The 115,343-nt window shown below is 72.9% G+C and carries 89 protein-coding genes (2 of these 89 only partly in view); 55 read left to right on the top strand and 34 right to left on the bottom strand.

The window, feature by feature from the left end; all coding sequences use genetic code 11:
• The 5 genes from IF19_RS0104730 to IF19_RS0104710 all read left to right on the top strand — a co-directional run.
• On the top strand, positions 1–160 hold the end of the coding sequence (locus IF19_RS0104730) for an RNA polymerase sigma factor SigF (RefSeq protein ID WP_030118205.1). It extends 737 nt beyond the left edge of the window; the window shows 160 of its 897 coding nt (coding positions 738–897); its start codon lies beyond the left edge, outside the window; it ends in the stop codon at positions 158–160.
• A gap of 205 nt (positions 161–365) precedes the next feature.
• Complete coding sequence (locus IF19_RS0104725) at positions 366–1,598, top strand: PP2C family protein-serine/threonine phosphatase (protein ID WP_030188212.1); 1,233 nt, start codon at positions 366–368, stop codon at positions 1,596–1,598.
• Positions 1,588–3,219 carry a sensor histidine kinase gene (locus IF19_RS0104720; RefSeq protein ID WP_030275993.1) on the top strand — a complete coding sequence of 544 codons (1,632 nt, stop codon included), beginning with the start codon at positions 1,588–1,590 and terminating at the stop codon, positions 3,217–3,219. Before IF19_RS0104725 ends, IF19_RS0104720 begins: the two co-directional genes overlap by 11 nt.
• A complete protein-coding gene (locus IF19_RS0104715) occupies positions 3,216–3,659 on the top strand; it encodes a response regulator (protein ID WP_030118201.1) in 444 nt (147 codons plus the stop codon). Before IF19_RS0104720 ends, IF19_RS0104715 begins: the two co-directional genes overlap by 4 nt.
• Positions 3,660–3,756: 97 nt before the next feature.
• Positions 3,757–4,212 carry an ATP-binding protein gene (locus tag IF19_RS0104710; RefSeq protein WP_030118200.1) on the top strand — a complete coding sequence of 152 codons (456 nt, stop codon included), beginning with the start codon at positions 3,757–3,759 and terminating at the stop codon, positions 4,210–4,212.
• Positions 4,213–4,245: 33 nt separating this feature from the next.
• Here the strand turns inward: IF19_RS0104710 and IF19_RS0104705 are convergent, their stop codons facing one another.
• Positions 4,246–5,409 (bottom strand): PP2C family protein-serine/threonine phosphatase, encoded by a 1,164-nt coding sequence (locus IF19_RS0104705; RefSeq protein WP_030118199.1) that lies wholly within the window; start codon positions 5,407–5,409, stop codon positions 4,246–4,248.
• Between the two features lie 86 nt (positions 5,410–5,495).
• Here IF19_RS0104705 and IF19_RS0104700 point away from each other — a divergent pair, with 86 nt between their 5' ends.
• Entirely contained in the window at positions 5,496–6,011 is a 516-nt protein-coding gene (locus IF19_RS0104700; protein WP_030118198.1) for a MarR family winged helix-turn-helix transcriptional regulator, read from the top strand.
• 224 nt (positions 6,012–6,235) lie between these two features.
• Entirely contained in the window at positions 6,236–6,598 is a 363-nt protein-coding gene (locus IF19_RS0104695) for an STAS domain-containing protein (RefSeq protein WP_078580458.1), read from the top strand.
• Positions 6,599–6,699: 101 nt separating this feature from the next.
• Here IF19_RS0104695 and IF19_RS0104690 read toward each other — a convergent pair whose 3' ends face one another.
• Positions 6,700–7,404 (bottom strand): (2Fe-2S)-binding protein, encoded by a 705-nt coding sequence (locus IF19_RS0104690; protein ID WP_030275990.1) that lies wholly within the window; start codon positions 7,402–7,404, stop codon positions 6,700–6,702.
• Positions 7,405–7,646: 242 nt separating this feature from the next.
• Between IF19_RS0104690 and IF19_RS0104685 the strand changes: the two genes are divergently transcribed.
• Positions 7,647–8,783: a DMT family transporter gene (locus tag IF19_RS0104685; RefSeq protein ID WP_030118194.1), complete on the top strand. Its 1,137-nt coding sequence runs from the start codon at positions 7,647–7,649 to the stop codon at positions 8,781–8,783.
• On the opposite strand, the gene IF19_RS0104680 is transcribed toward IF19_RS0104685, so the two are convergent.
• Both IF19_RS0104680 and IF19_RS0104675 read right to left on the bottom strand, forming a co-directional pair.
• Positions 8,753–10,129, bottom strand: a complete 1,377-nt coding sequence (locus IF19_RS0104680; RefSeq protein WP_030118193.1) for a transglycosylase family protein — start codon at positions 10,127–10,129, stop codon at positions 8,753–8,755. The genes IF19_RS0104685 and IF19_RS0104680 overlap by 31 nt on opposite strands.
• A gap of 188 nt (positions 10,130–10,317) precedes the next feature.
• Positions 10,318–10,926, bottom strand: a complete 609-nt coding sequence (locus tag IF19_RS0104675) for a TetR/AcrR family transcriptional regulator (RefSeq protein WP_030118192.1) — start codon at positions 10,924–10,926, stop codon at positions 10,318–10,320.
• Positions 10,927–11,007: 81 nt separating this feature from the next.
• On the opposite strand from IF19_RS0104675, the gene IF19_RS0104670 reads away from it, so the two are divergent.
• Both IF19_RS0104670 and IF19_RS1000000135345 read left to right on the top strand, forming a co-directional pair.
• Complete coding sequence (locus IF19_RS0104670) at positions 11,008–11,760, top strand: SDR family oxidoreductase (protein WP_030118191.1); 753 nt, start codon at positions 11,008–11,010, stop codon at positions 11,758–11,760.
• 197 nt (positions 11,761–11,957) lie between these two features.
• Entirely contained in the window at positions 11,958–14,948 is a 2,991-nt protein-coding gene (locus tag IF19_RS1000000135345) for a proline dehydrogenase family protein (RefSeq protein WP_030118190.1), read from the top strand.
• A 213-nt stretch (positions 14,949–15,161) separates the two neighbouring features.
• Here the strand turns inward: IF19_RS1000000135345 and IF19_RS0104655 are convergent, their stop codons facing one another.
• Both IF19_RS0104655 and IF19_RS0104650 read right to left on the bottom strand, forming a co-directional pair.
• On the bottom strand, positions 15,162–16,196 hold the full coding sequence (locus IF19_RS0104655; RefSeq protein ID WP_050493690.1) for an alpha/beta fold hydrolase: 1,035 nt from the start codon (positions 16,194–16,196) through the stop codon (positions 15,162–15,164).
• A complete protein-coding gene (locus IF19_RS0104650; protein ID WP_063755076.1) occupies positions 16,183–16,833 on the bottom strand; it encodes a TetR-like C-terminal domain-containing protein in 651 nt (216 codons plus the stop codon). Before IF19_RS0104650 ends, IF19_RS0104655 begins: the two co-directional genes overlap by 14 nt.
• Before the next feature lie 321 nt (positions 16,834–17,154).
• On the opposite strand from IF19_RS0104650, the gene IF19_RS0104645 reads away from it, so the two are divergent.
• Entirely contained in the window at positions 17,155–17,796 is a 642-nt protein-coding gene (locus tag IF19_RS0104645) for a nucleotidyltransferase domain-containing protein (RefSeq protein WP_030118187.1), read from the top strand.
• A gap of 134 nt (positions 17,797–17,930) precedes the next feature.
• On the opposite strand, the gene IF19_RS0104640 is transcribed toward IF19_RS0104645, so the two are convergent.
• Entirely contained in the window at positions 17,931–19,076 is a 1,146-nt protein-coding gene (locus IF19_RS0104640; protein WP_030118186.1) for a S1 family peptidase, read from the bottom strand.
• Positions 19,077–19,379: 303 nt separating this feature from the next.
• Between IF19_RS0104640 and IF19_RS0104635 the strand changes: the two genes are divergently transcribed.
• Together IF19_RS0104635 and IF19_RS0104625 are read left to right on the top strand one after the other, a co-directional pair.
• Positions 19,380–20,420, top strand: coding sequence for an SCO7460 family lipoprotein (locus tag IF19_RS0104635; RefSeq protein WP_030118185.1), 1,041 nt, complete (start codon positions 19,380–19,382; stop codon positions 20,418–20,420).
• 599 nt (positions 20,421–21,019) lie between these two features.
• Positions 21,020–21,595, top strand: a complete 576-nt coding sequence (locus IF19_RS0104625; protein ID WP_030118184.1) for a GNAT family N-acetyltransferase — start codon at positions 21,020–21,022, stop codon at positions 21,593–21,595.
• 16 nt (positions 21,596–21,611) lie between these two features.
• Here the strand turns inward: IF19_RS0104625 and sigJ are convergent, their stop codons facing one another.
• Positions 21,612–22,535 carry an RNA polymerase sigma factor SigJ gene (gene sigJ, locus IF19_RS0104620; RefSeq protein ID WP_050493689.1) on the bottom strand — a complete coding sequence of 308 codons (924 nt, stop codon included), beginning with the start codon at positions 22,533–22,535 and terminating at the stop codon, positions 21,612–21,614.
• 95 nt (positions 22,536–22,630) lie between these two features.
• Between sigJ and IF19_RS0104615 the strand changes: the two genes are divergently transcribed.
• Both IF19_RS0104615 and IF19_RS0104610 read left to right on the top strand, forming a co-directional pair.
• On the top strand, positions 22,631–23,005 hold the full coding sequence (locus IF19_RS0104615; protein ID WP_030118182.1) for a hypothetical protein: 375 nt from the start codon (positions 22,631–22,633) through the stop codon (positions 23,003–23,005).
• Between the two features lie 167 nt (positions 23,006–23,172).
• A complete protein-coding gene (locus tag IF19_RS0104610) occupies positions 23,173–23,991 on the top strand; it encodes an ABC transporter ATP-binding protein (protein ID WP_030118181.1) in 819 nt (272 codons plus the stop codon).
• 96 nt (positions 23,992–24,087) lie between these two features.
• Here the strand turns inward: IF19_RS0104610 and IF19_RS1000000138875 are convergent, their stop codons facing one another.
• Positions 24,088–25,059: a DUF8017 domain-containing protein gene (locus tag IF19_RS1000000138875; protein ID WP_030118180.1), complete on the bottom strand. Its 972-nt coding sequence runs from the start codon at positions 25,057–25,059 to the stop codon at positions 24,088–24,090.
• A 220-nt stretch (positions 25,060–25,279) separates the two neighbouring features.
• On the opposite strand from IF19_RS1000000138875, the gene IF19_RS0104600 reads away from it, so the two are divergent.
• The 4 genes from IF19_RS0104600 (at position 25,280) to IF19_RS0104585 (ending at position 30,038) form a co-directional block, all read left to right on the top strand.
• Positions 25,280–25,825 carry a DUF5709 domain-containing protein gene (locus IF19_RS0104600; protein WP_030118179.1) on the top strand — a complete coding sequence of 182 codons (546 nt, stop codon included), beginning with the start codon at positions 25,280–25,282 and terminating at the stop codon, positions 25,823–25,825.
• A 73-nt stretch (positions 25,826–25,898) separates the two neighbouring features.
• Positions 25,899–27,341: an NADP-dependent phosphogluconate dehydrogenase gene (gene gndA / locus IF19_RS0104595; protein ID WP_030118178.1), complete on the top strand. Its 1,443-nt coding sequence runs from the start codon at positions 25,899–25,901 to the stop codon at positions 27,339–27,341.
• Positions 27,342–27,577: 236 nt separating this feature from the next.
• Entirely contained in the window at positions 27,578–28,540 is a 963-nt protein-coding gene (locus IF19_RS0104590) for a Dyp-type peroxidase (protein WP_030118177.1), read from the top strand.
• A 79-nt stretch (positions 28,541–28,619) separates the two neighbouring features.
• Positions 28,620–30,038 carry a type III PLP-dependent enzyme domain-containing protein gene (locus IF19_RS0104585; protein ID WP_050493688.1) on the top strand — a complete coding sequence of 473 codons (1,419 nt, stop codon included), beginning with the start codon at positions 28,620–28,622 and terminating at the stop codon, positions 30,036–30,038.
• 477 nt (positions 30,039–30,515) lie between these two features.
• Here IF19_RS0104585 and IF19_RS0104580 read toward each other — a convergent pair whose 3' ends face one another.
• The 3 genes from IF19_RS0104580 to IF19_RS0104565 form a co-directional block, all read right to left on the bottom strand.
• The gene (locus IF19_RS0104580; protein ID WP_030118175.1) at positions 30,516–30,869 is read right to left on the bottom strand and encodes a GNAT family N-acetyltransferase; all 354 of its coding nucleotides are present in this window, start codon (positions 30,867–30,869) and stop codon (positions 30,516–30,518) included.
• Between the two features lie 45 nt (positions 30,870–30,914).
• Positions 30,915–31,340, bottom strand: a complete 426-nt coding sequence (panD, locus tag IF19_RS0104575; RefSeq protein ID WP_030118174.1) for an aspartate 1-decarboxylase — start codon at positions 31,338–31,340, stop codon at positions 30,915–30,917.
• A gap of 551 nt (positions 31,341–31,891) precedes the next feature.
• Complete coding sequence (locus IF19_RS0104565; protein WP_050493687.1) at positions 31,892–32,620, bottom strand: haloacid dehalogenase type II; 729 nt, start codon at positions 32,618–32,620, stop codon at positions 31,892–31,894.
• A gap of 222 nt (positions 32,621–32,842) precedes the next feature.
• Between IF19_RS0104565 and adhP the strand changes: the two genes are divergently transcribed.
• Positions 32,843–33,859 carry an alcohol dehydrogenase AdhP gene (adhP, locus tag IF19_RS0104560; RefSeq protein ID WP_030275988.1) on the top strand — a complete coding sequence of 339 codons (1,017 nt, stop codon included), beginning with the start codon at positions 32,843–32,845 and terminating at the stop codon, positions 33,857–33,859.
• 186 nt (positions 33,860–34,045) lie between these two features.
• Positions 34,046–34,723 (top strand): DUF4232 domain-containing protein, encoded by a 678-nt coding sequence (locus tag IF19_RS0104555; RefSeq protein WP_030118170.1) that lies wholly within the window; start codon positions 34,046–34,048, stop codon positions 34,721–34,723.
• 109 nt (positions 34,724–34,832) lie between these two features.
• Here the strand turns inward: IF19_RS0104555 and IF19_RS0104550 are convergent, their stop codons facing one another.
• The 3 genes from IF19_RS0104550 to IF19_RS0104540 all read right to left on the bottom strand — a co-directional run bounded on the left by IF19_RS0104550 (position 34,833) and on the right by IF19_RS0104540 (position 38,146).
• Positions 34,833–36,221 carry a mycothione reductase gene (locus IF19_RS0104550; RefSeq protein ID WP_030275987.1) on the bottom strand — a complete coding sequence of 463 codons (1,389 nt, stop codon included), beginning with the start codon at positions 36,219–36,221 and terminating at the stop codon, positions 34,833–34,835.
• Between the two features lie 105 nt (positions 36,222–36,326).
• Positions 36,327–37,109, bottom strand: a complete 783-nt coding sequence (locus tag IF19_RS01000000134520; RefSeq protein WP_030118167.1) for a DUF3159 domain-containing protein — start codon at positions 37,107–37,109, stop codon at positions 36,327–36,329.
• A 317-nt stretch (positions 37,110–37,426) separates the two neighbouring features.
• Positions 37,427–38,146, bottom strand: coding sequence for an aspartate/glutamate racemase family protein (locus tag IF19_RS0104540; protein WP_030118166.1), 720 nt, complete (start codon positions 38,144–38,146; stop codon positions 37,427–37,429).
• A gap of 172 nt (positions 38,147–38,318) precedes the next feature.
• Between IF19_RS0104540 and IF19_RS0104535 the strand changes: the two genes are divergently transcribed.
• Positions 38,319–41,450: a discoidin domain-containing protein gene (locus IF19_RS0104535; protein WP_030118165.1), complete on the top strand. Its 3,132-nt coding sequence runs from the start codon at positions 38,319–38,321 to the stop codon at positions 41,448–41,450.
• 72 nt (positions 41,451–41,522) lie between these two features.
• On the opposite strand, the gene IF19_RS0104530 is transcribed toward IF19_RS0104535, so the two are convergent.
• A complete protein-coding gene (locus IF19_RS0104530) occupies positions 41,523–42,539 on the bottom strand; it encodes a DUF6215 domain-containing protein (protein ID WP_030118164.1) in 1,017 nt (338 codons plus the stop codon).
• Positions 42,540–42,717: 178 nt separating this feature from the next.
• A complete protein-coding gene (locus IF19_RS0104525; protein WP_030118163.1) occupies positions 42,718–43,053 on the bottom strand; it encodes a YnfA family protein in 336 nt (111 codons plus the stop codon).
• Between the two features lie 153 nt (positions 43,054–43,206).
• Here IF19_RS0104525 and IF19_RS0104520 point away from each other — a divergent pair, with 153 nt between their 5' ends.
• Complete coding sequence (locus IF19_RS0104520) at positions 43,207–44,013, top strand: FadR/GntR family transcriptional regulator (protein ID WP_030121476.1); 807 nt, start codon at positions 43,207–43,209, stop codon at positions 44,011–44,013.
• Positions 44,014–44,094: 81 nt separating this feature from the next.
• On the opposite strand, the gene IF19_RS0104515 is transcribed toward IF19_RS0104520, so the two are convergent.
• Positions 44,095–44,772, bottom strand: coding sequence for a DUF2238 domain-containing protein (locus tag IF19_RS0104515; protein ID WP_030118161.1), 678 nt, complete (start codon positions 44,770–44,772; stop codon positions 44,095–44,097).
• Between the two features lie 417 nt (positions 44,773–45,189).
• On the opposite strand from IF19_RS0104515, the gene IF19_RS1000000137560 reads away from it, so the two are divergent.
• The 9 genes from IF19_RS1000000137560 to manD all read left to right on the top strand — a co-directional run bounded on the left by IF19_RS1000000137560 (position 45,190) and on the right by manD (position 54,663).
• Complete coding sequence (locus IF19_RS1000000137560) at positions 45,190–45,327, top strand: hypothetical protein (RefSeq protein WP_156095447.1); 138 nt, start codon at positions 45,190–45,192, stop codon at positions 45,325–45,327.
• Positions 45,328–45,489: 162 nt separating this feature from the next.
• Positions 45,490–46,662, top strand: a complete 1,173-nt coding sequence (locus IF19_RS0104505) for a radical SAM protein (RefSeq protein ID WP_078580456.1) — start codon at positions 45,490–45,492, stop codon at positions 46,660–46,662.
• Positions 46,659–47,777 (top strand): glycosyltransferase, encoded by a 1,119-nt coding sequence (locus tag IF19_RS1000000137555; protein ID WP_030275986.1) that lies wholly within the window; start codon positions 46,659–46,661, stop codon positions 47,775–47,777. The genes IF19_RS0104505 and IF19_RS1000000137555 overlap by 4 nt, the downstream gene beginning before the upstream one ends.
• A 53-nt stretch (positions 47,778–47,830) precedes the next feature.
• Complete coding sequence (locus IF19_RS1000000137550) at positions 47,831–48,628, top strand: class I SAM-dependent DNA methyltransferase (protein WP_050490709.1); 798 nt, start codon at positions 47,831–47,833, stop codon at positions 48,626–48,628.
• 61 nt (positions 48,629–48,689) lie between these two features.
• The gene (locus IF19_RS1000000135335) at positions 48,690–49,976 is read left to right on the top strand and encodes an MFS transporter (protein WP_050493685.1); all 1,287 of its coding nucleotides are present in this window, start codon (positions 48,690–48,692) and stop codon (positions 49,974–49,976) included.
• Positions 49,977–50,255: 279 nt separating this feature from the next.
• Complete coding sequence (locus IF19_RS0104485) at positions 50,256–51,572, top strand: ABC transporter substrate-binding protein (protein WP_030118156.1); 1,317 nt, start codon at positions 50,256–50,258, stop codon at positions 51,570–51,572.
• Positions 51,572–52,555 (top strand): carbohydrate ABC transporter permease, encoded by a 984-nt coding sequence (locus IF19_RS0104480; protein WP_030118155.1) that lies wholly within the window; start codon positions 51,572–51,574, stop codon positions 52,553–52,555. Before IF19_RS0104485 ends, IF19_RS0104480 begins: the two co-directional genes overlap by 1 nt.
• Entirely contained in the window at positions 52,552–53,397 is an 846-nt protein-coding gene (locus tag IF19_RS0104475; protein ID WP_030118154.1) for a carbohydrate ABC transporter permease, read from the top strand. The genes IF19_RS0104480 and IF19_RS0104475 overlap by 4 nt, the downstream gene beginning before the upstream one ends.
• 51 nt (positions 53,398–53,448) lie before the next feature.
• Positions 53,449–54,663: a D-mannonate dehydratase ManD gene (manD, locus tag IF19_RS0104470; protein ID WP_030118153.1), complete on the top strand. Its 1,215-nt coding sequence runs from the start codon at positions 53,449–53,451 to the stop codon at positions 54,661–54,663.
• Between the two features lie 55 nt (positions 54,664–54,718).
• Here the strand turns inward: manD and IF19_RS0104465 are convergent, their stop codons facing one another.
• Genes IF19_RS0104465 through IF19_RS0104440 form a run of 6 tightly spaced genes read right to left on the bottom strand, consistent with a single transcriptional unit; the run spans position 54,719 to position 70,870 of the window.
• Entirely contained in the window at positions 54,719–55,909 is a 1,191-nt protein-coding gene (locus IF19_RS0104465) for a cytochrome P450 (RefSeq protein WP_030121478.1), read from the bottom strand.
• Between the two features lie 48 nt (positions 55,910–55,957).
• The gene (locus IF19_RS0104460; RefSeq protein WP_030118151.1) at positions 55,958–57,013 is read right to left on the bottom strand and encodes an MDR family NADP-dependent oxidoreductase; all 1,056 of its coding nucleotides are present in this window, start codon (positions 57,011–57,013) and stop codon (positions 55,958–55,960) included.
• On the bottom strand, positions 57,010–58,731 hold the full coding sequence (locus tag IF19_RS0104455) for a phytoene desaturase family protein (protein ID WP_030118150.1): 1,722 nt from the start codon (positions 58,729–58,731) through the stop codon (positions 57,010–57,012). Before IF19_RS0104455 ends, IF19_RS0104460 begins: the two co-directional genes overlap by 4 nt.
• Complete coding sequence (locus tag IF19_RS0104450) at positions 58,728–60,410, bottom strand: phytoene desaturase family protein (protein ID WP_030121479.1); 1,683 nt, start codon at positions 60,408–60,410, stop codon at positions 58,728–58,730. Before IF19_RS0104450 ends, IF19_RS0104455 begins: the two co-directional genes overlap by 4 nt.
• Positions 60,400–69,885: a non-ribosomal peptide synthetase/type I polyketide synthase gene (locus tag IF19_RS0104445; protein WP_030275985.1), complete on the bottom strand. Its 9,486-nt coding sequence runs from the start codon at positions 69,883–69,885 to the stop codon at positions 60,400–60,402. The genes IF19_RS0104450 and IF19_RS0104445 overlap by 11 nt, the downstream gene beginning before the upstream one ends.
• A 40-nt stretch (positions 69,886–69,925) precedes the next feature.
• Complete coding sequence (locus IF19_RS0104440; RefSeq protein ID WP_030118143.1) at positions 69,926–70,870, bottom strand: sterol desaturase family protein; 945 nt, start codon at positions 70,868–70,870, stop codon at positions 69,926–69,928.
• A 722-nt stretch (positions 70,871–71,592) separates the two neighbouring features.
• On the opposite strand from IF19_RS0104440, the gene IF19_RS0104435 reads away from it, so the two are divergent.
• A complete protein-coding gene (locus IF19_RS0104435) occupies positions 71,593–72,801 on the top strand; it encodes a cysteine desulfurase-like protein (protein ID WP_030118142.1) in 1,209 nt (402 codons plus the stop codon).
• 131 nt (positions 72,802–72,932) lie between these two features.
• Here IF19_RS0104435 and IF19_RS0104430 read toward each other — a convergent pair whose 3' ends face one another.
• On the bottom strand, positions 72,933–73,898 hold the full coding sequence (locus tag IF19_RS0104430; protein ID WP_030275983.1) for a MerR family transcriptional regulator: 966 nt from the start codon (positions 73,896–73,898) through the stop codon (positions 72,933–72,935).
• A gap of 212 nt (positions 73,899–74,110) precedes the next feature.
• On the opposite strand from IF19_RS0104430, the gene IF19_RS0104425 reads away from it, so the two are divergent.
• Entirely contained in the window at positions 74,111–74,635 is a 525-nt protein-coding gene (locus tag IF19_RS0104425) for a DUF4383 domain-containing protein (protein ID WP_030118139.1), read from the top strand.
• Positions 74,636–74,842: 207 nt separating this feature from the next.
• On the opposite strand, the gene IF19_RS0104420 is transcribed toward IF19_RS0104425, so the two are convergent.
• Entirely contained in the window at positions 74,843–75,682 is an 840-nt protein-coding gene (locus IF19_RS0104420) for a DUF1206 domain-containing protein (protein ID WP_030118138.1), read from the bottom strand.
• 220 nt (positions 75,683–75,902) lie between these two features.
• On the opposite strand from IF19_RS0104420, the gene IF19_RS0104415 reads away from it, so the two are divergent.
• From IF19_RS0104415 to IF19_RS0104405, 3 genes are all read left to right on the top strand, one after another.
• The gene (locus tag IF19_RS0104415; protein ID WP_030118137.1) at positions 75,903–76,484 is read left to right on the top strand and encodes a fasciclin domain-containing protein; all 582 of its coding nucleotides are present in this window, start codon (positions 75,903–75,905) and stop codon (positions 76,482–76,484) included.
• 199 nt (positions 76,485–76,683) lie between these two features.
• Positions 76,684–77,184, top strand: coding sequence for a MarR family winged helix-turn-helix transcriptional regulator (locus tag IF19_RS0104410; protein ID WP_030118136.1), 501 nt, complete (start codon positions 76,684–76,686; stop codon positions 77,182–77,184).
• Between the two features lie 144 nt (positions 77,185–77,328).
• On the top strand, positions 77,329–79,458 hold the full coding sequence (locus tag IF19_RS0104405) for an MMPL family transporter (protein WP_030121487.1): 2,130 nt from the start codon (positions 77,329–77,331) through the stop codon (positions 79,456–79,458).
• Between the two features lie 90 nt (positions 79,459–79,548).
• Here IF19_RS0104405 and IF19_RS0104400 read toward each other — a convergent pair whose 3' ends face one another.
• Positions 79,549–80,076 (bottom strand): DoxX family protein, encoded by a 528-nt coding sequence (locus tag IF19_RS0104400; RefSeq protein ID WP_030118133.1) that lies wholly within the window; start codon positions 80,074–80,076, stop codon positions 79,549–79,551.
• A 219-nt stretch (positions 80,077–80,295) separates the two neighbouring features.
• Here IF19_RS0104400 and IF19_RS0104395 point away from each other — a divergent pair, with 219 nt between their 5' ends.
• Both IF19_RS0104395 and IF19_RS0104390 read left to right on the top strand, forming a co-directional pair.
• Complete coding sequence (locus IF19_RS0104395; RefSeq protein ID WP_030118132.1) at positions 80,296–82,311, top strand: NADPH-dependent 2,4-dienoyl-CoA reductase; 2,016 nt, start codon at positions 80,296–80,298, stop codon at positions 82,309–82,311.
• Positions 82,312–82,376: 65 nt separating this feature from the next.
• A complete protein-coding gene (locus IF19_RS0104390; RefSeq protein WP_030118131.1) occupies positions 82,377–82,907 on the top strand; it encodes a PadR family transcriptional regulator in 531 nt (176 codons plus the stop codon).
• A 58-nt stretch (positions 82,908–82,965) separates the two neighbouring features.
• Here the strand turns inward: IF19_RS0104390 and IF19_RS0104385 are convergent, their stop codons facing one another.
• Both IF19_RS0104385 and IF19_RS0104380 read right to left on the bottom strand, forming a co-directional pair.
• The gene (locus IF19_RS0104385; protein WP_030118130.1) at positions 82,966–83,946 is read right to left on the bottom strand and encodes a DMT family protein; all 981 of its coding nucleotides are present in this window, start codon (positions 83,944–83,946) and stop codon (positions 82,966–82,968) included.
• Positions 83,943–84,806, bottom strand: a complete 864-nt coding sequence (locus IF19_RS0104380) for a phosphatase PAP2 family protein (RefSeq protein WP_050493684.1) — start codon at positions 84,804–84,806, stop codon at positions 83,943–83,945. Before IF19_RS0104380 ends, IF19_RS0104385 begins: the two co-directional genes overlap by 4 nt.
• Positions 84,807–84,970: 164 nt before the next feature.
• On the opposite strand from IF19_RS0104380, the gene IF19_RS0104375 reads away from it, so the two are divergent.
• From IF19_RS0104375 to IF19_RS0104350, 6 genes are all read left to right on the top strand, one after another.
• Positions 84,971–85,600 carry a TetR/AcrR family transcriptional regulator gene (locus tag IF19_RS0104375; protein WP_030118128.1) on the top strand — a complete coding sequence of 210 codons (630 nt, stop codon included), beginning with the start codon at positions 84,971–84,973 and terminating at the stop codon, positions 85,598–85,600.
• 213 nt (positions 85,601–85,813) lie between these two features.
• Positions 85,814–86,593 (top strand): SDR family oxidoreductase, encoded by a 780-nt coding sequence (locus tag IF19_RS0104370; protein ID WP_030121492.1) that lies wholly within the window; start codon positions 85,814–85,816, stop codon positions 86,591–86,593.
• Between the two features lie 65 nt (positions 86,594–86,658).
• Complete coding sequence (locus IF19_RS0104365; RefSeq protein ID WP_030121493.1) at positions 86,659–87,672, top strand: SPFH domain-containing protein; 1,014 nt, start codon at positions 86,659–86,661, stop codon at positions 87,670–87,672.
• The gene (locus IF19_RS0104360; protein ID WP_030118123.1) at positions 87,669–88,568 is read left to right on the top strand and encodes a hypothetical protein; all 900 of its coding nucleotides are present in this window, start codon (positions 87,669–87,671) and stop codon (positions 88,566–88,568) included. The genes IF19_RS0104365 and IF19_RS0104360 overlap by 4 nt, the downstream gene beginning before the upstream one ends.
• Before the next feature lie 93 nt (positions 88,569–88,661).
• Positions 88,662–89,162, top strand: a complete 501-nt coding sequence (locus IF19_RS0104355) for a nucleotide triphosphate diphosphatase NUDT15 (RefSeq protein WP_030275980.1) — start codon at positions 88,662–88,664, stop codon at positions 89,160–89,162.
• 98 nt (positions 89,163–89,260) lie between these two features.
• Positions 89,261–89,662: an SHOCT domain-containing protein gene (locus IF19_RS0104350; RefSeq protein WP_030118121.1), complete on the top strand. Its 402-nt coding sequence runs from the start codon at positions 89,261–89,263 to the stop codon at positions 89,660–89,662.
• 42 nt (positions 89,663–89,704) lie between these two features.
• Here the strand turns inward: IF19_RS0104350 and IF19_RS0104345 are convergent, their stop codons facing one another.
• The 4 genes from IF19_RS0104345 to IF19_RS0104325 all read right to left on the bottom strand — a co-directional run bounded on the left by IF19_RS0104345 (position 89,705) and on the right by IF19_RS0104325 (position 94,397).
• Positions 89,705–90,043, bottom strand: coding sequence for a hypothetical protein (locus IF19_RS0104345; RefSeq protein ID WP_030118120.1), 339 nt, complete (start codon positions 90,041–90,043; stop codon positions 89,705–89,707).
• Positions 90,044–90,435: 392 nt separating this feature from the next.
• Positions 90,436–91,182 (bottom strand): LysE family translocator, encoded by a 747-nt coding sequence (locus IF19_RS0104335; RefSeq protein ID WP_030121495.1) that lies wholly within the window; start codon positions 91,180–91,182, stop codon positions 90,436–90,438.
• Between the two features lie 149 nt (positions 91,183–91,331).
• Positions 91,332–93,095: a SpoIIE family protein phosphatase gene (locus IF19_RS0104330; protein WP_030118118.1), complete on the bottom strand. Its 1,764-nt coding sequence runs from the start codon at positions 93,093–93,095 to the stop codon at positions 91,332–91,334.
• A 378-nt stretch (positions 93,096–93,473) separates the two neighbouring features.
• Entirely contained in the window at positions 93,474–94,397 is a 924-nt protein-coding gene (locus tag IF19_RS0104325; protein ID WP_030275978.1) for a helix-turn-helix transcriptional regulator, read from the bottom strand.
• A 206-nt stretch (positions 94,398–94,603) separates the two neighbouring features.
• On the opposite strand from IF19_RS0104325, the gene IF19_RS0104320 reads away from it, so the two are divergent.
• Positions 94,604–95,185 (top strand): non-oxidative hydroxyarylic acid decarboxylases subunit B, encoded by a 582-nt coding sequence (locus IF19_RS0104320; RefSeq protein ID WP_030118115.1) that lies wholly within the window; start codon positions 94,604–94,606, stop codon positions 95,183–95,185.
• A gap of 103 nt (positions 95,186–95,288) precedes the next feature.
• A complete protein-coding gene (locus IF19_RS0104315; RefSeq protein ID WP_030118114.1) occupies positions 95,289–96,764 on the top strand; it encodes a UbiD family decarboxylase in 1,476 nt (491 codons plus the stop codon).
• Positions 96,765–96,837: 73 nt separating this feature from the next.
• On the opposite strand, the gene IF19_RS0104310 is transcribed toward IF19_RS0104315, so the two are convergent.
• The gene (locus IF19_RS0104310; protein ID WP_030118113.1) at positions 96,838–97,566 is read right to left on the bottom strand and encodes an HAD family hydrolase; all 729 of its coding nucleotides are present in this window, start codon (positions 97,564–97,566) and stop codon (positions 96,838–96,840) included.
• Between the two features lie 1,058 nt (positions 97,567–98,624).
• Here IF19_RS0104310 and IF19_RS0104305 point away from each other — a divergent pair.
• The 8 genes from IF19_RS0104305 to IF19_RS1000000135330 form a co-directional block, all read left to right on the top strand.
• Positions 98,625–98,933 (top strand): PRC-barrel domain-containing protein, encoded by a 309-nt coding sequence (locus IF19_RS0104305; protein ID WP_078625089.1) that lies wholly within the window; start codon positions 98,625–98,627, stop codon positions 98,931–98,933.
• Positions 98,934–99,427: 494 nt separating this feature from the next.
• A complete protein-coding gene (locus IF19_RS0104300; RefSeq protein ID WP_030118111.1) occupies positions 99,428–105,709 on the top strand; it encodes a non-ribosomal peptide synthetase in 6,282 nt (2,093 codons plus the stop codon).
• Positions 105,710–105,864: 155 nt separating this feature from the next.
• Complete coding sequence (locus IF19_RS0104295; protein ID WP_050493683.1) at positions 105,865–106,944, top strand: cysteine synthase family protein; 1,080 nt, start codon at positions 105,865–105,867, stop codon at positions 106,942–106,944.
• Positions 106,941–108,017, top strand: coding sequence for an arginine beta-hydroxylase, Fe(II)/alpha-ketoglutarate-dependent (gene vioC / locus IF19_RS0104290; protein WP_050493682.1), 1,077 nt, complete (start codon positions 106,941–106,943; stop codon positions 108,015–108,017). Before IF19_RS0104295 ends, vioC begins: the two co-directional genes overlap by 4 nt.
• Complete coding sequence (gene vioD, locus IF19_RS0104285; RefSeq protein ID WP_050492705.1) at positions 108,014–109,183, top strand: capreomycidine synthase; 1,170 nt, start codon at positions 108,014–108,016, stop codon at positions 109,181–109,183. The genes vioC and vioD overlap by 4 nt, the downstream gene beginning before the upstream one ends.
• Positions 109,180–110,523 (top strand): MFS transporter, encoded by a 1,344-nt coding sequence (locus IF19_RS0104280; RefSeq protein ID WP_030118105.1) that lies wholly within the window; start codon positions 109,180–109,182, stop codon positions 110,521–110,523. Before vioD ends, IF19_RS0104280 begins: the two co-directional genes overlap by 4 nt.
• Complete coding sequence (locus tag IF19_RS0104275) at positions 110,520–113,741, top strand: non-ribosomal peptide synthetase family protein (protein ID WP_030118104.1); 3,222 nt, start codon at positions 110,520–110,522, stop codon at positions 113,739–113,741. The genes IF19_RS0104280 and IF19_RS0104275 overlap by 4 nt, the downstream gene beginning before the upstream one ends.
• Positions 113,742–113,830: 89 nt before the next feature.
• On the top strand, positions 113,831–115,343 hold the beginning of the coding sequence (locus IF19_RS1000000135330) for a non-ribosomal peptide synthetase (protein WP_030275967.1). It continues 1,754 nt past the right edge of the window; only the first 1,513 of its 3,267 coding nucleotides appear in the window; its start codon is at positions 113,831–113,833; its stop codon lies off the right edge, out of view.

The following is a 115,343-nucleotide window of genomic DNA, read 5'->3' as shown; positions in this document are numbered from 1 at the left end:
GCTCGACGACCGTGAGCGCCGGATCGTGCAGATGCGGTTCGGGGCGGAGATGACGCAGTCGCAGATCGGTGCGGAGCTGGGTGTCTCCCAGATGCACGTGTCGCGGCTGCTCAGCAGGATCGTCCAGCAGTTGCGCAAGGGAATGTGCGTCGAGGCGTGAGACCGTACGGACCTTCCGGGTTCGGCACGGATTCCAGCCGCCCGCCCTTCGGGGCGGGCGGTTTCGTGCCGTCCGCCCCACGCCCCGTCGCCGACGGGGCCTTTCGCTCGCATATGCTTCCTGACGATCAGGCCGGACGCACCGCGCCGTCGCACGAGAGGGTGGAGGGTTGACCGAGTCGCCCGTGGGCACATCACCGGTTCCTGTGGGCACCCCCGGCATCCCCGAGCAGGTCGGCATACCGCACCGGCCCGAGTCCCCGCTGTGGAACATCGACGCCTCGATCCTGCTGGTCGAGGACGACGCGGGTGACGCGCTGCTCGTCGAGGAGATGCTCACCGACAGCGAGCTGGACCCCTCCCTCACCTGGTGCAAGACGCTGGCCGAGGCCCGCGCTTTCCTGCACACCTCCACCACGCCGGTCTGCGTGCTCCTCGATCTGCACCTCCCCGACGTCCACGGGCTGGACGCGGTGCGCCAGATCCTGGAGTCGGACAGCGAGGCCGCGATCGTCGTCCTGACCGGCCTGGAGGACTCGGGGACCGGGCTCCGCGCGGTCGCCGGCGGCGCCCAGGACTACCTGGTCAAGGGGCGTCTCGGCCCCGAGATCCTCTCGCGCGCGATCCGCTACGCCCTCCAGCGCAAGGAAGTGGAACGGGCAGCGGCGGCCTTGCGCGCCAACCGGCTGATCGCCCAGGAGAACGCCCGCCTGGAGCGCGGTCTGCTGCCCGTCCCGCTGCTGCGGGACAACCGGTTCCACGCCCGTGCCCGGTACGAGCCGGGACGGGTCCACGGGCTCCTCAGCGGGGACTTCTACGACGTCGTGCAGACCTCGGACGGCACCGTGCACGCGGTGATCGGCGATGTCTCCGGGCACGGCGCGGCCGAGGCCGCGCTCGGCGTCTGCCTGCGGGTGGCCTGGCGTACCGCCGTCCTGTGCGGTACGTCCCAGACCGAGCAGATCGCGCTGCTGGAGGAGATCCTCGTCGCCGAGCGCTCGGACGCCCACGTGTTCGCCACCGTCACCTCCCTGGTCTTCTCGCCCGACCAGCGGCACGCCCAGATCCTGCGCGCGGGCCACCCCGGCCTGCTGCTGCGCCAGGGCGGCGACGTGACCTGGGTGGAGCCCGAGGGCGGCATGGCGCTCGGGCTGCTGCCCGGCATGGGCCGCTGGCCGACCGTGGACATCCCGCTGGCCCCGGGCGCGGGCGTGGTGCTCTTCACGGACGGCCTGTTCGAGGGGCGCGACGGGCCGGACAGCCGCCTCGGCGAGGAGGGGCTCCTCGCGATGGCACAGGACAACGGACATCTTCCGGCGCACGCGTTCGTCGACGCCCTGGTGGCGGGAGCCGCCGAGGGAGCCGCCCCCTACGGCGGCCTCGCGGACGACGTGGCCGTACTGCACTTGGGTTGGGGATCGGAACACGATGAGCACTGACAGCGCGCAGGGCATACCGGAGCAGGGCCTCGCCGCCCGGCTCTCGGTGCAGTCCTGGGTCCATCTGATCCTCGGCGGATTCGTCGTGGTCGTCTGCGCCTGTCTGGTGGTCGGCGGTCTGGTGCTCTCCCGGATGTCGCAACGCACCGACGAGCTGGTGGACCGTATCCAGCCGGCCCGCTCGGTCTCCTTCCAGCTGCAGAACGCCCTGCTCGACCAGGAGACCGGCGTCAGGGGTTTCGCCCTGACCGGCGACAGGTCCTTCCTGGAGCCCTACCGGAGCGGCAGGAGCGCGGAGGGCGAGCGGCTGGCGCAGGCGCGGAAGCTGGTCGGCGACGACGAGCGGCTGCGGGCCGACCTGGACGCGGTCGAGGCGGCCGCGGGCCGGTGGCGGCAGAACAAGGCGGAGCCGCTGATCGCGGCGGTCCGGGAGAGCGGCCCCAGCCGCTCGGGCACCACCGCGCAGCTCCAGAGCAGCAAGACGGAGTTCGACGGCCTGCGGCGCGCGTACACCGCACAGCAGAAGCACCTGGCGGAGGCCCGTGACCGGGCGCGGGCCGATCTGGACGCGGCGCGCACCACCCGCGACTGGGTGGTGGGCATCCTGCTCGCCGTTCTCGTGCTGACGATCGTGGCGCTCAGCGTGCTGCTCCACCGGGTGGTGGGCGTGCCGCTGAACCGGCTGCGGGCCGCCTCCGACGCGGTCAGCTCGGGCACCTTCGACCGCCGGATCGAGATCGAGGGCCCGTCCGACGTCCAGGCCGTGGCCGGGGCGGTGGAGAACATGCGCCGGCGGCTCTCGGACGAGCTGGCGGACGCCCAGAAGCGCGAGGAGCTGCTCGCGGGCCAGACGCAGGAGCTGCGCCGCTCCAACTCCGAGCTGGAGCAGTTCGCGTACGTCGCCTCCCACGACCTCCAGGAACCGCTGCGCAAGGTCGCCTCGTTCTGCCAGTTGCTGGAGAAGCGCTACGGCACCGAGGTGGACGACCGGGGGAAGCAGTACATCGCGTTCGCGGTGGACGGCGCGAAGCGCATGCAGGTGCTCATCAACGACCTGCTGACCTTCTCCCGGGTGGGCCGGGTCCACGACGGCTGGAAGCCGGTCGACCTGGGCCGGTCGCTCGACCGCGCCCTGGGCAATCTGGCGACGGCGGTCGAGGAGTCGGGCGCGGTCGTCGAACGGCCCGAGGAGCTGCCGGAGCTGGTCGGGGACTCCACGGCTCTCGCCATGGTCTGGCAGAACCTCATCGGCAACGCGGTGAAGTTCCGCCACCCCGACCGTGCGCCCCGGATCAGCGTGGAGTGCGTGCACGAGGACGACTTCTGGCACCTGACCGTGTCGGACAACGGGATCGGCATCGCGCCCGAGTTCGCGGACAAGGTGTTCGTGATCTTCCAGCGGCTGCACGGCCGTGACGAGTACGACGGGACGGGCATCGGCCTCGCGCTCTGCCGGAAGATCATCGAGTTCCACGGCGGCCGGATCTGGCTGGAGCAGGAACCGGCCGAGGGCACCCGTATCCACTTCACCCTGCCCGTGGCGTCCGCCGCGCCCACCCACACCACGGCGGAGCTGCTCGCTGCCGCCACGCCCACCAGCAAGTCGGGAGCCCCTTCGTGAACACGCCGGTACAGCCCATCGAGGTCCTGCTCGTGGAGGACGACCCGGGGGACGAGCTGATGACCCGCGAGGCGTTCGAGGACAACAAGATCCGCAACACCCTGCACGTCGTGCGCGACGGGCAGGAGGCGCTGGACTTCCTCTACCGGCGAGGCGAGTACGGCGACGCGCCCCGTCCCGACCTGGTGCTCCTGGACCTGAACCTGCCCAAGTACGACGGTCGGCAGGTGCTGGAGCAGATCAAGGGCGACCCCGAGCTCTCCCTCATCCCCGTCGTCGTGCTCACCACGTCCTCGGCGGAGGAGGACATCCTGCGCAGCTACAAGCTCCACGCCAACGCGTACGTGACGAAGCCGGTGGACCTCGACCAGTTCATCGCGGCGGTGCGCCAGATCGACGAGTTCTTCGTGACCGTGGTGCGGTTGCCGGGTCGTAAGTAGGATCAGCGACGATTCCCTCGGAGTGGGACTCGTCGCCCCGGGTAGACGAATGTCGGAAAAGGTTTCCGACCTCACTGCGGCGCCTTGGCTGGAGCACATGAACGAACAGGTCACCTCCCCACCGGAAGATCCGGATCAGGGGCTGGCTTCCGCCGAGGTACTGCTCAGCGCCGAGGTCTTCGACGGCGAGCCGGGCTGCATCGCGATGGCCCGCGCACTCGCCGACGCCTTCCTCACGCGCCTCGTGGAGGAGTGCGCGGCCCCGATCGGCGAGCGCACGCGCAGCGACCTGATGCTGGCCGTCAGCGAACTGGTCACCAACGCGGACCGCTACAGCCACGGCCCCTACCTGCTGGAGCTGGAGGGCAACGCGCGGCTGATCAGCGTCACGGTGTACGACAGCAGCACCGCGATGCCCGTCCTGTACGCCCCCGACCCCTCGCGCCTCGGCGGCCACGGCATGGAGATCGTGGTGGCCCTGTGCGACCGGCTCACGGCCGAGCGGGTGCCGGTGGGCAAGCGGATCCGGGCGGAGTTCCAGCTCAGCACCTGAGTCCCGCGGCCCCGGTCGTGCGGCCCCTTCCCCTCAGTCCCGCTGTCTGCCGAACCAGTCCAGGCAGAGCACGAGCGCGTCGTCGAGCGTCTCGGTGCCGCGGTACGCCGCCAGGTCGGCGAGCACGGCGCGCGGGGCGGTGGCGGCCGGGAGGAGCCGGGTCGACTGGATGGAGCGCGCCAGCATGCGCTCCCCGTACGCCTCGCCCTGCGGGGACACCGCGTCGTAGACGCCGTCACTGAACAGCATCAGGCGGTCGCCGGGCTCCACGTGGAACTCCTGGACCGCGTACTGCGACTCCTCGAACATGCCGAGCGGCAACTGGGCGTCCAGTTCGAGCCGCCGGACCAGGCGGCCGCGCTGCATCCACAGCTGCGGCGATCCGGCGTCGACGACACCGACCTTCCCGGTCGCCAGCTCGAAGCGGAGCAGGAGGGTGGAGACGTGGGAGGCGCCCCGGTGCTGGTCGTAGATGGCCTGGTCGGCGAGGGCGGCCTGGTCCGCGATGCCGATGCCGGCCCGGCGGGCGTTGCGCAGGGCGTTGACGGCGAGGTTGGTGAGGAGCGACGCCTGTATGCCCTCGCCCATGCCGTTGGTCACCGCGACGGTCAGCTCGTCGGCGTCGGCGGCCCAGTCGAAGTTGTCGCCGTGTATGGCGTACGCGGGCTCCAACTGGGCCCCGATCGCGAACTCGGCGGCGGTGCAGGCGCGGGCGGGCAGCAGCTGCCACTGCATCTCGGCGGCGAGGGTGAGGCGGCTGGTGCGCCGGGCGCGCTGGTACAGGTCGGTGTCCCGCTCGGCGACCAGGATCTCGTGGCCCAGCAGGTCGGCCGCGTGCGCCAGATCGAGGGCCACCCCCGGGGTGGAGAGGGGCTGGGGCAGTCGGACGGTGAGGATGCCCAGGCGTTCGCCCCGGACCGTCACGGGCAGGAGGTGGTCGACGGCGTCGTCGTGGCGGACCTGCTGTTCGCGGGCCTCCTGGCTGCCGAAGGCCCGGCCCTCGGGACTGTTGTCGAGCGAGAGGGGCTCGTCGTCGGGCCGGTCCAGGGACTTCAGGACCCGCAGACCGTAGTCGGCCAGGTAGAGGTCCACCGCGAGCGCCCCGTAGACGCTGATGAGCGCGGTGCGCAGGGCGGCCAGCAAGGCGTGCGGCGGGGCGGCCCTCACAGCGGCCTCGATGTCCGTTCTTCTGTTCACGGTCTCACGCACATTCTTCGTCCTGCGACGTGGTAGGGGCCGAAGCCGGGCTGACAAGCGGGCCCGGCGAATGACAGAGTGGGTGGATGCCCCACCGAGGATTCCGCCCGAGCAGCCGCAATCAGGCGTCCGCCGACGCCGTCGCCGCCTCGGAGCTTCTGGAGGTGCTCTGGGGCCGGGGCCAGGAATCCGCCGCTTCGGGAACCGTGTCGCCGTCGCAGCTCCGGGCCCTCCTCGTGATCGAGAAGCACGAGGGAACGAACCTGCGGGCGCTGGGCGAGGCCCTGGGCTCGCGGCCCCCGTCCGTCAGTCGGCTCTGCGACCGCATGGAGGCGATGGGGCTCGTCAAGCGGGCCCCCAGCCCGACCAGCCGACGCGAGGTGGAACTGCGGCTGAGCCTGCGCGGACGGGCCCTTCTCGAAGAGTACCGGGCTCTGCGCGCCCGTGAACTGAACACGGTGCTGGAGCGGATGGACCCCGCCGCGCTCGCCGCGCTCTCGGAGGGCCTCGCGGCCTTCCACGCGGCCGCTTCGGTGCGCCTCTCCCCCACCGGGGGCACGACCGCCCCTTCCCTCCGCGATGATGTCGCCGACAGCGCCTAGCCTCATCCAGCTCCTGCTTCCGCATCCCTCGGCACTCCGCCGGCGACGGCGGCATGAGCAACCGTCAGGGACCAGATTGTTACCCGATGGAGAATGTTGTCAAATGGCAACTGTTACTTCTATCGTTACACCCGTACCCCACCGCGACCAGGGACGGAACAGGGGCCGACCTGTCCGACAGCATGCCTCCCCGTCCCCCTCCCGACCCGCCCGAGGTGCCCTCCGTGCTTTCATCGCCCAACGAAGACAGAGCCGTCAGAATCGTCACCCGCAGGGAACGGGGCGCTCTGGTCCTCGCGGTGTCGGGTGACCTCGACATCGACAGCGTCGGCCCCCTGGGGCAGGCACTCGCCTCGGCGGTCGACGACTGCGCCGGTCCGGTGGTCGTGGAGCTCTCCGGCGTGGGTTTCGCCGACTCGACGATGGTGAACGTGCTCCTGCAGGGGCACACCGCGCTGGGCGGCCGGATGCGGCTGGCCGCCCCGTCACCCTTCATGCGACGCCTGATCGACATGATCGGCCTCGACAGCGCCCTGCCGGTGCTCCCGTCGGTCGACGACGCCATAGACGCCGTCCTGCCGTCCTGACGTTTCTTGACGCCTTTCTTACGGCCCTCCGGTGTTCCCGACGCCGGAGGGCCTCGGCGTTCCCTGCGTCGCCGTGGCCGTGCCGGCCGGCCGGCCGGCCGCTACCGGTCCTTCGCGGCCGATCCGGGCGCACTGTCGAACACGCAGTCCCCGCACAGTCCGCCGCCGGGACAGCGCCAGTACAGGCAGCAGCTGCGCCGCCGGAACGCCGGGCCGTGCGGCGCCCCGGTGGAGCGCAGCGCCTCGTCGTCGAACAGTTCGGCCGCCAGCGCCCGCGCCCGCGCGGCCACGTCCGGCCGGTCCTGGGCGCGCGCGAACGCGACGAGTTCGCGTACGGCCCCGGCGAGCGCGGACCCCGCGTTGCCCCACAGGAGCCGCGGGGAGATGTTCCCCTCCCGCCGGAACGCCTCGGCCAGCGGCACCAGGTGCCCGTACTGGACCTGCTCGCGGATGACGGCCGCCGTGCCGGGCAGCTCCGCCGCCCCCGCGAGCCACAGGTCGTCGGGCGAGGTGGCCGACGGGTCCCAGTGCAGGAGGCCGGGCCCCAGGTCGGGTACGCGCCCGAGGAGCGCGGCCGGGCCCAGCGCGAGGGACCAGAGCCGGGCGGCCAGTCCGAGGTGGGCGATGGAGGCGGCGACCCTGCGCTCGGGCGCCGCGAGGCGCGCCGCGACCTTGTCGACCCGGGCGGTCAGCGGGGCGTTCGCACCCGCGTACAGCCGCTCCAGCGGCTGGTGTCCCCCGCCCGGGACCGGGGTGGCCCGCAGCGCGAAGAACCCGCCGACCGACGCCAGGAGCGCCAGGTCCATGATGTGCTCCCCTCGGTCCACCGACAGCCTCGGGCCGCTCCCGCGACCGGGCGCGCGGGCACCCACCGTGCCGCCCGCGCGGCTCACCGTATCCGCCGAGCGCCACCATCTGACGACCGGGGGCGATGGAGCTACCGTCGGGAGAAGGACGTCGGCCCGCGAGGCGTACTCCTGGGGCAGTACGCCGAAGTGCAGACTCAAGGACGACGACGTGGGGCCCCGGACGGGACATCGTGGTGTACATGAGCTCCCTTGCGTTGTCCGTGCTGCTGTCACTGGTCTCCGCGGTCGCCTACGCGGCCGGGGCGATCATCCAGGAGCGCGTGGCGGCGACCGGCGACAACTCCTCGCGTGCTCTGGTGCGCAACGGCGTGTGGTGGGTCGCCGTGGCGCTCAACGGGGCCGGCGCGGTCCTGCACGTGGTCGCGCTGGCCTACGGACCGCTCAGCCTGGTCCAGCCGCTCGGCGCGCTGACGATCGTGTTCGCCCTTCCGCTGGCGGCTCTGTTCGTCGGGCGGCGGGCGGGAGCGACCGCCTGGCGCGGCGCGTTGATGGCGACGGCGGGGCTCGGCGGGCTGCTGGCACTCACGGGGGACGCCGAGCCGCACACGCTGGACGGTCCGGAGCAGGTGCTGCTGGCCTCGGTGACGTTCGGCGCCGTCGGTGTGCTGGTGGTGTTCGCCCGGACGCTGCGGCGGCCGGTCCTGCGCAGCGCCGTCCTGGCCACGGGCGCGGGCGGGGCGTTCGGCATGGCCTCGGTGTTCACCAAGACCGTGGCCGTGGAGTGGACCTCCGGTTCGTTCCGTACCGGAGTGCTGCCGCTGCTGGCCATCGCCGGTCTCGCGGCGGCGGGACTGTTCCTGTCGCAGGCGGCCTACCGGGGCGCCGGGCTCACGGCCCCGCTCGCGACGGTGACGGTGGTCAACCCGGTGGTGGCCGCCGCGATCGGGATCACGCTGTTCGGCGAGCACTTCCGGCTCGGGGCGCCGGGCACGGCCCTCGCGCTCTGCTGCGGCGCCCTGGCCGCCGCCGGGCTGGTCCTGCTGACCCGGGAGCGGCTGGAGCGGGAGCACGCCGAGGAGGCGGGCGCGGCGTACTCGGGAGCCCGGTCCGCAGGTCCGGCGGGGGCTCCGGACGCGGTGCGCGGGACGGAGGAGGCGGACGGTGGGCAGCCACCGGCGTCACCGTCCCGGGCCGGCGTGCCGGTGCCCGCGGCGGGGCCCCGTGCCGGGGCGGACAGGACGTCGCCGCTGCGGCCCGGGCAGGCGGTGCCGCAGGCGGGGTCCGGTGCGCCGGGGCGGCGGCGCACCGGGGCCACCCTGCGGCCTCCCGTGTCCGAGCGGCCGGTTCAGACCTTGACGCCGCCCGCCCGGAGGTAGGCCAGCGGGTCGACGTCCGAGCCGTATCCGGGCCCCGTACGGATCTCGAAGTGCAGGTGCGGGCCCGTGCTGTTGCCCGTGGAACCGGAGCGGGCGATGCGCTGCCCGGCGGAGACCGACTGGCCGGCGCGCACGTGGAGCGCGGAGAGGTGGGCGTACTGGCTGTACTTGCCGTCACCGTGCCGGATGACGACCTCGTATCCGTACGCGCCCGCCCAGCCGGCCGAGACGACGCGGCCCGGGGCCACGGACTTGACCGACGTCCCGGTGGGCACGGGGAAGTCGACGCCGGTGTGGTAGCCGCTGGACCAGCCGCCGGCCTGCCGGTAGGGGGTACCGGTGCCGGCCGCCACCGGGGCGCTGAAGCCGGAGTGCTTCACGGCGCGTTCCGGGGCGGTCCGCTCCTTCTTGGGCGCTTCCCGCTTGGGCGCTTCCTTCTTCGGGGCCTGCTTCTTCTGGACTTGCTGTTTCGGGGCCTGCTGTTTCGGGGCTTCCCGCTTCTGCGTCTGCTGCTTGGGGGCTTCCTGATCGGAAGCTTCCCGCTTCGGGGCCTGCTGCTTCGGGGCTTCCTTCTTCGCCTCGGGCGCGGCGGACGGCGGCTTGGCGGCGGGCTTCCGTGTGGGCGCCGGGGCCGTCCCGCGCTCCCCCGGCTTCGAGGCGCGGCCCCCGTCGAGGCTCAGCCGCTGTCCGGGGAAGATCAGATCCGGGTCGTCGCCGACGACGGTGCGGTTGGCGGCGTAGAGGCCCTGCCAGCCGCCGCGGACCCGCTGGGCGGAGGCGATGCCGGAGAGGGAGTCGCCGCTCGCGACGGTGTACGAGTCGCGCTTTCCCGGTACGTGGGTGGGCGTCGCGGCGGCGGGTCGGGCCTGCGGCCGGGCGGGCGCGCTCCGCGGCGCGGCCTGGACGGGGCGGCTCCCGGCGCTCTGCGCCTCGGCGCCCGAACCCGGTGAGATCTCGGGTGCGTCCCCGCCCCGGGTGAGCCCCGCCCGTACGGAACAGGTGGGCCAGGCGCCGGGCCCCTGGCCGTCGAGAACCCGTTCGGCGACGGCGATCTGCTGGTCCCGGGTCGCGAGGTCGGCGCGCGGCGCGTACTCCGTGCCACCGTAGGCGGCCCAGGTGGAGCCGCTGAACTGGAGCCCTCCGTAGTAGCCGTTGCCCGTGTTGACGGACCAGTTACCGCTGGACTCGCAGGCGGCGACCTTCTCCCAGACCTCGCTCGGAGCGGCCCCGGCCGAGGCCGCGGTGATGAGCGGGAGCGCGATGCCCGCGCCGCCCGCCGTGACCGTGAGCGAAGCACGGTTGATGCGGCTGGGCTGATATCTGCGGTGCCGTCCGGTCGCGGCCATGCGTGGCTCCCCCACTGGCTTCGGTACATCTCGCAAGGGGCAACGTAGGTCCGGACGGTGACTGATCACAAGCAAAACGTGATACTCGGCCGCCGCCCGGCCGGCGGGTGGCCGGAATCCGATCCTTGGCGGAGCGGAGCGGACTTCGCCCGACCCGGTCTCTCAACTCCCCTTCGAGGCGTGTTCGTTCATGCCGCGCCGAGGTCGTCCGGCCACGCACGCATGGCCACTTCGGCGAGAGACTCCAACTCCTCCCGGCCGGCGCCGTCCCGCGCCTGCTGCGACATCCCCTGGATGACGGCCGCCGTGTGGCGCGCGAGCGCCGCCGCGTCGGTGCCCGGCGGCAGCACGCCCGCCCCGACGTCCTTCTGGATGTGCCGCGTGAACTCCGCGACGTTCCGCAGCCTGTGGTCGCGGAGTACCGCCACGACCTCGCCGGAGGAGCAGTTCTCCGCCGCACACAGCACCATGCAGCCACGCGGCCGACCCGCCACCGTGTACTCCCGCGCCGCCTCGCGCAGCATCCGCGCGAAACCGCTCCGCGCGGTCGGCTCCTCGGCCAGGGCCCGGCCGCCGAATCCGCCGTAGAGGGTCGCGTACACCTCCACGACCTCCCCGAACAGGGTGCGCTTGTCACCGAAGGCCGCATACAGGCTGGGAGCGGCGATGCCCATCACACGGGTCAGATCCGCGATCGAGGTCGCCTCGTAGCCCTGCTCCCAGAACGCCAGGGTCGCCTTCCGGAGAGCGTCCTCACGGTCGAAGGACCGTGGCCTGCCGCGCTGTTTCGTCGCCATCCGGCAATTCTATAGCGACCGCTAGGGAACGTGTTACGGTCCTTTCTGTATCGATCGCTAATGAAAGAGGGGGGCGGAGCCATGGGCTCGCTCACGGGGAAGACGGCGCTGGTCACCGGTGGCAGCAGGGGCATCGGGCGCGGGATCGCCGAACGGCTGGGACGCGACGGCGCACGCGTCGGCGTGCACTACGGCAGCAATGAGGCGGCGGCCGCGGAGACCGTGGCCGCGATTGAGTCGGCGGGCGGCACGGCGTTCGCCCTCGGCACGGAGCTGGCGGCCCCAGGCGCCGCCCAGACGCTCTGGACCGCCTTCGACAAGCACGCGGACGGCCTGGACATCCTGGTGAACAACGCCGGCATAGGCGTGTCGCGCGGCTTCGCCACTATCGACGAGGAGGAGTACGACCGCCTGTTCACCGTCAACACCAAGGCGCCGTTCTTCCTCACCCGGCTGGGACTCGACCGTCTGCGCGACGGCGGGCGCGTCATCAACATCTCGACGGGCCTCAGCCACGCGGCGATGATGCCGGACCTGATCGGCTACGCCATGTCCAAAGGGGCGTTGGACGTGTTCACGCGGAATCTGTCCAAGGTACTGGGCGACCGGGGCATCACCGTCAACGCGGTGGCGCCGGGCATCATCGACACCGACTCCACCTCGGACCGGTTGCGCGCGAGCGAGGAGGCGTGGGCCGACGCGGCCGCTCTGTCCACCTTGGGGAGGGTGGGCACTCCCGCGGACATCGCCGACGTGGTGGCCTTCCTGGCCTCGGACGACGGCCGCTGGGTCACGGGCCAGTGGATCGACGCGACAGGTGGGTCGCTGCCCTAAGGGCTGTCCGGGGGGAAGGGCCGGCCCGGCGTCCTCGCCCTCGAATCGGGACCGGTGGCACGGGGCTCGGCGCGACCGCATCGCCCGGGTGAGTGCTAACGTGCCGACCGGCTTGACCAACCGGCCCCCGTGATAACGGAGTTGTGCGGAGCACTCCGCGCGGGACACCAACGGGGGCGCGGAGACGGGGTGAACCCATGGGGGCGGAGCACGACGACGCGGAGCACGCGGCGGGGAGCGGTCCGGAGGGCTCGCGGGAATCCGGGCACCCGGACCATCCGGAGCTGGGCGCGCACCGCCGTACCTACCGCCCGGTGCGCAGGAAGCCGTCCGCGTACGCGCTCCTGGTGCTGGTCCTCGCCCCCGGCGCCGGACTGCTCTACCTGCTGGTGCTCCTCGCCTGTGCGGTCGTCGGCCGGGGTGGCGGCCCCGCGCCGGGGGTGGCCGGCGCGCTGGGACTGCTGGTGCCGTTCGTCGTACGGGTCTGCTGGTATCGGCGCCATACCGGGGTCGAGTTCCGCCTCCACGAGAACGGGCTCGTCGCGGTCACCGCGCGCGGCCGGGAAGTGGTCTACCCGTGGCGGACGACGGCGGTGTTCACGGACGGCTGGGACCGGTTCAAACTGGCCACTCCGCAGGGGGCGGTCGTCACCCTGGGCCCGCCCGGCCGTCGGCCCGCGTTCGGCGGAGAGCGGATCAAGGGGCTACGGACCCGCACGGTGATCCGGGGCGCACAGGTCGCCGAGGACGAGGAGTGGGATCCGGCGATCCGGCAGGGCGTCCTGAGCGCGCAGACGGAACCGGCCGTCCGAACGGCGCTCAGCGGCGGAGAAGTGCCTGTCGGAGACCTCGTGTTGAGCCGATCCGGTGTGACGGTACGGCGGGGACGCGGGCGGGACGACTTCTCCGCCTGGCAGGACGTCCGCTCGCTGGAGCTCTCGCCCGAGGGGCTGCTCATGATCTCCTCCCGCGGGAGGGACTTTCCGACCCACTTCATGCGGTACCGGTACCGGGTGGCGAACCTGGATCTCTTCCTCGCCCTCTCCCGGCAGTTGCACGAGAACGCCGTGCGGTGCGCGCCCGGGCCGGCTGCCGGTACCTCCGAGCCGGCGCCGCCCACGCCCGTGCGTACGCCCGATGCCGTGCCCGATTCGGCCGGGCCTGACTCGGCCGGGCCTGATTCGCCTCCGCCCGGCTCGTCCGCGCCCGGCTCTTCCGCGCCGGATCCGTCCACCCCGGCTCCGGGCTCGACCGCACCTGTCCCGGTCCCGGCTGCTTCTCAGTCCGGGCCGACCCCGGCCGCCACGGCCCCCTCACGTCCCTCCCCGGCCCCTGCCCGTACCGCCGCCGCCGTCCCGCGGGACGAGGTACTCGACCTGCTGTCCCATTACCTCGTCCTCGGCATGGGCGCGTGGGCGGCGTGGGCGCTCGGCACCCGGGACGAGATCGACGGTGTGGGCGTCGCGCTCCTCGCCGTCGTCAAGGCGGTCATCGGCGTCATCGCCGGGATGCTGGCCGGCCTGCTCGTCACGACCGCCATCGCGGCCACGTGGAAGGCAGGCGGCGAGATCGTGCTCGAAGCCGCGATCCGCTGGTTCCGCCACCGCCGCTTCGTCGCCTCGGCCGCACTCACCCTGGGCGCCTTCGTCGGCCCCTTAGCGCTGCTCTTCCTCCTCTTCCGCGCCTTCCCGTCCCGCCTGGTCCCCCTGGCGATGCTGCTGTTCTTCGGTGGCTGGGCAGTTCTGCTCGCGGTGGCACGGTGTCTGCCGTCGGAGAACGCGGCGGTACGCCATCTTCCCGACGCACCGGCCGTGTTGCTGGTCGCGCTCGCGTGCGAGCAACTGGTCTCCGGTGACGTGCTGACCGTCGCGCCCGCCGCCGGACTGTTCTTCCCGATCGCGCTGTGGCTCTCCTGGCGCGGTCGGCGGTGGATGCGGACAGCTCCGCGTCGTACCGTCCAGGCGGCGGCCGATGTGGTGCTGTCCGTCGAACTCGGGCTGGTGCTCACCCTGTTCATGGTCTGGCTCGCCAACGTCCTCTCGTTCACGCCGCCTCAGGTCACCGTCGTGCTGGAGGTCGTGGAGAAGGTACAGGGGCTGACCGAGGTCCACTGGCTGTACTGGATGGCGGCGTACACGGCACTGGCTCTCGGCAGTTACGCCCTGCTGCGGTGGCCGACGCTCGTCGTCCGCGCCCAACGCAGGCTGCGTCCGGCGCGGTTCGGCTCGTCACGGCTTCCCGTGCGCCTCGCCACGAACGCCGTTCAACGGTCGTTCTCCGGAATCAACATCGCCGTCATGGTCGCGCTGATCTTCCTCGTCGCCGTTGCTCCGGTCTCCGAGGGCGCGTGGAAGCGCCCGGTCGAGCGGCGGTACGCCCTGGAGGTGGAGCGCCGGGAGTACGCCGAGGGCTCGGCCGCCGCGTACCGGGAGATCCTGCGACAGGTCTCCCTTCACCCCCGGAGCGTGGAAGGGATCCGGGAAGTGATCATCGCGGTGGACCGGATCGCTCCGTCGGCGGAGGGCGAGTCGGTGAACCGGACGGCGTTGGACATCGCACGGCAGGCCGGACGGTTCCAGGCCGGAACGCTGGGCATCGACGCCGTCCCCGACGAGCCCGTACCGGACCCCGATCCCGGCCCGGCTCCGGAAGGCGACGATCTCGACGCCTCGCTCGGCCGACTCGATGAGACCCAGCGGCAGCGCGCGGAGCGGGAGGAACGGACGGACCGGTTCGCCGAGTCGGCCTCGCTCGCGATCACCCGGGCCTTGGACACGCTCGATCTGGGGGACAACGAGGCCGTCCAACTCGTCAAGGAGTATCTCAGCGGGCTGGTGGAGGACGGCCCGGTGAAAACGGCCTTCCACCGCTGGGGCGAGGGCGTCGGGCGCCGCCCGCCCGAGGGCGGGCGGCTCGTCCGCATCGACGTCAGCCGTCTGACGGCGGTGGCCTACGAGCGCACCGCCGCGGCGGTCGACCGGGCCGACGCCGGCCTGCTCACGTTCTACGGGCGGTTCGGCGTCGGCGTCCCGGCCGAGGACGCCTCGGTCGCCCGCGCGGTCGACCTGGCGAACCAGCACCGGTACGTCCAGCAGGGCACCGGCCCCTGCACGGGCTGTGCCGCGCCTCCGGCGGACGGGATCGGCACGGGCGGCACCGGCACGACCGGAGGCGGCGGCCGTCGCTGAGGCCCGCCGCCCACCACCGCCGCTGAGGCCCGCCACTCAGCGCCACCGGGGCCCGCGCCGACGCGGAGAGAGCGGGACGCTCAGCCGACGCGACGGGGCGTCACCGCTCAGGTCGCCGGTGCGCGGTGAACTCGCTGACGGATACCTCGGCCTCGCTTCCCGGGACCTCGACGAAGCGGCCGTCGGACTTCACCCGGGCCGCGGCCTCGCCGTTCAGCCGAGCAGGACTTCCCGCAGCCTGGCGCCGAACGCCACCGGATCCTCCGTGAGGCCGACATGGCCCCCGGGGAACTCGGCCGTCGCGCTTCCGACCCGCTGGGCCAGCCGTTCGGCTGCGACGGCCGGCAGCAGGGCCCGCGAGTCCCGGCCCACGCCGACGACGAGCTTCGGCGCGGCGGTCCGGAGAGCGTCGAGATCCGGGGCGTGTCCGCTGAACGAACAGAGCACGTGCTCCAGGAAGACCGGCAGGTTGGCCATCATCCGCCGGACAGTGGCGGCCTCGGCCTCAGCCGCGGCGTCGACTTCGGCTCCGGCTCCGGCGCCGGCGCCGTTTTGAGCTTCGGCTTCGGCCTCGGCCTCGGATGCTCCGCCGCTCTCCTCCGGTGGGGCGGTGGCCCCGCCGTCCTCCACCGGCCCGGTGGCGGCTCGGCTCTCCTCGTCCGCCCCGGTGGCGACCTCGTACCGCCCGCCGCCCGCGCCGCCCTCCGGGGCGAGACCGGCAGCCATCGTCGCCATCGCGGCCTCCACCCCGTCCCGCAGGAACGACTCCCGTACCGCCGCGAAGACCGCCCGCCCGGCGGCCGGGTCCGGCAGCAGCTCCACCAGGGGCGGTTCGTGCGCCACGACCCGGCCGACCAGGCCGGGCCGCCGGGACAGCAGGTCCAGGGCGACGATCGCGCTGGAGCTGGAGCCGAACACGGCCGCCGGCGCGCCGTCCGGGGAGAGCAGCTCGATGAGGCGCGCGACGTCCTCGCTGTGTGTGCCGGGCAGTTGCTCGCCGGCAGGCCCGTGGAGGGTGCTGCGCGAGTAGCCGCGCGGATCGAACGCGACCACCGTCCACCGGTCCGCCAACCCCGCCGCGAGAGTGTCGTAGATCCCGGCGTCGGCGCTGCCGCCCGGCATCATCACCAGCAGCGGGCCCCGGCCGCGTACCTCGTAGTGGAGCGTCGCACCGGGCGCCTCCAGTCGTCCGGTGCGCACGGCGGTGGCGGCCGTGGCCGCCGCAGTGGTTGCGTCAGTCGTCGGCATGCCTGTGCGCATGGCCGTCCCCCTTCGTTTCGTCTTCCTCGTCGGCCGTGGCGTTCTGCTCGGCGGCCGGCTCCGCGGGCCAGTGCTCCAGCACCGTGTGCAGCGCCTCGACGGTCCGCTCCCAGGACGCCTCGACGTCGCGGGCGGCACGGAACGCCCCGTCCGCCTCCAGGTCGCTGAAGCCGTGCAGGGTGCTGCGCAGCATCCGTACGGCGTCGGTGAGCGCGGGCTCGGTCAGGCGGTAGGCGCGCATCATGCCGTAGATGGTCGAGACCGTCCGGCGGAAGGCGCTGGACTGCTGGGCGACCTCCGGGTCGATCCTCATCTGCGTCGCCTGGTACCGCCCGGGATGCTCCAGTGCGAACTCCCGGTACGCATAGGTGAATCCGACGAGCGCGTCCCGGCCCGCGCGTCCGGCCACCGCTTCGCTCAGCCGGTCCGCGAACTCTCCGGCGGCCAGCAGCGCGACCCGGGTCCGCAGATCCTGGAGGCCGCCGACATGGCCGTAGAGGCTGGCGTCCTTCACGCCGAAGCCCCGGGCCACCGCCGAGACCGTCACCTGGTCGAAGCCGATCGAGTCGGCCAGATCGGCGGCCGCCGCGACCACCCGCTCGGTCGTCAGTCCCGCACGCACCATGCGAGGCTCCCCCTCCGCATCCCTGCCGAACCTAGACTCCCTAGGTTCATTCCTAAAGTACACAGGATTCGACCAGAGGTCCTAGGAATAAAGCGATCCGCCGCGACCACAGGGACCGTGGTCGCGGCGGATCACGACGCCTCGCCGGCAGCGGGCATCGGACGCCGGACGCCGGCACAGGACATCTCTCCGGCCGGCAGTCGGGCGCGGTCGAGGAGCGGGGGCCGGGGCGCGCCCCGGTCGACCTGATGGCTTCGGATGGTCGTCGGCGGACTACCGCTCCGGACCCCTGCCCTTCGACTCCGCTGATAGGTTCCTGCGGTGAGCGAGCAACTGCCCGGCGGGGGCATCGAGCTGTCACCCGAAGAGATCGAAAGCCTTCCTGACCGGTGGTCTTCCTGCTGGACACCGAGCGAGGTCGCGCAGCGGCTGACGGGGATCGGCACGCCCTGGTACGTGGCCGCCGGCTGGGCGCTGGACCTGTTCCACGGCAGGCAGACGCGCGCCCACGGGGACATCGAGATCGCGATTCCGGCCGCGAGCTTTCCCCGGGTCCGCGGCCGCTTCCCCGGACATGTCTTCGACGCGGCGGGCAGCGGCCGGATCTGGGAGGACCCCGCACCGGAGGTGCTGACCGCCGTTCACCAGACGTGGCTCCGCGATCCGGCCACCGGAAACTACCTGCTCGACGTGTTCCGCGAACCGCACGACGGCGACCTCTGGATCTGCCGCCGCGATGAGAGGCTACGGCTCCCCTACAGCGACATCATCCATCACACCCAGGACGGCATCCCGTATCTGGCGCCCGAACTGGTCCTGCTGTTCAAGGCCAAGCACGCCCGCCGGAAGGACCGGGCGGACTTCGAGGCGACCGTCCCCCACATGACCTCGGCGCAGCGCGGAACTCTGGCCGAGCTGCTCGCCCGCGTACACCCGGAACACCCCTGGATCGCGGACCTCTAGCCACAGGTGCGCTCGCGTGTCCGCCCGCCCCCGGTTTCCCGGCGCACCCGGCCCGGCGGCGGCCCTGTCCGCTCCCGGTGGCCGCCCGGCAGCGGGAGCCGCCCCGCCGGGCAGGGCGGCGCGGCTCCCCGGGATCAGGCGGTGTGCAGCCGCAGCCCGTACCGGTTGAGGATCTCGTTGACCGGCTGGTGCCAGGTCTCCCCGCCGGAGGAGCAGTTGCCCCAGCCGCCGGAGGTGACGCCCTGCGCCTGGTCGCCGCTGATGAACGAACCGCCGGAGTCGCCGCCTTCGGCGCAGACGCTCGTCTTGGTCATCTGGTGGACGGCGCCCTGGCTGTAGTTGACGGTCTCGTTCTTGGCGAGGACCCGGCCGCAGTGCCAGCGTGTGGTGGAGCCGGAGCGGCAGATCGACGCACCGACGGGCGCCTCGTTGGAGCCGCGGACGAGCTGGTCGGAGACGGTGCCCCAGCCGAGGACGACCGGGACGGTCCACCAGCCGTTGGCCACGTTCACCCAGGCGTAGTCGTTGCCCGGGAAGGACGAGCCCTGGAAGTTGCCGATGGCCGATCCGTCCCAGCCGCGCACGGACTGGCCCGCACCGCCGCAGTGTCCGGCGGTGACGAAGCCGCCGTGGACGGAGAAGCCGATCGAGCAGCGGACGTTGCCCGTGTAGTACGGGTCGCCTCCGACCGTTCCGGCGGCGAAGGTCCGGGGCGCTTCGGCGGTGGCCTTCACCGTCACCGGCCCGGCCTCACGGGCCTTCGCCACGAACGCGCGGACATCGTTGTCACGCTGCTCGGACGCGACCACGTTCACGACGACGCTGCTGCTCGCCGGATCGACGTGCCAGCTGCTCACCCCGTCCGGCGCGGACAGGGCGTCGATACGGGCCTTCGCCGCGTCGAGCTGCCGGGCCGAGTGCTCGACGACGCGGACGTCGGCGCCGGCGGCCCGGACGGCGCCGGCCCTGTCGGCGTCCGTGACGGCGACGACCAGCTTGCGGGACGTCGCGTCGAACCAGGCGCCCCCGAAGGCCGAACCTGCGGCGCGCTGCGCCTTCGGCTCCAGCGCGGTGGCCTTCTTCTCGTCGGCGAGCCGGGTGACGGCCTCGCTCTCACTGATGCCGAAGTCGCGCTGCATCGCGGTGAGCAGGGCGGCGGAGGCGGGCGCCGGTGCGGATTCGGTGGGGGCGGCGGAGGCGGACGACGGGCCGGCGGCGGCCCAGGCTCCGACGAGCAGGAGAGCGGACAGACCGGTCCGCAGCAGGGTTGCGTGTCTCAAGGGAGTGACCCTTCCTGTTGTTCCAACGACGTGGGGGTGGAACGGGAGGCGTCCGGGAGCGCATGTCGAGCGTGCTGCATGAGAGCGCTCTCAGATGTGCTGCCCCGGACTGTAGCGGAGTTCAAAAGTCAGGTCCATGCCAATGACGCGATGCTCCGGGAGAGAGTGCGGCGCCCCCGCAGCCGCCCGCGGCGACACCCCGTACCGCGTTGAGTAGCCGTACTCATCCGACTCCCGGCCGCCCGTCCTACTGTCACAGGAATGCGGGGCGGGACAGGACAGCGGTAGGCGGAGGAGCGGACCATGGCCGGATCACGGCGTAGACGATGGAGAGCCGTCATGACCGGCGTACTGACGGGTTCGCTGACCGTGCTCCTGGGCGCGTGCGGCGTGGTCGGCACCGAGGACGACCGGCGGGCCGCGGAGGAACTGGCCGAGAAGCACCACCCCGGTCAGCTCAAGGCGATCGGGGCTCGGACGCTCTTTCCGGGCACGGGAGGTTCGGAGGTCACGTTCGCGGTGACCGACGACCGTGATGCCGTGGTCCGCCTCCGCATCGACACGGACAAGGTGCGAGGGGGTCTCTGTGACGGCAAGGACTGCGCCGGCGTCCTCGCCGACGCCGTGCGGCGCGGCCGCCAGCAGGCCGAGGACTTCCGTACGCTCGCGACGGCGTTCGACTCCTGCGGCTACGAGGTCGTCGCGCTGGGCCCGACCGGCACACCGCCCTATGTCGTCGCCGAGTTGACGAACGAGACCGTGGCGAAGGTGCTCGGCGAGATCGGCCGGTGCGTGCAGCGGTGGGTGGCGGCGAGCGGGCCCGAGAGCACGTTGGCGAAGGGGCAGGCGTCGTACGTGAACGTGGTCTCCCCCGCCGTGGCCGAACGCCGTGACCGCGGCAAGGAGTCCTGGCCGACACTCATGCGGCTGACCCGCTCCGATCTTCTGGCCTCGCTCACCAAGCACACGTATTTCTCGGCGAGTTACGCGATCGAGCAGGGCCGGGTCGATACGACGGGCAGCGCACGGGTGGTCCGGCCCTTCCGGGAGCGCCAGAAGTTCGGCGAGACCGTTCAGAGCGCGGTGGCGGAGCGGCTGCGTGCCACCCACCCCCGGGTGGTCGTGAGCGACTACCAGTGGATCTGGCGGCTGGAGCCGGGCCGCGTGGACCGGCAGACCGGCTACGTTCTGTACTGCCCCGAGCCGGACGCGCGGGGCCGGTGCGTCAACAGCGACGACGCGGCACTGGTCACCACGGACGAGAGGGGCGTCCCCGTGGGGAAGATCCGCCTCGTCCACGATGTACGGGAGGGCACCGGAGCGCTGCGCCTGCCTCCGTACTGAGGGACCGTTCCGTCGTACTGAGGGGCCGCCCCGTAGGGCAACGGGTCTCGTGACGCGCCCCCATCTCCATTCGGCTGCTCACCTGTTGGACACCGCGACCGCCGATGAGAGGTTCACAGCCTGTCCGGTTCGGAGCACTGATGAGGTCGAACGGCGGTGGCGTGCGGTGGAGTCGGGAACAGTCGGCGCCGTTGCGGAGTCCTCCCGTGTCTAACCACGTCGCACACGCCGTCTTGCGGACGCCGGACCGTGATCTGGGCCTGCGGGTCGCTCGCCGGATGGCGGCCTCGCCCGCCCGGTCCGATCCGCCGGGCAGGACCTAATCGGCGATGTGAGCCCCGTACCACGCCCCCAGGATCACGAGCACGGCATAGAGGACGTAGGTGACCGTCTTCTGGCCGCTCATATCGACACCCCCGGAACCAGGCCGACGCACTCCGCTGCGAGGGGCTCGCCCCGGCCCCACGGTGTCAGCGTGCCCCGGCGTCAGCCCGTGAATCCGGTGGCGACCGCTGCTGTCGGGGCGGCGGAAGGGCCCGGGAGTGCTGTTTGCGCGGGAAGCCGCCTCCACCGGGGTGTTCCGTGGCATCGTTCGCCCCATGAACATCGCCGTGCGCCCGGCCTCGGTGTACGAGGACGTCCGTACCCTGGTCGGCCCGAAGTCGCCCGGCGCCAACGTCTGCTGGTGTCTGAGCTACCGCATCCCCGCCAAGCTCAACAAGGAGCTGCGCGGCCCGGCCCGCGGGGAGTACGTCGCCGGGCTGTGCCGTGCGGAGCCGCCGCCCGGGGTGATCGCCTACGAAGGCGGCGAACCGATCGGCTGGGCCGCCGTGGCGCCGCGTTCGGTCACCTCCTTCGCGCGGAGCCGCAGCATTCCGCACGTCGACGCCCTGCCGGTCTGGTCGCTGTGGTGCATCCGCGTGCGCCCCGGCCACCGGGGCAAGGGCGTCTCGCACGCGCTGATCGCCGGCGCGGTCGCGTTCGCGCGCGACCGCGGAGCGCCGGCGATCGAGGCGTACCCGCTGGACAGCGGCGGCGACACGGTGGATCTGACGATGGCGTACGCCGGGATCCGGAAGAACTTCGAGCGCGCCGGGTTCAGCCACGCGGCCGACACCACCTCGGTACTGGCCGGGCATCCGCGGGTACTGATGCGGCTGGATCTGCGGGGGTAGCCGCGGGGCGGGCCGTTCAGCCGTCAGCGGACCCGGCCCCCACCGATGTCGTCCACGGGCGCAGCTTCTCCGGATTGCGGATCACCCAGATCCGGTTGACACGGCCCTCGGCGATGTCGAACGCGGCCACGGTCACCACGGCGCCGTCGCGCAGTGCCACCAGACCCGGCAGACCGTTGACCGAGCGCTCCACGAGTCGCATTCCGGGAGCCCGGTCGGCGATGGCGGTCATGTACGGGGCGATGCGCGCGCCACCCTCGATCGGGCGGGGCGCGGCACCGGCCAGGCCGCCGCCGTCCACGGTCATCACGGCGGCCGGGTCGAGGACGTCGACGAGGCTCACGATGTCCTTGTCCTCCCAGGCCGCCTTGATCCGCCGTACCGCCTCGGTGCGTACGTCCGCAGCCTCCGGCGGCCGGGCCGCGGGCACCCGCCGCCGGGCCGAGGCCGCGAGCTGCTTGCAGGCGGCGGGGGTACGGCCGAGTACCACGGCGATCTCCGCGAACGGGTAGCGGAAGACGTCGTGGAGCACGAACGCGACGCGTTCGGCGGGCGTCATGGCCTCCAGAACGACGAGGAAGGCCATGGTCACCGACTCGTCCAGGACCATCCGGTCGGCGGGATCGGCGGTCTGTGCGGCTCCGCGCTCGTCCGGGTCCGGCAGCGGATCGGGCAGCCAGGCGCCGACGTAGCGTTCACGCCGCACCCGTGCCGAGCGCAGCACGTCCAGGCAGATGCGGCCGGTGACCGTCGTCATCCAGGCCCCGGGCGAAGCGATCGCGTCCCGCCGGGCCGGCGGCAGCGCGTACCAGCGGGTGTACGCCTCCTGCACGGCGTCCTCGGAATCTGCCAGCGAGCCGAGCAACCGGTAGGCCAGATTGAACAGTTGACCGCGCTCACCGGCCGCCGGACCGGTGTCCGACCCTTCTGTCGCTCTCAAGGCCCAAGCCCCGCCTTACCTTTCGCCCACCCGTGTCGTCGGTGTGGTGAGAGCTTATCGACCGACCGCCCGCGGGCGGCAGAAAGGGGCATGGCATGGCCACCCAGGCGACGGCACGGCGGAAGGCACGGAACGGATTCCCGTTCCTGCGGACCGCGATCGCCCTCCAGACCCTGACCATCTTCCTCCAGGCGGTCTCCTCGGGGCTGCTGATGACGACGTCCTACGGAGAGGTGCTGCACAGCGTCGGGGCCCGCGTGATGTACGGGGCGTCGATGCTGTACGTCCTCGCCGCGGTGCTGGCCTGGAAGCCGGGCGGCGGCTCGCCCCGGCCGGTCCTGCACGCGTCCGGCTTCCTGGCGCTGGCGTCGGTCCAGGTCGCGGTGGGCATGGCGCACGTGCCCGCGGTCCATCTCCCGCTGGGCGTCCTGATGTTCGGGCTGAGCGTGCTGGCCCTGGCACGACGCTGAGGCCGGTGGCGGCGGACGGCGGACAGCGGCGGTGCCGCGCGGCGGGCAGGACGCCGCACCGGGCGCCGTGTCCGGCATGCAGTCGTCCGCGCGACTGCATGCCGTCTACAGCTACTCTCCGACCGAACGGGACGACGGCTGTCGGCGCGAAGGAGATGGACAACGACATGGACGAGAACACCGGCTGCGGCCACGGGCGGGTCGTCGCCGCTCTCGACGGTGTGCGCATGAGCCGCCACACCACGGGCCAGGTCATCCTCGACGGGATCGACTGGACGGTGCGGGCGGGCGAGCACTGGGCCCTGCTCGGCCCCAACGGGGCGGGCAAGACCAGCATGCTGCGGATCGTCGGCGCCACCACGTTTCCCACCACCGGCACGGTCGACGTCCTCGGTCACCGGCTCGGCCGGGTCGACGTACGGGAGCTGCGGGCCCGCATCGGCCATGTCTCCACCTCCCAGCGCGTCCCGGCGGAGCTGACGGGGCACACCACCGTCCTCACCGGGCACAGCGGAACGGTCCAGCCGCTGTGGAAGGCGTACGACGCCGAAGTCCGCGAACGCGCCCACGCGTTGCTCGCGGAACTCCAGATCAAGGAGCTCGCCGACCGCCCGTACGGCGTCTGCTCGGGCGGCCAGCGCGCCCGTGTCCTCATCGCCCGAGCCCTCATGGCGGACCCGGGCCTGCTGCTGCTCGACGAGCCGTTCAACGCGCTCGACCTGCCCTCGCGCGAGGACCTCATCGACACCATGCGCCATCTGGCCGACTCCCGGCCGGAGTTGGCGACGGTGACCGTCACCCACCATCTGGAGGAGCTGTCCCCGGCGATCACCCACGCCCTGCTCCTGCGGGAGGGGCGCGTGCTCGCGCGGGGAGCCGTCCAGGACGTCCTCACCCAGGAACGTATGACCGCGTGCTTCGGCCGTCCCATCGAGGTGACGCGGCACGCCGGCCGCTGGCTGGCCCGCTCGGGCGGCTTCGCGTAACGAGCCGGCGGTGCGGCGGGTCCGGGGCCGTCGTCCGGATTCCCGAGGGGCACGGCACCTCTCCTTCGCGCCGTTGTGGAGAGCCCGCGCGGGCCGTCAGGGCTTGGCGTCGACGAGCCGGACCGTGCCGAGGATCTTGCGTACCGTCTGCTCGGGCACCTCGTCGTCGACCCCGCGCACGCCGACGAACGTCCAGGAGAACGTCTCGCCCGCCGGGTTCTGAAAGGCGAACGCGGTCGCCTTCCCGTCGTAGGCGCAGCGGCCCGCGCCGTCGACGCCCGTGGAGGTCGCCGTCGCCACGCTTCCGCTGAGTCCCGACTTCGTGGTGAACGGCTTGGCGGCCCCGGTCGTGACCTTGTCCTTCGACGGCTGCGCGTAGCTTCCGTAGACCCACAGACGGGCGTTCTCCCGCGCCGCCTCGGCGGTGTCGCGCGCTTCGGGCTCGCTCCGGGAGCCCGCTGCGGCGAGCGGGGTGTCCTCCTGGATGCCGTTGCCGTCGTCGTCGGACCGGCACCACTTCTCCTTGAGGACGGCCGGGGCGGCGAAGCCGACGAGCGGTGTCTCCTCGGGGTCGCCGTTCTCCGCGACGTAGCTCACCCAACCCGACGGCTTGAGCGCCCAGGTCGCCGGCACGTCGAACGCGATGCCGCGCTTGACGTTGGTCACCGTCCTCCAGCCCGGTACGAGGGGTTCCGCGCCGTCCTCCGCTCCGGCCCGGGGCTTCCCGGGGGAAGGCGAGGCACTACCTGCCCCGGTGGGTCCCGCCTCCGGCTCTCCGTCCTCCCCGCCGAGCAGCAGGAATCCGGTGATCCCGGCGGCGAGGACGACGGCGGTCGCGGCGACGACGGCGATGACCGCGCTCCGGCGGCCGCCGCCGGGCGGAGGCGGCCCGGGGACGACGGTGTGCGCGCCCCGGGGCGGCGCGGCCGGCTGCCCGGAGGGCTCGGTGGGGGCCTCCCAGGGCGCGGGGCCCCCGGGAGCGGGCGCCTGTCCCCCGTACGGCGGCGGTCGGTACCCCTGTTGATGCTGGTGGTGGTCGCCCCAGGGCGACTGCTGTCCGTTCCCCATGGGAGGCCACCCTATGCCGGTGCGTTCGAAGGTTCGAACAGTCGATGTCCGGGGCGGCTTCGGATACCGGACGAACGGGTCACGACCTGCGGCCGGACCGGTCCGGCGTCCTCTGGGTCGGCACCCGGGATCCGATCTTCCCTTTGCGACCGGAGCGGTACCGGAGTGGAATTGCGTCAGGGGACAGCGGTTCTCGGTACCCCGGAGGAAAGGACGCGCCATGAGCGACACCGACTGGGGGGACGAGGTCTACCAGCCCCAGGAGCCCGAGGCTTCCGATCCCGCCGAGCAGCTCGGCGCCGAGGACACGCTCATGGATCCGTCGGGCACCGGCGACCCCCTGGACGAGGGCTACGCGCCCCCGGACCGCCCGTGGGTGGTCGAGGGGCTGGGCACCACGGCGTCGGAGCGGAACAGCGGCGAATCCCTCGAGACCCGCCTGACGCGGGAGGTTCCCGAGCCGGACGGCACGCTCGGCGACGGCGTGGGCGATCTCGTGGACGGTGACGGCGAGCCCTGGGACGACGAGGTCGGCGTCGCCCGCGCCGGGCGGCTGACCCAGCAGGCGGAAGGGACCGTTCCGGCCACGCTCACCGCGAGCGACGTGGGCATCGACGGCGCCGCGGCGTCGGCCGAGGAGGCCGCGATGCATGTGATCCCCGAGCCGGGGGACGACGACGCGCTCCTGGAGCCGTGGCCGGCGCCGCCGGGCGACGCAGGGGCGGGTTCCGCCGGCGGCGGCGCGGCCTCCTCGCCGTCGCCCTGAGCGGCCCCCGCACCACCACCGCTTCCCCCTCTCACGCCTCATGGCTCTCTCCCGCACCTCCAGGAGCACTCAGATGAGCGGCACAGCTCAGATCGGCGTCACCGGACTCGCGGTCATGGGCCGCAACCTGGCCCGGAACTTCGCCCGCAACGGCTACACCGTGGCCCTCCACAACCGCACCACCTCCCGGACGGACTCCCTGGTGGAGGAGTTCGGCACCGAGGGCGACTTCGTGGCCGCGCGCACGCCCGAGGAGTTCGTCGCCGCGCTGGAACGGCCCCGGCGCCTGGTAGTCATGGTGAAGGCGGGGGACCCCACCGACGCGGTGATCCAGGAGTTCGCGCCGCTGCTGGAGGAGGGCGACGTCATCATCGACGGCGGCAACGCCCACTTCGAGGACACCCGCCGCCGGGAGCGGGAGCTGCGCGAGCGCGGGATCCACTTCGTCGGGGCGGGGATCTCCGGCGGCGAGGAAGGGGCGCTGAACGGCCCCAGCATCATGCCCGGCGGCTCGGCCGAGTCCTACGCGTCGCTCGGCCCGATGCTGGAGAAGATCGCCGCGCGGGCGAAGGACGGCACGCCGTGCACCACCCACATCGGGCCGGACGGCGCGGGCCACTTCGTGAAGATGGTCCACAACGGCATCGAGTACGCGGACATGCAGCTCATCGCCGAGGCGTACGACCTGCTGCGCTCGGTCGCCGGGTACTCCCCCGCGCGGATCGCCGATGTCTTCCGCTCCTGGAACACGGGCCGGCTGGACTCGTACCTCATCGAGATCACGGCGGAGGTCCTCGCCCACACGGACGCGGCGACCGGGAAGCCGTTCGTGGACATCGTCCAGGACCGGGCGGAGCAGAAGGGCACCGGCCGCTGGACCGTGCAGATCGCGCTCGACCTCGGGGTCCCGGTGTCGGGGATCGCGGAGGCGGTGTTCGCCCGGTCGCTGTCGGGCCACGCCGATCTGCGGGACGCGGCCCGCGACCTCCCGGGGCCCGTCCCGGAGCCGCTGGACGAGCGGGCCGCCGCGGTGTTCGCGGACCGGGTGGAGCAGGCCCTGTACGCCTCCAAGATCGTCTCGTACACGCAGGGCTTCCACCAGATCCGGGCGGGCAGCGAGGAGTACGGCTGGAACATCGATCTCGGCGCCGTCGCGGCGATCTGGCGGGCCGGCTGCATCATCCGGGCGGCGTTCCTGGACCGCATCCGCGCCGCCTACGACTCCCGGCCGGACCTGGTGAGCCTGCTGTCCGACAAGGAGTTCGGGCAGGAGATCGGAGCGGCGCAGGACGACTGGCGCGCCGTGGTGGCCGAGGCCGTACGGCAGGGGGTGCCGACGCCCGGGTTCGCCGCGGCGCTCTCGTACTACGACGGGCTGCGCGCCGACCGGCTACCCGCGGCGCTCACCCAGGGCCAGCGGGACTTCTTCGGTGCGCACACCTACCGGCGTACGGACCGGGAGGGCTCGTTCCACACGCTCTGGGGCGGTGACCGCCGTGAGGTCGAGGCGGGCTGAGCCGGGACGAAGGGGCCACGCGGCGTCCCGTTCGTCACGCCACCCGCACGCCCTGCCCGGGCGCCCCGCCCATGCCCGGCCGGTCCTGCGCCCGTGTCCTCTCCCCGGGCCGGGGCGCCGCGCCCCCGCGTTCGCCCGGCCGGTCCACTCCGCGTGCGACGAGGCCCCGTCCGTGGCTGAGTGGCTGGCGAGCCGTGTCCGCCGTCGCCCGACCCCTGTCGTAACGGAGTACGCCCATGCCCGACCCCGTTCCCGATCCCGTCTCCGTCCAACCCGTCGTGGCGCCGGTGACCAGCGCGGCGCTGTTCCTGGTCGGCACGGTCGAGCCGGGCGGTGAGAAGGCGGTGCGGGACGTGCTGCCGGACCTCGCCGCCGTCGCCCGGTCGCTCGGCTTCCGGTACCCGGACGCCGGGCTCGCCTGCGTGGCGGGCTTCGGCTCCAGCGCCTGGGACCGCCTGTTCAGCGGGAAGCGCCCCCCTCACCTGCGCCCGTTCCCGGAGCTGCGGGGGCCGCGGCACCACGCCCCTTCCACCCCGGGTGACATCCTGCTGCACATCCGGGCCGACCGGGCGGACCTGTGCTTCGCGTGGGCGGCGCAGTTGCTCGACAAGCTCGGCGGAGCCGTGCGGATCGTGGACGAGACCCACGGCTTCCGCTATCTCGACCACCGGGACCTGCTCGGTTTCGTGGACGGCACGGCGAACCCGGTGGGCGGCGCGGCGCGTGAGGCTGCGATCGTCGGGGCGGACGATCCGGACTTCGAGGGCGGCAGCTATGTCGTCGTGCAGAAGTACCTCCACGACCTGACGTCCTGGAACGCGCTCACGGTGGAGGAGCAGGAACGCGTCATCGGCCGCACCAAACTGGACGACGTGGAGTTCCCCGACGACGAGAAGGCGGCCGACTCCCATCTCGCGCTCAACACGATCGTCGAGAACGGCGCCGAACGGGACATCGTGCGGGCGAACATGCCGTTCGGCAGCTTCGAGCAGGGCGAGTTCGGCACCTACTACATCGGGTACGCCGCCGATCCCGGCGTGACCGAGCAGATGCTGCGCAACATGTTCCTCGGCAAGGGCGCGGGGTCGCACGACCGCATCCTCGACTTCTCGACCGCGGTCACCGGTTCGTCCTTCTTCGCGCCCCGTGCCGACTTCCTCGACTCTCCCCCGCCGCCGCCCGGGCCGCGTGCGGGCTGATCGCCGCTCGCCGGGGCGGGGCCGGGCCCGTCCGCCGTCGAGCACCTCCTCCGGGGCCGCCGTCCGGCACGCTGGCCGTATGACACAGACGACTTCCGGACACGACGAGCACGGTACGGCGGCCCCCGCGACGGCCCTCAGCACACGCCACGACCCCCGATTCGACGCCGTCGTCCGGGCGGCCGTCGAGCAGGGGCTGCTGGGCGAGGGCGGTGAGGTCGCCGGGTTCGTCGACACGGAAGGGGTGCGCGGCTCCGTCGCGGCCCTGCACGACGCCTTCTCCGGCGCGCCCGGGGTGCTGCACACCTTCGCCGCCAAGGCATGCTCGCTCGTCCCGGTGCTGCGGCTGCTCGCCGACTGCGGCATGGGATGCGAGGTGGCGAGCCCCGGCGAGCTGCGCCTCGCTCTGGACGCGGGGTTCGCCGCCTCCCGTATCGTCCTCGACTCCCCCGCCAAGACCCGCGAGGAGCTCCGGTCGGCGCTCGCGCTCGGGGTCTCCGTCAACGCCGACAGCCTGGACGAACTGCGCCGCATCGACGCCCTGCGCGCTCCGGACTCCGCGTCCGTGGTCGGGCTGCGGATCAACCCCCAGGTGGGCGGTGGCGCGATCGGGGCGATGAGCACGGCGACGGACACCTCGAAGTTCGGGGTGGCGCTGTGTGATCCGGGCGCGCGCGAGGCGGTCGTGCGGGCGTTCCGGGAGCGGCCGTGGCTGACCCGCCTGCACGCCCATGTGGGCTCCCAGGGCTGCCCGTTGGAGCTGATCGCGGCCGGGGTGTCCCGGACGTACGAACTGGCCGAGGAGATCAACGCGGCGCTGGGCGTCCGCCAGGTCACCGGCCTGGACATCGGCGGCGGCCTCCCGGTCAACTTCACGGACGGGACCGTACGCCCCACGTACGCGGACTACGTGGCGGCCCTGACCGCCGCCGTCCCGGGCCTCCTCTCCGGACGCTACGCGCTGATCACGGAGTTCGGCCGGTCCCTGCTGGCGAAGAACGGGTTCATCGGGGCCCGCGTGGAGTACGTGAAGGACGCCGGGGGCCGGCGGATCGCCCTCACCCACGCGGGCGCGCAGACCGCCACCCGCACGGTGTTCATGCCCGACGCCTGGCCGCTGCGGATCGGGGCGTTCAGCCCGGACGGCGCTCCCAAGAACGGTCCGACACTGGTCCAGGACATCGCGGGGCCGTGCTGTTTCGCCGGGGACGTGGTGGCGTTCGGCAGGGAGCTGCCGGAGCTGGCCGAGGACGATGTGGTGGTCCTGTACGACACGGGGGCGTACTACTTTTCCACGCCGTGGGCGTACAACAGCCTGCCCCGTCCCGCCGTGCACGGATTCCGGGCGGGGCAGGACGGGGCGGTGACGTTCACGACGGTGCGGGACGCGCAGTCGCTGGACGCCATCGCCGCGGAGAGCGGACTCGCCCACGCGGACGCGCTGGTGGGGGCCGACGCGTCGCCGCGCCCGGACGCGCCGGGGGTACGGGACGGCTGAGGGGCCTCAGCCCGTCGGCGGCCGAACGGGCCCGGCCGACCGTGCGGCACGGCCGGCCGGGCCCGCCGGTCAGCTCCCCGCGGGCTGCGGCTCGGGCTCCGGATCCGGTACGGGGTCCGGGCCCGGCGCCGGCGGCTGCGGGATCGGGTCGGGTGCGGGGCCGGGCGGCACCGGAGCGGGCCCCGGCGGCACGGGCGGCGGGCTGGGCACCGGAGTGGGCGGGCCCGGCACGGGCGGAGGCGTCGGCGAGGGCGGCACGGGGTCGGGGTACGGGTGGGTCATCGCGATCCTCCACAACGGGACGAAAGGAACAGACGGAGCTTTCCTCCACCGTCTCCCGATGCGGCTGCCCGCGCCCGCCGAGTCCACACCTGCGCGCGGCGACCGCCGCCCGGACGGACGCGCACGCGCCCTGCCCGGTCGAGCGGAAACCCGGACACGCCCCGAGAGCCGTCCGGGTTCACGATCGGGCCGCCGTCAGAGAAGTTCGGGATGGTCCCCGAGCTGACGCTTCGCCTCCTGGACCAGTTCGGCCGACGCCTCGGGCGCCTCGCCGGGGTGGCGCTGCGCCCACTTCGCCGCGTACGGGCACAGCGGTACGACGGGGACCCCCTCGCGGCCCGCGAGGGCGTAGAACTCGCGCACGAGCGCCCCCGCGATGCCCCTGCCCCCGTGCTCCGACGGCACGACGGTGTGCACGGCCACCAGCGCGCCCGGGTCCGGGACTATGACGAAGTACGCGATGCTCCCGACCGGTTCGCCGCCCTCGTACGCCACGAGTTCGCCGCGCTCCCGGTCGTCCCTGATCTCCACGTCCGCCTTCTCCGCCATGGCTCCTGCTCTCTCCTCGTTCTCGTACCGCGTGCGGACGGCGCCTCAGCCGCCCGCGACGACGGCCTGCGGGCTCCGCTCCGTACGGGAGCCGGGCACGGGGGCCGAGGCGTCCGTACCGAGCGCCACGATCCGGTTGTCCGCGTCCACGTGCACGACGCGCGGCACGAACGCACGGGCCTCCGCGTCGTCGACCTGCGCATAGCTGATCAGGATGACCAGGTCGCCGGGGTGCACGAGGTGTGCGGCCGCGCCGTTGATCCCGATGACACCGGACCCGCGCTCGCCCTCGATCACGTACGTCTCCAGGCGGGCGCCGTTGTCGATGTCAACGATATGGACCAGCTCGCCGGGCAGCAGGTCGGCGGCCTCCATGAGAGCGGCGTCGACCGTCACGGACCCGACGTAGTGCAGGTCGGCCTGGGTGACGGTGGCACGGTGAATCTTGGACTTGAACAGAGTGCGCAGCACGGTGGACTCCTCGAAGACGGCTCCCTGCCTGCGTTATTGCAGGTCAAGGGCTGTTTCGATACTCTACAACGAGTCGCGTGTCCGGGCGGCGTTCCTCAGGTTTTTCCGCGCACCCGGTCCCGCGCGTCCTCCACGGACTCGTCGAGCCTGAGATGGCCGTGCGGCCGGGCCGCCACCCCACCGCGTCCACCGCCGCCAGGGCGGCCGGGCCACACCGAGGGAGCACCGACATGACGGACACGATGAAGGCTCTGCTGCTGGGACGCGGACCCGATTGGGTACTGGACGGCGTTCCGGTCCCCGAGTCCGGCCCCGGCGAAGTCCTCTGAGGCCCCCGCCGGACCGAGCGGCAGGCGGCCGCACGGCTCCGCCCTCACCGAACCGTCCGCCGCTGCCCCGTGCCGTGCGCGTCCCGGCCGGGGACGCCGCTGCTTCGCGTACCCCTCGACCGTCAGCCGACCCGGTCGGCGGGCGGGGACATGTCCGGGACTCATGCCGACCGCTCGCCGACCGGTGGGGCGCATGATGGCGGCGCTACCGCACGGGCCGCGTCACCGCTCGTCGGCCGCCGGGTCGAGCGGTCGGCCGGGCGGTGCGTGACCGAGTCGGCCTACGAGGTCGGCCAGGTCGTCGGCGTACAGGTCGAAGCGGTCGAAGGGGCCGGGCGGATCGCCGACGGGGCGGGCGACGTAGGCGGTGCGCAGACCGAGGTCCTGGGCTCCGCGCAGGTCCCAGGCGTGGGCGGCGACCATCAGCAGCCGTTCCGGAGGGACCCCGGAGACGGTGACGGCCAGCCGGTACACCTCGGGGTCGGGCTTGTAGGTCCGGGCGTCCTCCGCCGACAGGGCCTGGTGCCAGCGCAGTCCGGCGTGGGCGTTGATGCCCAGCAGCGCCGTCCGGCTCGCGTTGGACAGACCGATCAGCGGGTACCGCTCGGCAAGCCGGGCCAGCCCCGCTCCCGTGTCGGGCCACGGCGGCAGCTTGCGCGCGGAGAGGGCCAGCGCCGCCTCGGCGACCGGGTCGTCCACTCCGGCGGCCTCGGCGACGGCGCGGGCCGCCTCCCGGTCCAGGGCGTCGCTGACGGCGTAGGGCCGGGCTCCGTCGAGGACGCGCCGCTGCTCGAGCTCGATGTGCCGCTGCCACAGCTCGACGAGCTCCTCGATCGCGGGCTCGTCCAGGTGCGGCCCGAACGCCCGCAGACCGGCACGTAGGCCCGCGGGTTCATCCACGAGGGTGCCGAGCACGTCCAGGACGACGGCGTCGAACTCCGGCAGGGTCATGGGATGCTCTCCTCGGTGAACTCGGGCTTCGTGCGCTGCTGTTGATGGAACGCGCGGGAGAGGGACCCGATTCCCGGGCCGCGCGCCTCCGCACCCGGCTCACCGGCCGGGCCGGAGTGGAAAGGCGGGAACCGGCCATCCGAAATACGCTTTTCTGAGGTTTGCGCACCTCCGGCGCATGTGTCGGGCGGGTGCACGCGTCGCGAGCGGAGGAGCACCCTCATGAGAGCCGCAGTCGTCCGCAGCTTCACCGAGCCCCTGGTGCTGGAGGACCGGCCGGTGCCGTCTCCCGCCGGGCATCAGGTCCTCGTCAGGATGGAGGCGTCCGGGCTGTGCCACACCGATGTCCACGCGGCGCACGGCGACTGGCCGGTCAAGCCGTCGCCGCCCTTCGTCCCGGGTCATGAGGGGATCGGCATCGTGGAGCAGGTCGGCGACCAGGTCACCCACCTCACGGTGGGGAGCCGCGTGGCCGTCCCGTGGCTGGGAGAGGCCTGCGGGCGCTGCGACCACTGCGTCTCGGGCTGGGAGACGCTGTGTCTCCAGCAGCAGAACAGCGGCTACTCGGTCGACGGCAGCCACGCCGAGTACGCCCTCGCGCACGGAACGTACGTGGTACCCGTGCCCGACGGCATCGACCCGCTCGACGCGGCGCCCCTGACCTGCGCGGGCGTCACCACGTACAAGGCGGTCAAGCTCTCCGGGGCGCGCCCCGGCACCCGGGTGCTCGTCTCCGGCATCGGCGGGCTGGGGCATCTGGCTCTCCAGTACGCCCGGATCTTCGGAGCCGAAACCGTCGCCGTGGACGTCACCGACGAGAAGCTGGCCCTCGCGGCGGAGCTGGGCGCCGACCACGTGATCGACGCTCGTGTGCAGGACGTGGCCGAGGAGGCCCAACGGCTCGGCGGCGTCGACGCCGCCGTCTCGCTCGCGGTGAGCAACGCGTCGTTCGAGGCCGCGTACGCCTCGCTGCGGCGCGGCGGCACGCTGGTCCTCGTGGCCCTGCCCGCCGAAGGCAAGCTGGAGATTCCCGTCTTCGACACCGTGCTCAACGGGACGAAGATCATCGGCTCGATCGTCGGCACCAGGGAGGACCTGGCCGAGGTCTTCCGGCTGCACAGTCTGGGGCGCACCCGGGTGGTGCGCGAGACGCGCGACCTGGCCGACATCAACGGCGCGATCGACCAGCTCCTGGGCGGCACGGTACCGGGCCGCCTCGTCTTCGACCTGCGCCCCTAGCGGTCGTCGCAGCCGCGGGTGCCGTGTCGGCGCACCGGTGGCGCGTTCCAGGTCGCACGTCCGGTAAGCGGTTTCGGGTCCCGGGTCTCGGGCACGCGGCAGCAGTGCCGTGGACGGCCCACGGACAGGACGTTCCGCTCCGTGCCCGGCGAGGGCCGGAGCCCCGACGACGCGAGGAGCGCAGCGATGCGAACCACCAGGATGACCATGACCGCTCTGGCACTCGCCGCCGGAATGTCGCTCACCGCCTGTGGCGGGGACGGCGGAGGAAAGGACGCGTCCGCCACCTCCTCGCCCTCCGCCGGTTCCACTGCCGACGGATCGGCTTCCGACGGCGCCGGTCAGCGGGACGAAAGCGGCCCGGCGGACGCGGCGTCCCCCTCCGCGGCCGAGGAGGGCGGCGCCGGCGGGCAGAGCCCGAGCGCCGCGGCGAAGGCCGAGCGGTGCCACACGGACGATCTCAAGATCACGGCGAGCGACAGCACCATCGGCGAGGACCGCGATCACTCCGTCACCGTCACCCTCCTCAACAAGAGCGGTCGCACGTGCGCGATCGGCGGCTACGCGGGCGTCAACCTCAACACGACCGAGGGCGCGGTGCCCGCCACGCGGCGCGACCAGAAGCCCGTCTGGACCACCCTGAAGAGCGGGGAGCCGACGTACTTCGGCATCTTCTACCGCGCGAACGACTCCGGCGGAACCGGTGCCCGCATCAAGGGACTCGTGGTGACTCCTCCCGACGAGAAGAAGTCGGTGGAACTGGCCTGGCCGGGCGAGGGGTCGCTGGCCGTCTCCGACGGTTCGGAGCCGTCCGTCGAGATCGGACCGATGGGCAGCGCCGGACAGGGCGGCGACAACGGCTGACGCGCCCTCACGAGGGGTGCGGAGGCGCCCGACCGGTCCGCCGGTCACGGGCCGGTGCGGCCCCCTGCGGGCGGCCCCGTCGTCGGCGGGTCCGCCCGGATCCGGGCGTTCACTCCTGGTCCGCGGCCCCCGGGTCCAGTCCCCTCAGCGCGTTCTCGACGACCTCGGTGAGAGCCGGATGGATCCAGAGGGGCTGCTCGGCCAGGTCCCGCGCGGTCATGCCGGTGGTCAGGCCGATGACCAGGGGCTGCACCAGGGTGGCCGCCTGCGGGCCGAGGACGTGGCCGCCCAGGAGGCGGCCGGTGCGCCGGTCGGCGAGCACCTTGCAGAAGCCCTCGGTCTCCTCCAGGGCCCAGCCGTAGGCCACGTCCGCGTACCGGTGGACCGCCACCGCGTAGTCCATGCCCTGGTCGCGGGCCTCCTGTTCGGTGAGGCCGACCTGGGCGATCTGCGGGCGGGTGAAGACGGCCGAAGGCACCGCGTCGTAGCCCATGGTCCGGGGCTCGTCGGGGTGGAGCAGGTTGTGGGCGACGATCTCCGCCTCCCGGTTCGCGACATGTTTGAGCGGGACGCGCGTGGAGATGTCGCCGAGCGCCCACACCCCGTCGGCGGTGGTACGCAGTTGCCCGTCGACGGTGACGCGGCCGTCGTCGTCGACCCCGACGCCCGCCGCGGCCACGTCCAGCCGGTCGCTGTTCGGCTGCCGTCCCACCGCCACCAGCAGGGTTTCCGCGGTCAGTTCGGCGCCGTCGTCCAACGTGAGACGGAGGTCGCCGGGCTCTCCGGAGACCTCCGTCAGCTCACGGCCGAGCCGTAGGTCCCACTGGTCGCGCACGGCGTCGGTGAACGTGCGGGAGACCAGTTCGTCCTGCTGCTGGGCCAGCAGCAGGTCTGCCTGTTCGATGACGGTGACCCGGCTGCCGAGGGAGTGGAAAACGTGGGCCAGTTCGGCGGCGATGTACCCGCCGCCGAGGACGACGAGCCGCCCTGGCACCTCGTCCAGGCGCATGACCGTGTCGGAGGTCTCGTACGGCAGCCCGGAGTCCGCGACCACCGGGGGGACGACGGGTCGGCCGCCGACGGCGATCACGAACCGGTCCGCCTCGATCGGCACCGGCCCGTCGTCGGTCTCCACCGTGAGCCTGCGCGGGCCCGTGAAACGCGCCTCGCCCCGGTACACGGTGGTGTTGCCGGACTCGCGGCGCCCCTTCTCGCCCTCTTCCGCGAAGGCGTCGAGCCGGTCGAAGACGCGGCTGCGGACGTCCCGCCAGCGGACGCCCCGCAGTTCGGCGTCGACGTCGTGTCGCCCGGCCGCCCGTACGGAGTCCGCCACGTCGGCCGTGGCGGCGAGCATCTTGCTGGGGATGCACCCCGCGTTGAGACAGGTGCCGCCGAACGGGCCGGCGGAGACCAGGGCGATGTCGAGGTCGTCGAAGCGGTCGTCGATGAGGGCGTTGCCCGTACCGGCGCCCACAATGATCAGGTCATGTCGCGGCATAGCGGACAACTAACCGCTGCGGCGGGAGATACACCTGCCGACCGTCGCCGCCCATGCCCCGACACGCCCGTCGCCGCCCGCCCGCGCGCACCGCCCGGGAACCGGCTACGACTGCCGCGGCGTCCGCTCGCCGGCCTCGGGGCCTCGTCGCGAGGCCCGCGCGGCCCAGGCCACGGCGAGCACGCCCACGGCCAGCAGCGGGTAGCCCATGAGGATCTTCGCGGTGCCCAGGGAGCCGACCTCGTCGGCTGCGTAGAGGTACTGCTGGACGGCGAAGCGCGCGGCGAAGATGGCGGTGAGCACGATCGTCGCTATGCCGAAGCAGCGCCGTGCCCGCCGGTCCTCGCGCCAGGCCATGCCCTTGCCGGTCATGGAGTACCAGACCACGCCCGCCAGCGGCCGGCGCGCGAGCACGGACAGGGCGAAGACCACGGCGAGGGCCAGGTTGGACCAGATCCCGATGAGGAAGTAGTCCTTGGCCGACCCGGTCCACCAGGAGATCCCGGCGGCTATCGCCACTCCGAACACCCCGCCGACGGCGGGCATGACCGATTCCTTGCGGAGCAGCCGTTCGGCGGCGATCGCCACGGCGAGGGCGACGGCGGCGATGATCGCCGCGCGGAGACCGCCGAGGCTGTTGCCGATGACGAAGGCGATGACCGGCAGGGAGGAATAGACGATGCCCCGCACTCCCCCCGCCTGCTCCAGAGCGGTGGGGCGCCGCGCCGGGTCGGGATCGGGGCCGCGCCGGGGCTCCGGGCCCGCGTCGCCGTAGAGGTCGGTCGTGGGCTCGCGACCGTCCTGGAGGTCGGTCGCGGGCCCACGTCCGTGGTGATCCGGAACCGTCCGCCTGTCGTCCAGCCGATGCTGCGTCTCGTCGATCGCCACGGTGACCTTCTTCCGGGAGGGATGTCGTACGGGCCGGGCCCGGCGCGGCGGGAACGGCGCGGCACGATGCCCCCGCAGCTCCCGGACCGCCGGTCCCGGGCACTCTGGGCCAACGTCTGTCCCGAAAGCACCACCTCATACCGGCAGGTTCGGACCAGGCCGCCAACTCCCCTTCCGTGGGCCCGTTCGGACCCGGACACGCCCCGGGTGGCCACGAACAGGGCCTGTGTCAGGCCCGTTTCGGCACCGTCCCACCCAACGGCCGCAGCGCTGCGCCCCGGACGCGGCGAGGAGGCCGCGCGTCGGTCCGTCCCCGCTCACCCCTCGGGCGCGTCCGGCCCGGCGGGAGCGCGCAGGGCCGCGTCCACCGCGGCCAGGGCGTGCAGCCTCGCGGTGGGGAAGACCGGGACCGGGCTGTCCTCGGCGCCGATGAGCAGTTCGATCTCCGTGCAGCCGAGGATCACCCCCTCGGCCCCGTCCGCCACCAGGCTCCGGATGATCTCCCGGTAGGCGGCGCGTGACTCCTCCCGCACCTCGCCCAGGCACAGTTCGCCGTAGATGACCTCGTGCACCAGGGCCCGCCCCGCCGCGTCCGGCACGCGTACGTCCAGCCCGCGGCCCTCCAGCCGGCCCCGGTAGAAGTCCTGCTCCATGGTGAACGCCGTGCCCAGCAGCCCCACCCGGCGAACCCTCGCCGCGTGGACCGCGTCCGCCGTGGCGTCGGCCAGGTGCAGCAGGGGCACGGAGACCGCCGCCGCCACCGCGTCGGCGACCTTGTGCATGGTGTTGGTGCAGATCAGCACCATGTCGGCCCCAGCCGCCTGCACCGCGCGGGCCGCGTCGGCCAGGACCTCCCCCGCCTCCGCCCAACGGCCCTCGGTCTGGAGCCGTTCGATCTCGGCGAAGTCGACCGAGTACAGCACGCAGCGCGCGGAGTGCAGGCCGCCCAGCCGGTCGCGGGTGTGCTCGTTGATCAGCCGGTAGTACTCCGCCGTCGACTCCCAGCTCATACCGCCGATGAGCCCGATCGTCCTCACTGCCGCCGCCCTTCCTCGATCAATCGTGTGCTTCCCCTTGACGGAACATACCGGTGCGGCCAAAGGTGTCCCCGAACCCTGCGTGACAACGTTGTCCGGCGCGCTCGCCCGTACGCCGGTCCTTCGTGCACGCGGGGCGACCGCCGCGAGAGCCCGTCAGAGGAGAACCACCGTGGTCCCGATCTCCCTCCCCCTCGGCCGCCGCCGCCTCCTGCGTCTCCTCGGCGCGTCCGGAGCCGCGGCCGCCCTGCCCCTGGGCATCGACGCCGCCCCGGCGAGCGCGGCCCCGCGGGTGACGGCGGGCGGGAGCGGCGCGCAGGACGAGGTCGCCGCCACCTACTACCGGGTCCTGCTGCGGCACACCCGGTGGTCCGAGACCCAGTGGGACGAGGCCCGGGGGACCTACACCGCCACGTCCTTCGGCTTCGCGGTGGTGCTCGGCCACGCCGTCCTGTTGACGCGCGGGAGCTACGACGCCGGTCTGGCGGGGGTGGACCGGGAGACGCTGAAGCGGCGGACCCTGGCGACGTTGCGGCACTTCGCCGCCTCCAACCGGCTGGCCGGCGGCACGCAGTGGGGCCGCACGCTGTTCTTCGACACCACGTTCCAGTCCTACTTCGTGCTGGCCGCCCGCCTGCTCTGGGACGACCTGGACGCGGGGACCCGGTCCTCGGTGGACCGGATCGTCCGGGAACAGGCGGCGTACACCCACGCGCTCGGCACCGGCGACGACCCGGCCTCCGGCTCCTGGACGCCGAACGGCCTGACCGGCGGCCATGTCGGGGACACCAAGCTGGAGGAGATGGGCATCTACGCCCAGGCCCTGGCCCCCGCTCTGGCCTGGGCGCCGGACGACCGCCGCCGCGCCGAGTGGGCCACCGCGTACGGGACCTGGTCGCGCAACGAGGCCGGTCTGCCGGAGGCCGATCTGGCCAACCCGGCCCGGGTGGACGGTGTTCCGGTGGACCGGAACACGGCGCGCAACGTCCACGACACGTTCATCGTGGAGAACCACGGCTCCTTCGGGCCCCACTACCAGGCGGAGCTGTGGCGTACCTCGGGGCGGAACGCGGCCCACTTCCTGGCCGCCGGGCAGCCGCTGCCCGAGGTGCTCACGCGGCAGCCGAACGCCGGACCGCTGTGGCGGACGCTGCTGGGCGTGATGTCCGACGCGGGTGAGCCGTTGATGCCGATGGTCGACGACCGCGAGCATCTGTACGGCCGGGACGTGATCCCGCTGGCGTTCCTCGCCCGGGTGATGGGCGACCGGGCGGCGGCCCGCGCCGAACAGGAGCTGGCGGCACGGCTGGAGGCGTACCAGGCGTACCCGCCGGAGTACCGGCTGGCGAAGTTCTCCGGTGAGCCGAAGTACGAGCCGGAGGCCCGCGCGGAGCTGGCCATCAGCTATCTGCTGCACGTGTGGCCCGGGGCAGGCGGCCCGGTGCGGCCTCTGCCGGAGCGGGAGTTGTTCGCGTACGCCTCCGGGGTGACCGACTTCGGGGAGGGGCCCGGCCTGGTGGCGCACCAGTCCCCCGCCGCCTGGGCCGGTGCGGTGTCCAAGCCGAAGTTCGTGAAGTTCGCCTGGCAGCCGGGCCACGACGACTGGCTGTTCCGGATCAGCGGCAGCACACCGATGTTCCTTCCGTCGACCGGCGTGGAGGTCACCGGCCGTTCGGTCCGCGTGCACACCCGGCTGCGCGACGGGTTCGACGGAAGCGCGACGCTGCTGCGGCTGAAGGACGGGTTCGCGGGCTTCACCACGCTGCCCACCGGGACGGTCGTCCACGCCGCCGCCGGTCCGGGCGCCGCAGGCGGCCGGCTGGAGGTGCACAACCTGACGATGCCGGGTGTGGGCGGTCTGGGCGGCAGCCGTACCTACCGTTTCGCGGAGGGGTCGGCGACGGTCCCGTCACGGGACTCCTCCGGCGGCTCGACCGGTCGGGTCGACGTGGTGCCGTTCGCCCGGACGACGGTGCGCCATCTGCGCGTTCTGGGGGTGACGCCCGATCCGGCGTACGGGTACTCGCTGTTCGCCGTGGAGGCTCAGGACGGCACGGACGGGCCCGATCTCGCGCGCGGCGGGCGGGCCACCGCTTCCTCGTACACGCCGGGCAGGGGGCCCGAGTCGGCCGTGGACGGGGACGGCACCACCCGCTGGGCGGTCTCGACCGCCGACCGGCCGCGCCGCGACAGCTGGCTGGCGGTGGACCTGGGCGAGCCCCGCGCCCTGGACCGGGTCACCCTGCGCTGGGAGAGTGCGGCGGGCCGCGCCTACCTGGTGCAGGGTTCGGACGACGGCCAACGGTGGACGGACCTGGCGAGCGGGCCGCTCCCGGCGCTGCGCAGTACCGGCGGCTGGCTGGATGTGGACGGCCGCGCGGGGCTGGTGGTGCGTGCCGAGGGCGGCCCGCTGGCGGTGTACGGGGACACCATCGTCCTGTCCGAGGGCGACCCGGTGCCTCTCCTGGTGGAGGGCCACTGCGGGGTGTCCGCGGCCGAGTTGGAGGCCCTGGCCCGGCGTCCCGCGCCCACGGCCGCCGACGACCGGGTGCGGGCCGCGCTCACGGACGGACACCTGAGTCTGTTCAACCTGTCGGAGCAGGCGGTGGGCACCCCGGTCGCCCTGGTGCGGGAGGGCCGCGAGCGGGAGGTCTACGAGGGCGAGCAGGTGGTGACCCGGAGCGGGCTGCGGTACGAGGCGCGGCTGGAGGCGGCGTCGGCGCTGCTGCTGCCGCCCCGGTTCACCCTGGCCCCGCTCTCGGGGCGGTCGCTCCCGAACGGGCTGCGGGTGACGGTCCTGGACGCCGCCACGGTACGGCTCACGGGTCCGGCCTGCCGGGTGCGGATCGTGGCGCAGGGGCGCGGCTCCACGGTGGCGGTGAGGCCGGGCCGGGCGACGGAGGTCACGGTGCGCGGTGCACGGCCGTACCCGACGACGGACCATGCCCTCGGGCGGGCCGTCTTCCCGAACGCGCCGCTGCCCGCGGGGATGTCGGATCCCTCGGCGGCGGTGGACGGCGACCCGGACACGGTGTGGCGGCCGGGGCGCGACGGCCGCATGGTCGTGGACCTCGGGGCGCGGCGGGCGGTCCGCCGGGTGGAGGCGGAGTGGTCGTCGGGTCGGGTCCCGGCCCTGTCCGTGGAGGTCAGCGACGACGGGATCCGCTACCGGCGGGCGGGCGCCCCGGGCGGTGGCGGCCGGGTGAGGAGCCTGCGCGTCTCGGGCTCGCCGCGTTTCGTGGCGCTACGGGTGTCCGGCACTCCGGAGGGGCGCGCGGGTCTCACGCGCCTCTCGGTCGACTGACCGGTCCGTCCGGGCCGGGCCGGCGATCGGGACGTACGGTCCGCTCGGGCTCGGTCGTACGCCCCGGACCGGTCATGCCGCGCGTTCGGGGATCGCCGGGAGCACGGTCTCCGCGATGTCGAGGAGTGCGTTGTCGTCCGGAAGGGTCCCGGCGTCGCTCCACACGGTGACCTCGCAGTAGCCGCCCCGGTCCTTCCCGTCGAGGGCCACGGCCAGGTTTCTGGCCAGGGGTCCGTCGGTGACGGGCCCGCCGGTTCCGCCGCCGCCGAGGTCGATCTCGATCGCCATGGTGGGCTGCGAGAAGAAGACCGCGGTCCGGTCGAGGACGGTGGACTTCTTGACGTCCGTCTCGTTCCCGAACTCCATCAGCTTCACGTACTGGTCCATCGACAGCTTGTTGTAGGTGACCGAGACGTTCACGGTGTAGGTGTCGAACCGGACCTCGGCCACCGGCCGGGCCACCTTGCCGCCGGTCAGGGCCGCGGTGCCGTTGTCGCCGCTCGCCGTGGTCGCGATCTCGTCGGGCGTACCCAGGAGTCCGGCGAGGTCCGGCGTGTTGAGCGCCTCGCACAGGTCCGCGCCGGTGACCACGTCCGCCTTCTTGTAGGCGTCCGGCGTCTTCTCGCCCTTCGCGTCCTCTTCGCTCGGACAGGCGGCGGCGCGCGGCGTGCCGTCGCCCTCGCCCTCGGGGGGCAGCAGACGCGGCCCCAGCCACACCGAGGCGGCGAGCACCCCGAACACGGCGAAGGCGGCGAACACCTGGACACCGGCGTGGATTTCCTTCGGCGGGGCGGGCGCGGCGGGTGGAACCGGCGGTGCGGCGCTTCGCGCCGCGACAGGCTGCGGCTGTCCGGGAAGCCCCGCCTCGGCGGCCCCCGCTGAGGCGCCTCGACGCGCGCGGACCGCCTGGACCACCCGGTGGATGCTCACCGCGGCCAGCAGCAGGAACACCGCGCCGATCCCGGCGGGCGCCCACTCCTTCTCGAGGACGGCGATGTGCAGGAGGCGCAGGCCGATGACCGACCCGATCACGATGAGCAGAGGCTCCCGGACCCAGAAGGGCAGGAGGCGGAGGAAGAATCCGAGCACCCGGCGATCTCACCAGGGCGCGATCGCGCTGGCTGTGATGGAAGCCACAGTTCCGGCCCGGTACACAAACGTGATCAACCGTCGGCTTTCGCGGTACTCCCGGCGCCGGGCGCGGCGTTCGCACCGGGAGCCGGGCCGCATGGTCCGCCCGGGCTGTGGCGCGAGCGGATGTCGGCGGTCAACTGCCGCGCGGGGCGTACATGATCAGGGCCATGCCCGCGAGGCAGACGAGGGCGCCGATGACGTCGAAGCGGTCGGGGCGGTAGCCGTCGGCGACCATGCCCCAGGCGATCGAGCCGGCGACGAAGACGCCGCCGTACGCCGCGAGGATGCGCCCGAAGTTGTCATCGGACTGGAAGGTCGCTACGACGCCGTAGAGACCGAGGGCGATGACGCCGGCGCCGATCCAGATCCATCCCTTGTGTTCACGGATGCCCTGCCAGACCAGCCAGGCCCCTCCGATCTCGAAGAGGGCGGCGACGGCGAACAGGGCGATGGAGCGGGCGACGAGCACGACGGTGGTCCCTGGGGTTCTCGGGCGGGCGGGGTGGCGGAGAAGGCGGCGGTCCGGACGGACCTCACGGGAGAAGCCAACCCTCTCATCCGGTTCGGAGGTCGGGCCCGCCTGCCGCCTTCCCCGGCCCCGACCGGCCTGTACGCTGCGACCATGCAGCCGTCCGCCCCCTCCTCCCCGCCGGATTCGCCGCGGACGGGCCCGGTCGCGGCCCCCGGCCGGCGCGGCCTCCTGACCGAGCGCATCGCCCGTGACCTGGAGCACGACATCCGCTCCGGGGCGATCGCCGTCGGGTCGAAGCTCCCCTCCGAGCGGGAGCTGGCCACGCAGTTCGGCGCCAGCAGGAACGTCGTGCGCGAGGTGCTGCGACGGCTGGAGGCGCAGCACCTGATCGACGTGGCCCCGGGGCGCGGTTCCTTCGTCCGCGAGCAGTCGTCGGGGCAGGCGCGGGGTTACGACGCGCTGTACCGGGCGGGACGGCCGACGGTCCGGCAGCTGATCGAGGCGCGCATTCCGCTGGAGGTCGAGATGGTCCGGCTGGCGACCGAGCGCGCCACCGACGAGGACGTCGCGGCGATGCGGGCCGCCCGGGACGCCCTGGAGTCGGCGACCGACGTCGTGGTCAAGGCCCAGGCGGACATGGCGTTCCACGACGCCATCGCGGTGGCCAGCAAGAACCCGGTGCTGAGGATCATGCTCTCCTCGATCAGCGGGATGATGTTCGAGATGATGCTCCGCTCCAACTCCGACCCGTCGATCGGCGAGCCCGGGGTTCCGCACCACCCGGAGATCTTCGAGGCGATCGAGGCGCGGGACGTGGATCTCGCGTGCGCGCGGATGCGGGAGCACCTGACGCTGGGGCTGCGGACGTACGGGGCCGATCTCGACGTCCAGGTGGACACGATGGCGCGCAACCACATCGAGGCGCTGCTGGACCGGCCCGCGGACCGCCGGACCTGACCGCGACGGCAGCGGCACCCGTCAGCGGCCGTGGCCGCCCGGCGGGCGCGTGCCTGCCGCCGCCGGGCCGCCACGGCGGATTCAGCAGGCGGACGGCCTGTCCCGGCGGAGGCGGGCGAGGGCCCGGTCGTGGGCCCGGCTCAGGAGCAGCAGGGCGCTGATGGCGCCGATCAGGGCGCAGAACATGTCCCACTGGGTGTCCCAGACGTCCCCCTGCGTCCCCAGGAACGCGTCCGCCGCCTCGCCGCCGGTGACGGCCGCCAGCCACTCCAGCATCTCGAAGACGGCGCTGAAGGCGAGGCAGACGCAGACGGTGAGCGGTGCGAGCCAGCGGCTGCCGCGCAACGGGGAGGTGCGGACGAGGAGTTCGCGCACCAGGACGGCCGGGACGAAGCCCTGCACGAGGTGGCCGAAGCGGTCGTAGGGGTTGCGCTCCCATCCCAGCCAGTCGCGCACCCAGTCCCCTGCGGGCACCTCCGCGTAGGTGTAGTGGCCGCCCACGATGAGGACCAGGGCGTGCGCCGCCAGCAGCCCGCACAGCAGGCCGCTCAGCGGGAAGCGGCGGCGCAGCAGGATCGCCGCGGGCAGCCCCGCCATCACCCACACCGTCTCCAGCAGCCAGGTCGTCGGATCGGCCGCGCCGAACCACGACACGACGAGTGCCCCCGCCACCGCGAAGGCGAGGACGGCCGGCAGACGGCGCCCGGGTGACAGGCTCGCGTCCTGCGTCGGGGCGGGGACGGGGTGGGTGGCGGTCATCGCCTGCTCCTCGTGTTCGGGCGGGCCCCCACTCTCGGGCCGGAGGGCGGCCCCCTCATGAGTACGGGTACTCAACCACCGCTCCGCACCGCCCCGTTCGGGTGGGCGGGGTATGCGGTCCCGACCGGATCCGGGCCGTGTCCGACGCCGGTTCGTGGACGCTTCGCCGCCGATGACCGCCGCCGGTCGGCGTGAGCGTCCGCGCCCTCCGGTCGCGCGACGGCGGCCACCGGCGCCAGGACGCGAAGCAGCCCCGAGCAGGGGTCATACCCGTTCCATACGGCCGTCGTACCGCGAGCGAAGCCGGGGCTCCTAGCTTTCTTCTCGGCGGGCAACAGCCCGCCCCACACGGCCACAGTCGGCCGGGCCGCCCCGTCCGGGGCGCCACTGCGGTCCGACCCCTGAATGGAGATCACGATGGCGGAGTACACCCCTTCCGAAAAGTCCCCCGAGGTCGAGGCGCACAGCGCGGACGAGGCCGCCACGGCCCCGGAGCAGTTCCAGGACGCGTCCGAGATCATCTGCGGCGTGTACGACAAGGAAGTCCAGGTCTGACGGACCTGACGCTTCTCGACCCGGGCGTGCCCGGCGGATCAGGACCACCGGCCGTGGCAGGCGTCGCGGCCCCGGTCAGGATCCGCCGGGCACGCCCGGGGCCGGTCCGGCGGCTCGCCCCGCCGGTCGGCCTCGTCCCTGACGGCACCTGGAGATGTGGACATGGCGTTGCGAATCCTTGAGGGACGGTCCGGTGTGTGGTGCCAGGGCACGAGTGGCACGCTGCTGCTGCCGTTCTCGCACGCGGAGGACGGACTGCTCACCGCCGAGGGCCGCGCGGCGGTCGCCCGGTCCGGCATCGCCGAGGAGCGGCCGCCCCGCCGGTACAGCCTGACGGTCGTGACGGCGACCGACTGCAACCTCGGCTGCCCCTACTGCTTCCAGAACACCGCGCCGGCCGAGCCGGGACGGTTCGATCCGCCGCGGATCCCGCGCGCCGTGCTCGACGACGCGACGATCGAGAAGATCGCCGCCTTCACCGGACCCCGCATGCGGAGCGCCGGGACCGACCGGCTGTTCGTCCTGCTCTTCGGGGGCGAACCGCTGCTCAATCCGGCGGCCTGCCGGGCGCTCCTTTCCCGGCTGGGGCGACTGGCCCCCGTCACCGCCTCGATGGTCAGCAACGGCGTGCTGCTCACGCCGACCGCCGCCAAGTCCCTCAGCGCGCTCGGCCTGCGTTCCGTGCAGGTCACGCTGGACGGACCGCGCGATCTGCACGACGGCCTGCGGACGACGCGGGCCGGCCGCGGCACCTTCGAGCGCATCATCGCGAACCTGGCGGCGGCCCAGGAGACGACGGACCTGCGCTTCACGCTCCGTATCAACACCACGGCCGCCGTCCTGCCCCGTCTCGCGGACCTCGCCGACCAGTTGGCGGACCGTCTCGACGCCTCGCGGTGCGTGTTCGACGTTGCGCCCGTCCTCAACTACGCGGGGCTGTACGACGCCGGCATCGACCACACGGCCGCGGAGGTCTCCGCCGTGCTGTCCGGCTATGCCGCCGCCCTCGGCCGCGGTTTCGAGGTCGGCTGGCCCGGTGTGGGCGCCTGCGGCTTCTGCACCGAGCGCGACGGGACGACGGGAGCCGTGATCAACGCCGACGGGACGCTCTACAGCTGCTGGGAGACCATCGGCAAGCCCGGGTACGAGGTGGGCACCCTCCAGAACGGCTACACCGAGTATGCGGAGCACGCCTGGGTCAGCTGCGGGGAGTTCGCCGCCCGGGAGTCCACGACCGGCTCGGCGTCGTTCGCCGACCGGCTCACGGTCGGGTTGCTGGAGCTCCTGCGGAGCCACCGCCGGAGGGCGGCGGCGCTGATGGCGGGTGTGTCGTGAGGGCGCTGTTCTGCCCGCTCTCCGATCCCGGGTACCTGTATCCGGCCACGGCCGTCGCGCTGGAGACGCACCGGCGCGGCCACTCGGTGGCCATCGTCTCCTCCGGGCCGGCCGCGCGTGCCGCCGAGGAGGCGGGCCTGACCGTGCTGCCGCCGGACGGGTCCTACGCCGTGAGCGGCTGGTTCCGCTCCGCGTACGGGCAGTACGAGCACGTACGGCGGACGGTGCGGCGGACCCGGCCCGACGTCCTCGTGGCGTCGGTGCTGTCCCCGGGAGCACTCGTGGCCGCCGAGGTGCTGGAGCTGCCCGTCGTCGTGCTCGGTCTGGCCTGCCATCTGTGGCCGCACCGCGGGGACGGCGGTGAGGCCGATCCCCAGGACCGGGCCTGGCGCCTCGACAGCACGCTCGACGTCCACCGCGCGCTGCGCGCGGAACTGGGTCTGCGCCAAGTCGGCGCGGCAAGGCAGGACGCGCTGCTGGGCACGTCCTTCCTCCTGCGCGGCCACCCTTCTCTGGAGCCGCCGGGGGCGGAACTGCCCGCACGCGTGCGCCACGTGGGCCCCTGCTGGTGGGAACCGCCGGCCGACGAAGAGGAGCTCCACTCGGTACGAAGCCGGCTGGACCGGGTCGGCAAGCCCGTCGTGTACGTCCACCTGGGCCGGGTCTTCGGCGGCGAGAGCCTGTGGCCCTGGATCCAACGGGCCTTCACCGGAGGGGAGTTCCAGGCCGTCGTCGAGCTGGGCCGCAGCGCCGCGCCGCCCGGCCTCCCGGACGCGGCCGACGTCACCGCCGTACGGCTGCCGTGGATGTCGCCCCTGCTGGAGCGGTCCGCCCTGGTCGTCAGCAGCGGCACCAGCGCACCGGTTCTCGGCTCGCTGCTGCACCGGCGGCCCCTGCTGCTCTCGCCGAACGGCGGCGAGCAGGCCGTGCTGGCGGCCGCCTGCCGACGGGCGGGCGTCGCCGGCGTGCTCGACCGGACCCGTGGCGGCGGCCAGTTGCGCACGGCGGCCGACGACGACGTGACGACCGGCCGTGCCCATCGGATGTCGGACGAGCTCATCCAGGCCAAGAGCGAGTCCCGAGCCGCGCAGGCCGTGGAGGAAGCCTGCCGTTGACGCGGCACGGCCACCGCACCGCCCTCTCCCCCGTATACGGAAGGAACTGCCCCGTGACCATCACCCCCGCCCCCGCCGACCACGCCGCCGTCGCCTACGACACGATCGCGCCGTTCTACGACTCCATCACCCGGCACGACGACTACGACGCCTTCGCCGGCCTTCTGGAACGCCTGATCAAGGAGGCGGGTCCGGCCGGAACGCGTCTGCTCGACGCCGGCTGCGGTACGGGACGGAGCAGCGTCCTCTTCGCCGACCGCGGCTATCAGGTCACCGGATTCGACATCAGCGCCTCGATGATCGACATCGCCCGCGACCGGCACGCGGACACCGGAATCGACTTCCACGTCCACGACATCCGCGACCCGGCGCCGGGGCAGGGCCCGTACGACGTCGTGCTCTGCATGAGCGACATCGTCAACTACCTGGTCGATCCCGCCGATCTGGCGGCGGCGTTCACCCGTCTGTCGGCCGCCATGGCGCCCGGCGGCGTTCTGGTCTTCGACGCCAACACCGCCCTCGGCTACGACCTGATGAGGGAGCCGCACCTCGTCCGCGACGAGGGGCTGCTCGTCGTGCTGAGCGGAAAGCACCTGGAGTCCGGCGGCCGGTACCGGCTGACCGTGGACGCCTTCCGCGCCGAGGCGGGCACGGACAAGTGGATCCGCACCACGGCCGAGCACCATCAGGCGCACCACAGCCAGGAGCGGTTCGCCGAGCTTCTCGACGCCGCCGGGCTGCGGCTCGCCGCCGGCCGCGGGCTGCACATCTCCGGCAGCCTGTCCGACCACGTGGACGAGGCCGGCCACACCAAGGGGCTCTACGTCGCCGTGAAGCCGCAGACCTCCTGACCACGCTCCGCACACGTCCTGACGCCTCGGCCTCTCGACGTCCCGACCGGGAGGGTGTCCCTTGATCAACAGGAACTTCACGCTGCTGTGGACGAGCCAGGCGTTGTCCTGCACGGCCGGCGAGATGGCCGCGCTCGCCCTCCCGATGGCGATCCTGATCACGACGCGCTCCCCGGTGGACGCGGGGCTGGTGGCGACCGCGATCGGCGTCGCGGAGCTGGTCGCCAAGCTGCCGGGCGGACTGCTCGCGGACACGGTCGACCGCCGCCGGTTGATGATGTTCTGCGACGCGGCCCGCGCCGCACTGGCCCTGACCCTCGCGCTGGCCCTGGCCACCGGGCGGTTCACCACCGCGCTGGCCATGGTCACCGGGATCCTCACCGCCGTCCTGTCGACGATGTTCTCCCCGGCGGAAGGAGGGGTGATCCGCCAGATCGTGCCGCGCGAGCGGCGGCGTGAGGCGGTCACCACCAACATCGTGCGGACCAATGTGGCCATCGCCGGGGGGCCGCCGCTGGGCGGCGCCCTCCTCGGGTTCGGCGCCCCGCTCGTCTTCCTGATCGACGGCCTGTCCTACCTGGCCTCCTTCGGTCTGCTCTCCCGGATCCGGTACGTGCATCCGCCGGCGCCCACCGGCCCGGACCGGCCCCGCCGCGGGCTGCGGCACATGGGCGACGAGCTGACCCGCGGCATCCGGTGGGTCTTCCGCCGCCGTTCGCTGCTCGCCCTCATCGGCTTCGTCGCCTATCTCAACCTGCTGGGCCGCGCGGTCGAACTGCTCGCCGCCGTGCAGTCCTCCGACTTCGGCAGCGAGCCGGTGGCCGCGGGCGTCGTGCTCACCGCCGCCGGCTGCGGGGGCATCGCGGGCGGCGTCAGCGCCGGATGGGTGCTCAAGCGGCTGCGCCCGGCGACCATCATCGGTGCGGTCTGCGGTTCCTGGCTGGTGCTCATCCCGCTCACCGCCACCGGCCACCAGGTGCTGACGGTCGTCGCCGTCTTCACCCTGGTCTTCGCGTTGCCGCTGATCGGGGCGCTCGTCTCGCTGTCCGTCCTGCTGGACTCCCCGGCCCACCTCCAGGGCCGCATCTCCACCGCCACGACCATGCTCGCGGTGAGCATCGCCTGGATCGGGCCGGGGGCCACCGGATTCCTGATCGCGGGCCCGGGGGCGCAGACGGCCTCGCTGGTGCTCGCCGCGCCGCTGGCCTTCATGCTGCTGACGCTGTTGACGAGCGCCCGGCTGCGGGCCGCCTTCAACACGCTCAGCACCGGTGATCCGGCGGAGTCGCCGACGGAGGAGGAGCCCGGCGCGGCGAAGCGGGAGCACGGCCCCGTGAAGCCCGGCTGAGGCGTCGTCACGGCGGTGGCCGGGTCCCGGCCACCGCCGTGACGTCCGGCCGCCCTTCCCCTGCACCGATCCATGCGGCGCCCCGAACCGATCCATCCGGCGGCCTGAACCGATCCGTCCGGTGCGTGGAATATTTCCCTCCGGGTCTGGTCGGGGCGGTTTCCCTGCTGTTAAGGTCCCTCGTGACCCAACTGGTCCTACCAGTTGGACCAGGCCGACCGGTCCGGGCTCCGGACTGGCCCGGCCCGCGACACGTACCGCAGAGAAACGAGGACGAGGATGTCCACGAGCAGCCAGCTCCTGAGCCGGCGCGCCTTCGGCAGGCTCGCCGCGGGGGTCGCGGCGGCGGCCGGGGCGGGGGCGCTGAGCGCCTGTTCGACCGGGGGCGGTAGGCCGTCGGCCGACACGCCGTTGCGGATCATGGCGATCAACCACGTCTGGTCCCAGGCCGTCCGGCGTCGCACCGCCGAGTTCGAGGAGCGGATCGGGCGGCGGGTCTCGATGACGCTGCTCACCGCCGATCAGCTCGCCAGCAGCTACAACGTCAAGCTGAACGCGTCGGGCAGCGACGTGGACGTCATGATGGTCCGCGCGCTCCAGGAGCAGTTGCTCTTCGGGCACAACGGCTGGCTGGCCGATCTCAGCGACCTGGTCGCGGGCGACGGTTTCGGCTGGGACGACTTCCAGGACGCGCCGCGTCAGGCGTCGGTCACGGCCGGGAAGGTGCTGAGCGTCCCGGTGGTGACCGAGCGCCCCGCCCTCTACTACCGCAAGGACCTGGTGGAGGAGCTGGGCGGCCCGCCCCGGACGCTCGACGCCCTGATGGAGAGCGCCCGTGAGCTGACCCGGCGGGACAAGGGCTTCTTCGGGTACGTCGGCCGCGGCCAGCGCAGCGGTGCGGTGTCCCAGTGGTCGAGCTTCCTCTACTCGCACGGCGGGGACTTCGTCGTGGACGGGAAGTCCGGGATCGGCAGCGCCGAGGCGGTCGCCGCCTATGAGTACTACGGCCGTCTGCTGGCCGGATCCGGCCCGCCGGGGGCGACCAACATGAGCCTCGAACAGGCGATGCCGATCTTCGCCCAGGGCAAGGCCGCCTTCTTCGTCGACGCCGACGCGATCTACAGCAACTTCCTCGATCCGACGGTGTCCCGCGTGCGCGACACCGTCGGCTTCGCGCCCTTCCCCGCCGGTGCGGCCGGGGCCAGGCCGCACAACATCCCCTCCTGGAGTCTGGGGATCAACACCTTCTCCCGGCTGCGCGACGACGCCTGGGAGTTCATCCGCTGGGCGGCCGGGCCCGAGATGTCGGCCGCGCTCCAGAAGGAGGGCATACCCGGCGCACGTTCCTCGGTGTGGTCCGACCCGAAAACGCTCGCCGCCTTCCCACCGGAGCTGGCCGAGGCGATGCGGCTCAACGCGGAGCGCGGCGTGGGCTACGACCGGCCCCGCGTGCTCCAGGTCGGCCGGGCCCGGGACATCGTCGGCCGTCCGCTGGTCGCCGGCATCCTCGGCGAGTCCGTGCGCCCGGTCGTCCGCGACGCGGACGCCGAGTTCGCCGACTTCCTCGTCCGCGACAACCGCCACAAGGAGTCCTGATGCCCGCCACCGAGGCCACGGGGGCCGCCGCGACCACCCGGCCCTCCCCCGCCCGCGGCCCGGGCCCGGCGCCGTCCGGCGCGGAGAGGAGGCGGCAGCGGACCTTCGAGCAGGCCAACCGGCGGCTCAAGTGGGCCATGCTGGCTCCGGCCCTCCTCTTCGTCGGCCTGATGATCGTCTTTCCGCTGGTCTTCACGCTGAACCTCAGCCTCACCGACGCCTTCGGGGCGGTGAACGCCGACAGCGCCCACATCGGACTGCGCAACTTCGGCGACGCGCTGGGCGACACCCGCCGGTTCTGGCCGGCCGCCCGCCGCACCCTGGTCTTCACGGTCGGCGCCGTGGTGCTGGAGACGGTGCTCGGTCTCGCCCTCGCGATGCTGATGCGCAAGCCGTTCCGGGGGATGCGCTGGGTCCGTACCGTGCTCATCGTCCCGCTGCTCGCCACACCGGTCGCGATCGGCATCCTGTGGCTGCTGATCCTGGACCCGACCAACGGCATCGCCAACCACCTGATGGAGGCGGTCGGCCTGCCCCGGCAGGAGTTCCTCGGCTCGGTCGGGCAGTCGCTGCCGACGCTGATGCTCATCGACGTGTGGCAGTGGACGCCGATGATGACGCTGCTGCTCCTCGCCGGGCTGACCACGCTGCCCGAGGAACCGGAAGAGGCCGCCCTGATGGACGGGGCGAGCGCCTGGCAGCGCTTCCGGTACGTCGTCCTGCCCATGCTCGGCCCGACGCTGGCCACCGCCCTCGTCCTGCGCGCCGTCGACGCACTGAAGACGTTCGACATCCTCTACGCCACCAAGGGCGCGGGCGGCGGCTCGGACTTCGAGGTGGAGACCCTCAACGTGTACGCCTACGGGCTCACCTTCGACTACCAGGAGTACGGTCTCGCCGCCGCCGTCCTGGTCCTGTTCACGCTGTTCATCGTCGGTGTCGTGGTGCTGCTGCGCCGCCGGGGCGGAAGGAAGAACGCATGAGTGCCACCCTCTCCCCGGCGCGCTCCCGCCGCCGCCGGCCGTACGGTGCGTGGCTGCGCGGCACCGCCATCGTCCTCGTGACGCTGGTCTTCGCGCTGCCGCTGGTATGGATGTTCGCGGCCGCCTTCAAGACCAACGTCCAGGTCACCGATCCCACGGTCGGGCTGTGGTTCACCCCCACGCTGGACAATTTCCGGGCCGTCGTGGAGGCCGGGCAGATCGTGCGGTCGATGGGCAACTCCCTGCTCATCGGCGTGGTCTCGACGGTCCTGTCCGCAGTGATCGCCGTCCCGGCCGCATGGGCGGTGGGCCGGTTCTCCATGCACCGCACCGGCTCCGTGATCCTCGTGGCGCGCATCGTCCCGGCGATCTCGCTGCTCGTGCCCTGGTACTACCTGTTCGCGCGGATGGGCCTCGTCGGCTCCTACACGGTGCTGGTCCTCAGCCACATGTTCGTCTCGGTCCCCCTGATCATGTGGATCATGATCAGCTTCTTCGCGGGGCTGCCGGTCGAGCTGGAGGAGGCCGCGCGCACGGACGGGCTGAGCGCCTTCGGCGCGTTCTGGCGCATCACGCTGCCGCTCGCCGCCCCCGGCACGGCGACGGCGTCGCTGCTGGCCTTCGTCTTCAGCTGGAACAACTTCATGTTCGCGCTGGTCTTCTCCGACGACCGGACCCAGACCGTGCCGGTCACCCTGTTCAACTTCATCTCCTACGCGAGCACGGACTGGGGCGGCCTGATGGCCGCCGCCACCCTCATCACCGTGCCCGTGGTCCTGGCCGCCGTACTCGGCCAGAAGTACCTGGTCGCCGGCCTGACCTCCGGCGCCTCCAAGGGCTGAGCCACCGCTCTCCCGGCCCACGACTCCCACCTGCGGAAAGAGCATCCACGCATGAAGATCGTCGACGCGAAGGTCGTCGTCACCAGTCCCGGCCGCAACTTCGTCACCCTGAAACTGACGACCGACGAAGGGCTCACCGGCCTCGGCGACGCGACGCTGAACGGGCGGGAACTGGCGGTCGTCAGCTACCTCGCGGACCATGTCGTCCCCCTCCTGACCGGGCTCGACCCGCACCGCGTCGAGGACACCTGGCAGTCGCTGTACCGGGGCGCGTACTGGCGGCGCGGCCCGGTGACGATGGCCGCCATCGCCGCCGTGGACGTGGCGCTGTGGGACATCAAGGCGAAGGCCGCGGGACTGCCGCTGTACCAGTTGCTGGGCGGCGCGAGCCGGGAGCGGATCGGAACGTACGGGCACGCCAACGGCCGGGACATACCCGAACTGCTCGACTCCGTGCGGGCCCGGCTCGCCGAGGGCTACCCAGCCGTCCGGATCCAGTCCGGCATCCCCGGGCTCAAGGCGGTGTACGGGGTGTCGGACACCGACGAGAGCGGGGCGCCGGTCCTCCACCAGCAGGCCCGTCCCCTGGTGGAGGACTGGGACACGGCGGCGTACCTGCGGCACGTTCCGGCCGTCTTCGAGGCGGTGCGCGCGGAGTTCGGCCCCGAGCTGCCGCTGCTCCACGACTCCCACCACCGGCTCACCCCCGTCCAGGCGGCCCGGCTCGGCAAGGACCTGGAGCCCTTCCGGCCGTTCTGGCTGGAGGACTGCACCCCGGCAGAGAACCAGGAGGCCCTGCGCCTGGTGCGCCGGTCCACGACCACGCCGCTGGCCGTGGGCGAGGTGTTCAACACGGTGTACGACTACCAGGCGCTGATCACCGAGCAGTTGATCGACTACGTGCGGTCGGCGGTGACCCACTTCGGCGGGGTGACCCCGCTGCGCAAGCTCTTCGACTTCGCCGCGCAGTACCAGATCAAGAGCGCCATCCACGGCCCCGAGGACATCTCCCCGGTCGGCATGGCCGCCGCCGTCCACCTGGACCTGGCGGTGCACAACTTCGGCATCCAGGAGTTCTCCGGCCACACCCCCCTCACCGACGAGGTCTTCCGGCACGCCTACACCTTCACCGACGGCCACCTCCACCCGGGCGAGGCGCCCGGCATCGGGGTGGAGCTGGACGAGGAGCTGGCCGCGGCCCACCCGTACGCGCCCGCGTATCTGCCGGTCAACCGGCTGCACGACGGGACCGTGCACGACTGGTGAGCCCGGCGGGACCCCGGGGCCCGGCCACCCGCCTGCCGGGCCCCGGGCGGCGGCTCTACCAAGTGACTCCGAGGGTGCGCGGGCTGCGGGAGGTCGTCCCGGTCCGCCAGACGACGGCGCCCACGGGTTCGGCCAGGCGCAGTCGCGGGAGGCGGGCGGCCAGCCGGTGCAGGGCGAGTTGCAGCTCGGCGCGGGCCAGCCAGGCGCCCAGGCAGTAGTGGGGGCCCGCGCCGAACGAGAGCGTGGGGGCCTCCAGCGGGGCGAACAGGTCGTGGAGGGTGGCGGGCGGGAAGACCTCCGGGTCGCGGTTGGCCATGCCGCAGTCGGCGATCACGGTCGATCCGGCCGGGATCGTCACCCCGCCGACCTCGACGTCCGCGGCGGCGTGCCGGATGCTGCCCCGGTCGTCGCCGAGGGGGACGAGGTGGACGAGCCGGTCCACGACGCGCCCCGCGGCCTCCTCGTCGGCCCCGATGCGGGGCCAGGCGTCGCGGCGCTCGCCCAGGAGGTAGAGCAGCGCGTTGCCGAGCATGGTCATGGTGCTGTCGTGGCCGCCGACGACCAGCCCGCACACCAGGCTGACCAACTGCGCCTCGGGTACGCCGCCTTCGGCGTCGGCTGCCGTGACGATGCCGCTCACCAGGTCGTCGCCCGGCGTCCGGCGCCGCTCGGCGAGGAGTCCGGCCCCGAACGCGCTGAACTCCTCGATCGCGGCCGCCACGTGTTCGCTCTCGTGGGTGCCGTCGGAGAAGGCGTGCTCGCTCCAGTGCCGTATCCGGTCCCACGCCGAATCGTCCAGGCCCATGAGCCGGCTGATCACCGCCGCCGGCAACGGGAGGGCGAACTCGGCGACGAAGTCGACGGGTTGCCGCCTCGCCTCCAGCCGGTCGAGGAGTTCCTCGACCGTCGCGGCTATCCAGGGCCGCCATCGGGCGACGGCCCTCGGGGTGAACGCCCGCCGCAGGGTGCGGCGCAGCCGCAGATGGTCGGGGCCGTCCTGGTTGAACATGAGGTCGGGGTCGTTGACGAGGTCCGGTACGTCCGAGAGGGCCGGGGCGCCCACCGCGTACAGCCGCGCCCGGCCGAAGCGCGGGTCGGAGAGCACCTGGCGTACGTCGGCGTACCGGCTGACCAGCCAGGCGGGGGCGCCGCCCGGGAGTTCGGCGGGCCGGGGCGGGCCGGGTTCCTCGAAGCGCAGGCGGTGCAGCGGCTCCTGGGCGGGGGCCGTGGGGTCGACGGTGGTCAACGTGCCTCCTCGGCGGTGACGTCGGAGTGTGCGGAGGGCATGCGGCGCTCAGAGTTCGACGAGCACCTTGCCCCGGTTGGCCGCCCGGTCGTCGTAGAGGCTGCCGTACGCGGCGGGGATGCTGTCGAATCCGCGGTGGACGGTGTGGTCGAAGGTGATCTCGCCGCGCCGGACGCGGCCGCCGAGTTCGGTGTGGAGGCTCTGCCAGTTCTCCTCGGTGAACCACTCCAGGGAGAAGATGCCGCGGACGGTGGCGCGCGGGAACATCAGATACGGCAGGAGCCGGGGGCCGGTGGTCTCGTTGCCGACCTGGGTCGCCCACTGCCAGCACACCGCCACCTGGCTGCCGACGTTGAGCAGGGGGAAGACGGCGTCGGTGACGGGGCCGCCGAGGTTGTCGAAGTACCGGTCGACGCCGTCCGGGGCGGCCCGCACCAGCGCCTCGCGCACGGTGTCGGTGTCGTCACCGTGGCGGTAGACGACCACCGCGTCGAAGCCCAGCCCGGTGAGGTAGTCCGCCTTGTCCGGGGAGGAGGTGGTGCCGACGACCCGGGCCCCGGCGAGTGCGGCGAGCTGGCCGACCAGGGCTCCCACCGCCCCCGAGGCCCCGCTGACGACGAGAGTCTCGCCCGGGCTGACCGTCATGTACTTGGAGAGGGTCCCCCACGCGGTCATGCCGGGGCCGCCCATGACGCTGAGGGCGGTCGGCAGGGGCAGCGCGTCGTCGTACCAGCCGGGGTCGAGCCTGCGGTAGGCCGGGAAGACCATGGGGAACGTGCCGGTCTGCCAGAGTGCGGGCGCGCCGGTCGAGACGACGTGGGTGCGCCAGCCGCCGAAGCCCTGCACGAGATCGCCGACGCGGTGGGCGGCGCGCGGGCCGGCCCGCACCACCTCCATGATCGAGTCGGCGCCCATGTGTCCGCCGAGGGGGGTGTCGAGGGCGATGCCCTGGAGGTAGGGGTCGACGGAGACGTACAGGGTGCGCAGCAGCATCTCGTCCGGGGCCAGGGTGACGTCGACGTTCTCGACGACCTTCTCGTAGACGCGGTCCACGTCGGGAACGCCCTCGACGTGTTCGCGGACCACCCATTTCGCGATCTTCATGACTTCCTCTCCGGGGGTGTTGCGGGACGGACGGGCACCGGGATGACCCGGTGGGTCGGTGGCGGTGCGGTGAGGTCGAGGGAGGCGGTGAAGGGCTTGCCGTCGTCGCGGCAGACGAACTGCATGACGTGGCGGCCGGCCGCGGCGGCCCGGATGAGGCCGCCGGTGGTGGCCCAGACGCCGGACTGGTAGAAGTTCTCCAGGCCGGGCAGGCCGGGCCCGTGCTTCTTGACCAGCTCCTCCAGCCTCTCCCCGCTCTCGACGAAGGGCTGCCAGCCCAGCACGGTCCCGTCGTAGTTGCCGGTGTAGCGGACCTGGGTCAGGGGGCTGGAGACGTCGCGGACGACGATCGCGTCCCGCAGCCCGGGGTGGCGCTCCTCCAGGAAGCCGATGAGGGCTTCGCGGGCCCGCCGTTTCGCCGCGTAGTAGCCGCGTCCGTGGCGTACCGGCAGGGTGTGCAGCTTCTGTCCGCCCCGGGTGCGGGTGACCTGTTCGGGGCCCTCGTCCAGGGCGCGCCAGGGGGCGATGTCGCAGAAGTAGGTGGCGTAGACGACGGTGGTGCCGTCCGGGGACAGCTCGGGGTAGTGCCGACTGCGGAACTGGACGTTGACGCTGGAGTGCCGGATGCCGGTCAGCTCGGCCGCCATCGCCTCGTCGATGAGGTGGGTCGTGCAGGGGTCGCCCTCGGGGAAGGGCCGGGAGAGGCCGAGGAAGAGGGTGAAGTAGCCGGGGAAGACCATCCCGGGCTCGTGGATGGTCTCGGTGTAGAGCTTGCGGTAGTCCTCGCCCAGGTACCGGCCGTCCAGGAACTTCATGGTGGTGGTGTAGCCGTCGCAGGCCGACACGACGATGTCGGCGCGCAGCTCCCCGCCGTCGCTGAGCCGGACGCCGACCGCCCGGTCGTTCTCGACGATCACCGACTCCACCTTCGTGTTGTACGAGACCTCGCCGCCGAGCCGGCGGTAGCGGGCCTCGATGGACTCGGCGAGGCCGAGCGAGCCGCCCTCGGGGACGCCGGCGGAGAGGTTGGCGTGCGAGGCGAGCTGGAAGTGGAAGGGGAGCACGGGGAAGGCCGGGTGCTTCTCGTACAGGATGAAGTTGAACGCCTCCCGCAGCAGCGGGTCCGTGAACTTCTGCGAGAAGTCGCTCATCAGGACGGTGATCGTGGTGCGGACCGCGTTGACGTACGGGAGGAAGGAGGCGAGCATCCGCCAGCGCTCCACGCGCCCCATCAGCCCGACGGGCTTGAGGAAGGGGTAGACCGCCAGCGCCTTGCGGAAGCTGCGCAGCTGACGGCAGAACTTCCGTACGAGGGGGGCGTCGGCGGGCGAGATGTCGATGAGGTGCGCTTCGAGCCGGTCCGGATCGGAGTAGAAGTGGACCGCCCGGCCGTCCGTGCCCCGCACGATGTTGAAGACGTCGAAGTGGCGGATCTCCTTGCCCTGCAGAGCGCCGAGCTCCAGCCAGATCTGGTGCATCTCGTTGCCGGGGCCGCTGCCGAGGAGCCAGCTCACGCAGGCGTCCAGGGTGAAGCCGCCGCGTTCCCAGGCGGTACAGCAGCCGCCGGGGAGTTCGTGCATCTCCAGGACGCGGGTGCGGTAGCCGTTCATCTGGGCGTAGCAGCCGGTGGAGAGCCCGCCGAGCCCGGCGCCGATGATGATCATCGTCTCCCGGGGGCGGGCGCCGTCCGGCCGGGAAGGGGTGCCGCGACCGCTCATGAGCCCTTCCTCTCCCGGGCGGACCACCGGTCGAGCTGGGGCAGGCGTCCCAGTTTCCCCGGATGCCAGGGCTCGGTCCCGCCGCTCTCCCAGGCCCGGAATTCCAGGCCGAGTTCACGGCAGAGGTACTGGACGGCGAAGCGGCCGGTGGAGGCGGCGCGGATCAGGCCGCCCATGCCGACCCACTGCCCCGCCATGGAGAAGCCGCTGAGGCCGGGCAGGCGCATGCGGTCCCTGCCGACCAGGCGGGCGGCGACGTCGTCGGCGTCGGAGAACGCCTTCCAGGCGAGGATGGAGCCGTTGAGGTTGCCCGTGTAGCGGTGGGTGGTGGCGGGGGTGGCGACCTCGACGATGTCGATGCGCTCGGCGATGCCGGGGCTTCGCCGCTCCAGGAAGTCCCGCACGAAGTCGGCGACTTCCCGTTTGCGGCGGCGGTACTGCTTGCGGTCCCTGGCCCGCAGGTTCTTCCAGTGGGCGTAGTCGCTGAAGTAGGTGCAGTGCAGGACGGAGTGGCCCGGCGGCGCGAAGCCGTCGGAGTAGCGGGAGCGGGCCTGGACGACGAGGCTGTCCTGCAGGGCGCCGGGGAGGTGGGCGGCGTCGTCCGGGTGCAGGAGGTGGGTGGTGCTGTGCGCCTCGCCGGGGTCCAGGTCGCCGCGCAGGCCGACGAAGGCCGAGACGACGGCGGGGAACAGGGTGCCGGGGCGGTGCAGGAGGTCCGTGTAGAGCTTGTCGATGCGGGGTCCGGTGTAGCGGCCGCCGAGCAGCCCGTAGACGGTGGTGTGGCCGTCGCAGGCGGAGACCACGTGTTCGGCGAAGTACTTCTTCCCGTTGCGGAGTTCGATGCCGATCGCCCGGTCGTCCTCGATGAGGATCCGCTCGGTGCGGGCCCGGTAGGTGATCGTGCCGCCGAGCCCCCGGTAGCGCTCCTCGATCGACCGGGAGAGCCCGAGCGAACCGCCCTGCGGGAAGCCCGCGTTGCCGTGGTGGGCGGCCGCCATGTTGAAGAGGTACGGGAGCAGCGGGAAGCCCTCCGGGTCCTGGAAGAAGATGTTGCGGAACGCCGCGCGCAGCAGCGGGTCCTGGAACTTGTCGGCGAAGGCGTGCATCGGGGTGGCGGCGGTCCGCCAGAACAGCCGGAACGCCGGCAGCACCGTGCGCAGGGTCTGTGCCCGCTCCCGTGCGGTCCGCAGCGCGGGCGCGGTCAGGAACGGGTACAGCTCGATGTCGATGAACCGCCGCAGGTCGCGGGTGAAGGCCCGGATGAGCGGGGCGTCGGCCGGTGAGATGTCCAGGAGGTGGGCCTCCAGGCGGTCGGGGTCGTTGTAGAAGACCACCGACCTGCCGGAGGCGTCCTCGACCTTGTTGAACAGCTCGAAGTTGGTCGTCGACTTGCCGTCCAGCGCGCCGAGTTCGGCCCAGACCTGGTGGGCGTCGTTGCCGGGGGCGGTGCCGATGAGCCATTCGATGCAGTAGTCGAAGAGGTAGCCGTCGCGCGACCAGGCGGTGCAGCAGCCGCCGGGCAGCACGTGCTTCTCGAAGATCCGGGTCCTGGCACCGCTCATCTGCGCGTAGCAGCCGGTGGAGAGGCCGGCCACGCCCGCGCCGACGACGATGACGCGGGGCGGGGTGCCCGGGGCGCGCTCCCGGGTGGTCCAGTCGGTGGAGTCGTCATCCGGCATGGGACGCCTCCCCCCTCAGGGTGGCGCGCACCAGCTCGGCGTTGCGGGCGAGGTGCTTGGCGTCCAGCATGTCGGCGTGGACGCCGGAGCCGCGCAGGACGGCGGTGGCGCCGGTGGAGCTGCCGTGCCAGGTGCCGTGCTCCCCCGCGGCGTAGAGGGCGGCCTTCTCCTCGTCGGTGATGACGGTGACCTCGGCGGCGACGGTCCCGGTGTTGGGGGTGCGTCCGCAGAACGCGAGGTACTCGGAGGCGTGGGCGAGGGTCTCGCGGGTGACGGCTTCGGACCCGGTGTGTTTGCGTACGTGCTCGGCGAGTTCGGCCTCGAAGGCGGCGATGCCGGAGGCGTCGGGTTCGTAGGCGGTGAGGATGCGGCGGGAGTCGATGATGACGACGTGGGCGACCGTGCGGCCGCGCCGCTCCAGCTCCTTGGCGGTCTCGAAGGCGAGGTTGCCGCCGAGGGAGTAGCCGAGGAGCAGGTACGGGCCCTCAGGCCGGGCCGCTTCGATGAGGTCGGCGTACCGGGCGGTCTTGTCGTCGCCGGGGAGGTAGTTGAAGCCGATGACGGAGAGGTCGGGGAGGTGGGCGGCCAGCCCGCGGTAGACGAGCCCGTGGCCGCCGGCGGGCGGGAAGCAGAAGAGCGCGGGGTCCTGGCCGGCGTTGAAGGTGAGGCTGGGCAGTTCCTCGGCGCTCGCCCCGAGGAGGACGTCCTCGACGGTGGCGGCCATTCCGTGCAGGGTGGTGACCTGGTAGAGCCTGCTGACGGGGACGCCGACGCCGAACTCGGTGCGCAGGTGGTGGAGGAGTTCGATGAGCTTGATCGAGCTGCCGCCGAGTTCGAAGAAGTCGTCCTCCAGGCCGATCTGTTCGCGGCCCAGGAGCGTCTTCCAGTGGCGGGCGAGGCTGGTCTCGTAGAGCGTGACGGGTTCTTCGTGGGGCCGGTCGCCGGCCTCGGCGCGGGGTGCGGGCAGGGCGGCGGTGTCGACCTTGCCGTTGGCGGTCAGCGGCAGGGCGGGCAGCTCGGTGAAGTGGGAGGGGATCATGTACGAGGGCAGGGAGCGGGCGAGGTGGCGGCGCAGGGCCCGGACGTCCAGGGCGGCGCCGGTCTCCGGTACGCAGTAGGCGCAGAGGGCCGGTTCGCCTCCGGTGTCGGTGCGCACGGTGACGACGGCGCGGGCGAGCGGGGGCCACTGGGCGAGGTGGGCCTCGATCTCGCCGATCTCGATGCGGTGGCCGCGCAGTTTGACCTGGCCGTCGGTGCGGCCGAGCAGGTGGACCCGGCCGTGGGCGTCCCAGCGGGCGATGTCGCCGGTGCGGTAGAGCCGCTCCGGGCGGGCGTCCGCCGCGGTGGAGAGCGTACGGGTCACGAAGCGTTCGTCGGTCTGCCCGGGGTCTCCGGCGTAGCCGAGGGCGACGCCGTCGCCGCCGATCCAGAGTTCGCCGGGCACCCCGGGCGGGACGGGTTCTCCGTGGGCGTCCAGGACGTGGAGGGTGCTGTTGGGCAGGGGGCGGCCGATCGGGACCATCGCGCCGGGTTCGAGGTCGTCGGCGGGCCCTTCGAAGAAGGCGCTGTCGATGGTGGCCTCGGTGAGGCCGTAGGAGTTGACGAGCCGGGTGGCGGGTCCGCACAGCTCTGCCAGCCGGCGGTACTCCCCCACGCTCCAGGCGTCCGAGCCGACCACCAGCAGCCGCAGGAAGTCCAGTCGCAGTCCGTCCCGTTCGCAGTGGTCCATCAGACCGCGTACGACGGCGGGGACGAACTCCGCGCAGTCGACGCGTTCCTGACGCATCGTGCGGTAGAGCCGGGTGGTGTCGAAGAGGAGGTCGCGGTCGGCCAGGACGAGCGTGCCGCCCGAGCAGAGGGCGCGCACCAGGTCGCCGGTGAACACGTCGAAGGACGGTTCGGCCATCTGAAGGTGCGTCCGCACGTCGCTCTCCAGCCGGTACGCCTGCCGCCATGCCTCGTACGCGGAGGCGAGGTTGCGGTGGCTGACGCGGACGGCCTTGGGGCGGCCGGTGGAGCCCGAGGTGGTGATGATGTAGGCGGGGGCCTCCGGGGCGGTCGCCGGGGGCGCGCCGTCCGGACGGGGCGTGGTGGCCGCGAGGGCGGTGGGGGTGAGCGTCGGGGCGGACAGGGCCGCCGTCTGCTCGGGCCCGGCGTCGTCCGCGACGAGGACGAGTGCCGCGCCGGTGGCCGACACGAGGTGCGCGAGGCGGTCGGCGGGCTGGCCGGGGCGGAGCGGGAGGTAGGCCGCGCCGGTCTTGAGGACGCCGAGCAGGGCGACGATCAGCTCGGGGGACTTCTCCAGGCACAGGACGACCACCGAGCCCTCGCCGATGCCGTGGGCCCGCAGCCGGGCCGCGGTGTCGTCGGCCCGCCGGTCCAGCTCCTCGTAGGTCAGCCGGTACGCCTCGCCGTGCGGCGACGGCATGACGACGGCGGTGGCCGAGGGGTGCTCGGCGGCCGTCCGGGCGATGAGGGTGTGCACCGGGACGAACGGGTGGCCCTCCCGGTGACCGGCGGACTCCGGGGCCGGGGACGCCGGCAGGGCCGGGCGGCTCCACTCCCCCACGAGTCGCTCGCGTTCCTGCTCGCCGAGCATCTCCAGGCGGGAGGCGGGCTGCTCGCCCGGGGCGCGGGTCATCCGGTCGAGGAGGCGGGTGTAGTGGTCGGCCATGCGGCGCATGGTCTCGGGGAGGAAGAGGTCGGTGTTGTACTTGAACACGCAGTGGAAGCGGCCTTCGGCCTCGTCCTCGTAGGCGGACAGGGTTATGTCGAACTGCCCCTCCTCCTCCGGCAGTTCGATGTACTCCAGCCGGTAGCCGTACTGCTCGGTGGCCACCTTGTGGGTGAGGAGGATGAACATCGCCTGGAAGACGGCGGAGCGGCTCGGGTCGTGCTGGAGGCCCAGCTCCTCGACGAGGAGGACGAAGGGGTACTCCTGGTTGTCCAGGCCGCCGAGCACGGTCCGGCGGACCTGCTGGAGCAGTTCCGCGACGGTCGGGTCGTCGGACAGGTCGGCGTGCAGCGGCAGCGGGTTGACGAAGTACCCGTAGACGGAGGAGAGGTCCTGGCGGGTGCGGCCGGTCACCGGGCTGCCGACGACGAGGTGGTCCTGTCCGGAGTAGCGGTGCAGCAGGAGGTAGTAGGCGCTCAGCAGCACCATGAACGGGGTGACGCCGTGGGCGCGGGCCAGGGTGTGGACGCGGGCGCTCAGCGCGTCGTCCAGGACGAAGAACTCGGAGGCCCCGTTGTGGGTCTGGACCGCCGGGCGCGGTTTGTCGACCGGGAGGTCGAGCAGCGGGACCTCGGCCGGCAGGTGCGAGCGCCAGTAGTCGAGCATGGCCGCGGCCTCGGGTCCGGCGAGGAAGGCGTTCTGCTGGTTGAGGAAGTCGAGGTAGCGGGCCTCGACGGGCGGGAGCCCGGGCTCCCGGTTGCGCCGCAACGCCTCGTAGACGCTCAGCAGTTCCTCGATGAAGGTGAACGTGGAGATGGCGTCGGAGACGATGTGGTGGACGGCCTTCATGATGATCCAGCGGTCCGGGCCCCGCTTGAAGAGGCGGAAGCGGACCAGGGGGTCGTGGGCGAGGTCGTAGGGCTTGCGGTACTCCTGGACGATCGTCGCGTGGATGGTCTCCCAGTCCTCGCCCTGGACGTCGAAGAGGGCGAGGTCGTTCGGGGCGTCCTCGGAGACCCGCTGGACGGCCTGCCCGTCCACCAGGTGGAAGGTCGTGCGCAGCGCGGGGTGGCGGGCGATGAGCCGGCGGACGGCCTCGAACATCAAGTCGGGTTCGAGGGCGACGTTCACCTCGACGGCCCCGCCGATGTTGTACGCGTACCCGTCGGGGTTGAGGTGCTTGAGGAACCAGAGCGCCTTCTGGTTCTGCGTGAGCGGGTACTCGCGCTCGTCGGTGTGGAGTTCGACCGCGTCGGCCGCGACGCTGCCGTCCGCCGAGGCCAGGGCGGCGAGGCCGTCGTGGAGCTGGGCGGCGAGTTCTCCCGCGGGGGTGCCGCTGAGCAGGGCCACCACGGGGAGCGCGACGCCGAGTTCGGCGTGGACGCGGGCCCGCAGCTCCATGGCGAGGAGGGAGTCGAGCCCGAGGTCGCCGAGGCCGGTGGCGGGGTCGATGCGGTCGGCGCCGGTCCGCAGTACGGCGGCCGAGAGCGCGGCGAACCGTTCGGCGACGAGGGTACGGCGGGCTTCTTCGCCGGCGGCGCGGAACGTGTCGAGGAAGCCGTTGCCGGACGCGGCGTCTGCGGGCGGGGCGGCGGCTGCCGCGAGTTCGGCGACCAGGGGCGGCGGGGACGGGTACCAGGCGAGGAAGACGGGCCAGTCCACGACGGTGGCGACGACCAGTTGGGCGTGGTCCTGGCCGATGACGCGCTCCAGGACGGCCATGCCCGCCTCCGGGGAGAGCGAGCTCATCCCCCGGCTGTGCAGGTAGTGGTCGACCAGGCCGAGTTCCTCGATCATGCCGGTGGCCCAGGGCCCCCAGTCGAGGCTGAGCGCGGGCAGCCCCCGGGCGCGGCGGTGGTGGGCGAGGGCGTCGAGGAAGGCGTTGCCCGCGGCGTAGTTGGTCTGGCCCGCGGTGGTCAGCAGGGAGGCGATCGAGGCGAAGAGGACGAAGTGGTCGAGGGGTTCGTCCCTCAGGTGCCGGTGCAGGAGGAGGGCGCCGACGGTCTTGGGGTCGTGGACGGAGTCGAACGCGGCCCGGTCGAGATCGGCGACGAGGGTGTCGCGGACCTGGCCCGCGAGGTGGAACACCCCGCGTACGGGCGGCGCACCGCTGCGCCGGTGGGCGTCGAGCCAGGCGGCCAGGGCGTCCTCGTCGGTGATGTCGAACGTGGCCGGGACGGGCTGTGCGCCGAGCGCCTCCAGCTCGCGGAGCAGGGCCACGGCGCGGCCCTCGGCGGTGGCGGGGTCGGCGCCCGCCCACTTCTCGCGGGCCGGCACGGGGGTGCGGCCGATCAGGACGATCCGGCGGGCGCCCCGGCGTACGAGGGTGCGGCACAGCAGCCGGCCGAGTGCGCCGAACGCGCCGGTGACCAGGTAGGTCCCGTCGGGCCGCAGGCGCGGGGGCAGGGGGCGGGTCAGGTTCTCGGCGGGGCGGAGGCGGCTGGTGCGGCGGACCCCGTCGCGCAGCGCGATCTCGGCCTCGTCGTCGCTCAGCGCCTCGGCGAGCAGGGCCGCGGCCTCGGCGCGGTCTTCGTCGGGGCCGGGCCGGCGCCCGGGGTCGAGGTCGATGAGCTTGCCGGGGTGGCCGGTCAGCTCCTGGTGGCGCAGGACCCGGCCGATGCCCCAGGCGGGCGCTCCGAGAGGTTCGGGCCCTTCGCCGGGCAGGGCGGACTGGGCGCCTCGGGTGACGATGTGGAGGCGGCCTTCCGCGCCCCGGGCGGCGAGCAGCCGGGCGAGGGCGATCAGGGAGTAGGCGCCCGCGCCGGTGTGGTCGCGCAGGGCGGGCCGGTCGCAGTCGGCGAGGGCGGGCGCGTCGAGGTTCCACAGGTGCAGGACGGTTCCGTGGAAGGGCCCGGCGTCCCGGTCGAGGTCCGCGAACAGGCGGCGCAGGTCGGCGTCGGACGCGGGGTCGACGGTGTACGTGCCGCCGTCGCCGGAGGCGGTGTAGGCCGCTCCCGTACGGACCAGGCGGCAGCGTTCGCCGCGGGCGCGGGCCAGGGCGGCGAAGGCGTCGGCCGTGCCTCCGGCGTCGGCGAGGAGCAGCCAGTCGTGGGCGGGTGCGGTGGCGGCCGGGGGCCTGGAGCCCGCCCCTTCCGCGTGGCCCGGGCCCGCGTCCCGTACGGCGGCGGCGTCCTCCGCGGTGAGTGGCGGGGCGGCGTCCTCCGTGGCGAGTGACGGGCAGTCGGTCCAGACGGGTTCGGCCAGCCAGGAGTCGATCGTGGTGCGGGCGACCGCGGTGGCCGCCCGCACCACGTCGGCGGCGCGGAAGCCCTGGACGTGGCCGAGCGGGGAGCCGTCGTCGGCGTAGAGCGCGATGTCGCCGAGGGTGGTGTCCGCGTCGGCGGTGCGCAGGGTGGCGTGCGCCCAGAACGACTGGTCCCCGATGGGGTCGAGGGCGACCTCGTCCAGGGAGAGCGGCAGCCTGATGCCGGCGCCGGGGGCGGGGCCGTCGAGGATCAGCGGGGTGAGGAGGGTCTGGAAGCAGGCGTCGAGGAGGACGGGGTGGAGGTGGTGGCCGGCCGCGCCACCGTCGATCGCCCGGGGCGGGCTGATGCGGGCGAGGACTTCGCCGTCGCCGATCCAGACCTCGTCGACGGCCTGGAAGGCGGGGCCGTAGTGGTAGCCGAGGGCGGCGAGCGCGGTGTAGCAGTCGGGCCCCGCGAGGTGGCGGAGGGACCTGGCCCGGATCGCCGGGGCGTCCAGCGGACCGGTGGTGCGGCGGCGCTGTCCGGAGCGGACGATTCCGGCCGCGTGCACCACTCGTTCGCCGTCCTCGCCGGTCGGGGAGGCGATGGTGAACGCGGCGTTCTCCGGGGAGAGCGACACCTCGACCGTGCGGTCCTCGCCGTCGGGCAGGAAGAGCGCCTTGCGCAGGTCGATGTCGGCGAGGACGGCGGTGGTGCCGCCGGTGAGCCGCAGGACGGCCTGGGCGGCCATCTCCAGATAGCCGGCGGCGGGGAAGACCACGGTGTCCTGGATGCGGTGGTCCGCGAGGTACGGCAGGTCCTCGGTGCCCAGGCGGGCCAGCCAGGTGGGTGCGGTGGCGTCGGTGCGGCGACCGAGGAGCGGGTGGTCGCGGCGGCCGAGGCGGACCTGGGCGACGGGGCCGGGCTCCGTCCAGTGGCGGTCGCGCCGGAAGGGGTGACGGGGCAGGGTGACCGGCCGGCCGGCGGGGTGCAGCAGATCCCAGTCGACGGGGACGCCCAGGGTGTGGAGTGAGCCGAGCGAGGCGGCGAAGCGTTCGCTCTCGTTCTCGCGGCGGCGGATGGAGGGCAGGGTGAGCCCGGGCGTGGCGGCGGCGTCGAGGGATTCGCGGATGGCGTGGCCGAGGACCGGGTGCGGGCCGATCTCCAGGAAGAGCCGGTGGCCGTCGGCGGCGAGGCGGTCGACCGCCGACCGGAAGCGCACCCGGTCGCGGACGTTCTTCCACCAGTAGGCCGCGTCGAGTTCCTCGCCCCGCGCGGTGCCCTCGACCCCGGTGAGATAGAGCGGGATCCGTGCCGGGCGCGGCTCCAACGGGGCCATCTCGCGCAGAAGTTCGTCCTTGACGCGCTCCATGACGACGCTGTGGTAAGGCACTTCGACGGTGAGGAACTTGGCGAACTGCTGCTCGGCCCGCAACTCCTCGGCCAGCAGGGCGAGTGCCGCCTCGTCCCCGGCCAGCGTGATCGCGGTGGGGCTGTTGACGGCGGCGACGGAGACCCGGTCGGCGTAGGGGCGCACCCGGCGCTCCGCCTCCTCCTCGGACAGGCTGACGGCGAGCATGCCGCCCGTCCCGGCCAGGGTCTGCTGGAGCCGGCTGCGGTGCACGGCGATCCTGGCCGCGTCCCGCAGGGTGTAGACGCCGGCCTCGTGGAAGGCGGCGATCTCCCCGGTGCTGTGGCCGACCACGGCGTCGGGGCGCACCCCGTGGGAGCGCCACAGGGCGGCCAGGCCGATTTGGACGGCGAAGTTCGCGGGCTGGGCGAGCCAGGTCTCGCTCATCCGGGAGACGGACTCGTCGGCGGTCATCTCCTCGACGAGGGACCAGTCGGCGAACTCGCGCATCGCCCGGTCGCAGGCGACGACCGCGTCGCGGAAGACCGGTTCCTCCTCCAGCAGTTGGCGGCCCATGCCCCACCACTGGGGGCCCATCCCGGTGAAGACCCAGGCGAGCTTCCGGTCGGCGGCCTCGCGGGCCCGGCCGTGGACGACCCGGGGGTGGGGCTCGCCCCGCTCGTGGGCGGCCAGCGCCTCGTCGAGGGAGGCGCGGGTGGAGTAGGCGACGGCCAGCCGCTCGGGCAGGTGCTGGCGGCGGTGGGCCAGGGTGTGGCCGAGGTCGTCGAGGGAGACGGCCGGGCCGTCGTCGCCGTCCGCCAGTTCGGCCCGGATGCCGGCCGCCATCTCCGTCAGGGCGTCGGGGTTGCGGGCGCTGAGCGGCAGAACGCTCCAGGCGCGCGCGGCCCCGCCGGCCGCCGGGGAGGCCGGAGCCGGTGAGACCGCCGGCGGGGCCTCCTCCAGGACGACATGGGCGTTGGTGCCGCCGAAGCCGAAGGAGTTGACCCCGGCGCGGGCGGGCCCCTCGTGGTCGGGCCAGGGCACGGCCCGGGTGGGGATCTCGTACGGCAGGGTGGCCGGGTCGATGGCGGGGTTGAGGTTCTCCAGGTTGATGTGGGGCGGGATGGTCCGGTGCTTGAGGCTCAGGACGGTCTTGATCAGCCCGGCGACCCCGGCGGCGGATTCGGTGTGCCCGATGTTCGTCTTGACCGAGCCGACGTAGGCGCGGGCGCCCGGGGCCCGCCCGATGGCCAGGGCGCGGGCCAGGGCGTTGGCCTCGATCGGGTCCCCCACGGGGGTCGAGGTTCCGTGCGCCTCCATGTACTGGAGGTCGCCGGGGGCGATGCCCGCCTCCGCGCAGACCCGGCGGATGAGGTCGACCTGCGCGTCGGGGCTGGGCACGGTGATGCCGTTGGTGTGGCCGTCCTGGTTGACCCCGCTGCCGAGGATCACCGCGTGGATCCGGTCCCCGTCCCGTACGGCGTCCTCCAGCCGCTTCAGCGCGACCAGGCCGACCCCTTCGGCCCGTACGTAGCCGTCGGCGGCGGCGTCGAACGTACGGGAGCGGCCGCCGGGCGACAGGAAGCCGCCCTTCGTCTCGGCCACGGTGTACTGCGGGGCCATGTGCAGCAGCGTCCCGCCGGCCAGCGCGAGGTCGCTCTCACCGCTGTTCAGCGCCTGGCAGGCGAGGTGGACGGCGACCAGGGAGGAGCTGCAGGCGGTGTCGACGGAGAGGCTGGGGCCGCGGAAGTCGAAGCAGTACGAGATCCGGTTGGAGACCATCGTCATCATGGTCCCGGTCGCGGTGTGGGCGGCCAGCGAGGTGAAGCCCAGGTCGGCGAACTGCAGGATCTTGTAGTCCAGGGTGAAGGCGCCGACGTAGACCGCGACGTTGCCGCCGGCGAGGTCGGCGGGGCGCTGGCCGCCGTCCTCCAGCGCCTCCCAGGCCACTTCGAGCAGCTTGCGCTGCTGCGGGTCCATGTGGTCGGCCTCGCGGGGGCTGATGCCGAAGAACGCGGGGTCGAACTCGTCGAAGCCGTCGATGTATCCGCCGCGTCCGCCGACGAGGCGGCCGGGCTTGTCGCGGAACCGGCTGCCGAGCGTGCGGACGTCGTAGCGGTCGGGCGGGGTGGGCGTGATGCAGTCCTTGCCCGCCACCAGGTTCCGCCAGTAGGCGCGGTGGTCCGAGGCGCCGCCGGGCAGGCGGCAGCCCATCCCGATGATCGCCACCTTGTTCCGTGAGGCCCGGTTGTTCACGTCGGCCATGCGAACTCCTAGATCGTCGTGGAGCGTCGGGGGGCGGCGGTCATTCCGGGCGGGTGGTGCCCGGTGCGGGTCGGCGTCGCCAGGGGTGCAGGAGGGCGGCGAGGATCTCGCCGGTGCCGGGGAAGGTCGTGGGGTCGTGGAGGCCGACGGCGGTGGGCTCGCGGCCGGGGTACCAGGTGAAGCTGCCGAAGAGGTGGTCCCAGCAGGACAGGTCGGAGCCGTAGTGGCCGGCTTCGGACAGATCGGTGCTGTGGTGCAGCCGGTGCTGCTCGGGACTGGCCAGGAAGTGGTTCAGCGGCCCGATGCGGACGTCGATGTTGGCGTGGACGAAGTAGCCCTGGGCGGCGACGAAGAGCCCGACCACCAGCACCGCGGGGCGGGAGAACCCGACGAGGGCGAGGGTCAGCTGGACGAGACCCTGGGCCAGGACGATGTCGAGGACGTGGTTGACCCCGTTGTTGGCGACGTTCACCTTCTCCGGGACGTGGTGGATCCCGTGGAACCGCCACAGGAGGGCGTTGCGGTGGCCCAGCCGGTGCACGAGATAGCTGACGAGGGATCCGGCCAGCAGGGCGCCCGGGATCTCGATGCCGAGGTGATGGGTCGGCTCGGCGGGCGAGATCAGGCCGACGCCCACCGCTACGAGGAGCTGTGCCAGTCCGCTTCCGGCCATGGTGATCAGGAACCAGAAGCCGTACCAGCGCCATTCGTCCGTATCCGGGTGCCAGGTCCGGTCGTAAGGAATCAGCCGTTCCAGAAGAGCGAGATAGGAGATGACCCCAACCAGGAAAAGCGGACTGACCCAGGCCGGATCCCATCGCAGGCGTAATGCGGCTCCCGCCACGAGCAGGACCGCCAGCAGAAGAACGGGATAGGCCAGGAAACGGAGGAGGCGAACCGATTGTTCTCCACCTCCGCCTTTTCGGCCAACCGAAAAGGCGGCCGAATGGTTTTCGCCATCGGCGGATGGTTCACGCTCGTTCATCGGTGACCCTCCACGAGAGTTCCTGCCTGGGGGAGAGAGGCCGCCGCATCGCGTCACCGCAGGTCATACCTGTTGGTGAGAGACGATGTCCGGCACGGCGGTCAGGGGCACCACACTGACCGATTCCCGACGCCCGGCTTCGGATCATTCCGGCCGTGACGTGAACCGATGCCCCCCTGACCCCATCGGCCCAGATCATCTATTTCCCGATCGCCAGGCTTTAACCACCACTTGCTCATCAAAATATCCGGACGCTTTCTCCACTCGGCGACGCGTCGGCATATCGCACGGCCGAGGCGCATTCACTGGGCGGGACATTCCTTAGTAGGATTATCCACACAACACAAAACGGCGTATTCACGCACGCCTGGGACTACCTATGAGCGCGGAGGCGCACGCATTTCCCAGGGGCAGTGCGCCCGCGCGAACAGGGCGCGCGAAAAGCGCTCCACCGGAGCTTCGCCAGAACCCTTCGCCGGAGCCCTCCACCGGCCCGACGGCCCCCCGCGGTTCCCCGTCGAGCCGCCCCCGGCCCGCGCCCCCGCTCGCGGGCCGTTCGGACGGCCCCGCTTCCCCGGCCGCGGCCGCTACCCCCGCGCCTTCCGCCGGGCCTCCCGCCCTGCGATGATCGCGGCGAGTCCGGAGCGCGGCCCGGCGCGCCGTCCGGCACCCGGCCCGGTACGCGGTCCGGCAGCGAAGTCCGGCCGAACCGAGGAGCCTCCTTGTCGTACGACGTCCGCGCGGTGCGCGCGCAGTTCCCTTCCCTGCGATCCGGTACCGCCCACTTCGACGGTCCGGGCGGCACCCAGACCCCCGCCTCCGTCGTCGCCGCGATCAGTGCGGCGATGAGCGCACCCCTGTCGATCCGGGGCACGGGGCTGCCCGGCGAGGTCAACGCGGAGGAGATCGTCCTCGGGTTCCGGCAGGCGATGGCGGACCTGCTGGGCGCCGACCCGGGCGGGATCGTCTTCGGCCGCAGCGCCACCCAGCTCACCTTCGACTTCTCGCGCACCCTGGCCCGGGGATGGAGTCCGGGCGACGAGGTGGTGGTCAGCCGGCTGGACCACGACGCCAACATCCGCCCGTGGTTGCGGGCGGCCGAAACGGCAGGGGCGAACGTGCGCATGGCCGACTTCGACCCGGTGACCGGAGAGCTGTCGCCGGAGGCCGTCGCCGCCCACCTCACCGACCGGACCCGGGTGGTCGCGGTGACCGGCGCGTCGAACCTGATCGGGACGCGGCCGGACATCCCGGCCATCGCCGAACTCGTCCACCGGGCCGGGGCGCTGCTCTACGTGGACGGGGTCCATCTCACGGCCCACCACGCGGTGGACGTGGAGCGGCTCGGCGCGGACTTCTTCGTGTGCTCCCCGTACAAGTTCTTCGGCCCCCACCACGGCGTGCTCGCCGCCCGCCCCGAACTGCTCGGCACGCTCCACCCGGACAAGCTGGCCCCGTCCACCGACGCCGTACCGGAGCGCTTCGAACTGGGCACGCTGCCCTACGAGATGATGGCGGGGACCAGTGCGGCGGTGGACTTCATCGCCTCCCTGGGCCCGGACGCCGACGCGGCGGGCACACGCCCCGCGCGGCTGCGGTCGGCGTACGCGGCGATCGACGCCCACGAGAGCGCGCTGCGGGAGCGGGTCGAGCGGGCGGTGGGCGGCCTCGAAGGGGTGACCGTGCGCTCCCGGGCCGCCGAGCGCACCCCCACTCTGCTGCTCACCTTCGAAGGGCGCGATCCCGCCGACGCCTACCGCTTCCTCGCCCGCACCGGGGTGCACGCGCCCGCCGGCTCCTTCTACGCCCTGGAGGCGTCCCGGCACCTGGGGCTCGCCGAGACCGGCGGGCTGCGCGTGGGACTGTCCGCGTACAACGACACGGAGGACGTGGACCGGCTCCTGACGGGGCTCGCGGACTTCCTGCGCTGAGGAGGGCAGGGGCGGAATCCGCCTCACGGAGCCCACGACGCCCTTCCCCGTGGCCGCGCCGCGACGTGCTTCCGGCGGTCGCCCGGCCCCCGCACAGGTTCGCCTGCCACCCGGCCACCGAACGGGTACGCCTATCGGACGGCGGCCCCCGTGGCCAGTACGTCCACGGCGTGGGCGAGCCCGGAGAGGTGCCGGGCCCCCGGCGGCCGTCGCCCGGCCCAGCCCGGCCCGGCGACCAGGACGGCGGGCCGGCGGCGCGCGCCCCGCACGCCCCATTCGACGGCCTCCACCCGGGCCACCGGCGTAGGGCTCGCCGTCTCGGCGGACTGCGCCCAGAGCACCACCGCGTCCGGCCCGGTGCGGCGGACCGCCTCCACCAGCGCCGCGACGGGCAGCGTCGCGCCGAACATGCCGACGGGCAGACCCTGGCGGGTCAGCGTGGCGGCGAGCGCCTCCAGAGCCAGCGAATGGGTCTCGCCGGGCACGCAGGCGAGCAGGGAGAGCCCCGCGCCCGGCACGTGCGGGGGCGGCTGCGCCGACACCCTGCGCAGCGCTCCGGAGACGTGCCACGACAGCAGGTGCTCGACTTCGATGTACCGCTCCCCCGCCGACTCCCACCTGCGCCCCACCGCGTGCAGTACGGGCATGATCACCTCGTCCCACGCGGCGGGCAGGCCGTACCGGTCGAGGGCCGCCGCGAGCAGTTCGTCCATGGCCCGCCCGTCCAGTCGGGCCGCCGCGCGCGCCAGGCCGCGGCAGTCACGGCGGGCCGCGTCCGACGGGGCCCGGCCGGGGGCCCGCCGTGCGGCCGGAGCCGGGACCGGGCCGGACGAGACCGTGCCCGCGAGGACGGTCCGGGCGGCCTCGCCGGGCGGGAGGCCCTCGCTCGTGAGCCGGCACATGGCGCGCAGGACGGTGATGTCGGCGGCGGTCCAGCGGCGGTGCCGGCCGCCCTCCCGCGTCGCCGGGCCGAGGCCGTAGCGACGGTCCCAGGAGCGCAGCGTGGTGGGCGCGACGCCCAGGAGGCGGGCCACCGCGCCGGTGGTCAGGCCGCCTTCCGGCGGGGCCTCCGGAAGCAGCTCGCCTGTCGGATCCATAAATCCACCATACGACGCAAAAACGACGCATGTTGCCCGGTGACCGGTGGAGCGGTTCGCTGAGGGAGAGCGCGTGGCCTGCTGCCTTCGCGCCCGGGGCCGCGTCCGCCCGAGCCATGCGGGCGGCGCTCTCCCGGTCCGTACGGGAGAAACTCCCGTACGGATGCGACCCCCGTACGGACCCCGCGCGTGCGGGATGGAAGGAGACGGTCATGAAACTGAGCGACGAACTCCCCGTCGATCACCGGCTGGCGAAGGTGTACCGGATCGGCGCGGGGCTGTGCGGCGCCATTCTGCTGACCTTCGGCATCCTCGGCTTCACCCAGCAGCTGAGCTTCTTCGACACCAGCGGCGACAGCATCGCCGGGCTGTCCACCAACGGGCTGCTCAGCCTGATCTCGGTGGTCGTCGGCGGGCTGCTGATCGCCGGAGCCTTCGTGGGCGGCAACGTCGCCTCCACCCTCAACATGACGATCGGCACGCTCTTCGTCCTCAGCGGCTTCGTGCACATCTTCATCCTGGACCGGCCCGCGAACATCCTGGACTTCGGTATGCCGAACGTCATCTTCAGCTTCGTGATGGGGCTTCTGATCCTCACGTTCGGGATGTACGGACGGGTGACCGGCGGGCTGCCGCACGACAATCCGTACTGGCGCCGCCGCCACCCGGAGCAGGCCGAGCAGGAGGCCGCGGCGGCCCGCAGGAGCGCGGTGGCGGGCGGCAGGATCGGCGGGTGAACCACCCGGACGCCCGGCGGATCGGCGGGTGAGTCCCCCGGACGCACGAGGGCTCGGCGGCTGACCCGCCGCGCGTAGCGGACCGCGCGCGAGGCAGACCGGCCCCGCACGACACGACGAACCGGCCGCCGGAGCATATGTGCTCCGGCGGCCGGACCCGTTCAGAAACGTCTGTGTACGCCGAGTGGCGGGCGCGTCGGTGCGGTCTCAGACCTTGCGGTAGCGGGCGTTGGCCCAGGAGAACACGCCGAACGCGACGAGCCCGAGGGCGATCACCACCAGCAGCCACGGGCCGGCCGGGGTGTCGGTGAAGGACCGCAGCGTGTCGTCCATGCCCTTCGACTGGTCGGGCTGGTGCTTGACCGCGGCCGCCACGGCGAATCCGCCCGCCGTGGCGAAGACGATGCCGCGCGCCGTACCGCCGAAGACCCCGGTGAAGTCGACCGCCTGACGGACCTTCTTTGACATCTCGGACATCTTCAGGTGCTTCTGGTACTTGCGCATGATCGCGCGGACCGCGATCCAGACGCCCGCACCGGCCACACCGATGCCGCCGATCCCGACGATCCACTGACCGCCGGGCCAGCCGAGGGCCATCGCGGTGACGTCCTGGGACTGCTTGTCGGACGAGCCGCCGCCGCTGCCCGAGTCGCCGGCGGCGAAGGACAGGACGGAGTAGGCGACGAATCCGTAGAAGATGGACCGGCCGGCCGCCATGGCCCGCTTCGTGGGCTTGTGCCCGTCCGGCCCGGCGGAGCCGAAGAGCGCCTCGGACAGCCTCCACAGGGCCATCCCCACCAGGGCGATGCCGAGCACCCACAGCAGGACCTTGCCGAAGGGCTTCTCGGATATCTCGGCGATGGCGCCGCCCCGGTCGGCCTGCTTCCCACCGCCGGACAACGCGATCTGCAGGGCGAGGACGCCCACCAGGACGTAGATCGCGCCCCGGGCGCCGAACCCGGCGCGGGCGCCGACCTCGACCGCCTTGCTGTTCGCGGCTCTTCTGGCGCGACCGCTTCCCTGCGCTGCTACTGAACGGGTATTCATGTCATCCCATTGCCCCGGTGCGGGCATTCGATGTCAGGTCCGGACCGGAACTCCTCTCCCCCGCGGCGCCCGCCGCCACCGGCGTCACGCACGCTCCGCACGGCGGCCCCTTTCGACGCAGAAACGACGCGGCAGGCGCGCCGGGCGAACGCACGTCAGCGTGGAGGGGACAGAGAAGACCATCCCCCGCTCGCCCGGAGGGACATCCGGAGGAGACATCATGACGATCACCCGTCTGCAGCGCACCGCCGCGGCCGCCGCCGCACTCGCCTTCCCCGCCTCCCTGGCGTTCTTCGCTCCGCAGGCCCAGGCGGAAGCGCCCGCCGAACCGTACGGCCCCGCCTGTTCCTCCGTGCCGAAGGAGGGCGCGGGCAGCCTGGAGGGCATGGCGAAGGACCCGGTGGCCACCGCGGCCTCGAACAATCCCGAACTCTCCACCCTCGTCAGCGCGGTGAAGAAGGCGGGTCTGGTCGACACGCTGAACAACGCGAAGGACATCACGGTGTTCGCGCCGACCAACGCCGCGTTCGAGAAGATCCCGAAGGCGGACCTGGACGCGCTGCTCAACAACAAGGCCGAGCTCACCAAGGTGCTGACGTACCACGTGGTGGGCGAGAAGGTCACGACCCAGCAGATGGAGAACGGCACGTTCAAGACGCTGGAGGGCAGCGAACTGACGACGAAGGGCTCGGGCACCGAGTTCACGGTGAACGACTCCTCGAAGATCGTCTGCGGCAACGTACCGACGGCCAACGCCACGGTGAACCTGGTCGACACGGTGCTCATGCCGCCGTCGTCCTGACCCAGGCGCCACCGCCGCCGGTTCGCCGGGACGGCTCCGAGCTGGTCGGCACCGCCGCCGACCGGTTCGGAGCCGTCCCGGTGACGGCCGTGGCGCCACTCGCGGCCGCGGGCCGGGACAGGGACGGCCACCGGTCCGCGCCCGGATCGCGCGCCGGTCCGGGCATGGCCCGCGAGCGGTTGTTCTATACGCTGAGGGCGTGACCAGCGCCGACGACCGAACGCCCCGGAGCCCCGCCTCACCCCCCGAGGCGGGGCTCGCCGACCTCCAGGCGTTCGCGGTGGAGCTGCGCCGGATGAACGGCGAGATCAACCGGATGACCCACGGTTTCGCGGCGCACCAGCATCTGCACCCCACGGACGTGAGCGCGCTCGCCGCCATCCTGGACGCGCCCTCACCCCTCACCCCGGGTGCGCTGCGTGAGCATCTGGGGCTCACGTCGGGCGCGGTGACGGCCTGCCTGGACCGGCTGGAGCGGGCGGGTCACATCCGGCGGGCGCGGGAGAGCGCCGACCGCCGGGTGGTGCACGTGCACTACGAGCCGAGCGCGCGCACCGCCGCCCGCGACTTCTTCATGCCGCTGGCCGAGGCCACGACGCGGGCCAGGGCCCGCTTCAGCGAGGGGGAGCTGACCACCGTCCTGCGCTTCCTCGCCGCGATGAACGAGGAACTCGCGGAGCTGCCCCCGGCGCGTCGCTGACGTTCCGCCCCGCGTGGTGCGTCCATGAAGGGGACGGTTCCACGTGCACCCACCCCCGTGCGGTTCGGCCGACGACCCGTCCCGTAATGTATTTCAACGATTGAGATTGTTAACCGCTGAGATATATCCACCCCCGGGAGACCCATGTCCACCCCCGCACGGCCACTCCGCTGGCTGATCCCCGTCGTGCTGCTGATCGCCTGGCTCGGCGTCGGCGGCGGGCTCGGCCCGTACGCCGGGAAGCTCGGCGAGGTCGCCACCAACGACCAGGCCGCTTTCCTTCCCCAGAACGCCGAGTCCACACAGGTCATCGACGCGCAGAAGGCGTTCCAGCAGAACGAGACCGTCCCCGCCATCGTGGTCTGGACCTCGCAGAAGCGGGACACGCCGGTGGGCGACGAGCAGCGGGAGGCGGCCACCGGGGCCCTCGCCTCGCTCGCCGGGAGCGAGGGCGTCGCAGGGAAGCCCTCGCCCGCCCTCCCCTCCGAGGACGGCCGGGCGCTGCAGGGCATCGTCCAGCTGAGCCCCGACCTCGGGGACGAACTGCCCGCGGTGCTGGAGCGGATCGAGAAGGCGGGCGCCGCCGTGTCCGGCACGACGGTCCAGCTCGCGGGACCGGCGGCCAGCCAGGCCGACCTGTCCGACGCGTTCGCCGGCATCGACGGACTGCTGCTCGGGGTCGCGCTGATCACCGTGCTGGTCATCCTGCTGCTGGTCTACCGCAGTGTGCTGCTGCCCTTCGTCATCATCCTCGGCGCGGTCTTCGCCCTCGGTCTGGCCTGCGCGGTCGTCTACGTCCTCGCCGACCACGACGTCGTACGCGTGGACGGCCAGGTGCAGGGCATCCTGTCGATCCTCGTGATCGGCGCGGCGACGGACTACGCGCTCCTGCTGACCGCCCGGTTCCGGGAGGAACTGGCCGTCCACGGCGACCGGTTCACCGCGATGCGCATCGCGCTGCGCGAGTCCTTCGGACCGATCACCGCGAGCGCGGCGACGGTGGCGGCGGGTCTGCTGGCCCTTCTGCTCAGCGACCTGACCAACAACCGGGCGCTCGGCCCGGTGGGCGCGATCGGCATCGTCTGCTCGGTGCTGAGCGCCCTCACCTTCCTGCCCGCCGCCCTGGTGCTGCTGGGCCGGAAGGCGTACTGGCCGGCGAAGCCCAAGCCCGCGGAGGACCAGGTGTCCGGCGGCCGGGGCGTCTGGCACCGGGTCGCGGCGCTCGTCGACCGGGCTCCCCGCAAGGTGTGGGCGATCACCCTGGCCGCCCTGATCGCCTGTGCCGCGTTCGCCCCCACCCTCACCTCGAAGGGCGTGCCGCTGGACGAGATCTTCGTCAACGACGCGCCGTCCGTGGCCGCCCAGGAGACGCTGAGCGAGCACTTCCCCGGCGGTTCCGGCAACCCGGCGGTGATCATCGCCGCGGCCGACCGGCTCCCCCAGGTCACCGAGGCCGCCGAAGGCACCGAGGGAGTGGCCTCGGTCGCCCCGGTGAGCGCGGGCGGCCGGCCCGGCGGCGAACCCCTCGTCGTGGACGGCCGGGTCCGGATCGACGCGACGCTCAAGGACGCGGCCGACAGCGACGGCGCGAAGGAGGCGGTGGCCGCGCTGCGCACCGCCGTCCACGCGGTCCCCGGGTCGGATGCCCTGGTCGGCGGCTACACCGCCCAGCAGTACGACACCCAGCGGACGGCGGAGGACGACCGCATGCTGATCGTGCCGGTGGTGCTGGCGATCATCCTGGTGATCCTGGTCTTCCTGCTTCGGTCGCTGCTGATGCCGGTGCTGCTCGTGGCGACCGTGGCGCTGAACTTCCTCGCCACCCTCGGCATCTCCGCGCTGGTCTTCACCCATGTGTTCGGCTTCACCGGCACGGACTCGTCGGTTCCGCTGTACGGGTTCGTGTTCCTGGTCGCCCTGGGCGTCGACTACAACATCTTCCTGATGTCCCGGGTCCGCGAGGAGTCGCTGCGGCACGGCACCCGGGAGGGCATCCTGCGGGGGCTCACCACGACCGGCGGGGTCATCACGTCGGCGGGCGTGGTACTGGCGGCCACCTTCGCCGCACTGGGCGTGATCCCGCTGGCGTTCCTGCTCCAGATCGCGTTCATCGTGGCCTTCGGCGTCCTGCTGGACACTCTGGTCGTGCGGTCGCTGCTGGTCCCGGCGCTGGTGCGGGACATCGGGCCGAAGGCGTGGTGGCCCGGGGCGCTGAGCCGGGAGAGCGCCGAGGCCCCGTCAGGTCATGAGTCCGCGGCGTCCGGCACCCGGTAGACACGGCGTCCGGCCGTCCCGCGCGGGTCGCGGGACGGCCGGACGCCTCTTGAGGCCGAGGACGCCGCGGAGGGGCGGGCCGGGCGGCGGTCAGAATTCCTCGACCGCCTGCTCGGCCTGTCCCTTCGCGCGCTTGCCCACCACCGCGGCGGCGGCGACGGCGGCGCCCGCGAAGGACAGGGCGACCACCCAGGGCCGGTCGAAGACGTGGCAGGTGACGTGGTCCACGGAGTACCGGCCGGGGCCGGTCAGCCCGATGGCGGCCGCGGTGAAGCCGAGGAAAGCCGGGTACTCGTAGCCGCCGCCCTGGGCGAAGAAGCCCGCCGGGGCGTGCACGGCCACCGCGCCGGCCATCGCTCCGGCGGCCGCCGCGCCCGCCGCCGGTGTGGCGAGGCCCAGCGCCAGCAGGGCGCCGCCCCCCGCCTCGCCGAGCCCCGCGGCCACCGCGCTGTGCTTGGGCGGATGGAACCCCATCGCCTCCATCGCGGCGGTGGTGCCCTGGATGCCTCCGCCGCCGAACCAGCCGGCCAGCTTCTGGCTGCCGTGGGCGGCGAGGACCGCGCCGGTGCCGACGCGCAGGGCGAGCAGACCGAGATCACGCCGGTTGACGCAGACCATGGGGACTCCCGGATCGAGGGGTGTGCGTGCGGTACGGGTCCCACTCTCGCCGCAGGCCGTGGAGCGGGCGCGGCCGATTACTCCGTACGGGAAGGGAGCCGGGCCCCCCCCGGGCGCCGGTGCGACGCAGATCATTGTGCAACTTGTTGCACAAGCGCTCGGGGGTGGTCTACAACTGACGCGACGACCCTGTGCGGAGGAGACCCGATGAGCGCCCCCCTGAGCCCGTATCCGAATCTGCTGAGCCCGCTGGACCTGGGCTTCACCACGCTCCCCAACCGGGTGCTCATGGGCTCGATGCACATCGGCCTGGAGGAGGCCGAGCGCGGCTTCGAGCGGATGGCCGCGTTCTACGCCGAGCGCGCCCGGGGCGGGGTCGGCCTCATCGTCACGGGCGGCATCGCCCCCAGTGAGCGGGCCTGCTCGTTCCCCGGCGGGGCCAAGATGACGACCGAGGCGGAGGCGGAGCAGCACCGGGAGATCACCTCGGCGGTGCACGCGGCCGGTGGCCGGATCGCGATGCAGATCCTCCACTTCGGCCGGTACGCCCACCACCCCGACCTGGTGGCGCCGAGCGCGCTCAAGGCCCCGATCAGCGGGTTCACCCCGAACGCGCTCACCGACGAGCAGGTCGAGGAGACCGTCGAGGAGTTCGTCCGGGCGGCGGAGCTGGCGCGCCACGCCGGGTACGACGGCGTCGAGATCATGGGCTCCGAGGGCTATCTGATCAACGAGTTCATCGTCTCGGCGACCAACCACCGCACCGACCGCTGGGGCGGCGGTTACGAGAACCGCATCCGGTTCCCCGTCGAGATCGTGCGCCGGGTCCGCGAGCGGGTCGGCCCCGACTTCATCCTGATCTACCGGCTCTCCATGCTGGACCTGGTGCCGGGCGGCTCGACGCTGGAGGAGGTCGTGACGCTCGCGAAGGAGATCGAGGCGGCGGGCGCGACCATCATCAACACCGGGATCGGCTGGCACGAGGCGCGCATCCCCACCATCGCCACCTCGGTACCGCGCGCCGCGTTCACCTGGGTGACCGAGAAGGTGCGCGGCGCGGTCTCCGTGCCGCTGGTGACGAGCAACCGCATCAACACCCCCGAGGTCGCGGAGGAGGTCCTCGCCTCCGGCCGGGCCGACATGGTCTCGATGGCCCGCCCCTTCCTGGCCGACCCTGAGTTCGTCGCGAAGGCGGCGGCGGACCGGGCGGACGCGATCAACACCTGCATCGGCTGCAACCAGGCGTGCCTCGACCACATCTTCAGCCTGCGGATCACCTCCTGCCTGGTCAATCCGCGCGCCTGCCACGAGACCGAGCTGGTGCTGAGCCCGACCCGGACCCGTAAACGCGTCGCCGTGGTCGGGGCCGGTCCGGCGGGCCTCGCCTGCGCGGTGACGGCGGCCGAGCGCGGGCACGCGGTGACCCTGTTCGACGCGGCGGACGCGATAGGCGGCCAGCTGAACGTGGCGCGCCGGGTGCCGGGCAAGAAGGAGTTCGACGAGACGCTGCGCTACTTCCGTACACGGCTGGCGGAGCTGGCCGTCGAGCTCCGGCTCTCCACCCGGGCGGACGCCGGGACGCTGGCGGGTTTCGACGAGATCGTGCTGGCCACCGGCGTCGAGCCGCGCACTCCGGCGATCCCCGGCACGGACCGCCCGAACGTCGTGAGCTACCTGGACGTGCTGCGCGACGGGGCGCCGGTCGGCGACCGGGTCGCGATCGTGGGCGCGGGCGGGATCGGCTTCGACGTGGCGGAGTTCCTCACGGACGGCGGCGAGGCGGCGAGCCTGGACGCGGACACGTTCTTCCGGCAGTGGGGCGTGGACACGGCGTACGCGGACCGGGGCGGGCTGCGCGCTCCCGAGCGCCCGAAGCCGCCGCGCGCGGTCCACCTGGTCCAGCGCAAGACCACCAAGGTGGGCGCGGGTCTGGGGAAGACGACCGGCTGGATCCACCGCACCGAGCTGCGCCACCGGGGCGTCGAGATGATCGCCGGCGCCTCGTACGACCTCATCGACGTCGACGGCCTGCACCTGACCGTCGACGGCGAGCGCCGGGTGCTGCCGGTGGACACGGTGGTGCTGTGCGCGGGGCAGGAACCGCGCCGCGAGCTGTACGAGGAGCTGCGCGCCGGGTCGGTGCCGGTGCATCTGATCGGCGGCGCCGACGTGGCGGCCGAGCTGGACGCGAAGCGGGCCATCCGCCAGGGCACGGAGCTGGCCGCCGCGCTCTGACCTCTCGCGGGGCCGACCTCGGGGGCCCGGCCGCCGGGTCCCCGCACGTCCTTAGGATGCACCCCATGTCACTGCCGCACGCGATCCTCACCGCCCTGTTGGAGAAGCCGTCATCGGGTCTGGAGCTGACGCGCAGGTTCGACCGGTCGATCGGCTACTTCTGGTCCTCGACCCACCAGCAGATCTACCGCGAGCTGGGGAAGCTGGAGCAGGCCGGGCGGATCAGGGCGCTGCCCCCGGCGGCGCCGGCCCGGGGGCAGAAGAAGGAGTACGAGGTGCTGCCCGCCGGGCGCGAGGAGCTGGCGGCCTGGGTGGCGCTGGCGGAGGACCCCAAGCCGGTCCGCGACCCGCTGCTGCTGCGGATGCGGGCGGCGGCGGTCGTCGGGGCGGACGGGATGGGCGCCGAGCTGCGCCGCCACCTGGCGCTGCACGAGGGCCAGCTCGCGGAGTACCGGGAGATCGAGCGGCGCGACTTCACCCCCGCTCCGGCCACCGACGAGGGCCGGCTGCGGTATCTGGTCCTGCGGGGCGGTATCGACCTGGAGACGTTCTGGATCGGCTGGCTGACGCGCGCCATCGCCGACCTGGACGGCTGAGCGGGCCGTCCGGGCCGGGTCATGGGCGCCGCGGGGTGCGTCCGGGCGCTCGTACCCCTCAGCCGCTCGCGTGTGCCGGCAGGGGCTCGGGGGCGAACGACGGTGACGCGGTGTCCGCGAGCCGCGGGCTTCCGATGACGGCCCGGGGCGGGACGGGGTCCGCGGCCGGCTCCGCCGGGGCGGGGCCCCCGCGTGCGTCGTCCGGCTCCGTGTTCCGCGCCTGGGCCCGGCTGAGGAGGACCACCCCGCGCACGGCCGCCACCGTGCCGAGGGCCGCGAGCACCAGGCTGACCGGTCCGCCCTGGAGGCGTTCGCCGAGCAGCGCCAGGCCGATCGCGGCGGCGGCGACCGGGTTGGCGAGGGTGACCACGGCGAGCGGAGCGCCGAGGCCGCCCCGGTAGGCGGTCTGGGACAGCAGCAGGCCGCCCATCGCGAAGGCGGAGACGAGCAGCGCGACCGTCAGCAGCCGCCAGCTGAACAGCGGGCCGCCGGAGTGGTCGGTGACGGCGACGGTGAGCGTCTGGGTGAGGGCGGACGCGACCCCCGAGGTGATCCCGGAGGCCGCCGCGTGCCGCAGTCCCGGGCGGGCCCCGGGCCGGCTGAGCCCGGCGACGACCGTCATGGTCGCCGCTCCGACGCCGAGCGCCTCGGGCAGGGTCAGGGTGTCGTGCGGGGCGGAGCCGCCCGATGTCAGGAGGAGCGCGCCGAGGCCGAGGAGGGTCAGGGCGGTGCCCCGCCACTCGACGCGTCCGACCCGGCGGCCCGCGGCACGCGCCCCGAGCGGGACGGCGACGACGAGGGTGAGCGCGCCGAGCGGCTGGACGAGGGTCAGCGGGCCGTAGTTGAGCGCCGCCACGTGCAGCAGCGCGCCGGCCGCGTTGAGGCCGACGGCCGACCACCAGGCGCCCCGCCCCAGCATCCGCAGGACCCCGGTGCCGGGGTCGGTGCGGCCGGCCAGCCGGGACTGGGCGACGGCGGCTGCGGCGTAGGCGGCGGCCGAGACGAGGGAGAGCGCGACGGCGAGGAGGGTGGCGTTCATCGGACGGCTCCGGCTCGTGGGCGGGCGGGCGGCCCGGGACGCGCGTCGGCGGCGGTCGCGTAGGCCGGTACGGGGAAGGGCGCGGCGTTCTCCCACGCACCCGGCCGGGACAGCTGTGCCGAACCGGTCCGGGCTCCTCGCGGCGGCCGGAACGCGGCCAGGGCGACGGCGAGGAGGGCGACGACCACGACGGCGTCGAGCCAGTAGTGGTTCGCCGTGCCCACGACGACGAGCAGGGTGATCGCGGGGTGCAGCAGCCACAGCCAACGCCACCGGGAGCGGGTCGCGGCGATCAGCCCGACGGCGACCATCACGGCCCAGCCGACGTGCAGCGAGGGCATCGCGGCGAACTGGTTCGCCATGGTGTCGGTCGCGGGCGTCTGCCCGTACACCGTCGGTCCGTAGACCTGGCCGGTGTCGACGAGCCCGGCGGCCGGCAGCATCCGGGGCGGGGCCAGCGGGAAGAGGAGGTGGAGCGCCAGCGCGGCGGCGGTGAGTGCGGCGAGGACGCGGCGCGACCGCACGTAGTGGCCGGGGCGACGCCAGTAGAGCCAGATCAGGAAGAGGGCCGTGGCCGGGAAGTGCACGGCGGCGTAGTAGGTGTTCGCCGCGTGGGTCAGGGTCTCGCTGTGCAGCAGCAGCCCCTGGACCGTCCCCTCACCGGGCAGGTGCAGGGCGCGTTCGAGGTCCCAGGCGTTCCCGGCGTTGCGGAACGCCTCCTCGACATGGCCGTTGGCGGCCCGGCGGCCGAACTTGTAGGCCAGGAAGAGTCCGGCCACGAGAAGGAACTCGCGGACGAGGGGCGGTCGGGCACGTATGTCCGGCTCCTGGTCCGCGGGCTCGGTGCGGGCGGGTTCCACCCGGTGCCCCCTTGGATGCGAAGCGGTGTCAGGACGGCCCGGTCGTTTCGATCCACGCCGTATCGATACGCCAGTGTACCGATACGGAGTCGTTTCGGTACACGCGCGTATCGGTACACTGGCGTATCGAGAACCTCACCGCACCGCCGCAGGAGGTACAGCCCATGCCGTCGCCCGATCCCGTACAGGATTCCGCCCTCGCGTCCCCCCGGTCGAAGATCACACCGGAGCGGGCGCAGGAGCTCTACGCGGCGGTGCTGGACCTGTTGCGGGAGAGCGGCTACGAGTCGCTGACGATGGAGGGCGTCGCCTCGCGCACGCGGTGCGGGAAGTCGACGCTGTACCGGCAGTGGGGCTCCAAGCCGGAGCTGGTCGTGGCCGCGCTGCGCGGCACCCGGCGCATGCGGCTCCCGCACATCGACACCGGGACCCTGGCCGGGGATCTCCTGGAGGCCGCCCGGGCGATCGGCGAGGCGTCGGTGCGCGACACCCCGTTGATGCACGCCCTCAGCCACGCGGCGCTCCAGAGCCCGGAGCTGCTGTGCGCGCTGCGCGAGGCGCTGATCGTGCCGGAGGTCGCGGCGATCGACGCGATGGTACGGCGGGGCCAGGAACGCGGGGAGATCGCGGCGGACCACCCGGGGGCGGCGTTCGTCGCGGCCCAGCTCCTCGGCGTGATGCGCGCCCGCCCCCTGCTCGAGGGCCGCTACGCGGACGCCGCGTACCTGACCGGCTTCGTGGAGCGGGCGATCCTCCCGGGCCTCGGACTCCCGGCGGGCGGGCCGGAGTCCTGACAGACGTGGACCGCCCGCCCTCGCGGAGGAGGACGGTCCACCCGCGCCGCACCGTGGGGACGGGGGCGGCGCACCGCCCGGCCGGCCGGCGGCCTCTTCGGAGGCCGCCGGCCGGCCGTGTTTCCGCGCTCGCCCTTCCGTACCTAACAAGCGCTTGGTAGCTTGCGCTCGACCGTGCGGCAACCCCGCACCCCCCCGGGCGAAGGGCGGACCATGGACCTGTCCCACGCGATGGACTTCACCGGACGGGCGGTGCTCGTGACCGGCGGCACCCGGGGCCTGGGGGCGGCGACGGCGCGGGCCTTCCTCGCGGCCGGGGCGGACGTCATGGTCTGCGGGCGCGGGAGTCCGGCCGCACCGCCGTCGGCGGGCGGCCGATCGGCGGCGTTCCGGGCGGCGGACCTGCGGGATCCGGCAGCGGCGGCGGCGCTCGTCGCCGCGACCGCGGAGCGGTTCGGACGGCTCGACGTGCTGGTGAACAACGCCGGCGGCTCCCCGGACGCGGACGCGGCGACCGTCTCGCCGCGCTTCGTCGAGAAGGTGGTCGCCCTGAACCTCCTCGCCCCCTTCTTCACGGCCCAGGCTGCGTACCGGGTGATGCGGGAGCAGCCGGACGGCGGGAGCGTGATCAACATCGGCAGCGTCTCCGCCCACTCCCCCCAGCCGGGCACCGCCGCCTACTCCGCCGCCAAAGCCGGCCTGCTCGGGCTGACCCGGGCCCTGGCCCTCGAATGGGCGCCCCGGGTCCGGGTCAACCACATCACCGTGGGCCCCGTCCGCACGGAGAACGCCGCCGCGCTGTACGGGGACGACGACGGGGCGGCGGTCGCGGGCATCGTCCCCCTGGGCAGGCTGGCGGAACCGGACGACGTGGCACGCGCCTGCCTCTGGCTGGCCGACGGCCACTCCTCGTACGTCAACGGCGCCGATCTCGCCGTGCACGGCGGCGGCGAGATCCCGGCCCGCCACGTGGTCCGCCGGAACTCTTTATAGTCACCTTGACTATTAATGCCGCTCCCCCTTATCGTCGGCATGACGACATAGAGGGGGTCCTGAACATGGCCGACATCACCCGCCGCTTCGGCTGGCGCCATCTGCGGTCCGCGCCCACCGCCCACATCCGCCACCACAAGCGCGGCACGCTCGCCCACGACGGGCAGGGGCTCAGCTTCTGGTACCGGTCGCTGACGGCGGCGCTCTCCGAGGTGCCGGTGGACGACCGTGAGCTCGCGATGGCGTTCCACGCCCGTACGGCCGACTTCCAGGACGTCACCGTGCAGGCCACCGTCACCTACCGGATCAGCGACCCGGCCGAGGCCGCGAACCGACTCGACTTCTCCGTGGACCCGGACACCGGAAGCTGGCGGGGCGCACCGCTGGAGCAGATCGCCACCCTCCTCACGGAGACCGCGCAGCAGCACACCCTGGACGTCCTGGCCCGCACCCCGCTCGCGTCGGCGCTGGTGGACGGGGTCGCCTCCGTACGCGAACGGGTCGCCACCGGGCTCGCCGCCGAGCCCCGGCTCCCGGCCACCGGCATCGACGTGGTGGCCGTGCGCGTCGTCGCGATCCGCCCCGAGGCCGAGGTCGAACGCGCCCTGCGCACCCCGGCCCGCGAGCAGATCCAGCAGGAGGCGGACCGGGCGACCTACGAGCGGCGGGCCGTGGCGGTGGAGCGGGAGCGCGCCATCGCCGAGAACGAGCTGGCCAGCCAGATCGAACTGGCCCGCCGCGAGGAGCAGTTGGTCGACCAGCGGGGTACCAACGCCCGCCGCGAGGCCGAGGAGAAGGCGGCGGCGGACGGCGTGCGGTCGGAGGCGGACGCCGCCCGCACGGTGCGCCTGGCCCGCGCGGAGGCCGAGGCGGCACGCGAAACGGGCGCGGCGCGGGCCGAGGCCCAGGCGGCCTGGCTGCGGGTGCACGCCGAGGTCGATCCGTCGACGCTGCACGCCCTGGCGGCGACCCGGCTCGCGGAGAACGTGCCGCGCATCGAGAGCCTCACGCTCTCCCCCGACGTCCTCACCGGGCTGCTCGCCAAGCTGGGCCGCGCGGACGGCGGGACGGGGGCGTGAGCCTGGCACCCCGGGCGGTGCTCGTCCACCGGCGGACGGAGTACGAGGAACTGCTCGCCCGGCACGGCACGCACGGGCAGGCGGCGTTCTTCCTGTCCAGCCGGGGCCGCTCGATCGACGAGGTCGCGCGCCGCCACGAGGACACCCGGCAGGCGCTGCGCGAGGTGGCGGCGGCGGTGCCGCTCACCTGGCGCTCCACCCGGGTGGAGCGGGCGGACCTGGACCGCTTCCTGTTCGCACCGGAGGACGTGGTGGTCGTGGTCGGCCAGGACGGGCTGGTCGCCAACACCGCGAAGTACCTGTCCGGACAGGCAGTGGTGGGCATCGACACCGATCCGGGGCGCAACCCCGGCGTCCTGGTGCGCCACCGCCGCACCGAGGCTGCGGCCCTGCTGCGCGCCGCGACCGCCACCGCCGCGCGGACGGACGAGCTGACCATGGTCGAGGCCGTCGCCGACGACACGCAGCGCCTCCTCGCCCTGAACGAGATCTACCTCGGCCCGCCCGGCCACCAGACGGCCCGCTACCGCCTGGACGAGGACGGCGGCGACGGCCCCGGCGAGGCCCAGGCGTCCTCCGGGGTGCTCGTCGGCACCGGCACCGGCGCCACGGGCTGGCTCCGCTCGCTGTGGCGGGAGCGCGGCAGCTCCCTCGCACTGCCCGCGCCGTGCGACGCCCGGCTCCTGTGGTTCGTGCGCGAGGCGTGGCCCTCTCCGGCGACCGGGACCTCGCGGGTGGCCGGGGAGCTGGGGCGGGGCCAGGGATTGCGGCTGACCGTGGAGTCGGACCGGCTGGTGGTCTTCGGGGACGGCATGGAGGCGGACGCCCTGGAGCTGACCTGGGGCCAGAGCGTACGGCTTGGCATCGCGGAGAGGTCGCTGCGGCTGGTGGTCTGAGCGCTCCCGGCCGGCCGTTTCGCTACGGTGGCCCGTGCGCGTCCACGTACCCGCGCCGTCCCGACCCGTACCGCAGAGCGGAGAACCACCACCATGCCGGCCGAGCCCGCCGTCCAGCCCTCCCGCAATACCCGTCCGCCCGCGGCGCAGGCGGCCCTCGGGGTCGGGGTGATCGTCCAGGACGGCCGGGGGCGCGTTCTGCTGGGCCGGCATCACAGCGGTACGTGGGAGCTGCCGGGCGGCAAGGTCGACGCGACGCACGAGTCGGTCGCGGCGGCCGCCGTCCGTGAGCTGCGCGAGGAGACGGGGCTGGTGGTCGACGAAGCGTCCGTGGACGTCATCGCGATGGTCCACGACGTGATCGGCGGGATCAACCGCATCAGCATGGCGGCCGTCGTCCGGCTCGCCTCCGGGGCGCCCGAGGTGACCGAGCCGCACCTGATCAGCGCCTGGCACTGGACCGCTCCCGGCGAGCTGCCGTCCCCGCTGTTCGATCCGTCGGCGCAGATCCTGGCCGCCTGGCGACCGGATCTCGGCGTCACCCATCCGCCCGCACACGTGCTGCGGATCGCCCCGGCCGAGGGCCGTACCTGACGGACCACCCTCCCGATCGCCACCCCTATGCGTACAGATGCGGGTAAAAGCGACCCCCTGTATGAAGGAGGGACCATCCGTGCGATCGGAGTAGCCCCATGGACGATTACCCGCTCCTGAACCTCTTCCTGACCATGCTGTACCTGTTCCTCTGGGTCATGTGGTTCTTCCTGCTGTTCAAGGTGGTCACCGACCTCTTCCGGGACCACTCGCTGAACGGCTGGGCCAAGGCCGGCTGGCTGATCTTCGTGATCGTGCTGCCGTACCTCGGCGTTCTCGTGTACCTCATCGCCCGTGGGCGCAGCATGCGGGAACGCGACGAGAAGGCGGCCCGGGACTCGGAGGCGGCGTTCCGCAGCTATGTGCGTCAGGCGGCGGGCCCTCAGGGCGGATCCGGCGGTTCGCACGTGGACGACCTGACGAAGCTCGCCGAACTCAAGGACAAGGGCGCGCTCAGCCCCGAGGAATACGAACGGGCGAAGGCCAAGATCCTCGCCTGAGGACCCCCGGCCCGGCGCCTCGCCGCCTCCAGGACGTGGCGGCTACCCGGCCTTACGGGCACGACAACGCGCGGGCCCGAGGGCGGCGAAGGCGGCGGCGGTCGTCAGGCCGTAGAGCAGATGGGCGCCCAGATCCTTGGCCAGGGTGGCCCGGTCGTACGAGGTGATCGGCCGGTAGAGGCCGGCCGCGGGCAGGACCGCGTACCCGGTCCCCCACAGACCGGCGCCGAGGGGAACCCCGTAGCCGATGCGCGGCCTGGCCACCGATCCGGCGACCAGCCCGTACTGGGCCCCGGCGAGCACCCCGGTCGCCCAGTGGGAGGCGTTGTTGGCGGTCCGGGCCCACCGGGGGTCCAACTCGCGCTGGAAGAGTCCCTCCACGACGCGCCGACCGACCTGTGCGGGAGCCGGCGCGTCCTTCCAGTCTTGGACGGAGGCCGCCGACTCCCAGGGGGCGAACCTCTCCTCCCCTCCCCCGCGCCGTTACCGCAGGTACAGCAGCGCGTCCATCGCCAGTGTGCCGACCGCGCCGGCGAGCATGCCGCGAGCCACGGCGCCCAGGGGTGTCATTCCAGCCATGATGTGACCATATCCATGGATATGCGGCCACCGAGGGCAGCGACAGGCCGTCATGGCGGAGAAGGACGCACCGCTCTCGACGCCCCACCGTCTTCGGCCGGACGCCGCCCCGCCCGGGCACCGTGCGGCCGGTCCGCCCGTGCTGCCGCCGACGCCTGTCGGCGCCCGTTGCCGGGCCGTCCCATGACCGGGCGTCAGGCCGCGGCCGCGACGCCGACGCCGATGGCGATGAACAGCCAGCCCGTGGTCAGCTCCCAGCGGTGCTGGACCTTCGGCCGCGCCAGCAGGGTACGCAGTCGAGCGGCGACGGCGACCACGACGAACCAGTAGACGATGCCGATCAGGACGTCCAGGATGCCGAGGAAGAAGATCTGCCGGGTGGTCGAGCCCGCGCCGTCGACAAACTGCGGCAGGATGCTGAGGAAGAACAGCGCCGCCTTGGGGTTGAGCACATTGGTGAGGAACCCCTGGGCAAACCCGGAACGCCACTGGGCACCGGTGGGCGCCGGCCCCTTCGCGGGCTCGATGTCGCCCCTCGGCTCCTCTGCGGCGGGCCGTTCCCGGTCCGCACGCCGTTCCCGGTCCGCACGCCGTTCCCGGTCGGCGGACCGTTCCCGGTGGGCGGACCGTTCCCGGTCGGCGGACCGTTCCCGCGCGGAGCGCCGGGCGGCGAGCACCGCCCGGATCCCGAGGTGGACCAGGTAGGCGGCGCCCAGGAGTTTGACCGCCTCGTAGACCGCCGGGGAGCGGGCGGCGATCACCGCGAGACCGACGGCTGCGGCGAGCATGTGCACGCACAGCCCCGCCTGGGCCCCCAGCCCGGCCGCCCGCCCCTTCGCGGGGTGCTCGATCGCCGACCGGAACACCACCAGGAAATCGGGGCCCGGGACCACGTAGGCGACCAGCGCCACCCCGAGGAATCCCATGAGATCGACCGACATCCGCACTCCGTTCCCGTCGCACACTCCCCGGAGCCGGGGCGCCCTGGCATCCGGTACCCGCTCACCGGCCCGGACAGGCTGCGGACGCGGGGGCCGGTTTCAGCCGTTCCGCGAGAATCGCCGGGCGGGCCGGGTGGTCGGCGTCCGGTTCAGGCCGTGGGCGGAATGCGGAGGGCGAGCAGGGCCACGTCGTCGTCGTTGTCGGCGGGCCGTGAGTGTTCGAGCAACTGGTCGACGAAATCGTCCAGTTGCCGGTGGTTGAGGGCTGCGGCGTGTTCACGGAGCCGCCGCAGTCCGACGTCCAGGGGTTGGCGGCGGGACTCGATGAGGCCGTCGGTGTAGAAGAGCAGCGTCGAGCCGGGAGGAAGGCGGATGTGGGCGTCGGACCGTGCGTGGTCGGCGGCGGCCCCGAGAAGGATCGCTCTGCCCTCGCCGAGGAAGCGCGTCGCTCCCGTGGGGTCGAGGAGCAGGGGCGGCGGATGACCCGCGTTGGTCCAGCTCAGGGCTCGGCCCCCGGCCGGATCGGCGGTCAGACGGGCCAGGATCAGAGTGGCCATCGACACATCGGTGATGTGCCCCATGGCCTGGTCCAGCCGTTCGACGGTGCGGTGCGGCGGGCCGTCCTCGGCCCAGGTGTAGGCGCGCAGCATGTTGCGGAGCTGCGCCATCCCGGCGGCGGCTTCCAGGTCGTGGCCGACGACGTCGCCGACGACCAGCGCGGTGTCGCCGTCGGGGAGGGGGAAGGCGTCGTACCAGTCGCCGCCGACGTGGGAGGCGTCCGGCGCGGGAAGGTAGCGCGCCGTCATCTCCACACCGGTCAGCCGGGGAAGCTGGGGCAGCAGGTAGCGCTGCATGGTCGCGGCGATCCGGCGCTGGCGCTGGTAGTGGCGGGCGTTCTCCAGGGCGATGCCCATGCGCCGGCCGATGTCCTCCAGCAGGTCCAGGTCGGCCGGGGTGAACGGCTCGTGGTCCGCGGTCCGCCCCAGCGTAATCGCGCCGAGTACCTCGCTCGGCCCCTTGACGGGGGCGATGGCCGCCGTCTCGATGCCGGTGGCGGTGAACAGCTTCCGCTGCTCCACCGCGACCGCGCTGTCGGGCGGCGCGTCGTAGGTCCTCGGCCCGGCGAGGGTGGACGCCACCCCGCGCAGGGCCATGGAGAGGGGCATGGGCGAGGACGCGGGCACCGGCGGCATGGGCCCCTGCAGGTCCTCGCGCACGGTCAGGCCGTCGGGGTGGGCGTGGACGACGAGCGACCTGTCGACCTCGTCCGTCTCCGTGATCAGATCGATGACCGCCCAGTCGGCGAGCCGGGGCAGCAGCAGCTCCACCACCCTGCGCAGGGAAGCGTCCACGTCGATGTTGTAGACCAGCTGGGCCGTGGTGTCCGCCAGCAGAGCCAGCCGGTCCCGTTCCGAGAGGGCGCGCGTGGCCGGGGGCGATCCGGCGGGGCGGGGGCGCGGCCCGTGACTGTCGGTGTCACGGCCGGGATCGCCGGTCCCGGGCGCGTACGCGTCGGTGTCGAAGGCGACCAGCCGGGCCCCGTTTCCGGCCCCGGACTCGACGGGCAGGGGGAACCACCGGACCGGGAGGCGCGAGCCGTCGCCCCGCGCGAGCCATGTCCGGCCCTCGGCAGCCACGTCCGTCGCCTCCGGGCCGGCTCCGGCGGCCCGGGGCGACGGGATCTGCCCGGCGTCCGGATGGAGCAGCGCCCCGAGGCGGCGGCCGACGACCTCGGCGGCGGAGCGTGACAGGAGGGCCAGGGACGCGGTGTTGGCCCAGACGATCCGCTCGTCGCCGTCGAGCGCGAACACGCCCACGCCCAAGCGGTCCAGGACGGCGACCAGCTCCTGCTGGACGGCCCCCGCCGCCGTACCCGTACCGTCGCCCACACCGGCTCCTCGCCTCGGAAACATCGCCCCGCGGGCGCCGGCGTGACGGGCGCACCCCTTCACGGCCACCGGCGGGCTCGGAAAGGGAACGAGCACGGGCGAGCCATACGAGGGGCCGCTCCCGTCCGAACAGCCGCCGACCAGCCGGCCACGAGGACCGAACGACAATTTCTCACACGGATCACCGGCTTCGCACCGCCGCGCCGTCCGGGCGTCGGCGCCCGACACCGCCGGGCTCGTGCGCGGTAGGCCGTGAGCCGTCGAGGACAGTGCCAGGGAAGGCCCCATCCGCCCGATCCGCCCCGGGCGGTGTCCGTTCCCTTCTCGGACCCGCTCGGCGGCAGAGCCTTCGTGCCCGCACGCGGGTCGCCGTCCGAACGCGGGTCTGGTTCTGCCGCACCGTCATCCGTGGCCGCTGCCCTCCCCGTCCACGCGGGCCCGTGCCCGAAAGCCCGCCGGGGTCTCTCCGGAACGCGTGCGGAAGAACCGGGTGAACACGGTCGCGGAGGGGAACCCGAGGCGCTCTCCGACCGTATGCGCCGCCAGATCGGTGTGCAGCAGGAGCCGTTTCGCCTCGGTGACCAGCCGGTCGTCGATGAACCCTTTGGCGCTGCGCCCGACGGCCGTGTTCGTCGCCCGGGTGAGGGTGCGCACGCTGTAGCCGAGAGCGGTGGCGTAGTCCGCCACCTGGTGGAAGCGGGCGAAGTCCTGTTCCACCGCCAGTTGGAAGCGTCGGAAGGTGTCGTCGCCCGCCGCCCGCCGCCGGTGCCCGCCCGGCAGGCTGGAAAGCCGCAGCACCAGGATCGAGAGCAGGTGGCGTACCACCTCGACGTGCACCTCCAGCGGTAGGTCGCTCAGCCGGTGGTACTGGCTTTCCAGCATGGCGAGGGTCTGCCGCACCGGCGCTTCGGCTTCCGGGGCGGGCGCGAGCGGCAGCCGCCAGGTCCGCCGGTCCAGTTGTGCCGCCATGACGGTGGCGGCGCCCAGGAAGCTCGGCTGGAACAGGATCACCGTCCCCCGCGGTTCCGGGTCGGCTCCCTGTCGGGATCGCGGCGCGGCCGAGTCCTGAAGGCGGCGGAGCCGGAAGACCTGCCCCGGTCGCACCCACAGCCACTGCCCGCCGCCGATGACGCACTCGGTCAGGTCCACGGTGCACGGGAGTCGCCCTTCGTGCAGGGCGAACAGCAGGTGGAAGCCCGGCCGCACCGGTGTCCCGGTGTCGGCGCCGAGCCTGCGGACCCGCCGGGCCCAGCCGGAGAGGTCGGTGACCTCCAGGCCGGGCGGCCCACCGGGCGTGGCCGGGAAGGGGAACTCGACGACATCCATGGATGGGTCCGTTTCTGCACAGAGAGCGTCCGCGTTTGTCCGCAGTCACGTCGATCCTCCCATCTAGCGTTGCAGCAGCGCAGGACCCCTAGACGTGGCCGGCGGGGCGGAGGCCGGACCGCGGCGATCCGCACCCCGGTCGCTACTGACCGAAACTGCGCATTCAGACGAGAGGCTGCGCGCGGCCGGCCGGAGGAGCGAAGAGCATGCGACTGATCGTGGGAATGACCGGAGCCACGGGAGCGATCCTCGGGGTGCGCCTTCTGGAGCGCCTCGCAGCCGACCCGGCCGTCGAGACGCATCTGGTGCTCAGCCGATGGGCCCGGGCCACGATCGAGCTGGAGACCGGCCGGACCGCACGCGACGTGGCGGAGCTCGCCGACGTCGTGCACAACTCCGAGAACCAGGGAGCGGCCATCTCGTCCGGCTCGTTCAGGACGGACGGCATGGTGGTGGTGCCCTGCAGCATGAAGACCCTGGCCGGCATCCGGACCGGATACGCCGAGGGTCTGGTGAGCCGTGCGGCGGACGTCGTCCTCAAGGAGAACAGGCCGCTGGTGCTGGTTCCGCGGGAGACCCCGCTCAGCCACATCCATCTCGAGAACATGCTCGCGCTCGCCCGCATGGGCGTGCGCATCGTCCCGCCGATGCCCGCCTTCTACAACCACCCGCGCACCACGGACGACATCGTCGACCACATCGTGGCCCGCATCCTCGACCAGTTCGACATCGAGGTTCCGTCAGCGCGCCGTTGGAGCGGCATGCGCGCGGCCCGGAGCCTTCGCTGACTCCTGGCGGGAGCCTTCGCCGACTCCCGGCCCTTCCTCGCCCTGCGGCCCCGTCTCCCCCACTCCCGTACTCCCCGTCATCCCGACTCAAGGAAGTGACGCCATGTCCCACCCCGACCCCTCTCTGGACTTCCGGGCTTTCCTCGACGAACTGCTCGCCGCGGGCGACGCGGTCGCGATCGAGCAGACCGTCGACCCCCACCTCGAAGTCGGCGCCATCACCCGCAGGGCGTACGAAACCCATGCGCAGGCACCCCTGTTCACCTCCCTCACCGGGGCCGAACCGGGCTTCCGGATCCTCGGGGCCCCGGCCGGGCTCAGCAGCCTGCCGGGGGAACGGCACGGCCGTATCGCGGCCCACTTCGGACTGGCCCGCACATCGACCCCCCGCGAGATCCTGGAACACCTGGTCCGCGCCATGCACGCCGAGCCCGTACCGCCGGTCGTCGTACCGTCCGGGCCCTCCCAGCAGAACGTCGCCGTCGGCGACGCCGTCGACCTGGAGCGGCTCCCGGTCCCGCTGCTCCACCAGGAAGACGGCGGACGCTACCTCGGCACGTACGGATTCCACGTCGTCCAGAGCCCTGACGGCGCGTGGACCAGTTGGTCGGTGGCCCGGACCATGCTGCACGACCGCAGGACGCTCGTCGGGCCCGCGATGCCGCAGCAGCACATCGGCATGATCCGGCAGATGTGGAGTGAGCGTGGCGAGCACACCCCGTGGGCCATGGTCCTGGGCGCCCCGCCGGCGGCTCTCGCCGCGGCCGCGATGCCGCTGCCCGAGCAGGTGAACGAAGACGGTTACGTCGGCGCGCTCACCGGCCGTCCCGTCGAGGTGGTGCGCACCCTGACCAACGGTCTGCACGTCCCGGCGAGCGCCGAGATCGTGCTGGAGGGCTACCTCAGCAGCGACGAGAGCGCCCCCGAGGGCCCCATGGGCGAGTACCACGGCTACGCCTTCCCGGAGGGCAAGCACCAGCCCGTCTTCCATGTCGAAGCCGTGACCTGGCGCGACGCCCCCGTGCTGCCCGTCTGCGTGGCGGGGCTGCCTCCCGAGGAGAACCACACCGTCTGGGGCACGATGATCTCCGCTTCGGCCCTGGACCTGCTGCGTACGGCCGGCCTGCCCGTGGACCTCGCCTGGTGCTCCTACGAGGCGGCCACCTGCTGGATCGTCCTGTCCATCGACCGTGCGCGCCGCGCCGCGCTCGGCTGGACGAGGCGGCAACTGGTCGACGCCGTCGCCGAGGTCCTGTTCCCCTCGCACGTGGGCTGGATGGTGCCGAAGGTCATCCTGGTGGACGACGACATCGACATCACCGACGTCAACCAGGTCGTCTGGGCTCTGGCCACCCGCAACCACCCCGCCACGGGCCAGTACGTCTTCCCCGACGCGCCCGGCATCCCGATGGTCCCCTACCTCACCCCGGAAGAGGTCCGGACCGCCACGGGCGGAAAGTCCGTCACCGACTGCCTGCTGCCGGAGGACTTCCGAGGCACCACGGCCTCCTTCCGGGGCTCCTACCCCCAGCGGCTCCAGGAGCAGGTCCTGGCCGACTGGCACCGCTACGGCTACTGAACGCCGCACCGCGCGGAGCACCCTCCACGGCATCCGCGAACCGCGTCTCAGCCGTGGAGGGAGGCGCACGTCGCTATCCGCCGCGTACCCAGTCCAGCTCCAGCAACTGGGGGGCGCGCAGCGTGGGCACCCACAAGTCGACCGCGCTCTCGCCGTCCGGGGGCTGTGGGCCGACCCCGATCACGCGCAGCCGGGCCCGGCGGGCGGATTCGATGCCCGTCAGCGAGTCCTCCACCGCCAGCGTCCGCTCGGGCCGGGCGCCGCAGAGCAGTGTCGCGGTGGTGTAGACGTCCGGCCAGGGCTTGGGCCTGATGACGCCTTCCGCGAAAGCTCCGCCCTCCGGCGTCACACCGGACGGCCGGGGGGCGCCGGGGACGACGATGTGGCGGAAGCAGGACAGCAGCCCGGCCCGGTCCAGGCTCTGTTCCACCACCGTCAAGGGGCAGTTGCTCGCCACGGCCAGGGGGAGCCGTCCCGACAGGCGGTGGACGAACTCGGCCGCCCCGGGCATGGTCACCGGGTCGTCGGCAACGCGGTCCATGAAGTGGGAGAGCAAGGATTCCGTGATCTCCGGTGCCAGGTCCGGTTTCCCGGCCTCGTCGGCCATCATCCGGCCGCAGGCGAGGTAGTGGACGCCCTTGGCGCGTTCGGCGAATCCTGGCGCCGGCCGGAGACCGAAGTCGTGAAAGGCCCGGATCCGGGCGTCCTGCCAGTGCTGTTCGGTGTCCATGAGGGTGCCGTCGCAGTCGAAGACAACGGCTTCGGGTGACCAGCCGCGGACGGGCTGTTCGGTGATGGTCATCAGCGGACCACTCCTGGGGGAGATGCGACCCGGCATGGCGCGGGACCGCAGGCTGTGGGATCGCCACTCGGAAAATTCCCGTCACATCCGCTATTCGGATGTGAACACCGGTACCGAAGTTCGGATACCGGCATACAAAGAAGTGGCGTTTCCCGAAGGTATTCACATGCGAGGCTGCGGTGCAATCACCGATTTGGCCGCTCGACACGCACCCGGGAAGCCCTCTACGGAGAGATCCGGAACGCAGTACGTTCCGCGCCCACGAGAAGTCAACTAGCTCCTTGGCTCGCCGCGTTGACCATCTCGCACCAGGACGTCGAGCCCCCGTCACACGTGCTGCCGATCAGGCCAATTGGCCAGAAATGCCTGACCAAAGGAGAGAAATGCACTCGCGCGCGTGCACCTTCGAAAGCAAGTAAGAGAACAGCGAATGCCCCCTCTTTCGCCCCCCGCGCACGCGGGCGCATTCCATCCAGGATTCACGCGTACCTTCGGGAGGAGCGACAGTCGCCGATCCGATGGGCACGGAACCTTCTCATCAGAGGATCGGCCCGGCGCGGCTCGATGCGCATGTGCCGGCCGGCCCGGCCGCCCGACCGCCCGACCGCCCGGCCGACGACACGATGCTCCGACAACCGGGCTGCGACCGGCCGGCTCCCGCGGGCTCCCCCGGGCCCCTGGCTTTCTTGGCTCCCCGGAGCTTTCCTGGCTCCCCGGGGCCCTCGAAGGAAGACCGGCAGATGGGTGCCCGGCACGCCGACGAGCCGGTCACCTCCACCCGTACATCTCGCGACCTCGTCGGTAATCCCGGCGCACCACGCATGGCGGGGCCCCACCGACTTCCCCCTGACGCGATCGGAAAACACCTCATTTCGTGGACATGCGCCGGAGGTGCCGGGGCACGAGACCGTCAGCGGTGAATGAGGAAACAACGAAGGACGGCAGAGACATCGAAGGCGACACACATCGCCGTCACTGATATCCGAACCGGTGTTTCCCGCGAAGATTTTTCATTGACTTCCATGCGAACGAATTCCTCGCGAACGAAGGAGCTTTCCATGACGGACAACCTGTGGGGATACCAGCCGGCCGCCGGTCACACCGTCGGCACCGACCTGATCGGCTACAAGGTCGAGGCGACGGACGGCAGCATCGGCAAGGTCGACAAGCACTCCGACGACGTGACGTCCTCCTACCTGGTGGTCGACACCGGCGTATGGATCTTCGGTAAGCACGTGCTGCTCCCGGCCGGCACCGTGAGCCGGGTCGCCCTCCCCCCAAATGGCCCGGGCCCCCGGCCCGCCACCCACGGGGCCCGCCCCCGCCAACCCCTCGGGCGTGCCCCGCCCCCACGCCATGGGCCGTGACATCCCGAGGAGTTGGGCGAGATGGCGCATGGTGGGTGTCCGGCCGCGGACCGGCCCTCATGGACGCGGCCCTCGAAACACCGCGAGGAGGGTCCTTGCCGACCGCGCCCACCCGTCGGCTCCAGCGGCCCACAGCGGACGTTCGAGGGCCGGACACGGTGTCACTGCCCAGAACGGCGGACCCCGACCACATGCGCTCAGACGCTTGTCGTTCGTTCGGGCATCCCGACGACGGAAGAGTGTTATCCCTTCGGTGGAGTTCGGCCTACCACCGTGGTCGCGGTCCATGAACCGCCAAAGGAATCACCCGTCACAGCGACGAAGGGACAATTGATCGAGCTTCCCCGGCACGCGCACCATGGAACGGCCGCCGTAAGCGAGCCCGATGCCGGGAGTCTCCCTGTATGGAAGCCAGAGATGACGCACATCACCTGCTTGCCCTGACAGCGTCGAATGCCGCAGCGTCGAACGGTCCGATCGGCCGTGACGCGACGTTGCACGAACTCGTCGGCGCGCAAGCCGCCGCAACGCCCGGAGCCACCGCCGTTGTTCACGACGACGGGCTGCTGACCTACGCCGAACTGGACGAGCGGAGCACGCGGCTCGCCCACCGGCTGCGGGCCCTCGGTGTGCGTGCCGAGACACCCGTCGGGGTGATGCTGGAACGTGATCCGGAGCTGGTCGTCGCACTGCTCGGCGTGCTGAAGGCCGGCGGAGCCTTCGTGCCCATCGACCCGGCGTACCCGACGGCGCGGATCCGCCACATGCTGGACGACTCCGGGGCGCGGGCCGTCCTACTGCGCCAGGACCTGCGGGACCGGCTGCCCGAGGACCTGCGCGACGGGACGGGACAGGTGGCGGTCGTGCCGGTGGGCGCGGAGAGCGGGGCCGGGACGTCCGCGCGCCGGCCGGTCACGCCGGTCGAGCAGGAGCCACGGCCCGAGCGTCTGGCCTACATCGTCTACACCTCGGGCTCCACCGGGCTGCCCAAGGGTGTGATGGTCGAGCACCGTGGCATCGTCAGCTATCTGCTGGGCATGCTGGAGCACTTCCCGATGGGGCCGCGCGACCGAATGCTGCAGGTCACGTCGCTCTCCTTCGACGTCTCCGTGTACGAGATCTTCCTGCCGCTGCTGACCGGCGGCGCCACCGTGCTCCCCCGCTCGGGCAGCCACACGGACGCCGCCTACCTGAGCGGGCTGATAGCCGAGCACGGCGTGACGTCCTTCCACATGGTGCCCTCACTGCTGCGGACCTTCGTGGACGGGCTCGATCCCCGGCAGTGCGCCGGGCTGCGCCGGATCTTCGTCAGCGGAGAGGCACTCGATCCCACGCTGGTGGTCGACGTGCACGACCGCCTCCCGTGCGACGTGGTGAACCTGTACGGAGCGACCGAGGTCTCCGTCGACTCCACGTGGTGGACGGCGCCCCGGGACCTGCCGGACGCACCGGTGCTGGTCGGCCGTCCCATGGCCGGCGCCACCGCGTACGTCCTGGACGACGAGATGAGGCGACTGGCCCCGAACGAGGTGGGCGAGGTCTATCTGGGCGGGGCCAGCGTGACCCGGGGCTACCACGGGCGGGCGGCCCTGACCGCGCAGCGCTTCCTGCCCGACCCGTACGGACCTCCCGGGAGCCGGCTGTACCGCACCGGTGACCTCGGCCGGGTCGAGGGCAGCGGAGAGCTGCGGCTGCTGGGGCGTATCGACCACCAGGTGAAGCTGCACGGCCGACGGATCGAACCCGGTGAGATCGAGGCGGCGATGACGGCCCATCCGCACGTCTCCCTGGCCGCCGCCGTCCCTGCGGGCGCCGGCGCTGGGGCGACCCTGACCGGATTCTTCACCGGCGCGGAAGCCGACGCCGAAGAGCTGCGCGGGTTCCTCGCACAGCGGCTGCCCGCCGCGCTCGTCCCCTCCCGGCTGGTCGCACTGGACACGCTCCCCCTGTCCCCCAACGGCAAGATCGACCGGAACGCACTGGCCGACATCGCCGCGCGGCAGGACCTCGCCGCGGTACCGCCGGCACCCGAACAAACCGACCCCGTCCTACGCGCCGTCCTCGACGCCACAGCGGACGTCCTGGGCGGAACACCTGTCGCCCCGCACGAGAACTTCTTCGACAAGGGCGGCAACTCCCTGCACGCGACCCGGCTCGTGGCCAAGCTGCGCTCGGCCCTGGACACGGCGATCGGCGTCCGCGCGGTCTTCGAACACCAGACACCGGCCCAGCTGGCCGACGCACTGCGCGTCACGCTCGACGACGCCCCGGACAGTGGTGCGCGGGGCACCGCGGAAGGCGAGCTGTCCGCCGCCCAGCACCGTATGTGGCTGCTGGCGCAGATCTCCGAGACCCCCGCCGAGTACGCCATCACTCTCGCCCTCCATCTCGCGGGCGCCCTGGACACCGAGGCGCTCGGCTGGGCCGTCGACGCGGTGGTGCGGCGGCACGACTCCCTGCGATCGTGCTTCCCCGACCGGGACGGCACCCCCGTGCGGGCCGAGGTGCCGGCCGAGGCGTTGCGGCTGAGCCACGCGCCGCCGGAGCCGGGCGGCGACCCGGACGAGGTGGTACGGCGGGTGGTCGCCGAAGAGACGGCCGGTCTCGACCTGGTGGCCGGACCTCTGTTCCGGCCGGTACTGGTGCCGCTCGGCGCCGAGGAGCACCTGCTGGTGATCGTGGTCCACCACATCGTGGCGGACGGCTGGTCCACCGAGGTGCTGCTGGAGGACATCGCCGCGCACTACCGGGCCCGGACGGGCGGGGAAGCCGTACCCGGGCGTCCGGTCGTCAGCTACCGGCGCTACGTGGACATCGAGCGCCGCAACGAGCGCGACGGCGTCACCGACCGGGATCTGGAGTACTTCACCACCGAGTTGCACGGCATCCCCGAGGAGGTGACCCTGCCCCTGGACCGGCCCCGGCCCGCACAACGCACCGGGCGCGGCGCGACCCTCCGGCCGGCGTTCGGACCGCGCGGGGCCGACGCCGTTCGTCGGCTCGCCGCCGCGCACCGCACAACACCGTTCGTGGTCCTGCTCGCCGGTCTGAGCACCCTTGTGCACCGCGCGGGCGGCCACGAGGACGTGGTGATCGGCAGTGCGGTCGCCGGGCGCTTCGACGCCGAGCTGGACGACCTCGTGGGCCTGTGCCTCAACTCGGTGGCGTTACGGTGGCCGGTCGGCCCCACCACTGCCTTCGCCACGGTGGTGGAGCGCGCCGAGCGAAGCCTGCTCGACGCCATGGACCACTCCGCCGTGCCCTTCGCCCGGGTCGTCGAGAAGCTGGGCGTGCGCCGCGACGCGCGCCGCACCCCCGTCTTCCAGGTCATCGCTCTGTACGACGACTTCCCCGACAGCCCGGACCTGCCGGGCCTGTCCGTGCGCGCCCTGGAGACGGACGACGGCACCGCGCAGTGCGACGTGCTGTTCACCTTCCGGCCGCCGACCGATGACGGCATGTCCCTGGGTATCGAATTCAGCACGGACGTCTACGACCACACGACCGTGCTGCGCTGGGCGGAGCAGTTGGAGACGTTGCTGACCGCCGCGGCGGACGCCCCCGGCACCGAGGTGGCCCGGCTGCCGCTGCTGTCCGGATCCGCGCTGGACGCGCTGCTCACCCTGGGCGCGGGCCCCGTGCGGCCGCTGCCCGACGACCTCACGCTGACCGGGCTGTTGGCCCGCCAGGTGGCCCTGGCCCCGCAGCGCACCGCCCTGACCTGGCGGGAGGCCACCGGAACGGTCGCCACGCTCAGCTACGCGGGCTTCGACGAACGCTCCTCCCGCGTCGCCCACGCCCTGCGCGAGTACGGCGTCGGCGCCAACACGCCGGTCGCCCTCTGCCTGGCCCGTGGCGCCGACGTGCTCCCCGCCGTGTACGGAGTGCTCAAGGCGGGCGGCGGCTATGTGCCGATCGAACCGGACAACCCGCCCGAGCGGATCGCCGGGCTGGTCCGCGACAGCGGCGCCCGCGTCCTGCTCACCCAACGGCGGCAGACCGCCTCGCTGCCAAAACTCCCGGGCGTGACCGTCCTCGTCGTCGATGACCACGAGGCACTGAGCCGCTTCCCGGCCACGGTCCCCGAACCGGTGCCGCGCCCCCAGGACCTGGCGTACGTCATCTACACCTCGGGCTCCACCGGCCGCCCCAAGGGCGTGATGGTCGAACACCACAGCGTGGTCAACTATCTGACGACTCTCCAGGAGAAGTTCCGGCTCACCTCCGACGACCGGCTGCTGCTGAAGTCGCCGCTCTCCTTCGACGTGTCCGTGCGTGAGGTGTTCTGGGCGCTGAGCACGGGCGCCACCCTTGTTGTCGCGGAGGCCGGCCGGCATGCCGACCCGGACTACCTGGTCGAGGCGATCGAACGGGAGCGGGTGACGGTCGTCCACTTCGTGCCGAGCATGCTGCACGTCCTGCTGGAGACGCTCGACGGGCCCGGCCGCTGCCCCACCCTGCGCCAGGTCATGACCAGTGGTGAGACCCTGCCCGTGCAGACCGCACGACGCTGCCTGGACCTGCTCGGCGCGGAACTGCGCAACATGTACGGGCCCACGGAGACCACGGTCGAGATGACCGATTGCGAGGTCCGGGGCCGCACCGACACCGAGCGGCTGCCGATCGGCCGTCCCTTCCCGAACACCCGGGTGTACGTGCTCGACGACGCGCTGCGCCTCGTGCCGCGCGGGACGGTGGGCGAACTGTACGTCTCCGGGGCCCCGGTGGCCCGTGGCTACCTGGGCCGGCCGGCGCTGACCGCCGACCGCTTCCTGCCCGACCCCTACGGGCCGCCCGGCAGCCGGATGTACCGCACCGGCGACTTGGGCCGGTTCACCGGGGAGGGCCTCCTGGACTTCCAGGGGCGCGGCGACTTCCAGGTCCAGCTGCGCGGCCACCGGATCGAACCGGGCGAGATCGAGAGCGTGCTGTGCGAGCAGCCGGGGGTGTCCGCCGCCGTGGCCGTGGTCCGCAGGCCGGACAGCCCCGAGGCCGCTCACCTCGTCGCCTACGCGGTACGGGCCGAAGAGCCGCACGGCACGGACCAGGCCCTGCGCGCGAAGCTGGCCGAGCGGTTGCCGCACTACATGGTGCCGACGGCCGTCGTCACGCTGGACGCCCTGCCGCTGACGGTCAACGGCAAACTGGACCGCGCGGCGCTGCCCGACCCCTGGGAGGCGCGAGCCACCGGAGATTCCGGCTCCGACGACGCGGCGGTACCGGCACTGAACGGCCGCCGGGAACTGGCGCTCGCGGAGATCTGGCGCAGCCTGCTCAGCACCGACGAGGTCGGCCCGCAGGACAACTTCTTCAGCCTGGGCGGCCACTCGCTGCTCGTGGCCACCCTGTCCGCCCGGGTCCGCGCGGAGCTGGGGGTCAGAGCGCCCCTGACCCTGTTCCTGCGCCACCCGGTGCTGCGCGACCTGGCCGCCGCCCTTCCCGAGCCGGACGGCGGCCGGGCGCCGCGGGACGACGCCGGCCTGCGGCAGCGCGGTACCGACCGCGCTCCGCTGTCCGCGGCGCAGCGCCGGGTCTGGATCGACGAACAGCTGTGGCCCGGTACCGCCGCGTACACCGTCCCGGAGGCGTTCCGGCTGCACGGCCCGCTCGACGAGGCCGCCTTCGAGGGCGCCCTGCACGACCTGATGGCACGGCACGAGGCCCTGCGCGTCAGGATCGTGGGCGGTGAGGACCCCTGGTTGGCGGTGGACGACCCGACGGCCGTACGGCTTTCGAGGGCCGACACGCGGGAGGACGGCGAGGCGGGCGTGCAGCGGCTCCTGGAGCAGGCGGGGCGCAGGGTCTTCGCGCTGGACGGCCCTCTGGTGGAGGCGACCCTGGCGAGGACCGATGCCGAGGAGTGGGTGTTTCTCCTCACCGCGCACCACCTGGTCGTCGACGGCTGGTCCTTCGACATCCTGTGGCGGGACCTGGAGATCCTGTACCGCGATCGTGTCGCGGGCGGCGGCCTCTCGCTTCCGCCGCCGCAGCTCACCTTCACCGACTGCACCTGGTGGGAGAGTGAACGTGTCGCCGCGGGCGGCAACCGGCCCCATCTGGCCTTCTGGCGGCGAGAGCTGGCGGGAATCGCCCCCGGCGCCGGACCGGCGGACGCCACGGACACCGACCGTTCGGGCAGCAGCCTGGCGGTGCGGCTCGGGAGCGAGCTTTCCAACCAACTGCGCTTGATCGCAGCGGAGTTGGGTGTCACTCCGTTCGTCCTCACGCTCACGGCCTTCGCCCTCGCCGTGACCGCCGAGGGCTCCGCGGAACAGGTGATCGGCGTGGAGGTGGCGGGCCGAACCGATCAGCGGGTCGCGGACGTGGTGGGCCTCTTCATCAATCACGTCCCGCTGCGACTGCGCAGAAGGCCGGGGCTGACGGCACGACAGGCCGTCGCCGCCCTGGACGATGCCTGGCGCGGAGTGCTGGAGCATTCCGACGTGTCGTTCGACACGATCGTGGACGACCTGGGCGGGCAGCGCGGCGCCGGCCGAGGTCCGGGCAGCGACATCGCCTTCTCCTACCTGGATGCCCGCACTCCGCCACGCCTCGACGGCATCCGCGTCACTCCGCTGGAGCCGGTGTTCAACGGGACGGCCAAGTTCGGCCTGCTGCTGGAGGTGTTCGACACCCCCGACGGACTGGTCGGTGTCTTCGAGCACCAGCTCGCGCGGTTCGGCCACGGCCGGATGACCCGTATCAGGAACCGGTGGGAAGCCATGCTGCTCGGGCTTCTCGCCGACGTCGACGTCCCGCTGGACCCGCAGGGCTGAACCGACGCCACCCCGGCGGCCGGTCGCCGCACGACCCCGGAACGCAAACCCCCCATGCGCACGCGCAGGAGCGAGACGAGGACGAGGAGATGCCACCCACTTCGCCGCCATCGACAGCGGCGGCCACACCCGGCGACACCACCTGCCCCCCGCCCATGTCCGGCAACCCCGTGCTGGAGCACGTCAGCCGGGCCATGGCCGCCTATCCGGTCACCCCGGTCCGCACGGTCCGGACCGAGATCGCCGGCATCCCCCGGACCATCACCCTGAAGCTGGAGGGCCACTCGCCCTGGCGATCGGTCAAGGGCCGCACCGCACTCAGTCTGATCCGGTCGGTGGCCGGTGACCTGACCGCCCCCGATGCCACCGTCGTCGAATCGACCTCGGGCAATCTCGGGCTGGCGCTCTCCGCCATCTGCCGGGACCTGGGGCTGCGTTTCATCGCCGTCGTCGACCACCGGCAGTCCCCCGTCATCCAGCAGGCCATCGAGGCCAACGGCGGGGAACTGGACTGGGTCAGGACCCCCGACGACGCCACGACCCACCTGCAGGACCGGCTGGCCCGGGTGCGCGAGCTGGAGCGGGACCTGCCGCACGCCGTGTGGCCCAACCAGTACGAGAACGACGCCAACTGGCGCATCCACGAGACCTGGACCGCGCCCGAGTTCGACGCGCAGGCGACGCACCGCGCACAGGCCCTGTTCGCCGGGGTCTCCACCGGGGGCACCCTCGCCGGCCTGTCCCGCCATTTCCGGCGCACCCGCCCCGGGCTGCGGATCGTCGCGGTGGACGTCAGGGGCTCGACGGTGTTCGGCGGGGTGCCCCGCCCCCGCACCCTGACCGGAATCGGCGCCGGCAGGAGGTCCGCGTTCCTCACCCGGGCAAGCACCGACGACGTGCTGCTGGTCGACGAACGGCAGGCTGTGGCCTGCTGCCACACCCTGCGGGCGGACACCGGCACAGCGGTCGGCGGTTCCAGCGGTGCGGTACTGGCCGGCTGTCTGGAGTACCTCTACCGGCATCCCGAGGTGCGTCACGCGCTGTGCCTCTGCCCGGATCTCGGCGACCACTACGGCCCGACCGTCTATCACCCGGCTTGGCTGGACCGGATGGGCCTGCCCTCCGAGGCGCACCGGCTGCGCCACCGAACGGGAGCGGCCTGCCCCGGCTTCGAGCCGGTCGACGACATCACCCCAGCCCCCAGCGCCCCGTCCGAGGAGGACGCATCGCGATGACTGAGAGCCCCACGACGCACCACGGCGCCGCGCCGCCGGATTCGGTCGCCACGCCGGTCCGGCCGTGGAGTGAGTTACGGCTGACGCCTGCGGAAGCCGCAGCCGCCGCCGCGCTCGCGGCCCGGTGCGCACAGCGGTACGACGAGACCGACGGCCCCGAGTTCCTTCTCGACGCCCCTGTCATCGCCCACGAAATGCCCAGGCGGCTGCGGACGTTCATGGCCCGGGCGCGTCTCGACGCGTGGCCGCACGCCCTCGTCGTACGGGGCAACCCCGTCGACGACGCGTCGCTGGGTTCCACGCCCGTCCACTGGCGCACCGCCCGCACCCCCGGCTCGCGCCCGCTCTCCTTCCTGCTCATGCTCTACGCGGGTCTGCTCGGCGACGTCTTCGGCTGGGCCACCCAGCAGGACGGGCGGGTCGTCACCGACGTCCTGCCGATCAAGGGCGGGGAGCACACCCTGGTCAGCTCCAGCAGCCGGCAGGAGCTCGGCTGGCACACCGAGGACGCCTTCTCGCCGTACCGGGCCGACTACGTGGGTCTGCTCTCGTTGCGCAACCCCGACGGGGTGGCGACCACCCTTGCCGGTGTCCCACTGGACGACCTGGACGAGCGGACCCTCGATGTGCTCTTCCAGGAGCGCTTCCTGATCCGGCCCGACGACTCCCATCTGCAGGTGAACAACTCCACGGCGCAGCAGGGGCGAGTGGAGTTCGAAGGCATCGCCCAGGCCACCGACCGGCCCGAACCGGTGGCGATCCTCACCGGCCACCGTGCCGCACCCCACCTGCGCGTCGACGGCGACTTCAGCGCACCCGCCGAGGGGGACGAGGAAGCCGCGGCGGCTCTCGGGACACTGCGCAAGCTGATCGACGCGTCGCTGTACGAACTCGTACTCGACCAGGGCGACGTGGCCTTCATCGACAACCGCAGGGCCGTACACGGCAGGCGCGCCTTCCAGCCCCGCTACGACGGCCGGGACCGCTGGCTCAAGCGCATCAACATCACCCGTGATCTGCACCGGTCGCGCAAGGCGTGGGCCGGCGACTCGCGGGTCCTGGGGCAGCGATGACCGGCCCACTCGGCGCGGGCCCGCAGGCGCTGCCGGCGGCGCCCCTGGAGGACTGGCTGCGTGAACGCTACTTCCAGGCGAAGACCGACATCAGCAGCAGCGGCGTGCACAACTACACCTTCGGGGAACTCCGCGCCCTCGACCCCGCGCTGCTCGGTACGCGGGAGCTTGACGAGCTGATGTTCCGTGACGGTCCGTCGCTGGGTGACGAGCGGCTGCGCGCCGCCGTGGCGGCCCGGGTACGCCCCGGCCCCGGCCATGTGGTGATGACGACCCACGGCTCCAGTGAGGCGCTGTACCTCGCCTTTGCCGCACTGGTGCGCCCCGGGGACGAGGTCGTCGTCGCCACGCCCGCCTACCACTCGCTGTCGGGGCTCGCCACCGCGGCCGGCGCGAGCCTGCGTCCGTGGCCGCTGCGGCCGGAGAACGGCTTCGCCCCGGACCTGGACGATCTGCGGGCGGTGCTCAGCGACCGCACGCGCCTGGTGGTGGTGAACTTCCCGCACAACCCGAGCGGTGCCTGCGTGGACCCCCGAGGCCGTACGGAGCTGCTCGATCTGGTCGCGAACAGCCAGGCCGTTCTGCTGTGGGACGGCGCCTTCACCGATCTCGTCCACGACCATCCGCCGCTGGCCGAACCGTCCCAGGACCTGGACCGCGTGCTGAGCTTCGGCACGCTGTCGAAGGCCTACGGCCTGCCGGGGCTGCGGGTCGGCTGGTGTGTGGTCCCGCAGGGCCTGGTTTCCGAGCTGGTGCGGATCCGGGACTATCTGACGCTCAGCCTCTCTCCGCTGGTGGAACGAGTCGCAGCCGTCGCCGTGGAGCACGCCGACGCCCTGATCACTCCCCGGCTGACCGAGGCGCGCCACAACCGGCGACGGGTACTGGAGTGGGCGGCGGCGAGCGAAGGGGCCATCGACTGCCCCGTTCCACGCGGCGGGGTCACGGCCTTCCCCCGGTTCACCGCCCACACGGACGTCACCGACCTGTGCGAGCGGCTGCTGGCCCGGCACGGCGTACTGGTGGTCCCCGGCCGGGTCTTCGGGCAGGCCGACCGGATGCGCATCGGATTCTCCTGCCCGCGCCCGGAGCTGGAACGCGGTCTGGCCGCGATCAGCGAGGAGCTCGGTACGCACGCGCGCGGCCGGCGAAGGGGGACGGGATGACCTCGACGCCGTGCGGCGGAACAGCCGAGCAGAAGTCCGCGTCAGCCGGCGAAGCCGCCGAGGAGAAGCCCGCGTCGCTGCGGCGCAACCGTGACTTCCGGTTCTGGTGGGGCGGCACCATGCTCAGCGCCATCGGCGACGAGCTCACCGCCGTCGCCCTGCCGCTGATCGTGCTGCTGATCACCGACTCGCCGCTGCACGCCGGCCTCGTCGGCAGCGTGGAGTCGATCCCTCCGCTGCTCCTGAGCCTGCCGCTGGGCATGCTGGTGGACCGCGTCTCGCGGCGGGCGGTGATGCTCGCGGCCTCCCTGCTCAGCGCGGCCTCGATCGCCACCGTGGCCATCGCCTTCCTGTTGGACGGGCTGAGCCTGCCCCAGCTGTACGTGGTCGCGTTCGTCAACAGCCTCGCGGCGACGGCGTACCGCATCGCGGACACGGCGGCACTGCCGGGAATCACCGGCCCGCACAAGCTGGGCGAGGCCGCGAGCCAGAGCGAGACGATCTTCGGTACCTCGGCTCTGCTCGCGCCGCCGCTGGCGGGCCTGATGTTCGAGACCATGAGCCCCGCCGCACCGTTCCTCCTGGACGCGCTGTCCTTCGTGGCCGTCGCCGCGGCCATCCTGGCGATCCGGTCGCGGCTCGGACCCGAGGGCGCCCCTGAGCCACTGCGCTGGCGCCGCGAACTGACCGCCGGCATGCGGATCACCGCACGGCTGCCGCTGGTGCGTGCCCTGACGCTGCTGACGACCGTGGGCGACTTCCTCTTCGCGGGTATCGGGCTGCTGCTCATCGTGCTGGCCAAGGGGAGCGGCGCCTCCGGCTTCGAGGTGGGCGCCGTCTTCACGGCCGCCGGTGTGGGCAGCCTGCTCGGCGCGGCCCTCGCTCCGCGCATCGAGGCGGGTCTCGGGCTGCGGACCGCTGTCGTCGGCAAGCACTGGCTGACCGCGCTGCTCTTCCCCCTGCTGCTGGTCGACCTGCCCGGATGGGGGATCGGGCTGGTGTGGGGACTGGTCGCGCTCCAGGTCGCCGTACTGAACGTGATCCAGATGAAGTATCTGATGAGCCAGGTCCACAGCGACCAGCTCGGCAGGGTGCAGGGCTTCATGACCTTCCTGTCGAAGAGCAGCCTCCCCCTCGGCTACGCCCTGACCGGTCTCCTCCTCGACCGGTGGGGGACCCGGGGCACCATCGTGTTCTTCGAAGCCGTGCTGCTGTGCCTCGCCGTGTACGCCCTCCTGGGACGCGGTCTGCGCGCCTCCCACGTGACCAGGAGCGAAGACGCCGGGAGCGGCGCGCCTGACGACCAGCCACTGCCGAGCCGACGGGGAAGCGAGCGATGACGGATCTGGACTTCTCCAGCTGGGATCTGCGCACTGAGGCGGACCGGCGGGCATTCCCGGGCGGACTGGACGGTCCGGCCCCCTCCTGGAACACGGACACGACCCTGGTCACCATCGTGTGGGAGCAGGTGACACGCACACCGCACGCCGAGGCCGTACGCGTGGGTGACCGGGCCCTGACCTACCGCGAGTTGGCCGACTTCGCGGCCAGGGTGGCCCGTTGGGCGGCGGGGCTGCGGAGCGACCGGGAACGGGAGCTGCGCATCGGGGTGGTGGCACACCGGTCGCTGCCCGTCTACCCGGTGCTGCTCGGGGTGCTGGCCGCGGGCGGGTCCTATGTGCCGCTGGACCCGGCGGCACCGGTGCGGCGGCTGCGTGAGGTCGCCCGGCGGGCGGAGCTCGCAGCGGTGGTCACCGACGCGGAGGGGTGGGCCGGGCTCGGCCTCTCCGAGATCGCCGGGCTCCTCGTCGACCGTGCGCTGCCGTTCCAGCGCGGCAGGCTCGGCGGCGGGACGCTCACGGAGTTCGAAGCGCTGCCCGAGGCCGACGGCGCGCTGCCCGGGACCGGGCGCCCGGGCGGACCGCGGCCGGACGACGTGGCGTACACGGTCTTCACCTCGGGTTCCACCGGCGCGCCCAAGGGTGTGCTCGTCGAGCATCGCAGCGCCGTCAACCTGGCACGGTGGGTGGCCGGCACCACGGACCTCGGGCCGGGAAGCCGGGTCACCCAGAACGCCTCCCTGCACTTCGACGCCTCCGTCCAGCAGATCTTCTCCGCCTGGTCGGCCGGAGCGACCCTGCTGCCCGTGCCCGAGACCGTGCGGGTCGACGGCGCGCGGCTGTACGGCTGGCTCGCCGAACAGGGCGTGACCCACTGGGATTCCGTGCCCTCCCTGTGGGCCCCGGTCGTGGAACACTGCGCCGGGCGCATCGCCGCAGGCGAGACGGTCCTGCCCGCCCTCAGGGCCGTACTGCTGGCGGGCGAGGTCCTGCCGGCCGCACGGGTCAACGAGTGGCGGCCCTGGCAGCAGGGACATCGGCTGTTCAACATCTACGGGCCCACCGAGGTGACCGTCGACGCCACCGCGTACGAGGTGACAGGCCCGGTCACCGGCGGTGCCCCTCCCATCGGCCGTCCCCTGCCGGGGCTGCGGGCCCTGGTCCTCGACGCGGACGGGCACCCGTGCCCGCCGGAGGCCGACGGCGAACTGCTCCTCGGTGGCATCGGCGTCGCCCGGGGCTACCTCGACGATCCGGCACTGACCCGCGAACGGTTCGTCGCCCGCGAGGGAGGTCGCTGGTACCGCACCGGAGACCTCGTCCGGTACACCGCGGAAGGGGACCTGGTGTTCTCCGGGCGTCGCGACGACCAGGTGAAGGTGCGCGGCGTGCGCATCGAACTGGCCGAGGTGGAACGGGCGTTGCACGCAGACCCGCGGGTCGCCGAGGCGATCGCCGTGGTGCTGGACGACGCACAGGGGCGCCATGAACTGGCCGCCGCCGTCATCACCCGGACGCCGGTCGCCGGTGCCGACCTGCGTGCCTCGCTCGCCGAGGAGCTGCCCGCAGCCATGGTCCCCACGCGGGTGCTCGTCGTCGACGCCCTGCCGCGCACCGCCAACGGCAAGGCCGACCGGAGGGCGGGCGCGCGCATGGTGCGGGACTTCGCCGACCCGGGCGACGGCGGTACGCGGACCCCGGCCCTGACCGCCACCGGGCGGCGGCTCCTGACGATCTGGCGCCAGGTGCTGGGCCTGCCGCAGCTCGGTCCGGACGACGACTTCTTCCGCAGCGGCGGGGACTCCATCGCCACCCTCCGGGTGCGTCACGAGTGCGCCGGGGCCGGGCTGCCCCTCCAGTCGGTGGACATGTTCGCGCACCCCACGGTGCGACGACTCGCCAGCCATCTGGACCGCACTCCGGCCGAGCGGCCCGCGACCCCCCGGAGCGTTCCCGGCGTCGGCGCGTCGACGCTGCTGCCCGCGCAGCGGCGGCTCGCCGTGGCGACGCTCCTCAGCGACCGCGTACCGCAGTTGGGACTGGTCCAGGAGAGCCACGAGTACGAGGAGGAACTGGACGCCGACGCGCTGCGCACCGCGCTCGATCTGCTGGCCGAGCGGCACGAGGTGCTGCGCACGGGGGTGGAGAGTCGCACCGACGGCTTCCGCGCCAGGACCGAGGAGCGGGTGACGGTTCCGCTCACCGTGCACCGGGCGGACGGCAGCGGCGCGGCCGCACGGCGCGAACGCGCGCGTTCCCACGCCGACGCCGTGCTGCGGGAGGGGTTCGACCTGTCCGCGCCGCCGCTGCTGAAGGTCGCCGCCTTCGAGCTGGAACGGGGCCGGTTCACCCTCGTGTGGACGCTTCACCACGTCATCTCGGACGGCTGGTCCTGGGAGCTGCTCCAGCACGAGTTCGAGATGCTGTACTCGGGCCTCCGCCAAGGCCGCTTCCGCCCGCTGCCCGCGCCGGCGCTCCCCCTGCGCGAACTGGCCCACCGGCTGGCGGAGTCGCCCTCCCCGGCGCCCTCGCCGGAGTGGCTCACGGAACTGCGCGCCGTCAGCCCCCTGCCCCTGCCGCCGGGCCGCGTCGGCGGGAACACGGACCGCGCGCACGTCGACTGGGCCGTCACGAGGGAGACCGACGCGGCGCTGCGGGCCGTGGCCACGGCCGCCGGGTGTGCGCCCAGTACCGGATATCTCCTCGCCTACGCCGAGGCTCTGGGCCGGGTGTGCCGCCAGCGTGCCTTCCCGCTCGGCATCGTCTCCTCCGGCCGCAACGCCGACATCCCGCACATCGAACGTGCCGTGGCCTGTCTCGCCCGCAGTCTGCCGGTGCCGGTCGACCTCTCGGGCACCACCCGTGAACGCCTCCGACGTCTGCACGGCCACCTGGCCGCCGTCCTGGCCCAGGACTGCGCCGACCCCGACGAACTGCTGGCCGGACTGGCACCGGCGGTACGCGATCCCGCCGCCGCCTTCGTGTTCCAGAACTACCCCGACGCACCGGCCGAGCCGGTGCCCCTGCGCCGCGTTCCCGCCGCCTCCTGGTGGCGCGAGACCGGGTCCGAACCGCTCGCTCTCGTCTGCCACGAGGGGGGCGTCGAGGGCTTCCACTGCCGTCTCGAGTACGACCCCGCCGAGGTCTCCGCCGCCTGGGCGGCTGTGCTCGCCCGTGAGATCCGCAGGGCCCAGGACCGCCTGGCCGCAACGGAGTAGGCGCCGCCCGCGCGGTCCCGATACGTCCGGATGCGCCGGACGCCCCACGTCGTGATGAGCCCCAGCCCCGCAGGAAGGACCACTGCCCCGTGACCACCACGTCCCACGCAGCGACCGACCCCGCCCTCGCTCTGGACACACTGCTGACCCCCGAGGAGCGGGCGGCCTGGAGGGCTCTCAACGACCAGGCCCGATCGTGGCCCGAGGGCCCCGCCCTGGCGTATCGGCTCGAAGAGGCGGCCGCGCGGCGCGCCGACGAGCCCGCCGTGCAGGCCGACGACGGCACCTACACCTACGGGGAACTCCACGCCGAGGCCGACCGGATCGCCGCGCGGCTGGCGGAACAGGGCGTGACGGAGGGCAGTACGGTGGCCGTCGCCACGGCCCGCAGGCTGGGCGAGTACGCCGCCCTGCTGGCCGCGCTCAAGCTGAACTGCGCCTACCTGCCACTCGCGGCGGACGGCCCGGCGCGTCGGCTGGAGTTCATGCTGGCGGACTCGGCGGCCGCGGCCCTGGTGGCGGACGCCCCCGCGGCGGCCCTGCTCTCGGAGGCGGGGGTCGGCAGCAGTCTCACGGCACGGGTGGTGGCGGGGGCGAGCCGTGCCGCCCCCGCCGGCTGGACCACCGGTGAACCCGCCCCGCGCGGCCGTCGGCCCTCGGCCGAGCCGTGGGACCGGACCGCGTACGTCGTCTACACCTCGGGCAGCACCGGCACCCCGAAGGGCGTGATGACCGGCGAGGAGGCCCTGCTGAACTTCTGCGCGTGGTATATCGACCGTCACGACGTGCTCCCCCACGACCGGCTGTGCCAGACCGCGCCGCTGACCTTCGACCCCTCCGTGCAGCAACTGTTCCCCGCATGGCTGACGGGCGCGTGCCTGGTGGTCGTGCCCGACGAAGTGCAGCGCGACGGAGGGGAGTTCCTGGACTGGCTGGCCGCCGAGCGGATCACCCACCTGGACATCGTGACCCCGCACTGGGTGCAGTTGCTCGACGTGGCCGCGCGGCGCGGCCGGGCGGCGCTCCCCGCGCTGCGCTGGATCGTCGTCGGCGGGGAGACGTACTTCTTCCACCAGACCCACCGCTGGCACCGCGTCGTGGACTCTCCGGCCCGCCTCAACACCATCTACGGGCCCACCGAGGCGACCGTCAACGCCACCGAGTTCCTCGTCGACCCGGGTGTGACGGAAGGCCAGGTCCCCATCGGCCGGCCGCTGCCCAACTACCGTGCGTACGTCCTCGACGAGACGGGGGCGCTGTGCCCGCCGAACATCACGGGTGAGCTGTACCTGGCGGGCACGGGGCTGGCCCAGCGGTACTGCTCCCTCGAAGCGACCGAGCGGAGCTTCCACGAACGGACGGTGGCCGAGGACAGCACCGAGAGGCTGTACCGGACGGGGGACCTGGCCCGGCTCGTCGAGTTCGACGGGCAGTGGGCGCTGGAGTTCCAGGGACGTACCGACACGCAGGTGAAGGTGTCCGGCTACCGCATCGAACTGGAGGAGGTCCAGGCGGCGTTGGCCGCCGTCCCGGGTGTCACCGCGGCTGCCGTCGTCCTGCGCACCGAGCCGGCCAAGCAGATCGTGTGCGGCTACGTCGCCC

It is taken from the genome of Streptomyces californicus (assembly GCF_000717645.1).
Classification (GTDB): domain Bacteria; phylum Actinomycetota; class Actinomycetes; order Streptomycetales; family Streptomycetaceae; genus Streptomyces; species Streptomyces californicus.
This window is presented reverse-complemented; position numbering and strand designations above follow the sequence as displayed.

Bases quoted from the DNA above. Each gene is read 5' to 3' on its own strand.
- IF19_RS0104355 (WP_030275980.1), top strand. From the start codon at position 88,662: ATGCCGGCCGAGCCCGCCGTCCAGCCCTCCCGCAATACCCGTCCGCCC.
- IF19_RS0104565 (WP_050493687.1), bottom strand. From the start codon at position 32,620: ATGACCCTGCCGGAGTTCGACGCCGTCGTCCTGGACGTGCTCGGCACC.
- IF19_RS0104700 (WP_030118198.1), top strand. From the start codon at position 5,496: ATGCCCCACCGAGGATTCCGCCCGAGCAGCCGCAATCAGGCGTCCGCC.
- IF19_RS0104680 (WP_030118193.1), bottom strand. From the start codon at position 10,129: ATGGCCGCGACCGGACGGCACCGCAGATATCAGCCCAGCCGCATCAAC.
- IF19_RS0104475 (WP_030118154.1), top strand. From the start codon at position 52,552: ATGAGTGCCACCCTCTCCCCGGCGCGCTCCCGCCGCCGCCGGCCGTAC.
- IF19_RS0104585 (WP_050493688.1), top strand. From the start codon at position 28,620: ATGACACAGACGACTTCCGGACACGACGAGCACGGTACGGCGGCCCCC.
- IF19_RS0104415 (WP_030118137.1), top strand. From the start codon at position 75,903: ATGACGATCACCCGTCTGCAGCGCACCGCCGCGGCCGCCGCCGCACTC.
- IF19_RS0104455 (WP_030118150.1), bottom strand. From the start codon at position 58,731: ATGAGCGGTCGCGGCACCCCTTCCCGGCCGGACGGCGCCCGCCCCCGG.
- IF19_RS0104310 (WP_030118113.1), bottom strand. From the start codon at position 97,566: ATGACCATCACCGAACAGCCCGTCCGCGGCTGGTCACCCGAAGCCGTT.
- IF19_RS0104710 (WP_030118200.1), top strand. From the start codon at position 3,757: ATGAACGAACAGGTCACCTCCCCACCGGAAGATCCGGATCAGGGGCTG.
- IF19_RS0104515 (WP_030118161.1), bottom strand. From the start codon at position 44,772: ATGACCGCCACCCACCCCGTCCCCGCCCCGACGCAGGACGCGAGCCTG.
- IF19_RS0104615 (WP_030118182.1), top strand. From the start codon at position 22,631: ATGGCCACCCAGGCGACGGCACGGCGGAAGGCACGGAACGGATTCCCG.
- IF19_RS0104400 (WP_030118133.1), bottom strand. From the start codon at position 80,076: ATGGTCTGCGTCAACCGGCGTGATCTCGGTCTGCTCGCCCTGCGCGTC.
- IF19_RS0104350 (WP_030118121.1), top strand. From the start codon at position 89,261: ATGGACGATTACCCGCTCCTGAACCTCTTCCTGACCATGCTGTACCTG.
- IF19_RS0104590 (WP_030118177.1), top strand. From the start codon at position 27,578: ATGCCCGACCCCGTTCCCGATCCCGTCTCCGTCCAACCCGTCGTGGCG.
- IF19_RS0104460 (WP_030118151.1), bottom strand. From the start codon at position 57,013: ATGAAGATCGCGAAATGGGTGGTCCGCGAACACGTCGAGGGCGTTCCC.
- IF19_RS0104365 (WP_030121493.1), top strand. From the start codon at position 86,659: ATGGCCGACATCACCCGCCGCTTCGGCTGGCGCCATCTGCGGTCCGCG.
- IF19_RS0104650 (WP_063755076.1), bottom strand. From the start codon at position 16,833: ATGGTGCGTGCGGGACTGACGACCGAGCGGGTGGTCGCGGCGGCCGCC.
- IF19_RS0104720 (WP_030275993.1), top strand. From the start codon at position 1,588: ATGAGCACTGACAGCGCGCAGGGCATACCGGAGCAGGGCCTCGCCGCC.
- IF19_RS0104295 (WP_050493683.1), top strand. From the start codon at position 105,865: ATGTCCGGCAACCCCGTGCTGGAGCACGTCAGCCGGGCCATGGCCGCC.
- IF19_RS0104655 (WP_050493690.1), bottom strand. From the start codon at position 16,196: ATGCCGACGACTGACGCAACCACTGCGGCGGCCACGGCCGCCACCGCC.
- IF19_RS0104390 (WP_030118131.1), top strand. From the start codon at position 82,377: ATGTCACTGCCGCACGCGATCCTCACCGCCCTGTTGGAGAAGCCGTCA.
- IF19_RS0104315 (WP_030118114.1), top strand. From the start codon at position 95,289: ATGTCCCACCCCGACCCCTCTCTGGACTTCCGGGCTTTCCTCGACGAA.
- IF19_RS0104690 (WP_030275990.1), bottom strand. From the start codon at position 7,404: ATGGACCTGGCGCTCCTGGCGTCGGTCGGCGGGTTCTTCGCGCTGCGG.
- IF19_RS0104335 (WP_030121495.1), bottom strand. From the start codon at position 91,182: ATGTCGGTCGATCTCATGGGATTCCTCGGGGTGGCGCTGGTCGCCTAC.
- IF19_RS0104325 (WP_030275978.1), bottom strand. From the start codon at position 94,397: ATGGATGTCGTCGAGTTCCCCTTCCCGGCCACGCCCGGTGGGCCGCCC.
- gndA (WP_030118178.1), top strand. From the start codon at position 25,899: ATGAGCGGCACAGCTCAGATCGGCGTCACCGGACTCGCGGTCATGGGC.
- IF19_RS0104385 (WP_030118130.1), bottom strand. From the start codon at position 83,946: ATGAACGCCACCCTCCTCGCCGTCGCGCTCTCCCTCGTCTCGGCCGCC.
- IF19_RS1000000137560 (WP_156095447.1), top strand. From the start codon at position 45,190: ATGGCGGAGTACACCCCTTCCGAAAAGTCCCCCGAGGTCGAGGCGCAC.
- IF19_RS0104375 (WP_030118128.1), top strand. From the start codon at position 84,971: ATGCCGTCGCCCGATCCCGTACAGGATTCCGCCCTCGCGTCCCCCCGG.
- IF19_RS0104670 (WP_030118191.1), top strand. From the start codon at position 11,008: ATGGGCTCGCTCACGGGGAAGACGGCGCTGGTCACCGGTGGCAGCAGG.
- IF19_RS0104505 (WP_078580456.1), top strand. From the start codon at position 45,490: ATGGCGTTGCGAATCCTTGAGGGACGGTCCGGTGTGTGGTGCCAGGGC.
- IF19_RS0104420 (WP_030118138.1), bottom strand. From the start codon at position 75,682: ATGAATACCCGTTCAGTAGCAGCGCAGGGAAGCGGTCGCGCCAGAAGA.
- IF19_RS0104635 (WP_030118185.1), top strand. From the start codon at position 19,380: ATGGCCGGATCACGGCGTAGACGATGGAGAGCCGTCATGACCGGCGTA.
- IF19_RS0104370 (WP_030121492.1), top strand. From the start codon at position 85,814: ATGGACCTGTCCCACGCGATGGACTTCACCGGACGGGCGGTGCTCGTG.
- IF19_RS0104450 (WP_030121479.1), bottom strand. From the start codon at position 60,410: ATGCCGGATGACGACTCCACCGACTGGACCACCCGGGAGCGCGCCCCG.
- IF19_RS0104430 (WP_030275983.1), bottom strand. From the start codon at position 73,898: ATGGATCCGACAGGCGAGCTGCTTCCGGAGGCCCCGCCGGAAGGCGGC.
- manD (WP_030118153.1), top strand. From the start codon at position 53,449: ATGAAGATCGTCGACGCGAAGGTCGTCGTCACCAGTCCCGGCCGCAAC.
- adhP (WP_030275988.1), top strand. From the start codon at position 32,843: ATGAGAGCCGCAGTCGTCCGCAGCTTCACCGAGCCCCTGGTGCTGGAG.
- IF19_RS0104330 (WP_030118118.1), bottom strand. From the start codon at position 93,095: ATGTTTCCGAGGCGAGGAGCCGGTGTGGGCGACGGTACGGGTACGGCG.
- IF19_RS0104280 (WP_030118105.1), top strand. From the start codon at position 109,180: ATGACCTCGACGCCGTGCGGCGGAACAGCCGAGCAGAAGTCCGCGTCA.
- IF19_RS0104600 (WP_030118179.1), top strand. From the start codon at position 25,280: ATGAGCGACACCGACTGGGGGGACGAGGTCTACCAGCCCCAGGAGCCC.
- IF19_RS0104485 (WP_030118156.1), top strand. From the start codon at position 50,256: ATGTCCACGAGCAGCCAGCTCCTGAGCCGGCGCGCCTTCGGCAGGCTC.
- IF19_RS0104320 (WP_030118115.1), top strand. From the start codon at position 94,604: ATGCGACTGATCGTGGGAATGACCGGAGCCACGGGAGCGATCCTCGGG.
- IF19_RS0104520 (WP_030121476.1), top strand. From the start codon at position 43,207: ATGCAGCCGTCCGCCCCCTCCTCCCCGCCGGATTCGCCGCGGACGGGC.
- IF19_RS0104305 (WP_078625089.1), top strand. From the start codon at position 98,625: ATGACGGACAACCTGTGGGGATACCAGCCGGCCGCCGGTCACACCGTC.
- IF19_RS0104555 (WP_030118170.1), top strand. From the start codon at position 34,046: ATGCGAACCACCAGGATGACCATGACCGCTCTGGCACTCGCCGCCGGA.
- IF19_RS0104405 (WP_030121487.1), top strand. From the start codon at position 77,329: ATGTCCACCCCCGCACGGCCACTCCGCTGGCTGATCCCCGTCGTGCTG.
- IF19_RS0104425 (WP_030118139.1), top strand. From the start codon at position 74,111: ATGAAACTGAGCGACGAACTCCCCGTCGATCACCGGCTGGCGAAGGTG.
- IF19_RS1000000135345 (WP_030118190.1), top strand. From the start codon at position 11,958: ATGGGGGCGGAGCACGACGACGCGGAGCACGCGGCGGGGAGCGGTCCG.
- IF19_RS0104275 (WP_030118104.1), top strand. From the start codon at position 110,520: ATGACGGATCTGGACTTCTCCAGCTGGGATCTGCGCACTGAGGCGGAC.
- IF19_RS0104625 (WP_030118184.1), top strand. From the start codon at position 21,020: ATGAACATCGCCGTGCGCCCGGCCTCGGTGTACGAGGACGTCCGTACC.
- vioD (WP_050492705.1), top strand. From the start codon at position 108,014: ATGACCGGCCCACTCGGCGCGGGCCCGCAGGCGCTGCCGGCGGCGCCC.
- IF19_RS1000000138875 (WP_030118180.1), bottom strand. From the start codon at position 25,059: ATGGGGAACGGACAGCAGTCGCCCTGGGGCGACCACCACCAGCATCAA.
- IF19_RS0104440 (WP_030118143.1), bottom strand. From the start codon at position 70,870: ATGAACGAGCGTGAACCATCCGCCGATGGCGAAAACCATTCGGCCGCC.
- IF19_RS0104610 (WP_030118181.1), top strand. From the start codon at position 23,173: ATGGACGAGAACACCGGCTGCGGCCACGGGCGGGTCGTCGCCGCTCTC.
- IF19_RS0104675 (WP_030118192.1), bottom strand. From the start codon at position 10,926: ATGGCGACGAAACAGCGCGGCAGGCCACGGTCCTTCGACCGTGAGGAC.
- IF19_RS0104550 (WP_030275987.1), bottom strand. From the start codon at position 36,221: ATGCCGCGACATGACCTGATCATTGTGGGCGCCGGTACGGGCAACGCC.
- vioC (WP_050493682.1), top strand. From the start codon at position 106,941: ATGACTGAGAGCCCCACGACGCACCACGGCGCCGCGCCGCCGGATTCG.
- IF19_RS0104480 (WP_030118155.1), top strand. From the start codon at position 51,572: ATGCCCGCCACCGAGGCCACGGGGGCCGCCGCGACCACCCGGCCCTCC.
- IF19_RS0104445 (WP_030275985.1), bottom strand. From the start codon at position 69,885: ATGGCCGACGTGAACAACCGGGCCTCACGGAACAAGGTGGCGATCATC.
- IF19_RS0104685 (WP_030118194.1), top strand. From the start codon at position 7,647: ATGAGCTCCCTTGCGTTGTCCGTGCTGCTGTCACTGGTCTCCGCGGTC.
- IF19_RS0104580 (WP_030118175.1), bottom strand. From the start codon at position 30,869: ATGGCGGAGAAGGCGGACGTGGAGATCAGGGACGACCGGGAGCGCGGC.